This window comes from Cellulomonas humilata (assembly GCF_013359775.1).
GTDB classification, from domain to species: domain Bacteria; phylum Actinomycetota; class Actinomycetes; order Actinomycetales; family Cellulomonadaceae; genus Cellulomonas; species Cellulomonas humilata.
This window is the reverse complement of the sequence record NZ_JABMCI010000042.1, coordinates 1-102,976: the sequence shown is the minus strand read 5'-3', so window position 1 is coordinate 102,976 and position 102,976 is coordinate 1. Positions and strand designations below refer to the sequence as shown.

General features: G+C 72.4%; 104 protein-coding genes, 3 tRNA genes, 1 other RNA gene, 1 pseudogene and 1 riboswitch. Of the genes and pseudogenes, 51 read left to right on the top strand and 58 right to left on the bottom strand.

Going from position 1 to position 102,976, the window contains the following annotated elements; genetic code table 11:
• On the bottom strand, nt 1–273 hold a 273-nt coding region (locus HP550_RS02955; RefSeq protein ID WP_175346101.1), incomplete at its 3' end, for a LacI family DNA-binding transcriptional regulator.
• 138 nt (nt 274–411) lie between these two features.
• On the opposite strand from HP550_RS02955, the gene HP550_RS02950 reads away from it, so the two are divergent.
• The 3 genes from HP550_RS02950 (at nt 412) to HP550_RS02940 (ending at nt 4,342) form a co-directional block, all read left to right on the top strand.
• Nucleotides 412–1,710 (top strand): deoxyguanosinetriphosphate triphosphohydrolase, encoded by a 1,299-nt coding sequence (locus tag HP550_RS02950; RefSeq protein ID WP_210767591.1) that lies wholly within the window; start codon nt 412–414, stop codon nt 1,708–1,710.
• 41 nt (nt 1,711–1,751) lie between these two features.
• Nucleotides 1,752–3,683 carry a DNA primase gene (gene dnaG / locus HP550_RS02945; protein ID WP_175346099.1) on the top strand — a complete coding sequence of 644 codons (1,932 nt, stop codon included), beginning with the start codon at nt 1,752–1,754 and terminating at the stop codon, nt 3,681–3,683.
• Between the two features lie 86 nt (nt 3,684–3,769).
• Nucleotides 3,770–4,342, top strand: coding sequence for a VIT1/CCC1 transporter family protein (locus HP550_RS02940; RefSeq protein ID WP_175346098.1), 573 nt, complete (start codon nt 3,770–3,772; stop codon nt 4,340–4,342).
• Here HP550_RS02940 and HP550_RS02935 read toward each other — a convergent pair whose 3' ends face one another.
• A complete protein-coding gene (locus HP550_RS02935) occupies nt 4,343–5,140 on the bottom strand; it encodes a transglutaminase domain-containing protein (RefSeq protein WP_175346097.1) in 798 nt (265 codons plus the stop codon).
• Between the two features lie 292 nt (nt 5,141–5,432).
• Here HP550_RS02935 and HP550_RS02930 point away from each other — a divergent pair, with 292 nt between their 5' ends.
• A complete protein-coding gene (locus tag HP550_RS02930) occupies nt 5,433–5,849 on the top strand; it encodes a transferase (protein ID WP_175346096.1) in 417 nt (138 codons plus the stop codon).
• Nucleotides 5,850–5,911: 62 nt separating this feature from the next.
• Complete coding sequence (locus tag HP550_RS02925) at nt 5,912–6,673, top strand: deoxyribonuclease IV (protein ID WP_343047952.1); 762 nt, start codon at nt 5,912–5,914, stop codon at nt 6,671–6,673.
• Between the two features lie 36 nt (nt 6,674–6,709).
• On the opposite strand, the gene HP550_RS02920 is transcribed toward HP550_RS02925, so the two are convergent.
• Nucleotides 6,710–6,892 (bottom strand): DUF1918 domain-containing protein, encoded by a 183-nt coding sequence (locus HP550_RS02920; RefSeq protein WP_175346095.1) that lies wholly within the window; start codon nt 6,890–6,892, stop codon nt 6,710–6,712.
• Between the two features lie 66 nt (nt 6,893–6,958).
• Entirely contained in the window at nt 6,959–7,711 is a 753-nt protein-coding gene (locus tag HP550_RS02915; protein ID WP_175346094.1) for a DeoR/GlpR family DNA-binding transcription regulator, read from the bottom strand.
• Nucleotides 7,712–7,757: 46 nt separating this feature from the next.
• Between HP550_RS02915 and HP550_RS02910 the strand changes: the two genes are divergently transcribed.
• Nucleotides 7,758–8,147, top strand: a complete 390-nt coding sequence (locus HP550_RS02910; protein ID WP_210767570.1) for a DUF4406 domain-containing protein — start codon at nt 7,758–7,760, stop codon at nt 8,145–8,147.
• Between the two features lie 269 nt (nt 8,148–8,416).
• Nucleotides 8,417–10,303, top strand: coding sequence for a sigma-70 family RNA polymerase sigma factor (locus HP550_RS02905; RefSeq protein ID WP_175346093.1), 1,887 nt, complete (start codon nt 8,417–8,419; stop codon nt 10,301–10,303).
• 22 nt (nt 10,304–10,325) lie between these two features.
• On the opposite strand, the gene HP550_RS02900 is transcribed toward HP550_RS02905, so the two are convergent.
• Nucleotides 10,326–10,943: a GNAT family N-acetyltransferase gene (locus HP550_RS02900; protein ID WP_175346092.1), complete on the bottom strand. Its 618-nt coding sequence runs from the start codon at nt 10,941–10,943 to the stop codon at nt 10,326–10,328.
• 36 nt (nt 10,944–10,979) lie between these two features.
• Nucleotides 10,980–11,963, bottom strand: a complete 984-nt coding sequence (locus HP550_RS22890) for a diguanylate cyclase domain-containing protein (RefSeq protein WP_175346091.1) — start codon at nt 11,961–11,963, stop codon at nt 10,980–10,982.
• Here HP550_RS22890 and HP550_RS23190 point away from each other — a divergent pair.
• Nucleotides 11,857–12,366: a zinc finger domain-containing protein gene (locus HP550_RS23190; RefSeq protein ID WP_425484415.1), complete on the top strand. Its 510-nt coding sequence runs from the start codon at nt 11,857–11,859 to the stop codon at nt 12,364–12,366. The two genes, HP550_RS22890 and HP550_RS23190, sit on opposite strands and share 107 nt — an antisense overlap.
• A 116-nt stretch (nt 12,367–12,482) precedes the next feature.
• The gene (gene ppk2 / locus HP550_RS02890) at nt 12,483–13,412 is read left to right on the top strand and encodes a polyphosphate kinase 2 (RefSeq protein WP_175346090.1); all 930 of its coding nucleotides are present in this window, start codon (nt 12,483–12,485) and stop codon (nt 13,410–13,412) included.
• Between the two features lie 179 nt (nt 13,413–13,591).
• Here the strand turns inward: ppk2 and HP550_RS02885 are convergent.
• Both HP550_RS02885 and HP550_RS02880 read right to left on the bottom strand, forming a co-directional pair.
• Nucleotides 13,592–13,667: transfer RNA gene (locus HP550_RS02885), tRNA-Asn, on the bottom strand.
• A 48-nt stretch (nt 13,668–13,715) separates the two neighbouring features.
• Nucleotides 13,716–14,228 carry a hypothetical protein gene (locus tag HP550_RS02880; protein WP_175346089.1) on the bottom strand — a complete coding sequence of 171 codons (513 nt, stop codon included), beginning with the start codon at nt 14,226–14,228 and terminating at the stop codon, nt 13,716–13,718.
• Between the two features lie 151 nt (nt 14,229–14,379).
• On the opposite strand from HP550_RS02880, the gene HP550_RS02875 reads away from it, so the two are divergent.
• The 5 genes from HP550_RS02875 to HP550_RS02855 all read left to right on the top strand — a co-directional run bounded on the left by HP550_RS02875 (nt 14,380) and on the right by HP550_RS02855 (nt 17,671).
• On the top strand, nt 14,380–14,820 hold the full coding sequence (locus HP550_RS02875) for a COX15/CtaA family protein (protein ID WP_175346088.1): 441 nt from the start codon (nt 14,380–14,382) through the stop codon (nt 14,818–14,820).
• A gap of 4 nt (nt 14,821–14,824) precedes the next feature.
• Entirely contained in the window at nt 14,825–16,306 is a 1,482-nt protein-coding gene (locus HP550_RS02870; RefSeq protein WP_175346087.1) for a multicopper oxidase family protein, read from the top strand.
• Nucleotides 16,307–16,332: 26 nt separating this feature from the next.
• Nucleotides 16,333–16,406: transfer RNA gene (locus HP550_RS02865), tRNA-Ile, on the top strand.
• An 82-nt stretch (nt 16,407–16,488) separates the two neighbouring features.
• Nucleotides 16,489–17,289, top strand: coding sequence for a DUF1206 domain-containing protein (locus HP550_RS02860; protein WP_425484414.1), 801 nt, complete (start codon nt 16,489–16,491; stop codon nt 17,287–17,289).
• A gap of 75 nt (nt 17,290–17,364) precedes the next feature.
• Nucleotides 17,365–17,439: riboswitch (cyclic di-GMP riboswitch) on the top strand.
• 16 nt (nt 17,440–17,455) lie between these two features.
• Nucleotides 17,456–17,671, top strand: a complete 216-nt coding sequence (locus HP550_RS02855; protein WP_175346085.1) for a BldC family transcriptional regulator — start codon at nt 17,456–17,458, stop codon at nt 17,669–17,671.
• Between the two features lie 63 nt (nt 17,672–17,734).
• Here the strand turns inward: HP550_RS02855 and HP550_RS02850 are convergent, their stop codons facing one another.
• Genes HP550_RS02850 through HP550_RS02835 form a run of 4 tightly spaced genes read right to left on the bottom strand, consistent with a single transcriptional unit; the run spans nt 17,735 to nt 22,272 of the window.
• The gene (locus HP550_RS02850) at nt 17,735–18,976 is read right to left on the bottom strand and encodes an arginine deiminase (RefSeq protein WP_175346084.1); all 1,242 of its coding nucleotides are present in this window, start codon (nt 18,974–18,976) and stop codon (nt 17,735–17,737) included.
• A 37-nt stretch (nt 18,977–19,013) separates the two neighbouring features.
• On the bottom strand, nt 19,014–19,556 hold the full coding sequence (locus tag HP550_RS02845; RefSeq protein ID WP_175346083.1) for a TetR/AcrR family transcriptional regulator: 543 nt from the start codon (nt 19,554–19,556) through the stop codon (nt 19,014–19,016).
• A gap of 13 nt (nt 19,557–19,569) precedes the next feature.
• Nucleotides 19,570–21,570 carry a YhgE/Pip family protein gene (locus HP550_RS02840; RefSeq protein ID WP_175346082.1) on the bottom strand — a complete coding sequence of 667 codons (2,001 nt, stop codon included), beginning with the start codon at nt 21,568–21,570 and terminating at the stop codon, nt 19,570–19,572.
• A 9-nt stretch (nt 21,571–21,579) separates the two neighbouring features.
• Nucleotides 21,580–22,272 carry an ATP-binding cassette domain-containing protein gene (locus HP550_RS02835; RefSeq protein ID WP_175346081.1) on the bottom strand — a complete coding sequence of 231 codons (693 nt, stop codon included), beginning with the start codon at nt 22,270–22,272 and terminating at the stop codon, nt 21,580–21,582.
• Between the two features lie 162 nt (nt 22,273–22,434).
• On the opposite strand from HP550_RS02835, the gene def reads away from it, so the two are divergent.
• Nucleotides 22,435–22,923 carry a peptide deformylase gene (gene def / locus HP550_RS02830; protein WP_175346080.1) on the top strand — a complete coding sequence of 163 codons (489 nt, stop codon included), beginning with the start codon at nt 22,435–22,437 and terminating at the stop codon, nt 22,921–22,923.
• A gap of 137 nt (nt 22,924–23,060) precedes the next feature.
• Nucleotides 23,061–23,561 (top strand): DUF3145 domain-containing protein, encoded by a 501-nt coding sequence (locus HP550_RS02825; RefSeq protein ID WP_175346079.1) that lies wholly within the window; start codon nt 23,061–23,063, stop codon nt 23,559–23,561.
• A 62-nt stretch (nt 23,562–23,623) separates the two neighbouring features.
• Here HP550_RS02825 and HP550_RS02820 read toward each other — a convergent pair whose 3' ends face one another.
• From HP550_RS02820 to HP550_RS02800, 5 genes are all read right to left on the bottom strand, one after another.
• A complete protein-coding gene (locus HP550_RS02820) occupies nt 23,624–24,868 on the bottom strand; it encodes a beta-ketoacyl-[acyl-carrier-protein] synthase family protein (protein ID WP_175346078.1) in 1,245 nt (414 codons plus the stop codon).
• A gap of 76 nt (nt 24,869–24,944) precedes the next feature.
• Nucleotides 24,945–25,193: an acyl carrier protein gene (locus tag HP550_RS02815; protein ID WP_055913595.1), complete on the bottom strand. Its 249-nt coding sequence runs from the start codon at nt 25,191–25,193 to the stop codon at nt 24,945–24,947.
• Between the two features lie 93 nt (nt 25,194–25,286).
• The gene (locus HP550_RS02810; RefSeq protein ID WP_175346077.1) at nt 25,287–26,291 is read right to left on the bottom strand and encodes a beta-ketoacyl-ACP synthase 3; all 1,005 of its coding nucleotides are present in this window, start codon (nt 26,289–26,291) and stop codon (nt 25,287–25,289) included.
• Nucleotides 26,288–27,262 carry an acyltransferase domain-containing protein gene (locus HP550_RS02805; protein ID WP_175346076.1) on the bottom strand — a complete coding sequence of 325 codons (975 nt, stop codon included), beginning with the start codon at nt 27,260–27,262 and terminating at the stop codon, nt 26,288–26,290. Before HP550_RS02805 ends, HP550_RS02810 begins: the two co-directional genes overlap by 4 nt.
• Before the next feature lie 89 nt (nt 27,263–27,351).
• Nucleotides 27,352–28,653, bottom strand: a complete 1,302-nt coding sequence (locus tag HP550_RS02800) for a PucR family transcriptional regulator (protein WP_175346075.1) — start codon at nt 28,651–28,653, stop codon at nt 27,352–27,354.
• A gap of 249 nt (nt 28,654–28,902) precedes the next feature.
• On the opposite strand from HP550_RS02800, the gene HP550_RS02795 reads away from it, so the two are divergent.
• Nucleotides 28,903–29,463 carry a hypothetical protein gene (locus tag HP550_RS02795; protein ID WP_175346106.1) on the top strand — a complete coding sequence of 187 codons (561 nt, stop codon included), beginning with the start codon at nt 28,903–28,905 and terminating at the stop codon, nt 29,461–29,463.
• 66 nt (nt 29,464–29,529) lie between these two features.
• On the opposite strand, the gene aceE is transcribed toward HP550_RS02795, so the two are convergent.
• Entirely contained in the window at nt 29,530–32,274 is a 2,745-nt protein-coding gene (gene aceE, locus HP550_RS02790; RefSeq protein WP_175346074.1) for a pyruvate dehydrogenase (acetyl-transferring), homodimeric type, read from the bottom strand.
• A 345-nt stretch (nt 32,275–32,619) separates the two neighbouring features.
• On the opposite strand from aceE, the gene HP550_RS22090 reads away from it, so the two are divergent.
• Entirely contained in the window at nt 32,620–33,042 is a 423-nt protein-coding gene (locus tag HP550_RS22090) for a DUF3052 family protein (RefSeq protein ID WP_175346073.1), read from the top strand.
• A gap of 157 nt (nt 33,043–33,199) precedes the next feature.
• Here HP550_RS22090 and HP550_RS02780 read toward each other — a convergent pair whose 3' ends face one another.
• Nucleotides 33,200–35,104, bottom strand: a complete 1,905-nt coding sequence (locus tag HP550_RS02780) for a PQQ-binding-like beta-propeller repeat protein (RefSeq protein WP_175346072.1) — start codon at nt 35,102–35,104, stop codon at nt 33,200–33,202.
• Nucleotides 35,105–35,759: 655 nt separating this feature from the next.
• Here HP550_RS02780 and HP550_RS02775 point away from each other — a divergent pair.
• The 6 genes from HP550_RS02775 to HP550_RS02750 all read left to right on the top strand — a co-directional run bounded on the left by HP550_RS02775 (nt 35,760) and on the right by HP550_RS02750 (nt 39,998).
• Entirely contained in the window at nt 35,760–36,239 is a 480-nt protein-coding gene (locus HP550_RS02775; protein ID WP_175346071.1) for a peroxiredoxin, read from the top strand.
• 52 nt (nt 36,240–36,291) lie between these two features.
• Nucleotides 36,292–36,365 (top strand) — tRNA-Val (locus tag HP550_RS02770).
• Nucleotides 36,366–36,401: 36 nt separating this feature from the next.
• Nucleotides 36,402–37,274: an MOSC domain-containing protein gene (locus HP550_RS02765; RefSeq protein WP_175346070.1), complete on the top strand. Its 873-nt coding sequence runs from the start codon at nt 36,402–36,404 to the stop codon at nt 37,272–37,274.
• A gap of 10 nt (nt 37,275–37,284) precedes the next feature.
• The gene (locus HP550_RS02760) at nt 37,285–38,514 is read left to right on the top strand and encodes a Nif3-like dinuclear metal center hexameric protein (RefSeq protein WP_175346069.1); all 1,230 of its coding nucleotides are present in this window, start codon (nt 37,285–37,287) and stop codon (nt 38,512–38,514) included.
• A complete protein-coding gene (locus tag HP550_RS02755; protein WP_175346068.1) occupies nt 38,511–39,257 on the top strand; it encodes a CT398-like coiled coil hairpin domain-containing protein in 747 nt (248 codons plus the stop codon). The genes HP550_RS02760 and HP550_RS02755 overlap by 4 nt, the downstream gene beginning before the upstream one ends.
• 36 nt (nt 39,258–39,293) lie before the next feature.
• A complete protein-coding gene (locus HP550_RS02750) occupies nt 39,294–39,998 on the top strand; it encodes a histidine phosphatase family protein (protein WP_343047951.1) in 705 nt (234 codons plus the stop codon).
• 4 nt (nt 39,999–40,002) lie between these two features.
• On the opposite strand, the gene HP550_RS02745 is transcribed toward HP550_RS02750, so the two are convergent.
• Nucleotides 40,003–41,154, bottom strand: coding sequence for an SLC13 family permease (locus tag HP550_RS02745; RefSeq protein WP_343047950.1), 1,152 nt, complete (start codon nt 41,152–41,154; stop codon nt 40,003–40,005).
• A gap of 18 nt (nt 41,155–41,172) precedes the next feature.
• Nucleotides 41,173–41,952: a peroxide stress protein YaaA gene (locus HP550_RS02740; RefSeq protein WP_175346066.1), complete on the bottom strand. Its 780-nt coding sequence runs from the start codon at nt 41,950–41,952 to the stop codon at nt 41,173–41,175.
• A 49-nt stretch (nt 41,953–42,001) separates the two neighbouring features.
• Between HP550_RS02740 and HP550_RS02735 the strand changes: the two genes are divergently transcribed.
• Nucleotides 42,002–42,385 (top strand): tautomerase family protein, encoded by a 384-nt coding sequence (locus HP550_RS02735; protein WP_175346065.1) that lies wholly within the window; start codon nt 42,002–42,004, stop codon nt 42,383–42,385.
• On the opposite strand, the gene HP550_RS02730 is transcribed toward HP550_RS02735, so the two are convergent.
• Nucleotides 42,367–42,648 (bottom strand): LuxR C-terminal-related transcriptional regulator, encoded by a 282-nt coding sequence (locus tag HP550_RS02730; RefSeq protein WP_175346064.1) that lies wholly within the window; start codon nt 42,646–42,648, stop codon nt 42,367–42,369. The two genes, HP550_RS02735 and HP550_RS02730, sit on opposite strands and share 19 nt — an antisense overlap.
• A 69-nt stretch (nt 42,649–42,717) precedes the next feature.
• On the opposite strand from HP550_RS02730, the gene rnpB reads away from it, so the two are divergent.
• The 3 genes from rnpB (at nt 42,718) to HP550_RS02715 (ending at nt 44,253) form a co-directional block, all read left to right on the top strand.
• An RNA gene (rnpB, locus tag HP550_RS02725) (RNase P RNA component class A) lies at nt 42,718–43,099 on the top strand.
• A gap of 211 nt (nt 43,100–43,310) precedes the next feature.
• Nucleotides 43,311–43,478 carry a hypothetical protein gene (locus HP550_RS02720; RefSeq protein WP_175346063.1) on the top strand — a complete coding sequence of 56 codons (168 nt, stop codon included), beginning with the start codon at nt 43,311–43,313 and terminating at the stop codon, nt 43,476–43,478.
• A gap of 325 nt (nt 43,479–43,803) precedes the next feature.
• Nucleotides 43,804–44,253 carry a GatB/YqeY domain-containing protein gene (locus HP550_RS02715; protein WP_175346062.1) on the top strand — a complete coding sequence of 150 codons (450 nt, stop codon included), beginning with the start codon at nt 43,804–43,806 and terminating at the stop codon, nt 44,251–44,253.
• Here the strand turns inward: HP550_RS02715 and HP550_RS02710 are convergent.
• The 6 genes from HP550_RS02710 to map form a co-directional block, all read right to left on the bottom strand.
• The gene (locus HP550_RS02710; RefSeq protein ID WP_175346061.1) at nt 44,246–45,130 is read right to left on the bottom strand and encodes a hypothetical protein; all 885 of its coding nucleotides are present in this window, start codon (nt 45,128–45,130) and stop codon (nt 44,246–44,248) included. The two genes, HP550_RS02715 and HP550_RS02710, sit on opposite strands and share 8 nt — an antisense overlap.
• Nucleotides 45,131–45,201: 71 nt before the next feature.
• A complete protein-coding gene (locus HP550_RS02705) occupies nt 45,202–45,612 on the bottom strand; it encodes a VOC family protein (protein ID WP_175346060.1) in 411 nt (136 codons plus the stop codon).
• A 39-nt stretch (nt 45,613–45,651) separates the two neighbouring features.
• A complete protein-coding gene (locus HP550_RS02700) occupies nt 45,652–45,951 on the bottom strand; it encodes a DUF6191 domain-containing protein (RefSeq protein WP_175346059.1) in 300 nt (99 codons plus the stop codon).
• A 5-nt stretch (nt 45,952–45,956) separates the two neighbouring features.
• Nucleotides 45,957–46,730 carry an MBL fold metallo-hydrolase gene (locus tag HP550_RS02695; protein ID WP_175346058.1) on the bottom strand — a complete coding sequence of 258 codons (774 nt, stop codon included), beginning with the start codon at nt 46,728–46,730 and terminating at the stop codon, nt 45,957–45,959.
• Between the two features lie 3 nt (nt 46,731–46,733).
• Entirely contained in the window at nt 46,734–47,519 is a 786-nt protein-coding gene (gene ppgK / locus HP550_RS02690) for a polyphosphate--glucose phosphotransferase (protein WP_175346057.1), read from the bottom strand.
• Nucleotides 47,516–48,388 carry a type I methionyl aminopeptidase gene (map, locus tag HP550_RS02685; RefSeq protein WP_175346056.1) on the bottom strand — a complete coding sequence of 291 codons (873 nt, stop codon included), beginning with the start codon at nt 48,386–48,388 and terminating at the stop codon, nt 47,516–47,518. Before map ends, ppgK begins: the two co-directional genes overlap by 4 nt.
• Before the next feature lie 79 nt (nt 48,389–48,467).
• On the opposite strand from map, the gene HP550_RS02680 reads away from it, so the two are divergent.
• Nucleotides 48,468–48,641 carry an SPOR domain-containing protein gene (locus tag HP550_RS02680; protein WP_175346055.1) on the top strand — a complete coding sequence of 58 codons (174 nt, stop codon included), beginning with the start codon at nt 48,468–48,470 and terminating at the stop codon, nt 48,639–48,641.
• 4 nt (nt 48,642–48,645) lie between these two features.
• On the opposite strand, the gene HP550_RS22085 is transcribed toward HP550_RS02680, so the two are convergent.
• From HP550_RS22085 to HP550_RS02665, 3 genes are read right to left on the bottom strand one after another with little or no spacing between them, the layout of a single operon-like run.
• The gene (locus HP550_RS22085) at nt 48,646–49,617 is read right to left on the bottom strand and encodes an endonuclease/exonuclease/phosphatase family protein (protein WP_175346054.1); all 972 of its coding nucleotides are present in this window, start codon (nt 49,615–49,617) and stop codon (nt 48,646–48,648) included.
• Nucleotides 49,614–50,426, bottom strand: coding sequence for a 3-methyl-2-oxobutanoate hydroxymethyltransferase (gene panB, locus HP550_RS02670; protein ID WP_175346053.1), 813 nt, complete (start codon nt 50,424–50,426; stop codon nt 49,614–49,616). Before panB ends, HP550_RS22085 begins: the two co-directional genes overlap by 4 nt.
• Before the next feature lie 23 nt (nt 50,427–50,449).
• A complete protein-coding gene (locus tag HP550_RS02665; RefSeq protein WP_175346052.1) occupies nt 50,450–52,135 on the bottom strand; it encodes an NAD+ synthase in 1,686 nt (561 codons plus the stop codon).
• Between the two features lie 93 nt (nt 52,136–52,228).
• Between HP550_RS02665 and glnA (HP550_RS02660) the strand changes: the two genes are divergently transcribed.
• Both glnA (HP550_RS02660) and HP550_RS02655 read left to right on the top strand, forming a co-directional pair.
• The gene (gene glnA / locus HP550_RS02660) at nt 52,229–53,566 is read left to right on the top strand and encodes a type I glutamate--ammonia ligase (RefSeq protein WP_056090473.1); all 1,338 of its coding nucleotides are present in this window, start codon (nt 52,229–52,231) and stop codon (nt 53,564–53,566) included.
• Entirely contained in the window at nt 53,563–56,601 is a 3,039-nt protein-coding gene (locus HP550_RS02655) for a bifunctional [glutamine synthetase] adenylyltransferase/[glutamine synthetase]-adenylyl-L-tyrosine phosphorylase (RefSeq protein ID WP_175346051.1), read from the top strand. The genes glnA (HP550_RS02660) and HP550_RS02655 overlap by 4 nt, the downstream gene beginning before the upstream one ends.
• Here HP550_RS02655 and HP550_RS02650 read toward each other — a convergent pair.
• Nucleotides 56,592–57,764: an AI-2E family transporter gene (locus HP550_RS02650; RefSeq protein ID WP_246280454.1), complete on the bottom strand. Its 1,173-nt coding sequence runs from the start codon at nt 57,762–57,764 to the stop codon at nt 56,592–56,594. The genes HP550_RS02655 and HP550_RS02650 overlap by 10 nt on opposite strands.
• 198 nt (nt 57,765–57,962) lie before the next feature.
• Here HP550_RS02650 and HP550_RS02645 point away from each other — a divergent pair, with 198 nt between their 5' ends.
• The gene (locus HP550_RS02645) at nt 57,963–59,579 is read left to right on the top strand and encodes a hypothetical protein (RefSeq protein ID WP_343047949.1); all 1,617 of its coding nucleotides are present in this window, start codon (nt 57,963–57,965) and stop codon (nt 59,577–59,579) included.
• 3 nt (nt 59,580–59,582) lie between these two features.
• Here the strand turns inward: HP550_RS02645 and HP550_RS02640 are convergent, their stop codons facing one another.
• Together HP550_RS02640 and HP550_RS02635 are read right to left on the bottom strand one after the other, a co-directional pair.
• Nucleotides 59,583–61,106, bottom strand: coding sequence for a DUF4153 domain-containing protein (locus HP550_RS02640; RefSeq protein WP_246280452.1), 1,524 nt, complete (start codon nt 61,104–61,106; stop codon nt 59,583–59,585).
• 112 nt (nt 61,107–61,218) lie between these two features.
• Entirely contained in the window at nt 61,219–63,201 is a 1,983-nt protein-coding gene (locus HP550_RS02635) for a pectate lyase family protein (protein ID WP_175346049.1), read from the bottom strand.
• Nucleotides 63,202–63,306: 105 nt separating this feature from the next.
• Here HP550_RS02635 and HP550_RS02630 point away from each other — a divergent pair, with 105 nt between their 5' ends.
• Nucleotides 63,307–63,849, top strand: a complete 543-nt coding sequence (locus HP550_RS02630) for an NUDIX domain-containing protein (RefSeq protein ID WP_175346048.1) — start codon at nt 63,307–63,309, stop codon at nt 63,847–63,849.
• 9 nt (nt 63,850–63,858) lie between these two features.
• On the opposite strand, the gene HP550_RS02625 is transcribed toward HP550_RS02630, so the two are convergent.
• From HP550_RS02625 to HP550_RS02605, 5 genes are all read right to left on the bottom strand, one after another.
• Nucleotides 63,859–64,080 (bottom strand): chemotaxis protein CheW, encoded by a 222-nt coding sequence (locus HP550_RS02625; protein ID WP_175346047.1) that lies wholly within the window; start codon nt 64,078–64,080, stop codon nt 63,859–63,861.
• Between the two features lie 146 nt (nt 64,081–64,226).
• Nucleotides 64,227–66,083 carry a carboxypeptidase-like regulatory domain-containing protein gene (locus HP550_RS02620; RefSeq protein WP_175346046.1) on the bottom strand — a complete coding sequence of 619 codons (1,857 nt, stop codon included), beginning with the start codon at nt 66,081–66,083 and terminating at the stop codon, nt 64,227–64,229.
• Nucleotides 66,084–66,218: 135 nt separating this feature from the next.
• Nucleotides 66,219–66,977 (bottom strand): hypothetical protein, encoded by a 759-nt coding sequence (locus tag HP550_RS02615; RefSeq protein WP_175346045.1) that lies wholly within the window; start codon nt 66,975–66,977, stop codon nt 66,219–66,221.
• 11 nt (nt 66,978–66,988) lie between these two features.
• Nucleotides 66,989–68,536, bottom strand: coding sequence for a M16 family metallopeptidase (locus HP550_RS02610; RefSeq protein WP_175346044.1), 1,548 nt, complete (start codon nt 68,534–68,536; stop codon nt 66,989–66,991).
• The gene (locus HP550_RS02605; protein WP_175346043.1) at nt 68,533–69,501 is read right to left on the bottom strand and encodes a hypothetical protein; all 969 of its coding nucleotides are present in this window, start codon (nt 69,499–69,501) and stop codon (nt 68,533–68,535) included. Before HP550_RS02605 ends, HP550_RS02610 begins: the two co-directional genes overlap by 4 nt.
• Before the next feature lie 638 nt (nt 69,502–70,139).
• On the opposite strand from HP550_RS02605, the gene HP550_RS02600 reads away from it, so the two are divergent.
• The gene (locus HP550_RS02600) at nt 70,140–71,222 is read left to right on the top strand and encodes a hypothetical protein (protein ID WP_175346042.1); all 1,083 of its coding nucleotides are present in this window, start codon (nt 70,140–70,142) and stop codon (nt 71,220–71,222) included.
• Between the two features lie 276 nt (nt 71,223–71,498).
• Nucleotides 71,499–71,780 carry a hypothetical protein gene (locus HP550_RS02595; protein ID WP_175346041.1) on the top strand — a complete coding sequence of 94 codons (282 nt, stop codon included), beginning with the start codon at nt 71,499–71,501 and terminating at the stop codon, nt 71,778–71,780.
• A gap of 389 nt (nt 71,781–72,169) precedes the next feature.
• On the opposite strand, the gene HP550_RS02590 is transcribed toward HP550_RS02595, so the two are convergent.
• Both HP550_RS02590 and HP550_RS22080 read right to left on the bottom strand, forming a co-directional pair.
• Nucleotides 72,170–72,853 (bottom strand): hypothetical protein, encoded by a 684-nt coding sequence (locus HP550_RS02590; RefSeq protein ID WP_175346040.1) that lies wholly within the window; start codon nt 72,851–72,853, stop codon nt 72,170–72,172.
• A gap of 106 nt (nt 72,854–72,959) precedes the next feature.
• Entirely contained in the window at nt 72,960–73,139 is a 180-nt protein-coding gene (locus HP550_RS22080; RefSeq protein WP_343047948.1) for a DUF2188 domain-containing protein, read from the bottom strand.
• Between the two features lie 232 nt (nt 73,140–73,371).
• Here HP550_RS22080 and HP550_RS21895 point away from each other — a divergent pair, with 232 nt between their 5' ends.
• Complete coding sequence (locus tag HP550_RS21895) at nt 73,372–73,785, top strand: tyrosine-type recombinase/integrase (RefSeq protein ID WP_343047947.1); 414 nt, start codon at nt 73,372–73,374, stop codon at nt 73,783–73,785.
• A gap of 33 nt (nt 73,786–73,818) precedes the next feature.
• Here the strand turns inward: HP550_RS21895 and glnA (HP550_RS02575) are convergent, their stop codons facing one another.
• Nucleotides 73,819–75,243 (bottom strand): type I glutamate--ammonia ligase, encoded by a 1,425-nt coding sequence (gene glnA, locus HP550_RS02575; protein ID WP_175346039.1) that lies wholly within the window; start codon nt 75,241–75,243, stop codon nt 73,819–73,821.
• A gap of 257 nt (nt 75,244–75,500) precedes the next feature.
• Here glnA (HP550_RS02575) and HP550_RS02570 point away from each other — a divergent pair, with 257 nt between their 5' ends.
• A complete protein-coding gene (locus tag HP550_RS02570) occupies nt 75,501–76,019 on the top strand; it encodes an RDD family protein (protein WP_175346038.1) in 519 nt (172 codons plus the stop codon).
• 12 nt (nt 76,020–76,031) lie between these two features.
• Here HP550_RS02570 and HP550_RS02565 read toward each other — a convergent pair whose 3' ends face one another.
• The 4 genes from HP550_RS02565 to HP550_RS02550 are packed head-to-tail and all read right to left on the bottom strand — an operon-like array spanning nt 76,032 to nt 78,990.
• A complete protein-coding gene (locus HP550_RS02565) occupies nt 76,032–76,748 on the bottom strand; it encodes a DUF4191 domain-containing protein (RefSeq protein ID WP_175346037.1) in 717 nt (238 codons plus the stop codon).
• 43 nt (nt 76,749–76,791) lie between these two features.
• Nucleotides 76,792–77,793 carry a lipoyl synthase gene (gene lipA, locus HP550_RS02560; protein WP_175346036.1) on the bottom strand — a complete coding sequence of 334 codons (1,002 nt, stop codon included), beginning with the start codon at nt 77,791–77,793 and terminating at the stop codon, nt 76,792–76,794.
• Nucleotides 77,794–77,844: 51 nt separating this feature from the next.
• Complete coding sequence (gene lipB, locus HP550_RS02555; protein WP_175346035.1) at nt 77,845–78,510, bottom strand: lipoyl(octanoyl) transferase LipB; 666 nt, start codon at nt 78,508–78,510, stop codon at nt 77,845–77,847.
• 9 nt (nt 78,511–78,519) lie between these two features.
• On the bottom strand, nt 78,520–78,990 hold the full coding sequence (locus tag HP550_RS02550) for a MarR family transcriptional regulator (RefSeq protein ID WP_175346034.1): 471 nt from the start codon (nt 78,988–78,990) through the stop codon (nt 78,520–78,522).
• A gap of 50 nt (nt 78,991–79,040) precedes the next feature.
• Here HP550_RS02550 and HP550_RS02545 point away from each other — a divergent pair, with 50 nt between their 5' ends.
• Genes HP550_RS02545 through arr form a run of 4 tightly spaced genes read left to right on the top strand, consistent with a single transcriptional unit; the run spans nt 79,041 to nt 84,116 of the window.
• Nucleotides 79,041–81,278: an MMPL family transporter gene (locus HP550_RS02545; RefSeq protein ID WP_246280450.1), complete on the top strand. Its 2,238-nt coding sequence runs from the start codon at nt 79,041–79,043 to the stop codon at nt 81,276–81,278.
• 5 nt (nt 81,279–81,283) lie between these two features.
• Nucleotides 81,284–82,309, top strand: a complete 1,026-nt coding sequence (locus tag HP550_RS02540; RefSeq protein ID WP_175346032.1) for a Gfo/Idh/MocA family protein — start codon at nt 81,284–81,286, stop codon at nt 82,307–82,309.
• 53 nt (nt 82,310–82,362) lie between these two features.
• Entirely contained in the window at nt 82,363–83,652 is a 1,290-nt protein-coding gene (locus HP550_RS02535; RefSeq protein ID WP_175346031.1) for a protein kinase family protein, read from the top strand.
• Between the two features lie 35 nt (nt 83,653–83,687).
• Nucleotides 83,688–84,116, top strand: coding sequence for an NAD(+)--rifampin ADP-ribosyltransferase (gene arr, locus HP550_RS02530; protein ID WP_175346030.1), 429 nt, complete (start codon nt 83,688–83,690; stop codon nt 84,114–84,116).
• A gap of 13 nt (nt 84,117–84,129) precedes the next feature.
• Here arr and HP550_RS02525 read toward each other — a convergent pair whose 3' ends face one another.
• The 3 genes from HP550_RS02525 to lpdA all read right to left on the bottom strand — a co-directional run bounded on the left by HP550_RS02525 (nt 84,130) and on the right by lpdA (nt 88,391).
• Complete coding sequence (locus HP550_RS02525) at nt 84,130–85,023, bottom strand: TIGR01777 family oxidoreductase (RefSeq protein ID WP_175346029.1); 894 nt, start codon at nt 85,021–85,023, stop codon at nt 84,130–84,132.
• 102 nt (nt 85,024–85,125) lie between these two features.
• A complete protein-coding gene (sucB, locus tag HP550_RS02520; protein WP_175346028.1) occupies nt 85,126–86,961 on the bottom strand; it encodes a 2-oxoglutarate dehydrogenase, E2 component, dihydrolipoamide succinyltransferase in 1,836 nt (611 codons plus the stop codon).
• A 29-nt stretch (nt 86,962–86,990) separates the two neighbouring features.
• The gene (gene lpdA / locus HP550_RS02515) at nt 86,991–88,391 is read right to left on the bottom strand and encodes a dihydrolipoyl dehydrogenase (RefSeq protein WP_175346027.1); all 1,401 of its coding nucleotides are present in this window, start codon (nt 88,389–88,391) and stop codon (nt 86,991–86,993) included.
• Between the two features lie 174 nt (nt 88,392–88,565).
• On the opposite strand from lpdA, the gene HP550_RS02510 reads away from it, so the two are divergent.
• Entirely contained in the window at nt 88,566–88,904 is a 339-nt protein-coding gene (locus HP550_RS02510) for an oxidoreductase (RefSeq protein WP_175346026.1), read from the top strand.
• Here the strand turns inward: HP550_RS02510 and HP550_RS02505 are convergent.
• The gene (locus tag HP550_RS02505) at nt 88,901–90,376 is read right to left on the bottom strand and encodes a leucyl aminopeptidase (protein ID WP_175346025.1); all 1,476 of its coding nucleotides are present in this window, start codon (nt 90,374–90,376) and stop codon (nt 88,901–88,903) included. The two genes, HP550_RS02510 and HP550_RS02505, sit on opposite strands and share 4 nt — an antisense overlap.
• 59 nt (nt 90,377–90,435) lie before the next feature.
• On the opposite strand from HP550_RS02505, the gene HP550_RS02500 reads away from it, so the two are divergent.
• The 4 genes from HP550_RS02500 to HP550_RS02485 are packed head-to-tail and all read left to right on the top strand — an operon-like array spanning nt 90,436 to nt 92,507.
• A complete protein-coding gene (locus HP550_RS02500; RefSeq protein WP_175346024.1) occupies nt 90,436–90,795 on the top strand; it encodes a hypothetical protein in 360 nt (119 codons plus the stop codon).
• Nucleotides 90,792–91,220, top strand: a complete 429-nt coding sequence (locus HP550_RS02495) for a hypothetical protein (RefSeq protein ID WP_175346023.1) — start codon at nt 90,792–90,794, stop codon at nt 91,218–91,220. Before HP550_RS02500 ends, HP550_RS02495 begins: the two co-directional genes overlap by 4 nt.
• A gap of 10 nt (nt 91,221–91,230) precedes the next feature.
• Nucleotides 91,231–92,295 (top strand): quinone-dependent dihydroorotate dehydrogenase, encoded by a 1,065-nt coding sequence (locus HP550_RS02490; protein ID WP_175346022.1) that lies wholly within the window; start codon nt 91,231–91,233, stop codon nt 92,293–92,295.
• Nucleotides 92,295–92,507: a hypothetical protein gene (locus tag HP550_RS02485; protein ID WP_175346021.1), complete on the top strand. Its 213-nt coding sequence runs from the start codon at nt 92,295–92,297 to the stop codon at nt 92,505–92,507. The genes HP550_RS02490 and HP550_RS02485 overlap by 1 nt, the downstream gene beginning before the upstream one ends.
• 6 nt (nt 92,508–92,513) lie before the next feature.
• On the opposite strand, the gene yczR is transcribed toward HP550_RS02485, so the two are convergent.
• On the bottom strand, nt 92,514–93,974 hold the full coding sequence (yczR, locus tag HP550_RS02480) for a MocR-like transcription factor YczR (protein WP_175346020.1): 1,461 nt from the start codon (nt 93,972–93,974) through the stop codon (nt 92,514–92,516).
• Nucleotides 93,975–94,177: 203 nt separating this feature from the next.
• Here yczR and yczE point away from each other — a divergent pair, with 203 nt between their 5' ends.
• Nucleotides 94,178–94,849: a membrane protein YczE gene (yczE, locus tag HP550_RS02475; RefSeq protein ID WP_425484413.1), complete on the top strand. Its 672-nt coding sequence runs from the start codon at nt 94,178–94,180 to the stop codon at nt 94,847–94,849.
• A gap of 42 nt (nt 94,850–94,891) precedes the next feature.
• Here yczE and HP550_RS02470 read toward each other — a convergent pair whose 3' ends face one another.
• Nucleotides 94,892–95,899, bottom strand: a complete 1,008-nt coding sequence (locus HP550_RS02470; RefSeq protein ID WP_175346019.1) for an aldo/keto reductase family protein — start codon at nt 95,897–95,899, stop codon at nt 94,892–94,894.
• A 116-nt stretch (nt 95,900–96,015) separates the two neighbouring features.
• Between HP550_RS02470 and HP550_RS02465 the strand changes: the two genes are divergently transcribed.
• On the top strand, nt 96,016–96,627 hold the full coding sequence (locus HP550_RS02465; RefSeq protein WP_175346018.1) for a DUF5343 domain-containing protein: 612 nt from the start codon (nt 96,016–96,018) through the stop codon (nt 96,625–96,627).
• Nucleotides 96,624–97,208 (top strand): Swt1 family HEPN domain-containing protein, encoded by a 585-nt coding sequence (locus HP550_RS02460; RefSeq protein WP_175346017.1) that lies wholly within the window; start codon nt 96,624–96,626, stop codon nt 97,206–97,208. The genes HP550_RS02465 and HP550_RS02460 overlap by 4 nt, the downstream gene beginning before the upstream one ends.
• Before the next feature lie 38 nt (nt 97,209–97,246).
• Here HP550_RS02460 and HP550_RS02455 read toward each other — a convergent pair.
• Both HP550_RS02455 and HP550_RS02450 read right to left on the bottom strand, forming a co-directional pair.
• Nucleotides 97,247–97,492: pseudogene (locus tag HP550_RS02455) on the bottom strand (aldo/keto reductase); the annotation flags it as partial.
• A gap of 21 nt (nt 97,493–97,513) precedes the next feature.
• Nucleotides 97,514–98,092: a DUF3043 domain-containing protein gene (locus HP550_RS02450; protein ID WP_175346016.1), complete on the bottom strand. Its 579-nt coding sequence runs from the start codon at nt 98,090–98,092 to the stop codon at nt 97,514–97,516.
• Between the two features lie 32 nt (nt 98,093–98,124).
• On the opposite strand from HP550_RS02450, the gene HP550_RS02445 reads away from it, so the two are divergent.
• Nucleotides 98,125–99,504 (top strand): M20/M25/M40 family metallo-hydrolase, encoded by a 1,380-nt coding sequence (locus HP550_RS02445; protein WP_175346015.1) that lies wholly within the window; start codon nt 98,125–98,127, stop codon nt 99,502–99,504.
• Nucleotides 99,505–99,507: 3 nt separating this feature from the next.
• Here HP550_RS02445 and HP550_RS02440 read toward each other — a convergent pair whose 3' ends face one another.
• Genes HP550_RS02440 through nadA form a run of 4 tightly spaced genes read right to left on the bottom strand, consistent with a single transcriptional unit; the run spans nt 99,508 to nt 102,173 of the window.
• On the bottom strand, nt 99,508–100,044 hold the full coding sequence (locus HP550_RS02440) for an acyl-CoA thioesterase (RefSeq protein WP_175346014.1): 537 nt from the start codon (nt 100,042–100,044) through the stop codon (nt 99,508–99,510).
• A 10-nt stretch (nt 100,045–100,054) separates the two neighbouring features.
• Complete coding sequence (locus HP550_RS02435; RefSeq protein ID WP_175346013.1) at nt 100,055–100,384, bottom strand: antibiotic biosynthesis monooxygenase family protein; 330 nt, start codon at nt 100,382–100,384, stop codon at nt 100,055–100,057.
• Nucleotides 100,381–100,980: a DJ-1/PfpI family protein gene (locus HP550_RS02430; RefSeq protein ID WP_175346012.1), complete on the bottom strand. Its 600-nt coding sequence runs from the start codon at nt 100,978–100,980 to the stop codon at nt 100,381–100,383. Before HP550_RS02430 ends, HP550_RS02435 begins: the two co-directional genes overlap by 4 nt.
• Before the next feature lie 2 nt (nt 100,981–100,982).
• Complete coding sequence (gene nadA / locus HP550_RS02425; RefSeq protein WP_343047945.1) at nt 100,983–102,173, bottom strand: quinolinate synthase NadA; 1,191 nt, start codon at nt 102,171–102,173, stop codon at nt 100,983–100,985.
• Between the two features lie 55 nt (nt 102,174–102,228).
• On the opposite strand from nadA, the gene HP550_RS02420 reads away from it, so the two are divergent.
• Nucleotides 102,229–102,976: glycerate kinase family protein (locus tag HP550_RS02420; RefSeq protein ID WP_175346010.1), on the top strand; the 748-nt coding region annotated here is incomplete at its 3' end.

The window sequence follows — 102,976 nt, the reverse complement described above, 5'->3', positions numbered from 1 at the left end:
GGTGAGCATGGTCTCGATGACCTGGGCGAAGGCGGGGAAGACGGGGTTGGACAGCTCGGGGACCACGAGGCCGACCAGGCCGGCGGAGCGGGTGCGTAGCTTCTCGGGTCGTTCGTAGCCCAGGACGTCCAGGGCGGCGAGCACGGCCTGGCGGGCTTGGGCGGACACGCCGTGCTTGCCGTTCAGGACCCGGGACACCGTGGCCGTGCTGACACCGGCCTGCTCGGCCAGATCCGTCAGACGGGTACGCACAGGCGGCAGCGTAGGGGACACCGAACCTCCTCGTCCGTCGCCGTTGATGTTGTCGCTGCGAGAGCGTTGCACACTCGCGCGCGCCAGTGGGGGACCGTCCGCCGAGCACCGCCGAGGCCACCCGTCGGGCCTGCTCGTTACGCTGGCCCCGTGACCGCACTGGACCAGTCTCTCGACGTCGACGGATACGTCGATGCCGACCGGGAGCGATGGGTCCAGGAGCCGGTCAAGTCGCGCGAGCGCACGGCGTTCGAGCGGGACCGTGCCCGGCTGGTGCACTCGTCGGCGCTGCGGCGTCTCGGGGCCAAGACGCAGGTGCTGGGGCCGTCGTCCGACGACTTCGTCCGCACACGCCTGACGCACACGCTCGAGGTCGCGCAGGTAGGCCGGGAGATCGGCAAGGCACTGGGCTGCGACCCCGACATCGTCGACACCGCCTGCCTGGCGCACGACCTGGGGCACCCGCCGTTCGGGCACAACGGGGAGCGCGCGCTGGCGCACCTGGCCAAGGACATCGGTGGGTTCGAGGGCAACGCCCAGACCCTGCGGCTGCTCACCAGGCTCGAGCCCAAGGTCGTGGCCCCCGACGGTCGCGCGGTGGGGCTGAACCTCACCCGCGCCAGCCTCGACGCCTCGGTGAAGTACCCGTGGCGGCACCTCCAGGGTCCGGTCAGCGCCGCCAGCGGCCGGCCGACGCACAAGTTCGGTGTGTACGAGGACGACCTCCCGGTGTTCGAGTGGCTGCGTGAGCAGGCACCCGACGGCCGCAAGTGCCTCGAGGCGCAGGTCATGGACCTGGCCGACGACATCTCGTACTCCGTGCACGACGTCGAGGACGCCGTCGTGGGCGGGCGCCTGGACCTCGAGGTGCTCGCGGTCCCGAATGAGCGTGATCGCGTGGTCGAGGCCGTGCAGACCTGGTACGGCGACGCGGTGACCGCCGACGGTCTCCAGGACGCGATGGACCGGCTCCTGGCGGCACAGCTGTGGCGCCCGGGCTTCGACGGCTCCCGCGCCGCGCTCGCGTCCCTCAAGGACTCCACCAGCCAGCTGATCGGCCGGTTCGCCAAGGCCTCCCAGCTGGCCACCCGGCAGGAGTACGGACCCGGCCCGCTCACCCGGTACGCGGCGGACCTGATCGTGCCGCACGAGACCCTGGCCGAGATCCTCGTGCTCAAAGGCCTCGCGGTCGCCTACGTCATGGCCCCGCGCGAGCTCGAGCCGCTCTACCACCGGCAGCGCGAGGTGCTGGTGGACCTGGTGCACGTGTTGTCCGAGCGTGCACCGATCGCCCTGGAGCCCCCGTTCGCCGCGGACTGGGCGGAGGCGGCCGACGACGGCGCACGCCTGCGCGTGGTGATCGACCAGGTGGCCTCGCTCACCGACGTGTCGGCCGCCGAGCTGCACGCGCGGCTGGTCCACCCGCCCCGGCACGGAGGACCCCCGGCACTGGTGTGAACCCGGTCCGGCGGGTCGGCGCCGACGCCTAGACTCCTCGCGTGGCAGGTCGCATCCGGCGGGAGGACGTGGAGGCGGTCCGCGAGCGCGCCCACATCGAGGAGATCGTCGGCCAGCACGTCACGCTGAGGTCCGCGGGCGTCGGCTCGATGAAGGGGCTGTGCCCGTTCCACGACGAGCGTTCCCCGTCCTTCCACGTGCGCCCGCAGGTGGGTCGGTACCACTGCTTCGGCTGCGGCGAGGGCGGCGACGTCATCGACTTCGTGCAGAAGGTCGACGGCCTGGGCTTCTCCGAGGCGGTCGAGTACCTGGCCGGCAAGGTCGGGCTCCAGCTCCGGTACGAGGAGGGCGGCGCCCCGCGTCCCGGTGAGGAGCCGGGAAAGCGCCGGCGACTGATCGAGGCGCACAAGGTGGCCGAGGAGTTCTACCGTGAGCAGCTCAGCACCCCCGCCGCCGCGGCCGGGCGCCAGTTCCTCGCCGAGCGCGGGTTCGACCGCACGGCCGCGGCGGACTTCGGCGTCGGGTTCGCACCCCAGGGCTGGGACTCGCTCATGCGGCACCTGCGCGGCCGCGGGTTCACCGAGGCGGAGCTCACACTCTCCGGGCTGGTCAGCCAGGGGCAGCGCGGCGTGTACGACCGGTTCCGCGGTCGGCTGGTGTGGCCCATCCGCGAGCTGACGGGGGAGACGGTCGGCTTCGGCGCGCGGCACCTCTTCGAGGAGGACCAGGGGCCCAAGTACCTGAACACCCCCGAGACGCCGCTCTACAAGAAGTCGCACGTGCTCTACGGCATCGACCTGGCCAAGCGGGACCTCCAGCGCGACAAGCGCGTGGTGGTCGTCGAGGGGTACACCGACGTGATGGCGATGCACCTGTCGGGCGTCGGCACCGCCGTGGCCACCTGCGGCACCGCGTTCGGCTCCGACCACGCGCGGATCGTGCGCCGCCTCATCGGCGACTCGGGGTCCAGCGGGGGAGTGCAGCTGGCGTCGGGCGCCTCGGTCGGCGGGGAGATCATCTTCACGTTCGACGGCGACGCCGCCGGGCAGAAGGCGGCGCTGCGGGCGTTCGGCGAGGACCAGTCGTTCTCGGCCCAGACGTTCGTCGCCGTCGAGAAGTCGGGCATGGACCCGTGCGAGCTCCGCCAGGCCAAGGGTCCGGACGCCGTCCGCGCGCTCGTCGCGGGCCGGACGCCGCTCTACGAGTTCGTCATCCGCTCCACCCTGGCGTCCTACGACCTGCGGACCGCCGAGGGCCGGATCGGTGCCCTGCGGGCCGCCGCCCCGATCGTGGCCGGCATCCGCGACGCGGCGCTGCGCCCCGAGTACACGCGCCTGCTGTCCGGCTGGCTGGGCATCGACGACCAGGACTCCGTGCGGCGTGCCGTGCAGGGGGCCTCCCCGTCGAGCCGACCGGCGACCACCCGCACCGAGCGGCCGTCGTCCGAGCCCGTGCCGGTGCCCGTCGCGCGCATGCCCGTCCCGGACCGGCGGGACCCGGTCGCGCAGATCGAGCGGACTGCGCTGGAGGTCGTGCTCCAGCGACCCGACCTCGTGGCCGCCGACTTCGACGAGCTCCCGTCCGACGCGTTCGGCGCGCCGGCCTACCGCGCCGTGCACGAAGCCATCCGCGCGGCCGGCGGACTGACCGTCGCGCGGCCCCTGCTCCAGAGCTCCGGCGGGTCGACCGGCTGGGTGGGTGCCGTGATCGAGCAGGCGGCCGGACCGGTCCGCGCCCTGGTCACCGAGCTGGCCGTCGCGCCGCTGCCCGAGGACCGGCCGGAGTCGCTCGAGGGGTACGTGAAGGGTGTCGTGCTCCGCCTGGTGGAGATCGGCTTCACCCGGCACATCGCGGACCTCCGCGGTCGCCTCCAGCGCATGGACGCCGAGGCCGACCCGACCGCCTACCAGGCCGCCTTCGCGGAGCTCGTCGAGGTCGAGGGTCGCCGCCGGAACCTGCGGGAGAGCGCCTGACATAGGTGAGGCAATCCTGCATCACCGCAGGTCAGGGCAGCCTTTGCTTCGGTGACAACGCGCCGCGGGGTGCTTACCGTGGGCGTATGACGGTCCTCCAGACGCACCGCACCGCCCCCACGCTCCAGAGCCTGAACTGGCTGCGCGCCGGTGTCCTGGGCGCCAACGACGGCATCGTCTCGGTCGCCGCGACCGTGCTCGGCGTCGCCGGGGCGGCCACGCCGGTGGGCACGATCGCACTCGCCGGCATCGCCGCGCTGGTCGCGGGTGCGCTGTCCATGGCGGCGGGGGAGTACGTGTCGGTGAGCAGCCAGCGCGACGCCGAACGGTCCGCCGTGCGGCGGGGCCGGGTCCTGCCCACCCTCGTGGTGACGGGACCCGAGGAGTACACCAACCCGTGGCATGCGGCGGTGGCGTCGCTCGGCGCCTTCCTGGTCGGCGGACTCGTCCCGCTCCTGGTGGTCCTGGCGCCCTGGGGTGCCGTCCGGGCGCCGGCCACGTTCGCCGCGGTCGTCGTCGCCCTGGTCCTCACCGGACTGGTCGCGGCGCGGTTCAGCGACGCCGAGCCGCGCCGGGCCGTCCTGCGCAACGTGCTCGGCGGCTCGATCGCGATGGCCGTGACGTACGCGGTCGGCTCGCTGGTCGGGCTCTCGATCTAGTCAGCGCAGGGCCACGAGTCCCGTGCTGTCGCCGGTCGGCAGGAGCGCGTGCACGGAGGCCGTGACCGTCATCGCCCGGATCGAGAGCTGACCGCCGTAGTAGGACAGGAACGCGGTGTCGGTGGCGTCGCGGCCGGTGGCGATCCGGACCAGCGACTCGCGTCGCGCCATCTTGGTCGCGTCGACCACGTGCCACGCCCCGTCCACGTACGCCTCGGCGACCGCGTGGAAGTCCATCGGCTTGAGTCCGGGAGCGTAGACGGAGGCCAGGCGGGCCGGGACGTCCTTGGCCCGCAGCAGCGCGACGACCAGGTGCGCGAAGTCGCGGCACACGCCGCGGCGCTTGAGCAGGGTGTCCGTGGCGCCGTCGGTGGGCAGGCTGGAGCCCGACAGGTACGTGACGTGCCCGCTGACCCAGGCGACGACCGCGTCGAGCAGCTCGGGCCCCTCGAGGCCCTTGAACTGGTCCCGGGCGAAGGCCAGCAGCCGGTCGGAGTCCGCGTAGCGGCTGGGCCGGCGGTACTCGACGAGATCGACGTCGTCGATGGCCGGCAGGTCCGCCTGACCCGTGATCGTGGCCTGGTAGTCCACCACCAGACGGCCTGCCGGAGTCAGCACGCGGTGCATGCGACCACCGTGGGCCATCTTGACCTCGGAGACGTCCAGGGGCCCGTCCTCGTGGCGTACCGAGAGGATCTCGGAGCGGTCGTAGGCGCCGTCCGCGACGGCGACGGAGAGCAGGATCTCGAGCGGGGCGCGCACGTCCAAGGACAGGTGCGAGGTGACGGTGCGCAGCACGGCCGGGGTCCTTTCCCGGCCATCGGCGGCCGGACCATCCAAGGGGGCAGGCGCAAGTGTGAGGCTCCCGGGGCGATCCGTCCAGCCCGCGGACAGACCTCCCTGAAGGCGCAGGTCAGAGGCCTGTAGGGCGACCGCGCCGGGGGCTCCTTCGACCCGGGCGCGGAGCGTCGCTGGCGACGTGTCCGAGGCCTCCGGCCCGGTCCGATCGTCGTCGTCGCGGCTGGAATCCTTCGTGGCCCTCGTTCGTTATGTCAACCGAGAATGATGACGACTAGCGACGAGGAGCACCATGACCCGACGTACGGCAGGCCGCGTGGAGTTCGAGGACGACCAGGGCCAGGTGGTCCGGTACCTGCGCCACGACAACGGCCGGGGTCTGGTGGCCCCGACGGCGCGCGTCCACGAAGGAGCCTGGCTCGCTGACACCGCCTACGTCGAGGCCGGTGCGGTCGTCGGGGACGGGTCCCGTGTCGGCGCCGGCAGCTGGATCGACGCCGGCGTCGCGATCGGCGAGGGCGTGACGATCGACCGCAACGTGCACGTCGGGGCCGGCACCCGCGTCGGCGACGGGGCGCGGATCGGACCCGGTGCGCGGATCGGCCGGGACGTCCTGGTCGAGCGGCGGGCGCGCGTGGAGCCCGACCAGCTGGTCGACGACGGCACGCGGGTCCGTCGGCGCGGCTCCGGCTACGGCATGGCCGCGTAGCCCGACCCCGGGCTGTCACACCGCTGGACTAGCCTGGCGCGAGTCGAGCGGAGGGAGACGACGTGGTGCTCATCGGCGCCCACGTGCGAGGCGACGACCCGGTGGCGGCGGCCGCCGAGACAGGCGCGGACTGCGTTCAGCTGTTCCTGGCGGACCCGCAGGGGTGGAAGAAGCCGGTGCCGCGGGACGACGCGGCCGCGCTGGTGGCCTCCGGCCTCGGTGTGTACGCGCACGCCCCCTACCTGGTCAACGTCGCGTCGACCAACAACCGGATCCGCATCCCGAGCCGGAACATGATCGCGCAGCACGCGGCCGCGGCGGCGGAGCTCGGCGCGCGAGGACTCGTGGTGCACGGGGGGCACGTGGGCGACGGCGACGACATCGCCGTCGGGATCGACAACTGGCGCAAGACGTTCCAGCGCGCCACGTTCCCCGTCCGGGTGCTCGTCGAGAACACGGCCGGCGGGGAGAACGCGTGCGCGCGCACCCTCGACCGGATCGCGATGCTCTGGGACGCGATCGGCGAGTACGACGTGGGCCTGTGCCTGGACACCTGCCACGCCTGGGCCGCGGGGGAGGACCTCGAGACCGTCGTCGAGCGCGTGCGAGCCATCACCGGCCGGGTGGACCTGGTGCACGCCAACAGCTCGCGCGACCCGGCCGGCTCCGCGCGCGACCGGCACGCGGGCTTCGCCACCGGCACGATCCCGCCCGAGCTCATCGCGCACGTCGTCCGGGAGGCGGGGTGCGACGCGCTCGTGGAGACGCCGTCGGAGAGCCAGGCGGAGGACATCGCCTTCCTGCGGGCGGCCCTCGCAGGCTGATCCGCTCGCTCGCCCACAGCGTGCTCGCGGCACTCGTCAGGGCGTCGTCCGCACCACCGTCAGGTCCGGCCCCGGGAACACGAGCGTCTCGTGCCCGTCGTCGAACCGCACGACGTACGGACCGTCGGCGCCCCGCGCCTCGATCACCGTCCCGCCACGGTCGGCCGTCCCGACGGTCCGGCCATGGATGACGACCTTGTCACCGACCTCTGCGTGCATCGCCCTCACCTCACTCCCCAGGCTAGGACGACTTGCCCCCGTTCGTCCCGTGCCGCGGGGAGGAGATCAGGCGCGCAGCACCTCGACCCCGACGCGCTGGAGCTCGGTGAGCACGGGGTGCGCCGGGTCGGCGTCGCTGACGATCCCGGCGACCTCGTCGAGCCCGAGGACGCGGAACGGTGACCTCGCGCCGATCTTCTCCTCGCTCGCCATCACCCACGTCTGGGCGGCCCGACGCGAGAGGGTGCGCTTCATCGCGGCCTCGTCGACGTCGCCCGTCGTGAGACCCGTGTCGGGCCGGACGCCGGTCACGCCCAGGAGGAACAGGTCGGCCGTGACCTGGGACGCCGCCTCGGCGGCAGCCGCGCCCGACGCCACGACGGAGTGCTTGAACAGCCGGCCGCCCAGCAGGAACACCTCGGCCGGGTGGTCGACCAGCGCGACGGCGATCGTCGGGCTGTGGGTGATGACGGTGAGCCCGTCATCGCGCGGCAGCATCCGGGCGACCTCGAGCGCGGTGGTGCCGCCGTCGAGGAGGAGCGTGCTGCCCGGCTGGACGAGCTCGAGGCAGGCGGCGGCGACGCGCTGCTTGCTGCCCGTGGCGATCTCCTGCCGGCGCGCGTAGCTGGCGGCTGCCGGGGCGATCGGGATGGCCCCGCCGTACACGCGCTGACAGAGGCCGGCGACGGCGAGCTCGCGCAGGTCGCGCCGGATCGTGTCCTCGGACGTGTCCAGCTCGACCGCCAGGTCCTTGGCCACGAGCCGCCCGTCGGCGCGGAGTCGGTCCAGCAGCAGGTCCTTGCGTTGCGCGGCCAGCATCTGCACGATCCTCCATGATTGTTCCGACTCGTGCATACTACTGCACATGACGACTGCACCCATGCTGATCCTGATCGCCGGCCCCTACCGCTCGGGGACGGGTGACGACCCCGCGCTGATGGCCCGGAACCTCGACCGTCTCGGAGAGGCCGCCTGGCCCATCTTCCGGAGCGGCCACATCCCCATGATCGGCGAGTGGGTGGCGCTTCCCGTGCTCCGGAGCGCCGGCGCGGACGGTCCGCTCAGCCCGCTGGCCCAGAGCGTGATGTACCCCACCGCGGAGCGCCTGCTCCAGCACTGCGACGCGGTCCTGCGCCTGGAGGGCGAGTCCACGGGGGCCGACCAGGACGTCGCGATCGCGGAAGAACGCGGACTGCCCGTCTACCACCGTGTCGAGGACATCCCGGGCTACGTGCCCGAGCCGGCGGCGGTCTGAGCCTCGACCGGACCTGCACCTGGTGCAGGTGCGCCGTCCAGGTGTCGCGGGGCATCGCCGCGATGACCGGTGAGCGGGCCTCGAGCTCGGAGTAGCCCATCAGCTCGTGCGAGTCGCCGGAGGTCAGGTCCATATCTGCCCAGTGCGCGCACGACCAGGTGCCGCAGTTCTCGTTATCGTCTGCCTTCCGTGAGGTCTCCTCTTCGTGTGGCCGGAGGACGAACGCCGCCGCGCGATGATGGTCCCGCCCTGGAGAGGTCTGCCCGCCGATGTCGTTCCCCCCGGACACCGCGACCGTCGTCGCCGCGCGCGACGGCGACCCCGAGGCGGTCGACCGCCTCGTCGCCGGGTACCTCCCGCTCGTCTACGCGATCGTCGGCCGGGCACTGCGAGGGCACGCGGACGTCGACGACGTCGTGCAGGACACGATGCTGCGGGCGCTGCGAGGGCTCGGTGACCTGCGCGACCCGGCGGCGTTCCGCTCGTGGCTCGTCGCGATCGCCGTCCGGCAGGTGCGCGAGCGCCACCGGGTCCAGGGGAGCGCGCCGGACCCGCTGCCCGAGGACGACCGTGACCCGGGTGCCGACTTCACCGACCTCGCGATCCTGCGGCTCGAGCTCACCGGTCAGCGGCGGGAGACCGCGGAGGCGACGCGCTGGCTCGACGAGGACGACCGCGAGCTGCTGTCGCTGTGGTGGCTCGAGGCCTCGGGCGAGCTGACCCGCCCGGAGATCGTCGACGCGCTCGACGTGACCCCCCAGCACGCAGCCGTGCGCATCCAGCGCATGAAGGGCCAGCTCGAGACGGCGCGCGTCGTCGTGCGGGCGCTCGCCGCCTCGCCGCCGTGTATCGACCTGCTCGCGGTCACGACGGGGTGGGACGGGCGCCCGGCGGCGCTGTGGCGCAAGCGGATCGCGCGGCATACGCGCGAGTGCCCGCAGTGCGCGCCGGCCTGGCACGGGCTCGTGCCGGCGGACCGGCTGCTCGTCGGGGTGGGTCTGGCGCCGGTGCCGTTCGTGCTGAGCGCCCTCCGGGACGGCGTCGAGGCGGCCGGCAGCTCGCCTCTCGGCACGCCGGCGGCCGGTGGGCATGCTGCGACCGGGCACGGACTCGCGGGCAAGCTCGCACTTGTCGGCGGGACGACGGTCGGGCGCGGGATCCTGGTCGCCGCCCTCGTGACCGCCACGGTCGCCGGAGTCGGGACGGCGGTCGCCGGCGACCGACGGGACGGGCAGCGCGCGCAGGCCGCGGTCACCCGCACGCCGACCCCGACATCGTCCTCGGTGGAGAAGACCGCCGCCCCGACACCCGATCCGACGCTGGTCACGCCTGAGGTCGTGGCCCCTGCTCCGGAGGTCGCCGCGCCGGTGGTCGAGACGCCGGCGGAGGCGCCGCCCGTGGCGACTCCCGTGCAGGCGGCGGCGACCTCGGCGAAGAAGGGCGTCGCGACCTGGCAGTTCGACGGCCTCACGGGGGCGCTCGACGACGTCGGCGCCGGCTGGTACTACAACTGGTCGGCGTCGAACGCCGACATGCCCGGGCCGGACGACGTCGAGTTCGTCCCGATGATCTGGGGGCGGGACTCCGTCACCGACGCGAACCTCGCGAAGGCGACCGCCGAGGGGTCGACGCTGCTCGGCTTCAACGAGCCGGACCTCGCCGAGCAGTCGGGCATGGGCGTCGAGGAGGCGCTCGCCGCGTGGCCCAGGCTCGAGGCCACGGGGATGCGGCTCGGCAGCCCGGCGGTCGCCTGGGGCGGGAACACGCCCGGCGGCTGGCTCGATCGGTTCATGACGGGCGCGCACGCACAGGGCAGGCGCGTCGACTTCATCACGCTGCACTGGTACGGCTCCGACTTCAGCGACGCGGCGGTCGGGCACTTCCTCGGCTATGTCGACGCCGTGCACGAGCGCTACGGACTCCCGATCTGGGTCACCGAGTACGGCCTGCTCGGCGGGGGCTCGAGGTTCCCGACGGGGGCCCAGGCTGCCGCGTTCATCGAGGGGTCGACGGCCGGGATGGAGTCGCGTCCGTACGTCGAGCGGTACGCGTGGTTCGGGCTGCCCGCGGTGGGGGACAGCGTCGCGTTCGGGCTCTACACCGACGCGACGACGCCGACCGAGGCCGGGAGGGCGTACCGAGCCGCGGGCTCGTGACGCGTGGCGTGCCCGTGCGCGGTCAGGGCGCCGTTCTGGTGCCCGCGGGGACCTCGGTGGTCATCACGCAGTTGCCCTGGCCCTTGGGGCGCTGATAGGTGAATCCGAGCTGCTCGTACATGGTCCGTGTCGCGTTGTAGAGGAACGACGACGAGGTCTTCTTGCCCGGTGGCAGGTCGTGCGGATACGACTCGACCAGGCCACCTCCTGCCGCCGAGATCAGCGCGAGCGCGCCGCGGACCGCGATCGATGCCATCCCCGTGCGCCGGTAGTCGCGGTCCACGAACAAGCAGGTGATCCGGAAGTCCGGCCTGCGCGGGACACCTCGTTCCCACTCCTTGCGGTGCTGGATGTTCGGGAGCTCGTCGACCGTCCCGTACTGGGCCCACGCCACCGCGGTGTCGCCGTCGAACACCAGCGCCGCGTGCGAGCGACCGGCCTCGACCAGCTGCCGCTTGAACTCCCGGTTGCCGAGTGCGCGGCGCTCCTCGATGGGGTCCGGGTAGAGGTGGAAGTGGGTGCACCAGCAGCCGCCCCAGACGCCGTTGTGACGTTCCGCCAGGTCCGCGAACGCGTCCCAGGTCGCAGGACTGAGCGGCTGGATCCGAAAACCGTCGACGACGAGGTCGCGATCGTCCATCTCCGCGACGATAGCCGCGGCGATCCGGCGCGACAATCAGCTGCCGGACTCGAGGCCGGGACGCGGCCGGATCGGAGCCCGCTCGGCCTTCTTGCGGCGCATGTCGCGGTGCAGCTCCTGGAGCAACAGAGGGCCGTCTGCCCACGCCTGCAGGCTCACGGCGGCGACCGCCCGGACCGGCGGCCACTCGCCGTCGGCGAAGCCGGGGGGAGTGGCGGCCAGCGTGCGGAGCGCGCGCTGCCGCAGCTCCTCGGCGACCTCGCGGGCGCGTTCGTCGGGCACGGCGGGCAGCACCGCCACCACGAGGATCTCGTCGTCGCCGAGCCGACCGAGTACGCAGCCTCCCGGGTAGGCGCCCGTCAGCGCCTGCGCCATGGAGGCGAGCACGCGGTCGCCGTGGGGGAGGCCATGGGCCGCGTTGAGCAGGCCGAAGCCTGCGATGTCGATCAGTGTGACCGCCAGTCGTTGGCGGGAGCCCCGGATCTCGTGCGCCCATGAGGCGAGCGTGTGCTCGAGGAAGTGGCGGTTGACGAGGCCGGTCGTCCGGTCGCGGATGCCTTGGTCAGCGAGCGCGGCGGCGAGGGAGTGCACGAGCTCCGCTGTCCCTGTCGCCGACCAGAGATCGGAGCGGACGACGACGTCCTCGAACCGGGACTCGGGCGGTCGGGCCATCGCGAGCAGCGCCGCCTCGACGACGGGTGACGACGCGTCGACGACGAGCGGCTCCCAGTCGGCCACGGCACGCGCTGGGCGACGCGTCAGGACCGCTCGGCCGTAGCCCAGTCGGCCGGCCATGGCTGCGTTGAACCGCGATCGCGTGATGAGCCCGATCCGGTTCGCTGCGTTCCGGTCGATGACGCCGATCCGCAGGAGCGCCGGATCGAGGAAGAGCGGTTCGATCTCGTGCACGGGCGTGTCGGCATCGACCGCGTGCAGCGGGACGGCGAGGGTTCCCACGAGGTCGGAGGACGGGACTGCGCCGGAGCGCAGGTCACGCAGCAGGGTCTGGACGTCGGCCACGGTCCGAGCGTCGTCCCTGAACCCGCAGGTCGTGAGCGTGTTCCGCGAGTCGACGGCCAACGTTCACGCGGGCGTCACCGGGAGAGCGGCGCCCCACCGGGCCTCCAGCTCGAGCACGGACGCGCGTCGTCGAGATCATCACGTACGTCGTCGTGCACCGCGAGGGCGCAGCGACGTGCCTCTCCGGCTCGGTCCAACCCAGCGAGCCCCCGACCGCAGCCCGGCGTGGCGGGCCAGGCCGAGCTGTTCATCTTCCTGGCTTAGGGTCCGGCGCATGACCAAGCCGCTGGATGTCGAGTGCCCCCGGTGCCACGCCGCACCGGGCAAGTCGTGTCGCACTGCCGATCGCGTGAAGCGTGATCCCCACCGCCGCCGACGCGAGGCAGCGGAGCGCAAGAAGTAGCCGCTGGGACACCGTCAGGTCCCCGGGCCACGTTCTGTGGAGAAGGTCCGAGAACAGCCATCATGAAGAGACGTCGCTGGCGTCGCAGTCGGGCCGGCCGTCAGGAGGAGGATCCGATGGACTTCCCGCTCGATCTCGGCGCGATCGCACCTGACGCCGAGGACAATCTGCGCGAGTACATCGACCGCCTGGTGGCCGAGGGCTACAGCGTTGCCGGCGGCGAGGGAGCAGATCCCGTGCTCATCGACCCGGGCGGCAAAGCGGTCGAGACGTGGCGCGAGGACTACCCCTACGGCGAGCTCATGGATCGCGAGGAGTACGAAGAGACCAAGTACCGCCTGCAGATCGAGCTCCTCAAGCTGCAGTACTGGGCAGAGGACAACGGCGAGCGGCACATCATCGTGTTCGAGGGCCGCGACGCGGCCGGCAAGGGCGGCACGATCAAGCGCTTCGTCGAGCACCTGAACCCGCGCGCAGCACGCGTGGTCGCGCTGACCATGCCCACCACCACCGAGCAGGGCCAGTGGTACTTCCAGCGCTACGTCAAGCACTTCCCCACGCAGGGCGAGATCGTGCTGTTCGACCGGTCCTGGTACAACCGTGCCGGCGTCGAGCGAGTGATGGCGTTCTGTTCCGACGACGAGTACGCGGAGTTCATGCGCCAGGCTCCCGACTTCGAGAGGCTCATCGTCGACGCCGGCACCCACCTGACGAAGTTCTGGTTCTCCGTCACCCGCCGCGAGCAGCGCACACGGTTCGCGATCCGTCAGATCGATCCCGTCCGCCGCTGGAAGCTGTCACCGATGGACCTCGAGTCCCTCGGTCGCTGGGAGTCGTACTCCGTTGCGAAGGAGGCCATGTTCGCCGGGACGGACACCGATCACGCGCCGTGGATCATGATCCGCAGCAACGACAAGAAGCGCGCCCGGCTCAACGCCATGCGCTACTTCCTCAGCCAGTTCTCCTACGACGGCAAGAACGAGGACGTCGTCGGCGATGTCGACCCGTTGATCGTGCAGCGTGCCCGCAACTCCGTCGGCGACTGACTGATCACCTGACCGAGGGGTCAAGCAACGCCAGGCGGGTCTGTGGCAGCTCGCTCCTGGCCGCCGCGGCCCGCTGCTCGGTCTGCCGGATCTGCTCGGCGACCATCGTGAGCTCGGGCACGTCTGGGGCACGACAGCACGAAGGCCCCCTCGAAAGGGGGCCTGACCTGCGGTGATACTGGCTCCCTCGACTGGACTCGAACCAGTAACCGTCCGATTAACAGTCGGATGCTCTGCCAATTGAGCTACGAGGGATCGTGCGGGAAGAAACTCTAGCAGCCGCTGCGGGGTGCCCTGGACGCGTCAGCGGGGGAGCCCGACGGCGTCGCGTACCTCGTCCTCGGCCGCGTCGACGATGGCTGCCACGGCCGGGTCCGACAGGTCGATGGACGCGTCGCCGAGGACCTGCGTGAACATCCGGCCGTCCTCGTCGCGGCGCAGGACGACTCGTGCGCGGTGGTCGCCGGGGAGTGTGACGGACGCCGCATGCACGACGGACTGCTGCACCCGCTCCCGGAACGTCTGCGAGAACGCGTACGACCCGGGCACCCCCGCGAAGGTCAGCTGCTCGGACGCGCCCGACACCCAGCGCAGGGTCATGGTGCGGGTGGCGGCGTCCAGGGAGCCGTGATCGACGTCCGACCAGGGGTGCCGCACGACCGGCCCGTCGGGTCCCAGGAGGTGCAGAGCCCGCCGTGAGGCGACCGCGCGCCGGCCGTCGGCCAGCTCGGTGCTCACCAGGATGGTGTCGCCCGGGTGCAGGTCGAGGCGACTGCGGTCGGCAGCGGGGATCCGGCGTCGGGAGAACAGGGCCACGACCTCACGGTACCCGCGTGGCTGCTCCCGACCGCGTCCGCGAACGACCAGAAACCGGGACGAAGTATCTGATTGCGCCCCCGAGGATCTTGGAGGGAGGCGCGGCCGTTCCCGACCGCGTCCTGGGAGCGCAACGGGATCGAGGGATGACATGAAGACTGCGTATCGGGTGCTCGCCTACCTGGTGGCCACCGGGGTGTTCGTCCAGGCCGGCGCCATCGCCTACGCCTGGTTCGCCACGCTGAACGACCTCGACGGTGGAGCCGTCATCGACTCGGACTGGGAGGGGAACCTCGGGCATGCGATGCACGGGATCGTGGGCACGATGGTGATCCCGCTGCTCGTGATCGCGCTGCTCATCGTGTCGTTCTTCGCCAAGTTCCCCGGTGCGGTCCGCTACGCCCTGATCATCCTGGGCCTGCTCGTGCTGCAGATCGTGCTCGCGTTCGTGGCCTTCGGTGCACCCGTGGTCGGCGCGCTGCACGGGGCCAACGCGCTCGCGATCCTCGGCGTGAGCATCACGGCCGCCCAGCGCGTGCCGCGGAGCACGACGACAACCGACGCCTCCGCCCCCGCCAACGCCGTCGCCTGAGCCGATGACCGAGCGGGAGGCGCTGGGCCGACGTCGGCGGGTCGTCGCGGCCGTCGTCGCCTCTCTGCTCGTGCTCGGCCCGCTCGCCTGGTTCTGGTGGTCCAGCCTGGTGCCGGCGAACGCGTCGGTGATGGACATGGGCTATCCCGACACCGGTGGTGGCCCCGCGGCGGCGTCCGGCCACGGCCACGAGCCCGAGGACGGACCGCGCGTGAGCGTCGCGACGCTCACCGGGCCGTCCGGCGGTGTCCCGGACGTCGAGCTCACCCTGACAGCGGACGCCGGACCGATCGAGGTCGGCGGTCGCACCGTCGCCGGCTACACGCTCAACGGGACGTCCCCCGGCCCCACGATCGAGGCGGTGGTCGGCGACCTCGTCCAGGTGACGCTGGTCAACCGCTCGGTGCCCGACGGCACCACCCTGCACTGGCACGGGGTGGACGTGCCCAACGCCGAGGACGGCGTCGCCGGCGTCACGCAGGACGCCGTGCCCGAGGGCGGCTCGCACGTCTACCGGTTCGTCGTCGAGTACGCCGGCACGTACTGGTACCACTCGCACCAGGTGTCCCACGCCCAGGTGCGCGGCGGGCTGTTCGGCGCGCTCGTCGTCCGGCCAGCCGCACCCCAGGAGGGCGTCGAGGCCGTCGCGGCCGTCCACACCTACGGTGCGGTCCCGACGGTCAACGGCTCGACGGGGGACCTGCGGGTGGACGCGGCGGCGGGGGACCGCGTCCGGGTCCGGGTGGTGAACACCGGGTCGGGAGTGCTCCGCGCCTGGGTGCCGGGGTCCGGGTACCGGCTCCTCGCGCTCGACGGACGGGACCTGCACGACCCCGGCCGCGTCGCCGAGCAGGCCGTCCTGATCGGTGGCGGCGGTCGCGCCGACCTCGAGGTGACCGTCCCGGACGACGGGTCGGTCCGGGTCCGGCTCGGCTCGCAGTCGGTGATCGTCGGACCCGCCGACGACGCACCCGACGGCGACGATCCGCGCAGCACCCTCGACCTGCTCACCTACGGCACGCCCACCGACGTCGGCTTCGACCCGCGCGCCGTCGACCGCCGGTTCGACTACGCGATCGGGCGCCGCCCGGGGTTCGTCGCCGGTCGTCCCGGTCTCCAGTGGACGATCAACGGCCACACGTACCCGGACGTGCCGATGTTCGTCGTCAGCGAGGGCGACGTCGTCCGGATGATCCTGCGCAACTCCAGCGGTCAGGGCCACCCGATGCACCTGCACGGCCACCACCTGCTCGTCCTGTCGCGGGACGGCGCGCCGTCGACCGGCAGTCCGTGGTGGACGGACTCTCTGGAGCTGGCGGCGGGGGAGTCCTACGAGGTGGCGTTCGTCGCCGACAACCCCGGCGTCTGGATGGACCACTGCCACAACCTGCCGCACGCCCAGCAAGGCCTCGTCGCGCACCTGGCCTACACCGGCGTCGACACGCCCTACGTGCTCGGCGGGGACCTCGACAACACGCCGGAGTGAGGCCTCGGTAGGGTGTGCGGTGCCTCGGGGCAGTAGCTCAGCCGGTCAGAGCAGCGGACTCATAATCCGTGGGTCGTGGGTTCAAGCCCCACCTGCCCCACCCTCGCCCGAGCTCTCCGGTCGCCGGACGGCTCCCCTCCTGCCACGATCGGCGCGACGGGGGCCAGGCCGAAGGAGATGCAGTGGTGGCGACGAGCAGCACGGAGAACGCGCAGCGCGGCTGGGAGCTCGCGGCGCGGGCGGGGTACGCGGTCAGCGGGGTGCTGCACATCCTCATCGGGGTGCTGGCGCTCCGGGTGGCGCTCGGCAGCGGCGGCGAGCAGGCGGACCAGTCGGGAGCGCTCGGCACGATCGCCGCGACACCGTTCGGCAGCGTCGTCCTGTGGTTCTCGGTGGTCGCCTTCCTCGCGCTCGGCGCCTGGCAGGTGGCCAAGGCGATCCACGGCTCGCCCTCGGGCGGTGGCTCGGGTGGCGCGGGGGAGCGGGCGAAGGCGGCGGGCCGCGCGGTGGTGTACCTCGCCCTGGCCCTGACCGCGCTCAGCTTCGCGCGGGGAGGCGGCTCGTCCAGCTCGGCCCAGACGGCGGACGCGACGGCCAAGCTCATGGGGGCACCCGGAGGCCGGTTGCTCGTGGCCGCGCTCGGCCTGGCGATCGTCGCCGTCGGGGCGTACCACGTCTACAAGGGCGCGAAGAAGAAGTTCCTCCAGGACCTGCACCGGCTGCCGTCCGGCACGGCGGGACCGGTCGTGCGGCGGCTCGGCGTGGTCGGCTACGTGGCCAAGGGTGTCGCGCTCGCGATCGTGGGTGTGCTCTTCGTCACGGCCGCCGTGCAGGCGGACCCGTCGAAGGCCACCGGGCTCGACGGCGCCCTCCATACCCTGCGTGACCAGCCCGCGGGCGTGGTCCTGCTGGTCATCGTCGCGCTCGGGTTCGTGGCCTACGGGGTGTACTCGTTCGTTCGCGCCCGGTATGGCCGGATCTAAATCACCCGTTTGCGCGCGAAACGTGCGGTCGGGGTTCTTGCACGCGCGTCCAGTTTCGGGCATAGTTCCTTTTGTCAGCGACAACGGCAAACCCGCTGCAAGGCGGGGACGCAAAGCCACGGGGCCCACTGGGCCAGCCGAGCTACCGAACGACAGGAGATCCATCATGGCTGTCACCACCGACGCCCCCCTCTCGCAGGGCGCTCTGCTCACGCCGGGCGAGGTCGCCGTGCTCTTCCGCGTCGACCCCAAGACGGTCACGCGCTGGGCGCAGGCCGGCAAGCTCTCGGCCGTCCGCACCCTCGGCGGCCACCGCCGTTTCCACGAGGCTGAGGTGCGTTCGCTCCTCACCGGCATTCCCACGCAGCGCGCGGCGGACTGATTCAGAACTTCCGCTAGACGAAAAGGGCCCTTCCCGACGTCGGGAAGGGCCCTTTTCGCATTCCTAGACCGGGTCGCGGCTGATCGGGCAGGTCATGCAGTGGCCGCCGCCGCGCCCGCGCCCCAGCTCGGCCCCGCGGATCTCGATGACCTCGACGCCCGCCGCCCGCAGCAGGGCGTTGGTGGTCGTGTTGCGGTCGTAGGTGAAGACGACCCCCGGCTCCACGGCGACCGCGTTGTTGCCGCTGTCCCACTGCTGCCGCTCGGACGCGTAGGCGTCGCCCCCCGTCTCGATCACGCGCAGCCCGGGCAGGTCCAGCGCCCGGGCGACGACGTCCACGAACCGCGCGCCCCCCTCGTCCGTGATGTGCACGCCGCCACCGTCGCCGGGGCGCAGCGTGAACGGGTGCACCGCGTCGACGATCCTCGGGTACAGGGTCACCACGTCGCGGTCGGCGAACGTGAAGACCGTGTCCAGGTGCATCGCCGAGCGGAGCTTGGGCATCCCCGCCACGACGACGCGCTCCGCGGCCCCCTGCGCGAACAGCGCGGCGGCGAGCTGGGTGATGCCCTGGCGCGACGTGCGCTCGCTCATGCCGACCAGCACGGTGCCGTTGCCGACCGGCATGACGTCGCCGCCCTCGATGGTGGAGCGGCCCCAGTGCCGCTCGGGGTCTCCCCACCACACGGTCGACCCCGCGAAGGCAGGGTGGAACAGGTAGACCGCCTTCATCAGCAGGGTCTCGTCGTGGCGCGCCGGGAAGTACAGCGGGTTGAGCGTGACGCCGCCGTACAGCCAGCACGTGGTGTCGCGTGTGTAGAGGGTGTTGGGCAGCGGCGGCATGACGTACTCGCGGGCGTCGGGCGAGGACTCGGCGAGCGCGAAGTGGTCGTCGTCGAAACCGCCCGTGATGTCGGTGGTGGCGAGCCCGCCGATGAGGAACTCGGCGAGGCGGGCAGGCTCGAGCCGCTCCAGGAACTCTCGTGCGTCGTCGACCAGCTCCAGTCCGACGTCGTCCGGCACGATCTTGCGGTCGAGCAGCCAGTCGCGGGCACCGGGCGCGGCCATCGTCTGCGCGAGGACCTCGTGCAGCTCCAGCACCTCGACGTCGCGCGCCCGCAGCTGCGCGACGAAGGCGCGGTGGTCGCTGATCGCGTTCTCGACCCAGAGCACGTCGTCGAACAGGAGGTCCGCCGCGTTGGTGGGCGTCAGGCGCCGGTGGGCGAGACCGGGCTCGCAGACCAGGACCTTGCGCAGGCGTCCGACCTCGGAGTGGACGCCGTTCGGTGCGGGCTCGTTCGGCATCGCGGGGCCTCCACGGCGTGTGTCGGGCGGGGAACGCTCAGTGCACCGTAGCGAGCACGGCCGCCCGGACGTCGTCCAGAGTGCGCTCCGGCTGGAACACGAGCCACTCGAGCCCGGCGAGCAGCGTGGCGCCGAAGAGGGCGGCGGCGGTCAGGGTGGCGTCGCGGTGGGGCCACGTGTCGGCGACGACGGCGGCGAACGCGCCCATGGCCTCCTCGCGGACGAGCCGGATCGAGTCCTGCCAGCTGCGCCCGGTCCGGAACGTCTCCGCGACCATGAGCTTGGCGAAGTCCGGGTGGCTGCGGATCTGGCCCAGCAGCTCGGTGACCAGGGCGTCGAGCGCGTCACGTCCGTGCAAGCCGACGGTCGCACCCCGCAGGGCGACGGTCAGCCGCCCCACGCCCTCCGTGATGATCGCCTCGAACAAGGCGGACTTGGAGCCGAAGTTGTAGAACACGCTGCCCTTGGCGACGCCGGCGGCCGACGCGATGTCGTCGACCGACGTGGCCGTGAAGCCGCGGTCCGCGACGAGGGCGAGCGCCGCCTCGACGATGTGCTCCCGGGTGGTCGTCGTGCGCATGGGCGTCAGCCTCTCAGATGCTCAGAGCGGGGTGGAGGCGTGCGACGGTCCAGGTCCGCAGGCGCCCGGCCTTCCACGCCGTCACGGCCAGCGAGGCGGTCGTCAGCCCCACGAGGAACACCACGGCTCGCCACAGGCGGGCATCGGGCGTGCCGGTGATCAGGTCGCGCAGCCCTTCGACCGCGTAGGTCATGGGCAGGAGCGGGTGGATGGCCTGGAAGAACGCGGGGGTGGTCTCCACGGGATAGGTGCCGCTGGCCGACGTGATCTGGAGCATGAGCAGCGCGATCGTCGCCACCTTGCCCGCCGCCGACCCGAGGACGGCCAGCAGCATCTGCTGGACTGCCAGGAACGTCGCGGCGACCAGCAGGAGGAACGCGATCGTGCCCACGGGGTGCCCGATGCTCAGCCCGAGGCCGAACCCGACGACACCCAGCAGCAGGAGCACCTGGCCGGCACCGATCACCAGCGACGGCAGGTAGCCCGCGAGCGCGACGCGCCACCCGGACGCCGGCGTCGCCAGCGCACGCGTGGGCAGCGGCCGCAGCAGGAGCCAGGTGATGAGGCCGCCGACGAAGAGGGCCAACGGGATGAACAGGGGAGCGAACCCCTCGCCGAGGCTGGCGGCGGGGGCCACGTCCTCGTCGTCGATGGCCACCGGCGTGGCGAGGGCGTCCGCGCGGGCGGTGCGCTGCGCGTCCGTGTCGTCGGGGATCTGCGTCGCGCCGTCGGTGAGCCCGTCAGCCAGCTGCTGGGCGCCCCCGCCCAGCTGCCCCGTGCCGGTCGCGACCTGGGTGGCGCCGTCGGCGAGCGTCGCTGTCCCGGTCGCCAGGCCGGCAGCGCCCGCAGTCAGCGCGTCGGCGCCATCGGCGGTCTGCTGGGCGCCCGAAGCGAGCGAGGCCGAGCCTGTGGCGAGGGTGCCGGACGAGTCGGCCAGCGTGCGCAGACCGGTGCTGAGCGCCTGCGCGCCGTCCGCGGTCTGCGCGGCGCCGGCGTCGAGCGCGTGCAGCTGGTCGGTCATCGTCGCCAGGTCGCCCTCGTCGGGCAGGTCGGTGCTCGCCAGACCGGCCAGCAGGGCCGCGGCGGTCGGGTCGCCCGCGGCCGCGCGTGCGGAGAGGTACCCGCCGACCTGCGTGAGGCCGTCGGCCAGGGCGGGCAGCCGACCGGTGAGCGCGTCGACCTGCTGCACGGTGGTGTGGACGCCGTCGGCGACCTGCCGCGTCCCCGCGGCCAGCGTGGTGCTCGAGCCGGCGGCCGTGCTCGCACCGGCGGCGAGCCGGGAGCTGCCCGTGGCGAGCCGGGTGGCGCCGTCGGCGACCTTCCTGGCCCCGTCGTCCAGCGCGGTCGCCCCGGACGCGAGCTGCGCCGCACCGTCGCGGGCCTCGGTGGCACCGTCGGCCACCTGCTGAGCACCGTCGCCCAGCTGTGCGGACGCATCGCGCAGGGAGATCGCGCCGTCGGCGGCCTGGAGCATCCCGTCACGTGCCGAGCCGAGCCCGATCAGCACCTGGTCCACGGCCTCCTCGCCGGCGGTCGCGGCGACGGCCTCCCGGACATGGTCCATGGCGGTGCGGCCCAGCGTGGTGCCGATGAACGAGTTGGCGTCGTTGTAGGTGACGCCGATCTGCGCCGCCGTCGGGTGGTCGCCGGCCGCAGAGGCCAGGTCCGCGGAGAAGTCGTCGGGGATGGTGACCGCGAAGTAGTAGTCGCCGGCGCGCACACCCTGCGCGGCGTCGGCGGCGTCGGTGACCACCCAGTCGAGCGCCGCACCGTCGGTCAGCGTGTCCGCGAGGTCCTGGCCGGCGGTGAGCCGGGTGCCGTCGCGTTCCGCACCGGCGTCGGCGTTCACCAGGGCGACCGGCATGGCGTCCAGGTGCCCCGTCGGGTTCCAGAACGCCCAGAGGTACAGCGCGCCGTAGAGCAGCGGCACCACCAGCATCGCCGCGACGGCGAGCCGGGGGAGGCGTCCGCGGCCGAATCGGCGCAGCTCGGTGCCGGAGGTGAGGGAGAGCATCGCGAACCTTCAGTCGGTGGGGGCGTGCACGGGCAGGACGGTCCAGGCGGTGACGGCGGCCTCGTCGGGGTCGGCGCACGAGGCGATCACGGTGGTCCCGGCCGCGGCCAAGGCTTCGAGGCGGGACCAGACGATGCGCCGCCGCGCGGGGTCGTGCACCTGGTCGACGTCGTCGACCACGAGCATCCCGGGGCGCTGGGCGATGGCCAGCGCGATGCGCAGGAGCAGCGCGTCGACCTCGTCCAGGTGCCAGACGACGGTCTGCACGTCCGGCACGGGCAGGTCACCGAAGACCGGGGCGAGGGCGCGGTCGACCACTGACTGGTCGGCACGGCGGGAGCGGCGGTACCAGGGCGCCAGCCACGCCAGGCGCTCCCGCACGTGGGCGCCGACGGTCACGGAGTCGTCGAGCTCGTCGACGCCGGCGAACCCGGCGAGCGCGACCTGTCGCTGCACGAGCGAGCGCTGGGCGGGGAGGCGATGTCCCAGCACGACCAGCTCGGACGACGGGTCGGGCACCATGCGGCCGGCGAGCGTGAGGAGCAGGCTCGTGCGGCCGGCGCCCTGGGGCCCCTGGACCAGCGTGAGCGCGCCGGGAGCGACGTCGAGGTCGACAGGGCCGTAGACCGTGCCGCGGTCGCCGTGGAGCTCCAGCGAGCGCGCGGTCACCGCGGACGGCTGTTCGGTGGCTGGTGGGGACACGGGACGACTCCTTCTTGACTGACCGGTCAGTACAAAGAATAGATCCGGCGGGACGGAGCGGCGAGGCCGGCGGGTGTCGTTCTGCTCACACCGGGGTCGCAAGGACGACGCCCAGGGCGTTGGTCCGCCTCGTGGATCCGCTGGTCGTGCGAGGATCGGCCCATGGCGATGCGAGAGATCCGGACTGTCGGAGACCCCGTCCTGCGCACCCCCTGCGACCCGATCACGACCATCGACGACCGCGTGCGCGGTCTGGTCGAGGACCTGCTCGAGACCGTGGACACCGAGGGTCGTGCCGGACTGGCCGCGAACCAGATCGGCGTCAGCCTGCGGGCGTTCTCCTGGAACATCGACGACGAGGTCGGCTACGTGCTCAACCCGGTCATCGTCGAGCTGTCGGAGGACGAGTACCAGGACGGCGACGAGGGCTGCCTCTCGGTCCCCGGCCTCTGGTACCCGACGCACCGGTCCTGGTACGCACGGGTGGTCGGCACGGACCTGGACGGCAAGGAGGTCGTCGTCCAAGGCGTGGAGCTCATGGCGCGCTGCCTCCAGCACGAGGTGGACCACCTGGACGGGATGCTCTACCTCGACCGGCTGGAGCGCTCCGTGCGCAAGAAGGCGATGCGCGCCATCCGCGACACGCTCTAGTCACTGGCGCTCCGCCGCGACGTCCGGCATGCTGTCCCCAGCACGCCGCGTGCGCTGTCTTTACGTCATGCATGGTCCTGAGAACGTGACTGAGGTCGTTGGGGAAGGCGAACCTCGAGCCCGTTCAGGAGGACGACATGGCAGGTGCGATCACCCGCGGTGTACTTTTCGTGCACTCTGCGCCGCGTGCGCTGTGCCCCCACGTGGAGTGGGCCGCAGGCAACCTGCTGGGCTCGCGCACCACGTTCGACTGGACCGCGCAGCCGGCCGGACCGGGCTTCTACCGCGCGGAGCACTCGTGGCAGGGACCTCAGGGCACCGGCGCACGTCTGGCGTCCGCGCTGCGCGGCTGGGCGCACCTGCGCTACGAGATCACCGAGGAGGCCAGCCACGGCGTGGACGGCTCCCGGTGGAGCCACACGCCTGAGCTCGGGATCTTCCACGCCGCCACCGACGTGCACGGCAACATCGTCGTGCCCGAAGACCGCATCCGGGCCGCCCTGGAGCACAGCGCGGACCCGGTCCGTCTGCGCACCGAGCTGGACCTCGCGCTCGGGCAGGCGTGGGACGACGAGCTCGAGCCGTTCCGCTACGCGGGCGCCGGCGCGCCGGTGCGCTGGCTGCACCGGGTGGGCTGAGGGTCGACGGAGCGCAGGCCGACGCGGGACGGGGTTGTCGCGTCGACCTGCGCTCTGTCGCGTCAGACCGAGGCGACGACCAGGGCCACGTTGTGCCCGCCGAACCCGAACGAGTTGTTGACCGCCGCGATGTCCCCGTCACGCAGGGCGCGGGGCTTGTCCCGGACCAGGTCCAGGACCAGCTCCGGGTCGGGGTTCTCCACGTTGATCGTCGGCGGCGCCTGCCGGTCGTGCAGCGCGAGGACCGTGAAGATCGTCTCCAGGGCACCGGCGCCACCGAGCAGGTGACCGGTCATCGACTTGGTGGCCGAGAGTGCCACGTGGTCGGCCTCGTCGCCCAGCAGACCGCGGATGGAGCGCGCCTCGATGAGGTCGCCGACGACGGTCGACGTGGCGTGCGCGTTGACGTGCACGACGTCGATCCGTGCGATCTCCGACTCCTCCAGGGCGGCCCGCATCGCGCGGATCTGGCCGTCGCCCGAGGGCTCGGGGGAGGTGATGTGGTAGCCGTCCGCGGACAGACCGACGCCCGCGATCCGGGCATAGACCCGCGCGCCACGGGCGGCAGCGTGCGCCGCGCTCTCCAGGACGACGATGCCGGCACCCTCGCCGATGACGAAGCCGTCCCGGTCGACGTCGTAGGGGCGCGACGCACCCTCGGGGTCGTCGTTGCGCAGCGAGAGGGTGCGGGACGCGGCGAACGCGGCGATGGGCATCGGGTGGATGGTGGCCTCCGTGCCACCGGCGACGACAATGTCGGCGCGGCCCGTGCGGATCATCTCCACGCCGTAGCCGATGGCCTCGGCGCCTGACGCGCAGGCGGACACCAGCGCGTGCGCGCCGGCGCGGGCACCCAGCTCGAGCGAGACGTAGGCGGTCGGGGAGTTGGGCATGAGCATGGGGACGGTCATCGGCAGGATGCGGCGTGCACCCTTCTCCTTGAGCGTGTCCCAGGCGTCCAGGGTGGTCCAGATGCCACCGATGCCGGACGACACGACGGCGCCGAGCCGGTCGCCGTCCACCTCGGGGGAGCCGGCGTCGGCCCACGCCTCGCGCGCCGCGATGATCGCGTACTGCGCGGACGGGTCCATCCTCTTGAGCTCCGGCCGGGGGAGCACGTCCTCGGGCTTGACCTTGATGGTCGCCGCGAAGGTGACGGGGAGGCCGTAGGTCTCGACCCAGTCGTTGTCGAAGGGTCGAGCACCGGACTCGCCGGCGAGCGCGGCGGCCCAGGTGCTGGGGATGTCCCCGCCGAGAGGCGTGGTGGCTCCCAGTCCGGTGACGACGACGTCGGGTACGTGGCTCATCGGTGCTCCAGGTCGGCGGTCGTGAGGGTGGTCGGTCCCGGGCGGTGCACCCGGGACCGACCACGGCGGCGCAGGCTCAGGCCTGCGCGCCCGTGATGAAGGTGACGGCGTCGCCCACGGTCGCGAGGTTCTTGACCTCGTCGTCGGGGATGCGCACGTCGAACTTCTCCTCGGCCAGCGTGACGATCGTCATCATCGACAGGGAGTCGATGTCGAGGTCGTCGGTGAAGGACTTCTCGGGCAGGACGGAGTCCGTGGGAAGACCGGTCTCCTCGCTGACGATCTCGGCCAGGCCGGCCAGGATCTCCTGCTCGCTGTACGCCATCGGTGTCTCCTCTGTCGGGGCGGTGCTGCTTCGTGGTCGAAGCACTGGGGTCGGGACGAACGGTACAACCGGGGGTCGCACCGACGATTTCTGCTACGGCAGGACGACGACCTGGGCGGCGTAGACCAGACCGGCGCCGAAGCCGATCTGCAGGGCGAGCGCGCCGCTGCTCACCTGACCCTCGCGCAGCAGGCGCTCGGTCGCCAGCGGGATCGACGCGGCCGACGTGTTGCCGGTGTCCGCGATGTCGCGGCCGACGACGACCGTGTCCGGAAGCTTCAGCGTCTTGATCATCTGGTCGATGATCCGCATGTTCGCCTGGTGCGGGATGAACGCGTCGATCTCGTCAGCCGTGACACCGGCGGCGTCCATGGCCTTCTGCGCGACGGGGGCCATCTGCCAGACGGCCCACTTGTAGACGCTCGGGCCCTCCTGGCGCAGCGTCGGCCAGCCCGCGCCCTCGTCGCGCGTGGCGAGCCAGGAGTGGGTCTGCCGGATGGCCTGCGCCTGGCTGCCGTCGGAGCCCCAGATGGTCGGCCCGATGCCGGGCGTGTCCGAGGGGCCGATGACGACGGCGCCGGCACCGTCGCCCAGCAGGAAGGAGATCGAGCGGTCGGTCGGGTCGACGAACTCGCTCATCTTCTCGGCGCCGATGACGAGCACGTGGCGGGCGCTGCCGGCCCGGACCAGCGCGTCGGCCTGGCCGATGCCGTAGCAGTACCCCGCGCACGCGGCCGAGATGTCGAACGCCGCGGCGGGGGTGGCACCGATGCGGTCCGCGATGATCGCGGCGCCCGCGGGGGTCTGGTGGAAGTAGGTGACCGTCGAGAGGATCACCACGTCGATGTCCGCGCCGGTCAGGCCCGCGTTCGCGATGGCCTGCAGCGCGGCGGCCTCGGCCAGGTCGAGCACGTCGGTGCCCGGCTCGGCGCGGCGCCGCGTGATGATGCCCGTGCGCTGCCGGATCCACTCGTCCGAGGAGTCGATCGGTCCGACCAGCTCGTCGTTGGTGACCGTGCGCTCCCCACGGACGCCGCCGAGGCCGAGGATGCGCGAGTGCGCGGGTCCGGTGGCCTGCGTGAGGGTGGGACGGGTCACGACGACTCCTGGGTGCTCTGGGGGGTTCCGGCGTGCCGACGGACCAGGTCGCGCGCGGCGTCGAGGTCGGCAGGGGTCTTGACGGCGACCGTCTCGACCCCGGGCAGCGTACGCCGGGCCAGCCCGGTGAGCACGCCTCCTGGGGCCACCTCGAGCAGCCCGGTGACACCGAGCTCGAGGAGCGTCGCCTGGCACAGGTCCCAGCGGACGGGGTTGGCCACCTGCGCGACGATCAGCTCGAGCGCCCGGGCGCCCGACGCGGTGAGGGTGCCGTCGGAGTTGGTGAGCAGGGGGACCATCGGCTCGCCCGGAGTCACGTCGTCGGCGGCGGCGCGTAGCTCGGCGACGGCCGGTGCCATGTGCTCGGTGTGGAACGCGCCCGCCACCTGGAGCGCGATCACGCGCGCCTTGGCCGGGGGAGCGGCCGCGAACGCCGCGAGGGCGTCGAGCGTGCCGGCGGCGACCACCTGCCCGCCGCCGTTGACGTTGGCGGGGACCAGACCGTGAGTGGCGAGCGCGGCGAGCACCTCGTCCGGGTCGCCGCCCAGCACGGCACTCATGCCGGTCGGGGTCGCGGCGGCCGACCGCGCCATGGCCGAGCCGCGCACGGTGACCAGGCGCAGGGCCTCGTCGTCGGTCAGCACACCCGCGATCGCCGCCGCGGCCAGCTCGCCGACCGAGTGGCCCGCGGTCACGCCGACGAACCGGCGGGCGGCGATGTCGAGGGGGTCGTCGGCCCCGAGCTCGAGCACCGCGCGCAGGCTCGCCAGGGCGGAGGCCACGAGGAGCGGCTGCGCGACGGCGGTGTCCCGGATGGTGTCGGCGTCGGACGTGGTGCCGTGGGCGACCAGGTCCAGACCGGTCGTGCGGGAGGCCCGCGCGAGGGAGTCGGCGACGGACGGCAGCTCGAGCCACGGGGCGAGCATGCCGGGGGACTGGGCGCCCTGACCGGGGCAGACGACAGCGAGCACGCGACCACTCTGCCTTCCCGATGGCGGCCGTCCGGCTCACGGCGTGCACCAACCTTCTCGGACGCCCTTGTGTGACTCCTACAACGAGCTCAGCGAGCGGTGCCGCTCGTCGGGCCGTCGGCGGCGTCCAGACGACCCAGCGCGAGGGCGATCTGCAGGACGTACGACTCGCGCGCGTCCAGGGGGTCCCAGCCGGTGACGTCGGCGACCCGCCGCAGGCGGTACCGGACCGTGTTGGGGTGCACGAACAGGGTGCGGGCGGCGGCCTCGAGCGAGCGGCCCGTGCCCAGGTAGGCCGACAGGGTCTCGAGCAGCGAGCCCGGGCTGGCAGCCAGGGGCGCGAACGCCTGGGCGACCAGAGTGCGGCGCGCGGTGACGTCACCGATGAGCACGCGCTCGGGCAGCAGCTCCTCCGCCTGCACGGGCCGGGGTGCCTGCTCCCACGCCGGGGCGGCGAGGAGGCCGGAGAGCGCGGCCCGGGCGGAGCGTGCCGAGTCGGTGAGATCACCCACCACCGGCCCGATCACCACCGGACCGGGGCCGAACCGGGGCAGGAGCGTGCTCGCCGCGGCGCGCAGGTCGCCCTCGCCACCGAGGAAGACGACGAGGCGGTCGCCCTGGATGCCCACGAGGGCGTCGTCGGCCGCACGGCGCGTCGCCCGACGGAGCTCGGCGGCGCGCACGTCGTCCAGCGCCGACGTGGTCGTCCCGACCATGACCAGCGTCGATCCCCGTCCGCTCCACCCCAGGGCGGCGATCCGTGAGCGCAGCGCGTCGTCGACGTCGCCCCGCACCAGGGCGTCGACGACCAGGGCCTCGAGGCGCGCGTCCCAGGCGCCACGGACCTCGGCGGCGCGCGCGTAGACCTCGGCGGCGGAGAACGCGACCTCCCGGGAGTACCGGAGCACCGCTTCGCGCACCTCCCGCTCGTCGCCCGGCGCGGCGAGGCGGTCGCTGTGGGTCTCGACGACGTCGACCACCACGCGGACCAGCTGCAGGGTGTGCTGGAGCGAGATCGACCGGGTCAGCTCCGGCGGGGCGGCGGCGAAGATGTCGCCGACCCCGTGCGGCGGGCGGGTCGGCTCGGCGAACCAGGTGACGAAGGCCGTGATGCCGGCCTGGGCGACGAGCCCCACCCAGGAACGGTCCTCCGCGGGCAGGGCGCGGTACCACTCGAGGTCCTCGTCGAGACGTCTCATGGCGGCACCGGACAGCAGCCCGGCGCTGTCGCGTACCCGGCGCTGCGTCTCGGGACCACCACGCGCCTCGAGCACGGGTGTCCGCGCGCGGGCCGTCACCGGCCGGCGGGAACGGGCGCCGCTCGCGGGTGCGTCCTGCTTGTCAGGGGGCGCGACGGGCGTGGAGCCCGCCCCGCGCAGGCTGCTGGACATGGGGCGAGCATAGGGTCCGGCATTGTGGGAAGTCGACAAACGACGTCCACCAGCGGGGGTCGCGGAAGTGTGAGGTACGTCGTCGACCGGGTGAGGCCCGCCCCCAGCCGATAAGGTCGCGTCATGGCTCTTCTGCCCCGTTTGCGTCAACTCATGCGACGGCCGACCTCGGCCTCGCGGGTCGGCGCGCGCCGACCGACCAAGGCGTCGCGACGCGGTGACACGCTCCACGAGGACGCGCTGCGCTCCATGCTCAGCGACGACCCGAACAACGAGCGGGCGTTCGTCGCCCTCGCGGAGATCGTCCGTCGCCGGGCTGCCGAGGCGAGCACCGACCCCGACCCGCTCGCCGCGCCGGCCGACGAGACGGAGCTCCAGCGCGCCGCGGACCTGGCGGTCTGGGCCCTGGGCGAGGAGCTCGCCGGCAACCCCCGGGCGTGGTACCCGCTGATCGAGGTCGCCCGGCTCTCGGTCCACGACGACCACGAGGGCACGGTCCGTCGTCTGACCACCGCGGCCGAGCGGGACCCGTCGGGCCGGGCGCTGGTCGAGGCCCTGGCCCTCCTGCGCGAGGCCGGCCTGCCGGTCGACGCCCTCGGGCTGGGTGTCGGCCACTGGCGGCCGCGCGAGCACGACCCCGAGGTGGCGCGCCAGCTCGTGCTCGCCTCCATCGAGGCGGGCCGTCCGCTCGAGGCCAAGCAGCACATCGCGGCGCTCGACCTCTACCCGGACCAGAAGGCCGTCGCCGAGCTCAAGAGCGAGCTCGCCCGCGACGTCGCGCACGCGCAGCAGACCATCCCGGGGACCTGACAGCACCGAGCCGGGCACGACGAAGGCCCGGGCTCCAGGAGCCTGGGCCTTCGTCGTGCGTGCAGGTCAGCTGTCGCCGCCCGTGTTGCCGGAGGTGCCGGCGGTGACGTCGTACAGGCGGTAGCGCTCGATCGCCTGTGCCGGGGCCTCGGGGGCCACCGCACCCGCGCGGGCGAGCTGCTGGAGCACCCGGACGACCGTCGACGGACCGTCGATCTTGAAGTGGCGACGAGCCGCCGCCCGGGTGTCCGAGAAGCCGAAGCCGTCGGCGCCCAGCGTGGCGTAGGTCCCCGGGATCCAGGCGCGCACCTGGTCGGCCACCAGGTGGTCGAAGTCCGTCGTCGCGACGAACGGCCCCTCGGCGCCCTGGAGCTTCTGGGTGAGGTACGGCACGCGCTCCTCCTCGCCCGGGTGCAGGTACGCCTGCTGGTCCGCGGCGAGACCGTCGCGGCGCAGCTCGTTCCAGCTGGTCACCGACCAGACCGCAGCCTGGACGCCCCAGTCGTCGGCCAGCAGCTGCTTGGCCTCGAGCGCCCACGGCACCGCCACGCCCGACGCCAGGATCTGGGCGCGCGGCCCGTCGCCCTCGGCCGGCGCGATCTGGTGGATGCCGCGCAGGATGCCCTCGACGTCGACACCCTCGGGCTCGACCGGCTGCTGCATGGGCTCGTTGTAGACGGTGAGGTAGTAGATGACGTCGCGGTCACGGTCGTGACCCTCGCCGTACATCCGCTCGATGCCGTCCTTGACGATGTGCCGGATCTCGTACCCGTACGCCGGGTCGTAGTGCACGACGTGGGACATGGTGCCGGCCAGCAGCGGCGAGTGACCGTCGGCGTGCTGGAGGCCCTCACCGGTCAGGGTGGTGCGTCCGGCGGTGGCACCGATGAGGAACCCGCGGGCCATCTGGTCCCCGGCGGCCCAGAACTGGTCGCCCGTGCGCTGGAACCCGAACATCGAGTAGTAGAAGTAGAACGGGATCAGCGGCTCGCCGTGCGTCGCGTACGACGTGCCGACGGCCTGGAACGCCGACGCCGAGCCGGCCTCGTTGATGCCCGTGTGCATGATCTGGCCGGACTCGGACTCCTTGTAGGAGAGCATGAGCTCGCGGTCCACGGCCATGTAGTTCTGGCCGTTCGTGTTGAAGATCTTGGCGCTCGGGAAGATCGCGTCGAGGCCGAACGTGCGGGCCTCGTCCGGGATGATCGGGACCAGGCGGTGGCCGAACTCCTTGTCCCGCACCAGGTCCTTGAACAGGCGCACCAGCGCCATGGTCGTGGCGACCTCCTGGTGGCCCGAACCCTTGGCCAGGCCCTCGTAGACCTTGGGGTCGGGGAGGGTCAGCGGCTTGTGCGTCGTGCGTCGCTCCGGCACGAAGCCGCCGAGCTGGCGACGACGCTCCAGCATGTACTGGATGCCCTCGTCCTCGGCGCCCGGGTGGAAGTACGGCGGCACGTACGGGTTCTCGTCGATCTGCTCGTCCGTGATCGGGATGTGCAGCGAGTCGCGCAGCGTCTTGAGGTCGTCCGACTTGAGCTTCTTCATCTGGTGCGTGGCGTTGCGTCCGGCGAAGCCGGAGCCCAGCCCGTAGCCCTTGATGGTGTGCGCCAGGATGACGGTCGGCTGGCCCGTGTGCTCACGCGCGGACTTGTAGGCGGCGTAGATCTTGCGGTAGTCGTGCCCGCCGCGCTTGAGCGCCCAGATCTCGTCGTCCGTCATCTTCTCCACGAGCTGCTTGGTCCGCGGGTCGCGGCCGAAGAAGTTCTCGCGGATGAAGGCGCCGTTCTCGGCGCGGTACGTCTGGAAGTCACCGTCGGGCGTCGTGTTCATCAGGTTGACGAGCGCGCGGTCCTTGTCGGCGTTGAGCAGGGTGTCCCACTCGCGGCCCCAGATGACCTTGATGACGTTCCAGCCGGCGCCGCGGAACTGCGCCTCGAGCTCCTGGATGATCTTGCCGTTGCCGCGCACGGGGCCGTCGAGACGCTGCAGGTTGCAGTTGACCACGAACGTGAGGTTGTCCAGGCCCTGCTGGCCGGCCAGCTGGAGCATGCCGCGGGACTCGGGCTCGTCCATCTCGCCGTCGCCCAGGAACGCCCAGACGTCCTGCTGGCTGGTGTCCTTGATGCCCCGCAGGTGCAGGTAGCGGTTGGTCCAGGCCTGGTAGATGGCCGACGCCGGGCCGAGGCCCATCGAGACGGTCGGGAACTCCCAGAGGTCCGGGGCCAGGCGCGGGTGCGGGTACGACGGCAGGCCGCCGCCCGGGTGCGAGAGCTCCTGGCGGAAGCCGTCCAGCTGGTGGGCGGACAGGCGGCCCTCGAGGTACGCGCGGGCATACACGCCGGGGGAGGCGTGGCCCTGGAAGTAGACCTGGTCACCGCCGCCCGGGTGGTCCTTGCCGCGGAAGAAGTGGTTGAGGCCCACCTCGGTCAGCGTCGCGACGGACGCGTAGGAGGAGATGTGCCCGCCGACGCCGATCCCGGGCCGCTGGGCGCGGGTCACCATGACCGCGGCGTTCCAGCGGATCCACGAGCGATAGCGGCGCTCCAGCGCCTCGTCGCCCGGGAAGTAGGGCTCGTCGTGCACCGCGATGGTGTTGACGTACGGCGTGTTGAGCGAGGCCGGGATGGCCACGTTCCGCTGGCGCGCGTGCCGCAGCATGCTCAGCAGCACGTAGCGCGCGCGGGGGCCGCCCTTCTCGTCGATGAGTCCGTCGAGGGACTCCACCCACTCGCCGGTCTCGTCCGGATCGATGTCCGGCACCTGGCTGAGCAGGCCGCCGATGAGCGGTCCCGTCTCGTCGATCGAAGCCACCAGCGCTCCTTGCGTCTCGTCCGCGCGCACGAGCCCTGTCGGCATCGGCGGCGCATCTGGCCCGGCCCGTGCTGGGCGCGCCCGGGTAGGCGGCTCGACGGGTGCGGGGTGTTCGACCCATTCTCGGACCCCGGAGCCCCGAAAGTCACACCGAGCACCGAGAACCTCGACGTGACGTCGATGACAGTGGGCGCGGGCCGGGCGTCGAGCGGTCGCGCGGGGGGATCGACACGGGCGTCTGCGCAGGTCTTGCGTGCGCCCGGCCGGGTGCGGTGGGCTAGCGTGTGCGGCAACGAGAAGGCGGCCCCCGACGGGACCGCCGAGACGGAAGGGAGCGGTCCGGACGTGTCATCCACCGCGGACGAAGGCGCGTCGCAGACGGCCGCCCGCTTGGGCTTGAGCTCGGGACAGGTGATCCAGGAGTTCGGCTACGACGACGACGTCGACGCCGAGCTGCGCACCGGGATCGAGGCAGTCACAGGGACCGAGCTGGTCGACGAGGAGTACGACGACGTCACGGACGGTGCGGTCATCTGGTTCCGGGACGGGGACGGTGACCTCACGGACCTGCTCGTCGACGCGATGACCGTGCTCGACGACGGGGGCCCGATCTGGCTGCTCACGCCCAAGGCCGGACGCGCCGGGCACGTCTCGCACAGTGACATCGAGGAGGCCGCGACGACATCCGGCCTGCACGCCATGAGCACGTTCCCGATCGCCGCGGACTGGTCCGCGACGCGCCTCGGCACGCGCGGCCGCGGCCGCTGACCCCCGCCTGAGGCCTTCCGTACCCCTCTGCGCGCCACGAAGCCCGCTCACGCGCCCTCAGGGCCGCATGAGCGGGCTTCACGCCGTGCGGGGCCGTTTCAGGCCCACAGACGCGTTCGCCCGGCTCGACGAGCGAGCCGGGCGAACGCGACCGTGACTACTGCTGGAGCTCAGGCAGCGGGGGCTGCCGGCGCGTCCCGCCGCCACCCACGTTGTCCGCGGTGTTGTTCGTGACGACGCGCATGTACGGGTAGAGCACCTGCCACGCGGCCCACAGCTCCTTGACCTGCGGCTGGTCGCAGTTCTGCTCGCAGTAGAGCGCCACGGTGCCGGACTGGATCAGCACGTGGCCGCCGTAGTCCTGGAGCGCACGACCCAGCGCGAGGCCGTCGTCGGTGAGACCGAGCGAGTTCAGGTCGACCGACGGCGGGATCGCGAGCATGGAGCCCATCGGCAGCTGGCCCACGTACGTCGTGGGTGCCGCCGTGTCCTGCGTCCGAGCCGGCCAGACGGGCCCGAGCTTGAGCATCGAGGCAGGCACCCCGATCCCGATGGTGTGCTGGATCGAGTGGTTCGCCAGCTCCTCGGCGCGGATCATGCCGCCGTAGAACGAGATGCTCGACGCGCGGGAGCCGTTGGCCAGCCCGTCACCACGGAGGTCGGTGACGACCACCCGCGTGGTCTCGTACTTGTTCGTGCCGACGGGCTTGAACTTGTAGAACTCGTAGGCCGTGTAGCCGTCGGGCTGGATCACGCCGGTGTGCATGTCCGTACCGCCGGTCGCCACCGTGCCGGCCGGGATCCGCAGCGTGAAGACCTGGCCGTTGTTGGTGTTCGTGACCGTCGCCTGCGGGTCCGAGGACTTCGCCTTGTAGATCGCGTACGACCACATGGACGAGTTGATGTTGGGCTTGCCCGACAGGAAGTTGGCGGTCGCCTTCGAGCTGGCGGACTCGTACTTCGCGCCCGAGCCGATCGCCGTGTTCCAGAACGCGCTCGACGCGAACGGGTGCAGGGCAGCCACCCGGGTTCCGGGGGTGGGCTTGCTCGGGGGCACCGGCACCGGCGTCGGGGTCGGCGTGGGCGCCGGAGTCGGCTTCGGCGTGGCCGTGGCCGTGGGGGTAGGCGTCGGCGTGGGGGTGGGGGTGGTCGTCGGGGTCGGCGTGGGTGCCGGGGTCACGACGTCGGGGGCCGGGATCGTGCTGGGGATGCTCCACAGCACCTTGCCCCCGGCTGCACCGGTGACGCGGCCGTCGTCGCGGACGACGACCACCGGGCACGCGGACCCGGAGGACTGGGTCCATGCCACTGCGGACCCCGACGCGTAGGTGAGGGTGCCGTCCGTCGCGAGCTTGACTGCGGCGCCGGCGCCCGGGGACGCCTTCCGCCACAGCGCGTTACCGGTGCTGGTCGACGTGATGGCCAGCGCCCCGTCGGTGGCCACGGCGAAGCGGTACCGACCGTTGGCGGAGGTGATGCCCTTGCCGGCGGTGAGCGACTGCCCGGCGACGAGCCGGTCCGCCCGCGCCGTGCACGTGGTGGCGGACAGGACGGGGAGGGGGGTCGCGGACGGGGTGGGGGTGCCGGCCACGACCACGGGGACAGTGGCGTTCTTCGCACGCTTGACCGGGATGCTCCAGCGCTCCGCGGTACCGTCGGCGCCGACCACGCGGCCGTCGTTGAGCACCACGACGGCGGGGCACGCGCCGGTCACGGCCGAGCGCCAGCGCACGGCGCCCGAGGCGGTGCGCAGCTCCAGGTCGCCCGGAGTGGTGAGCGTCAGGGTCGAGTCGGTGCCGGCTGCGCCGTGCTTCCACAGCGCACCGCCCGCGGAGGTGCGGATCGCGATGGTGCCGCCGGCCTCGATGCCGAACGTGTAGGCGCCGTTCTGCGATGTGATCTTCTGGCCGACCTCGAGGGTCTGGCCCGGCACGAGCCGGTCGCTCGACTGCGGGGCGCATGCGCCGGACGCGTCTGCGATCGCGGGGGCGGTCACTGCGACGGTGGCGATGCCGACGGCGAGAATCGCGACGAGCGCGATCGGTCGAATACGAGTGTGCATGAGGAACCTCAAGTTGCCGTTGGGGAGGGGTGCAACGGGCAATGCCGAACCCCTCTGGGGCCCGGGTTGCCGTACAGGCTGGCAGCGAGTCGGAGGCTTGTCCAACTCCGTCCTGATCGAGAAGTTCGTCAGGCCGAAGCCCAATCCAGGTCATATCGGCGCATGCTCCCTCGGTGTCCGGTGTGCCACGGGACGGCCCGTGATCAGGTGCCCCGGGCAGCGGGTCCGCCCGAGCCGCGGGGCCTCGGCTCTCCGTCGCACCGGTGCAGGACGCGTCCACCGCCGCGCGCCGGTCCGGCGACGCCGCGGCCAGGCCCGGCCGCAGCACCCCGAGGACCTGCGGCTTCGCTGCCCTCGCGGTGCGATCGGCGGGTCCGAGCCGCGTGGGAGCGCGACCGCTCGGGCGGGGACGACGTCACCGCACGCCCGGCACTCCCGGCCGACCCGGCGTTCACCCGTTCGGGTGATCGCGCACCCGCCGAGCGGCGCGGATCGGCCGCGAGGTCCGCGTGTCGAGCGGGTTGTCACCCGGACGGCCCAACCGTGAGAAGTGGTGTCCACGATGTGACCTGTCTCACATCGTGACCGGCCTCGGGGGACGAGGGGCGCCGGAGGTCACCGCGGTCGGAGTGCCGCCGTTGTTACAGTCCGCGCCATGGATGACATCGCCCGGTCCACGCCCGCGCTCGGCGCGCCGGCCCCCGACTTCTCGCTGACGGACACCCACGGCACGCCCGTGACCCTGAGCGGCCTGCGCGGCGGCCCGGTCGTCATCGTGTTCGTGCCGTTCGCGTTCTCGGCCACGTGCACGGGGGAGCTGTGCCAGCTCCGGGACAACATCACCGAGTTCGAGCAGGCCGGGGTCCATGTCGTCGTCGTGTCGTGCGACCCCGGTCATGCGCTGCGCGCCTGGGCGGCGAGCGAGGGTTTCGGGTTCGACCTGCTCTCCGACTTCTGGCCGCACGGCGAGGTGGCCACGGCGTACGGGGTCTTCGACGAGGTCAAGGGCTTCGCGGTGCGGGGCAGCTTCCTCGTCGACGCGGAGGGCGTGCTGCGCTGGAGCGTCGTCAACCCGCCCGGGCGGGCCCGGGACTTCTCGTCCTACCGGCAGGCGCTCGCGGAGCTCGCCGCCTGAGCGCCGGTAGGCTGTTCGCCCGTCGAGCGGACCGTTCGCGGGATGCTCGTCGGGGCCTGTAGCTCAGCTGGTCAGAGCGCCGCGCTTACACCGCGGAGGTCGCCGGTTCGAAACCGGCCGGGCCCACCCGTCTCACGCGTGCGCAGTTGTTAGGGTCCAGCCATGCGCGCGACCACGCCGTTCGTCTCCGGGCTGACCGTGTACCCGGTGAAGTCGTTCGCGGGGACCGCCCTGACGTCGATGGAGCTCGACGCGGCTGGCCCGCTCGGGGATCGCCGGTGGATGGTGATCGACGGGGACGGTGCCACCCTCACCGCGCGCAAGCACCCGCGGATGCTGGCCGCCGTCGCCACGCGCGACGCGCACGGCGTCCGGCTGTCGGCCGACGGCCTCCCGGACCTCCTGGTCGAGGTCCCTGCCGGCCCGGCGGACGTCCCCGTCCAGCTCAGCCGGCTCGACACGGCGACGCGCGCCGGTGACGCCGCGGACGCCTGGTGCTCGGAGCTGATCGGGCACCCCGTCCGACTCGTCTGGCTCGACGACCCGGCCCGGCGGGGGATGTCGGACGAGCACGGCGGCACGCTCGCCGACCCGCTCGCCCTCACGGACACCGGCCCGGTGCACGTCACCACGACCGCGTCGCTGCACCGCCTCGACGCGTGGGCCGCCGAGCTGCACGACGAGCGGGTGCAGGCGGCGCTCGACGCGGGAAAGCTGCCGCCCGAGCCCCAGCACCCGTTCGACATGCGTCGGTTCCGGCCGAACCTCGTGGTCGACGGCGACCTCGAGCCGTTCGCCGAGGACGGCTGGGGTCGGCTGGTGGTCGGCGAGGTCGAGCTCCGGTTCGCGGACCAGTGCGGGCGGTGCGTGCTCACGACCATCGACCCGGACACCCGGGTCACGGGCAAGGAGCCCCTGCGGACGCTGGCCCGGCACCGCCGCCGGGACGGGGAGGTGTGGTTCGGGATCCAGATGGTGCCGGTCCGCGGCGGCCGCGTCCGCGTCGGCGACCCGGTCGAGACGACGGCCCGGTAGCGTGCGCGACGTGACAGCACCCCGTCTGGCGGAGGTGGTGCGGCTGCTCGAGCGCCGGTACCCCCCGTCGACCGCCGAGTCCTGGGACGCGGTCGGCCTCGCCGCCGGCGACCCGGACCAGCCCGTGCGACGTGTCCTGTTCGCGGTCGATCCGGTGGCCGTCGTGGTCGACGAGGCCGTGGCCTGGGGCGCGGACCTGGTGGTGACGCACCACCCGCTGCTCCTGCGACCGGTGCACTCGATCGCCGCCACCACGTTCAAGGGCGCGCTCCTGCACCGCCTGGTCCGCACGGGGACGGCTCTGTACACGGCGCACACCAACGCCGACGCGGCGGCCGGCGGCGTCAACGACGCGCTCGCGCAGGTGCTGGGACTCGTCGGGACCGTGCCCCTGGATCCCGCGCCTGCCGAGCCGCTCGACAAGCACGTGGTCTTCGTGCCGGTCGAGGTCGCGGAGCGCCTGGTCGACTCGCTCGCCGCGGCGGGCGCGGGCGCGATCGGGGAGTACACCCGGTGCGCGTGGACGTCGACCGGCGAGGGGACGTTCACACCGTCGAGCTCGGCGTCACCGGCGGTCGGCACCGCCGGGCAGGCGGCGCAGGTGGTCGAGGCGCGCGTCGAGATGGTGGCGCCCCGCCGGCTGCGCGCGTCGGTGGTCGCAGCGATGCGGGCGGCGCACCCGTACGAGGAGCCCGCGTTCGACGTGCTCGAGCTCGCGTCCTGGCCCGGCGCCACCGGCACGGGTCGGGTCGGGTCGCTGGAGGAGCCGACGACGCTACGGGCGTTCGCCGCCACGGTCGCCGCGGCGCTCCCCGCGACCGCGCAAGGTGTCCGTTACGCGGGTGACCCCGACGGGCGGGTCGAGCGCGTCGCGGTGGTCGGTGGTTCCGGCGACTCCTTCTTCGACGCCGTCCGCGCGTCGGGCGTCGACGCCTACGTGACCGCGGACGTCCGGCACCATCCCGCGTCCGAGCTGCGCGAGCGGGCGGAGCACGACGGTCGCGCCACGGGATCGTCCACGCCGTACCTCGTCGACGTCGCCCACTTCGCCTCCGAGTGGCCGTGGCTCGCGCTCGCGGCGCGCACGCTCGCGCAGGATGCAGCCGCCGCGGGGACTACGGTGGAGACCCGCGTGAGCACGGTGAGCACGGACCCGTGGACGGGTCGCGTCGCGAGCCCCGATCCGCCGACGCCTCTGACACCGCTTGACTCCAGTGCACCGCCGGAAGGACACCCGTGACGACTGCCCCCGCAGCGGACCAGCGCCGACTGCTCGAGGTTCAGGAGCTCGACACCCGCCTGGACCAGATCGCCCACAAGAAGCGCACCCTGCCGGAGCTCGCGCGCCTGACCGAGCTGGGCTCCCAGGTCACGGACCTGCACACGGCGCTGGTGACGTCCCAGACGGCGGTCAGCGACCTGCGGCGGGAGCTGCGCAAGGCGGAGGCGGACGTCGAGCAGGTGCGGGTGCGCGCGGCGCGCGACCAGTCCCGGCTGGACTCCGGCCAGGGCAGCCCGAAGGACCTCCAGGCGCTCCAGAGCGAGCTGGGCACGCTGGGTCGACGCCAGGCCGAGCTGGAGGAGGTCGAGCTCGACGTGATGGAGCGTCTCGAGGCGCACGAGACCGCGCTCGCCGAGGTCACGACCGCGCACGAGTCGCTCGCGGACAAGCGCGCAGCGGTCGAGGCCGAGCGAGACGCGGCGTTCGCCGCTCTCGACGCCGACGCCGAGTCCGTCCGGGCCGAGCGCGCCAAGGCGGTCGAGGGTCTGGACGCCGGGCTCGTGACCCTCTACGAGCGGCTGCGCGGCCAGCTGGGCGGCAAGGGCGCCGGGGCGCTGCGCGGCCGCCGGTGCGAGAGCTGCCGGCTCGAGCTCAACCCGCTGGACGTCGAGGCGATCGTCAAGGCGCCCGAGGACCAGGTCACGCGCTGCGAGGAGTGCGGTCGCATCCTGGTGCGCCTGCCGGCGCCCGCGAAGGGCTGAGTCGCGCCGGCGCCGCCGGACCGACAGACTGCGATCGTGAGCAGCGCACGCGCACCCCGCCCGTCCGGAGCAGGCGTCCGCTTCGACGAGGAACAACCTGTCACGGTCGTCCTGGTCCGGCACGGACAGACCACCATGACGGTCTCGCGCGGCTACTCCGGTTCGGGCGAGCCAGGTCCTCCGCTCGACGAGACGGGCCTGCGCCAGGCGCACGACGCCGCGGACCTCGTCGACCGCGTCGGCCGGGACCTGTGGGGCGACATCCCGTACCCGAGCCAGGTGATCGCGTCCCCGATGGTCCGGACGCAGCAGACCAGCGCGATCATCGGCGAGAAGCTGGGGCTGCCGGTCCGGACGGATGCGACGTTCCAGGAGGCGAACTTCGGCGAGTGGCAGGGGCTGACCTCGGAGCAGATCGAGGAGCGGTGGCCCGGGCAGCTGGAGCCGTGGCACACCAAGGCCGACCTGCGACCGCCCGGCGGGGAGTCGATCGAGGACGTCGGTCGCCGGCTGCAGCGCGGCCTGGACCAGCTCCTCGCGGAGGGCGTCGACCGCACGGTGGTGGTCGTGAGCCACGCCGTGTCGATCCGCGCGGCCCTGGGCGTCACCATGGGCGCGCAGCCGTCGTCGTGGAGCCAGCTGCGCGTGGCGCCCGCGTCCGTGAGCATCGTGCGGCTGTTCGCCGACAAGCGCGACGAGATCGCCGTCGTGGGTGTGCCGAGCGAGGGCTGGTCGTCCTGAGCCGTCAGCTCGTCGCGACGAGCGCGAGCGTGGCGGCGACGACCGCCAGCGGAGCGAGCAGCAGGCCCTGACGCACGATCGTGCCGGCCGGGACCGCGAGCATCACGGTGCGGCACCGCTGCCACCACAGGATGGTCGCCAGCGATCCCCACGGCGTGAGCAGCGGACCGACGCCCGTGCCGATGAGCAGCGCGGCCACCCGGAGCGGGTCGGTGCCGGCGGCGGGCTCGAGCGCCAGGTACGCGGGCAGGTTGTTCATCGCGTTCGACGCGAGCGCACCGACCGCGGCCACCTGGAGCAGCGCTCCGACCCCGTCACCGGTCCCTGCTGCCCGCGCGAGCGCTGTGCCCAGCCCGTGCGCGTGCGCGGTGGCCACCACGACGAACAGGCCGAGCACGACCACCAGCGTCCGCCACGGGACGAGGTCGCCCGCGGGCACGGGGAGCTTCTGGTGCCGCAGCAGCGTCGCGGCGAGCAGGACGACGGCCACGGCGACGGCCGTCGGGGCGGTCGGTGCCCCGACGACGAAGGCGACGGCCAGCGCTCCGACCGCGACGGCGCACACGACGAGCAGCGCCCGGTCGCGCACGGGGTGCGGCGGTTGTGCCTCGTAGCTGCCGCGCAGCGCCCGCCGGTCGCGGACCGCGAGGACGGCGACCGTGACCAGGATCGCGGCGAGCGCAGGCGCCCACATCAGTCCCAGGAAGCCCACACCCGCGGCGCGCAGCGTGTGGTCCGCCAGCAGGTTGGTGAGGTTGGAGACCGGGAGGACGAGCGACGCCGTGTTGGCCAGGGCGAGCACCGCCAGCGCGAACGGGAGCGGGGGCGTGCGGGTGCGTCGGGCGAGAGCGATCACCACGGGGGTGAGCAGGACCGCGGTGGTGTCCAGCGACAGCACCGCGGTGCTCGCCGTCGCCAGGAGAACGACCAGCGCCCACAGCGCCCACCGGCGCCCGCCGGCCACCCTCGACGCCAGCCCGGCGGCCGCGTCGAACAGCCCGGCGCCCGCGCACATCTCGGCGACGACGGTGAGCGCCGCGACGAACACCAGGACGGGCAGCGTCCGCTCGGCGAGTGCCCGCGCGTCCTGCGTCGGGAGGGCCCCCGTCACCAGGACGGCGCCGATCACCAGGAGCGCGACGAGCCACCAGGGCACGCGCCGGCGGTGCGCCACTCAGGCCACGACGAGCTCGAGCGTCCGGGCGCCGCGGGTCGGCGGGCCCAGCTCGACCGCGAGCAGCGCCGAGCCGACGAGCTCGCCGGCCACGCGCGCCAACGACTCGGCGTCGTGCGGGGCGCGCCCGCGACGCGTCAGCAGGTGACGGGTGAGGACCCCGCGGGTGTGCTTGGCGTTGTGCGACACCACGGACCGCGTCCCGTCCAGCTCGCGCAGGACGCGCACGGCCACCCAGTCGGCGGATCGCGGCGGGTGCCAGGCGGCGAGGTACGTCGCCGACCGGCAGTCCACCACCAGCTCGCCCTCGGCACGTGCCTCGAGCTCGACCCCGATCACCTCGCGCCACGCGCCGGGCAGGTGCCCGAGGCCCGGCAGGTGCGTGGCCATGGAGAGCCGGTACGCGGGGATGGGGTCGTCGGGCGCGACGAGCCCCCACAGGCCGGACACGATCCGCACGCTCTGGGCCGCGCGCGCCCGGCCGGTCGGCGTGAGCCGGTCCAGTCCGGCGGCGGCGTACAGGACGCCGGAGTAGACGTGCTTGGCCGGGGCGGTCGACGCGGTGCGCAGGCTGATGTTGCGCGCGACCTCCTCGGACAGGCTCGTGCCGACGCCCAGCACCCGCATGGCGTCAGGCGACGCGCTGACCTCGATCAACGCGTCGAGAACCTTCTCGCGCACCGGGGTGAGCCCGGGCGCGGAGAGGGCGTCGAGGTCGAGCAGGGGGCCGCGGGCGCGCGGCGCGGTCTTGCCCTCGGAGGGCGGCAGGAGCACGAGCACCCGTGAACTGTAGGCTCCCGCGCGACGGTGGACCCGGCGAGGAGGACCCATGGCGCACGTGAAGATCTATGGCCGGCGTGACGTCTGGCAGGACCGCCGGGGATCCGTGTCCGACGCGGTGCACCGCGCGATCGTCGGGACCTGGGGGCTGCCCGAGGACAAGCGGTTCCACCGCTTCCTCCTGCTCGACGCCGACGACCTGGTCGCACCGCGCAGCAAGGAGTACCTGGTCGTCGAGATCCTCTGCTTCACCGGCCGCTCCCGCGAGGCCCGACGCGCCCTGATCGCCGCGTTCTACGACGACGTCGCCCCCACCCTCGGGATCTCCGCCGACGACCTCGAGGTGATCATCATCGAGAGCCCGCCGGAGAACTGGGGGATCCGTGGTGGCTCGGGCGACGAGCTGTCCCTGAACTACCGGATCGACGTCTGAGCCGGCACCCCCATCAGGCGCCGCCGGCTCTGCTCCACCTCCGGCAGTCCCAGGTCCGCCGGCACCAGCCCGTGTGCCCGACCGGCGGACAGCGCGGACTCGCGGTCGGCGACGCCGAGCTTCTGGTAGATCGAGCGGACCTGCGACTTCACCGTGTTCCGGGTGACGAAGAGCGCGGCGGCGATCTCGTTCAGCGTCAGGGGCAGGGCCAGGTGCGCGAGGATCACGCGCTCGCGTCGGGTCAGTGCGTGGGTGGTCTCCATGCCCTCTGTTCGGTGCGGGACGCCGCGTGGATGGGTGAGGATCCGGGACGGCTAGGCTGTGGGCGCGGATGAGTCAGTCAGGCGGCCGCGTCGAGCCCTCGGGCTCGCCGAGGAACGTCCGGGCTCCGCAGAGCAGGGTGGTGGGTAACACCCACCCGGGGTGACCCGCGGGACAGTGCCACAGAGAACAGACCGCCCGACCGGTCCGCCGGTCGGGTAAGGGTGAAACGGTGGTGTAAGAGACCACCAGCGCGCCGGGCGACCGGTGCGGCTAGGTAAACCCCACCCGGAGCAAGGTCAGACAGGGAGCGTTCGAGGGCTGCTCGCCCGAGCTCCCGGGTAGGCCGCTGGAGGCGTGCGGCAACGTACGTCGTAGAGGGATGGCCGCCACTCGCGCAGTGCGGGCAACCGCGCGCGAGGACAGAACCCGGCGTATCGACTGACTCATCCGCCCTATATCGCCGCTGACCTGCACAAACGCGCGCGCCCCGCGGGCGATGTGGGGCCGCGCGGGGGTGTGGTGTGCGTAGCCCCCGTGGAGGCCCCGCCGCCACGCCGGCCACACCCGGTCGGCCGGCACCCACGCGAGCCCGTGGCGATCGTTCCCGAGCGGTGACTGAGGTCCCTTTCGGCGCGCGAGCGTCTGGGCCACGCTCAGATGCATGGAGACCACGCAGGGAGCGACACCGAAGGCCCGGGGGATCGGGCCAGCGACGTACCGGGAGGCGCTCGACGACGAGGAGGAGCGGTACTGGACGTGCTGGCGCATGGAGGACGACGAGCGGCGCCTAGCACGATGGGTGCGCTGGCGCAGGCTGCTCGGCCGGTAGACGCGGGGCGCAGCGAAACCCAGCCGGATGGGGCCGCGCCGCGTCGGGCACAACCCACGGACCTGACCGGTGCGGCCGCAGACCGCGTGGGCCGACCGTTGACGGCCGCGAGCTCCGTGACCTTCGGTGGTTCGCCGAGCAGATTCACCAGCGGGCGACATCGTTGGCCGTGATCCGCCGCCGGCTTGACCTGACGATCCTGCCGGCGCTCGGGGGAGTGCCTCTCGCCAGGCTGGACCGGACGGCGGTGCAGGCAGCGTAGACGTCCGGCCCGCTCGCACATTCCGACTGCGCCGTTCGGCCGTGACGAGGCACGATGGCTCCCATGAGCACCCTCGACCAGCTGACGTCCGACCTGACCACCGCCATGAAGGCCCGCGACACCGAGCGCACCGGCATCCTGCGCCAGATCATCGGCGCCGTCCGGTTCGAGGCCAAGGCGGGCAGTGTCGAGAAGGAGCTGTCGGACGACGAGGTGCTGAAGATCCTGGCCCGCGAGGTGAAGAAGCGCCGCGACTCCGCGCAGATCTACACCGACGCCAACGCTCCCGAGCGGGCCGCCACGGAGACCGCCGAGGCGGACCTCATCGAGACGTACTTGCCGGCGCAGCTGTCCGACGACGAGCTCCAGGCGCTGGTCACTGCGGTGATCGCGGACGTCGGCGCGACGTCGCTCCGCGACATGGGGGCGGTCATGAAGGAGGCGACCGCGCGCGCGGGTGCGTCCGCGGACGGCAAGAAGCTGTCGACGCTCGTGCGTGCGGCGCTCAGCTGACGGAGGCGGGCAGGGACTCGTACGCGCGGCCGGACAGCATCGACGCGACGTCGGAGGTCCACGGCAGGGGCGGCTCGGGCATGACGACGAGCCACGAGCCGTCCCGGTCGAAGAACCGCAGGTCGCCGTCGAACGCGTAGGTGTCGCGCACGTGCACGCCGAGGTCGGTCACGGTGAACGTCAGGTTGAACAGCCACGCGGCTGGGTCCTGGATCCGCGCGTCGCTGTCGAGGTCGCGTGACGTCCACAGCCGCATCCAGGTGACGCTGCGCGACTCCCGCGCGGGGACCACCAGCGGGTGCCCGGGCAGCAGGTCCAGCTCGCCGCCCGCGGGCTCGACGATGTTGACCTGGGCGACGCCGTCGGAGAGGTTCTCGAACCAGATGGTCAGGGCGGTGCGGAACGCGTACGTCTCGTCGCGTCCCACCTGGAGCTGCTCGGTGAGCAGGCGCCACCGGTCCTGACCGCCCGCGGTGAGCTGGCAGAACTCGAGGGCGGGCTTGCCGGGGGTGCCCGGACCCTCCGGGAAGGCACGGGCCACGATCGTCGGGGCGAGCTCGTCGAGCCGAGCCTCCTCGAGCATCCGGCGCATGCGGTCGGCGTCCAGGCGCTGCCGGTCGGCATAGGTGCGCGCGTTCTGCGCCTCCTGCCGCGCCAGCTCGAGCGCCTCCTTGGCGATCGCCACCTGCTCGTCGAACACCTTGGTCTGCTTGTGGGTGGCCTCGGCCAGTCGCTTGGACCTGCGGGCGGCTCTGCCCGCGACGATCCAGGCGCCGAGTGCGGCGACGAGCGTCAGGACGGAGACCGCGAGCGGGGCCCACTGCTCCCAGTCCTGCCATGCGACGTCGCCCAGGACCGGAAGGACGGCACTGATCATCCCCGGAAGGTACCGACCGATTCGTCCGATTTCGACCCCGACACGCAACTGTCACCCGTGCGGGGGAGCGGTCAGGTGCCGGACGTCTCCGCGCCGAGGGCGGCGGCCGCCTGGTCCGGGGTGCCGCGCAGCAGGCAGAACTCGTTGCCCTCGGGGTCGGCCAGCACGTGCCACGGCACGTCGCCCTGGCCGATGTCGACGCGGGTGGCGCCCAGACCGAGCAGCCGGTCGAGCTCGGTGGCCTGGTCCGAGCCGTTGGGCGGGCGCAGGTCCACGTGCAGGCGGTTCTTGCTCGACTTCACCTCGGGGACCTTGAGGAACAGCCAGTGGGTCGAGCCGCCGTCGGAGGGCTGGATCTCGACCTCGTCCTCGTCCTGCGCCGGCTCCCACGCGTAGGACCAGTCGAGGACCTCGCGCCACCAGCGGGCGAGGGCGTGCGGGTCGGCGGAGTCGATCGTCAGCTGGGAGACCACGGGTGCCATGGCAGGCAGGCTAGAGGCCGTCACCGACATCGGCGACACCTAATTGCGCGGCGGATCCGGGTCGAGGCGGACGACGCCCGAGTCGAGATCGAGCCGGCCGGCCGCGTCCCCGGTCTGCATGATGTCGAGCTTCTGCCGCTCCTGCTCCGCGGTGAGGTGCACGCGGTTGGGCTGGAAGACGTCGATGAGGTCCCCGAGCGCCCCGCTGGCGGCCATGGAGCCGCCGTTTCGACGCTCGTGCGGTCGGCGCCGGTCGAACCAGCCGCGCGCGACCATCCGGTCGACCGCGACGAGCAGCAGGACCAGGGCGACGATTCCGCCGGCGACGAGCCATCCCATGCCGCTCATCGTCCCACCGCGGCCCGGTGCGCGGCGTGGGCGGCGGCCGCCCAGGGGAGGGCGTACCGGTCGTCGTCGACCTCTTTGCCGTCGGTGAGCGCCGACAGGTACGCGCGGTCGGCGGCGAGCCGACGCCGGAGCTCGTCGGGACCCCCGACCCGCCCGTGCCCCGGGACCACGACCCGCGCGCCGGCGGACTCCAGCAGGTCGAGGGCTGCCCGGTAGTCGCCGACGGGGTCGTCCGACGACAGGTCCAGCAGCGGGATCTCGACGTCGGACAGCATGTCTCCGGCCACCAGGACGCCGACGTCCGGGACGAGCAGCGCGGTGTGCGGGCGGGCGTGCGCCGAGTGCGTGAGGACGCGGACGGTCCGGCCCGGCCAGTCGAGCACGCCGGGCGACCGCCGTGGGTAGGCGGTGGCCGGCGCGGCGATCGGTGCCGGTGCCTCGCCGACCCGGGCGAGCTCGTCGTCGGCGTCGCGCTCGGCGGCGAGGGTCTCGCGGTCCGTGGCAGCCGCACCGTCCGCCCAGCGGGGCAGGCGGGCCAGCCCCGGACCGTCCAGGACGTGGTCCCAGTGCGCGTGCGTCGACCACACGGCGACCGGGCTCCAGCCGCGGTCACGGATCGCCGCGGCGAGCCCGTCGACCTCGCGTGCGGTGACCGCGGGATCGACCACGAGGCACGTGCCGTCGTCGCCGACGAGGAGCGTCGAGGTCGTCGTGTAGACGGCGCTCGTCGCCACGTGGACGCCCGGCGCGACCTCGACGAGGTCGCGCACGGGTCAGCCGCGCGACTTGGCAGCGAGCGCCGCCGCGCCGACGATCCCTGCGGCGTTGCGCAGCTGGGCGGGCACGATCTTCGTGCGCAGGTCCAGCAGCGGCAGGAAGTCGGAGTGGTGCTTGCTCACGCCGCCGCCGACCACGATGAGGTCGGGCCAGAACAGGTTCTCCACCACCGTGAAGTACCGCTGGAGACGCTCGGCCCACCCGGACCAGTCCAGGCCCTCACGGTCGCGCACGCTCTCGGCGGCACGCGACTCGGCGTCGAACCCGTCGATCTCCAGGTGACCGAGCTCCGTGTTGGGGACGAGGTGCCCGTCGACGATCAGCGCGGACCCGATGCCGGTGCCGAGGGTGACGACGAGGACGACGCCGTCGACGCCCTTCGCGGCACCGTAGAGGACCTCCGCGTAGCCCGCGGCGTCGGCGTCGTTGACCGCCAGCACCTTGCGCCCGGTGGCGTGCTGCACCGCCTTCTCGACGTTGGTGCCGATCCACGACTTGTCGACGTTCGCCGCGGACTGCGCGACCCCGTGCAGGATCACGGCCGGGAACGTCACCCCGATCGGCACGTCCTTGCCCAGGTCGAACGAGTCGACCACCTTGGCCACCGTCGCGGCGACCGCGTCCGGGGTGGAGGGCTGCGGCGTGGGGATCCGCTTGCGGTCGGCGGCGAACTCGCCGTCCGCCAGCGAGACCGGTGCGCCCTTGATCCCGCTCCCGCCGATGTCGATGCCGAACGCGATCGCTCGGCTCTCAGGGTCGTTCTTGTGCTTGTGGTCGCTCATGGCAGGGTCAGGATCTCCGCTCCGGTGTCGGTGACCAGCAGGGTGTGCTCGAACTGCGCGCTGCGCCGTCCGTCGGCCGTGAGGACGGTCCAGTCGTCGTCCCACATGACCCAGTCGGGGGTGCCGAGGTTGAGCATGGGCTCGATGGTGAAGACCATTCCGGGCTCGATGACCGTGTCGTAGGCGGGAGCCGCGTCGTAGTGCGGGACGATCAGCCCGGTGTGGAACGCGGGTCCGACGCCGTGACCGGTGTAGTCCCGGACCACCCCGTAGCCGAAGCGCGCCGCGTACTTCTCGATGACGCGCCCGACGACGTTGATCTCCCGGCCCGGCACGACGGACTTGATCGCGCGGGTCAGCGCCTCCTGCGTGCGCTCGACCAGCAGCCGCGACTCCTCGTCGACGTCGCCCGCCAGGAACGTCGCGTTGTTGTCGCCGTGCACGCCGCCGATGTAGGCCGTGACGTCGATGTTCACGATGTCGCCGTCCTCGATCACGGTCGAGTCCGGGATGCCGTGGCAGATGACCTCGTTGACGGAGGTGCACAGCGACTTGGGGAAGCCGCGGTAGCCCAGCGTCGACGGGTACGCGCCGTGGCCGACCAGGAACTCGTGCCCGATCACGTCCAGCTCGTCGGTGGTGACCCCGGGGGCGACATGGCTGCCGACGAGCTCCAGGGCCTGCGCCGCGAGGCGGGCGGCCACCCGGACGCGCTCGATCATCTCGGGCTCCAGGACGTTGCTGCCTGTCCAATGCGCGGGGCCCTGCCTGCCGACGTACTCCGGGCGGGCGATGGACGACGGGACGTCTCGACGTGGGCTCACCGTGCCCGGGACCAGGGCGGATCTTGGCGCGTGCACGGGCGACATACCTGGCAGTCTACGGACAGGAGGGCATCGGGGCCGGTCAGGGCCGGTCTCGTCGGTGCCCCGGTGAAGGGAGAGCGACATGGCGGGCAACTTCTGGTTCAACATCGAGACCCACGAGGTCGAGGAGGGCCGGCAGAGCGACTGGACCAAGCTGATGGGCCCGTACGCGACGCGGGACGAGGCGACGCACGCGCTGGAGAAGGCGCGCAAGCGCAACCAGGACTGGGACAGCGAGGACGAGCAGCAGGCCTGAGCCGTCAGCGGCGCTCGAGCGTCGCGAGGATCGGGCGGTGGTCGCTCCCGCCGGTGCGCTCCAGCACCTGGAAGCCGACCACCCGCCAGGCGCGGCCGTCGACCAGCACGTGGTCGATCGGTGCGGCCAGGAACCTCGGTGCGGACGCGGGCCACGTGCCGAGCGCCGCAGCACCGGACGCGCGCGCCGCGTCGATGCACGGTCCCAGGTCCTGGAGGCCGGGGTGGTCCAGCGTCGAGTTGAGGTCGCCCGCCACGATCACGCCGGGTGTCGAGCCGCACAGGTCGGCCACCAGACGGGTCTCCGTGCGCCAGGTCGGCATGGAGCCACGGCTGATCGGCGCGATCGGGTGGGCCGCCACGATCACGGGTGACCCGGCCGGGTCGCTCGGGTCCGCGCGCAGCGATCCCAGCAGGGTGGGGAGCGACTCGGACGCCGGGTAGGTGCCGACACGCTCCGAGACCAGCAGCGCGGTGCCGGCGACGAAGGACGAGTGACCGGCCGCGGTGAGCCGCTGCATCGGCTGACCGGCCGAGGCCATCCGCTTGGCCGTCATGCGGGCGGTGTAGCCGGAGGTCTCGGGAAGCACGACGACGTCCGCGCCGTGCTCCAGCGCCAGGTCCGCCAGCACGGCGGGATCCACCGTGCTCAGGGTGTTGAACGAGAGCACGACGACCTGGTCGCCGGAACCTGCCGCGTCGGCGTGCTGCGGTGTCGAGCGGGCCGCGAGCACGGCCCCCTGCGCCGCGGCGCCCACGATCAGGGCGACCGTGAGGGGCAGCAGCCGACGCCTCGTCGCGGGGACGGCCAGGAGCGCGGCGGCGACCACCGCGGACCCGAGGCCGAGCAGCGCGCGGAACGACACCACCTGCGCGACGAGGTACGTACCGGACGCCACGGGCACCGCGAGGGCCACGAGCACGCCGAGCACGGAGAGCGCGACCGCCCAGACGAGGACCCGAGCCGCCGCCGTCACGCGTCGAACTGGTGGTCCGGGTCCGGGAAGGTTCCGCCGCGCACCTCGTCGGCGTACGCGACCGCCGCGGCCTTGAGGGCGGCCCCGACCTCGCCGAACCGCTTGGCGAAGCGCGGCGACCAGTCCGTCATGCCGGCCATGTCGACCCACACGAGCACCTGCCCGTCGCACTCCGAGCCCGCGCCGATGCCGATGGTCGGGATCTGCAGGATCTCGGTGACCCGCGCCGCCACCGGTGCCGGCACCATCTCCAGCACCACGGCGACCGCACCCGCCTCGGCGATGGCCACCGCGTCCTCGCACAGCAGCTCGGCGGCGAGGTCGCCCCGACCCTGCACGCGCGGTCCGCCCAGCAGGTTCTCCGACTGCGGCGTGTAGCCGAGGTGCGCCACCACCGGGATGCCGGCGTCGGTCAGCGCCTTGATCTGCGGGACCACCCGCTTGCCGCCCTCGAACTTCACGGCGGCGACTCCGGTCTCCTTCATCATCCGCACGGCGGTCTCCAGCGCCTGCGCGGGTCCCGCCTCGTACGAGCCGAACGGCAGGTCGGCGACGACGAACGCCCGCTTCGCGGCCCGCGCGACGGCACGTGCCGGGGGGATCAGGTCGTCGACGGTCACCGGGAGGGTCGTGGTGTGACCGTGCATGGTGTTCCCGATCGAGTCGCCGACCAGCAGCATGTCGATGCCGGCCTCGTCGAAGATGTGCGCAGTCACGGCGTCGTAGGCCGTGAGCATCGTCAGCCGCTCGCCGCGCTCCTTGGCCTCGCGCAGGTGGTGCACGCGGACGCGCTTCGGGGTCTGAGTCATTCGTGGTGCTCCTGTCGGGGTGGTCACGGCTCGCGCCAGCGGGTGGTGATCGGGAGGCGACGGTCGCGGCCGAACGCCAGCGCGGTCACCTTGGTGCCCGGCGGGTACTGGCGACGCTTCCACTCCGCCCGGTCCACGAGGGCGAGGACCTTGTCGACGACGGCGGGGTCGAACCCCCGCGCGAGCAGCTCCGCACGGCCTTCGGCGTTCTCCACGTAGGCGTCGAGAACCTCGTCGAGGAGCTCGTACGGCGGGAGCGAGTCCTGGTCCACCTGGCCGGGACGCAGCTCGGCCGACGGCGGCTTGGTGATCGACGACTCGGGGATCGGCGGCAGCTCGTCGGGTCCGAAGACCCCGTCCCGGGCGGCGTCGTTGCGCCAGCGGGCCAGCGCCCAGACGCGTGACTTGTCGATGTCCTTGATGGGGGCGAAGCCACCGACGGCGTCGCCGTAGATCGTCGAGTACCCGACCGCGAGCTCCGTCTTGTTGCCGGGCGCCAGCACCAGGTGGCCCTCGGAGTTGGACAGCGCCATGAGGATCACGCCGCGCACCCGGGCCTGCAGGTTCTCGGCCGCGAGGCCGTCCAGGGACAGCTCGTTCTCGAAGGCGTCGACCATGGGGGAGATCGGCTGGACCCGGTAGTCCGCCCCGATCCGCTTGGCCAGGTCCGCCGCGTCGTCCTTGCTGTGCTCGGAGGAGTACACCGACGGCATGGACACGCCGACCACGTTCTCGCCCCCGATGGCGTCGGCGGAGATCGCCGCCACCAGCGCGGAGTCGATGCCGCCGGACATCCCGAACACCACGGACGTGAAGCCGTTCTTGGTCACGTAGCCGCGCAGGCCGGTGACCAGCGCGCGGTAGACCTCCTCGTCGGGCGCGAGCGGCGGGGCGACCGAGCCCCGCGCGGGGGCGTCGTCGTCGCCGAGCAGGTCCCACACCAGCAGGTTCTCCACGAACTGCGGGGCGCGCGCCAGGACGGTGCCGTCGGTCGCGATGACGAACGAGCCGCCGTCGAACACGAGGTCGTCCTGCGCTCCGACCAGGTTCACGTACGCGACCGGCGCCTCGACCTCGTGGGCCCGTCGCGCGGCCAGCTCGACGCGCTGGTACCCCTTGCCCTCCTCGTACGGGGACGCGTTGAGCACCACCAGCAGGGAGACCTCGTTCTCGTCCATCTGCGAGACGGGTCCGCCGTCCTGCCAGATGTCCTCGCAGATGACGACGCCCACCCGGCGGCCCAGCACGTCGATCACGCACACGTCGTCACCGGACGCGAAGATCCGGTACTCGTCGAACACGCCGTAGTTGGGCAGGTGGTGCTTGTCGTAGCGGACCTGCACCGTGCCGTGCTGGAGCAGGACCGCCTGGTTGGTGGGTCGCCGGGGGCCCTCGGGCGCGCCCGGCTCGTGCACCGGCGTCACCAGCTTCTCCCCGACCGTGCCGACGAGGACGGCCAGGTCACCGAGTCCCTCGTCCGCCAGGGCGGTCGCCGTGCGCTGCAGGGCCGCCTCGGCCCCGCGGCGGAACGACGCCCGCAGCGCGAGGTCCTCGATGGGGTAGCCGGTGAGTGTCATCTCGGGGAAGACGACCAGGTGGGCGCCGGCCTGCGCGGCCGTCCGGGACCAGTCGAGGACGGTCTGGGCGTTGGCGTCGACGTCCCCCACACGCGTGTCGATCTGCGCGAGGGCGATGCGGGGATGAGGCATGGGCCGAGCCTAACCACCGGTTCCGGGACCCGGTGCCGACGCACCCCGGACACTGACGCTGCGCAGTGCGGTTCATCAGGCAGGATGTACCGCATGGACAGGCAGCAGGAGTTCGTGCTCCGCACGGTCGAGGAGCGGGACATCCGCTTCATCCGTCTCTGGTTCACCGACGTGCTCGGGATCCTGAAGTCGGTGGCGGTAGCCCCCGCCGAGCTCGAGGCTGCCTTCTCGGAGGGGATCGGGTTCGACGGCAGCGCCATCGAGGGCCTGACCCGGGTGTACGAGGCGGACATGATCGCCAAGCCCGACCCGTCGACGTTCCAGATCCTGCCGTGGCGGGGCGAGCGGCACGGGACCGCCCGCATGTTCTGCGACCTGCTGACGCCCGACGGGGAGCCGTCGCTCGCGGACTCCCGCACCGTGCTCAAGCGCGCGCTGTCCAAGGCGGCCGACCAGGGGTTCACCTTCTACACGCACCCCGAGGTCGAGTTCTACCTGTTCGACGCGCCCGCGGACCCGGCCCTGCCGCTGGTCCCGGTGGACCAGGGCGGCTACTTCGACCACGTGCCGCGCGGCACCGCGCACGACTTCCGCCGCGCCGCGATCACGATGCTCGAGTCGATGGGCATCTCGGTCGAGTTCTCCCACCACGAGGCCGGACCGGGCCAGAACGAGATCGACCTGCGCTACGCCGACGCCCTGACCACCGCGGACAACATCATGACGTTCCGCACCGTGGTCAAGGAGGTGGCGCTCGAGCAGGGCGTCTTCGCCAGCTTCATGCCCAAGCCGCTGGCCGACCAGCCCGGCTCCGGCATGCACACCCACCTCTCCCTGTTCCAGGGCGACCGCAACGCGTTCCACGAGGCCGGTGGCCACCTGGAGCTGTCCAAGACGGCGCGCTCGTTCATCGCCGGCCTGCTCAAGCACGCCGCCGAGATCACGGCGGTGACCAACCAGTTCGTGAACTCGTACAAGCGGCTCTGGGGCGGCGCCGAGGCGCCGAGCTACATCTGCTGGGGCCACAACAACCGGTCCGCCCTGGTGCGGGTGCCCATGTACAAGCCGGGCAAGGGCAACTCCAGCCGCATCGAGTACCGCGCGGTCGACTCGGCCACCAACCCGTACCTCGCGTACGCCCTGCTCCTCACGGCCGGCCTCAAGGGTGTCGAGGAGGGCTACGAGCTGCCCGAGGGCGCCGAGGACGACGTCTGGGAGCTCACCGACGCCGAGCGTCGTGCGCTGGGCATCGAGCCGCTGCCCACGTCGCTCGACGCCGCGATCTCGATCATGGAGAAGTCCGAGCTCGTCGCCGAGACGCTGGGCGAGCACGTCTTCGACTACTTCCTGCGCAACAAGCGCCAGGAGTGGGAGGAGTACCGCTCGCAGGTGACGCCGTACGAGCTGCGGCGGTTCCTGCCGGTCCTGTGAGCTCGCCCGACGGACGCGGGTCCACCCTCGCCGGCAGGCTCACGCGGGCGGGGGTGTCGGACGCCGCGCGCGCGGAGCGGCTCCTGGCGGACGCGGCGTTGCGCCGCGTGCTCGAGGTCCCCGCGGACGTGCTCATCCCACCCCTCGCGGACGTCGCGGACCCTGACCAGGCGCTGCTGACGGTCGCCAAGCTGGCCGGGGCAGTCGCTGGACGCCCCGATCTGCCCGGCGTCCTGCGCGCCATCCTCGAGGAGGACGGTCCCGCCCGCGCACGGCTGCTCGCGGTCGTCGGTGCGTCGGTCGCACTCGGCGACTTCCTGGTGGCGCACCCCGAGAACCTGCGCGTGCTCCTCGACGAGACGTCGGGGACCGGAGTACCTGTCGAGTCGGTCCGTGCCGAGCTCCTGGCGGCGGTGGGGGCCGATGCCGCCGCCGACGTCCCCGTGGCCGGGCGGGCGGGTGCCGGGGGCACGGACGCGATGCGGCTGGCCTACCGCACGCGGCTGCTGCGGATCGCGGCGACCGACCTTACCAGCCCGGACCCCCTGAGCCGGCTGCCCGGGGTGGCCGCCGCACTGGCCGACCTGGCCGGTGCCGCCCTCGAGGCGGCGCTCGCACTGGCGCGAGCGGACCTGGACGACCACGGGCTCGGCGTCCGGCTCGCGGTCATCGGCATGGGGAAGGGCGGGGGCCGCGAGCTCAACTACGTGAGCGACGTGGACGTCATCTACGTCGCCGAGCCGGTCGACGGGGTCGACGAGGCCGAGGCCCTCGCGGCAGGCTCGCGACTGGCGGCCGGTCTCGCGCGCGCGTGCTCGACGCCGTCGGCCGAGCCGGCTCTCTGGCCGGTCGATGCCGCGCTGCGCCCCGAGGGCAAGGACGGGCCGCTGGTCCGCACGATCGCCAGCCACAAGGCGTACTACGAGCGCTGGGCCAAGACGTGGGAGTTCCAGGCGCTGCTCAAGGCGCGTCCGCTGGCCGGGGACCAGGCGCTCGGGCACGAGTACGTGGAGATGACGCAGCCGTTCGTGTGGGGCGCGGTGACGCGTGAGCACTTCGTCGAGGACTCGCAGGCGATGCGCCGGCGGGTGGAGAGCCACGTGCCTGCCGCGGAGGCCGACCGGCAGCTCAAGCTCGGGGTCGGCGGTCTGCGCGACGTCGAGTTCACGGTCCAGCTCCTGCAGCTCGTCCACGGCCGCGCGGACGAGTCGATCCGCAGCCCCAGCACCCTGACCGCGCTCGCCGCGCTCGCCGCAGGCGGGTACGTCGGCCGCTCGCACGCCGCGCAGCTGGCCGTCTGCTACCGCCTGCTCCGGGTCCTGGAGCACCGGATCCAGCTCTACCGGCTGCGCCGCACGCACCTCATGCCGACCTCGGAGCCGGACCTGCGGCGGCTGGCGCGTTCGGTGGGGATGCGCGCGGAGGGCGCCGCCGGGCTGACCGAGCGGTGGCGCTCGACGCGGCGGGAGGTCCGCGGGCTGCACGAGGAGCTGTTCTACCGGCCGCTCCTGCCGGCGACCGCCCAGCTGTCCACCGCGGAGGCGAGCCTGGCGCCGGAGGCGGCCAAGGCTCGGCTGGCCGCCATCGGCTACACCGACCCCGCCGGCGCCATGCGGCACATCGCCGCGCTCACCGAGGGCGTCTCCCGGCGCGCGTCGATCCAGCGGCAGCTGCTCCCCGTCATGCTCGGCTGGTTCGCGGACGGCGCCGACCCGGACGGAGGCCTGCTCGCGTTCCGGCGTCTCTCCGACGAGCTGGGCGCCACCCACTGGTACCTCAAGCTGCTGCGCGACTCGGGCACAGCGGCCCGTCGGCTCGCGACCGTGCTGTCCACGTCCCGCTACGTCGCCGACGCGCTCACCAGGAGCCCCGAGTCGGTCACGTGGCTCGCCGACGACGCCGACCTGGTCCCGCGGACGTTCGCGCGGCTCACCGCCGAGGCCGACTCGATCCTCGCGCGCTCCGACGAGGCGGTGGCCGCGGTCACGGCCCTGCGCGGGTTGCGCCGGCGCGAGCTGGCCCGCACCGCCGCCGCCGACGTGCTGGGCGTGGTCACCGGGCAGCGGGCGTCGCAGAGCCTGAGCGTCGCCGCCGACGTCGTGCTCGTCGGTGCGCTGCGGGTCGCCGAGTCCGTGGTGCGCGCCGAACGCGGCCTCGACCGGAGCCCGACCCGGCTGCTCGTGGTCGCCATGGGCCGGTGGGGCGGCGGGGAGATGGGCTACTCGTCGGACGCCGACGTGCTGTTCGTGCACGACCCTCTGGAGGGCGCGGACCCCGTCCAGGCGCAGGAGTTCGCGCTCCAGGTGGCCACGAGGCTCCGGACCCTGCTGGGAGCGGTCGGGCCGGAGCCGACGCTCGAAGTCGATGCCGACCTGCGCCCGGAGGGCCGCAACGGCCCCCTGGTCCGGTCGTTCGACGCGTACGCCGAGTACTACGGCCGCTGGTCCGCCACCTGGGAGAGCCAGGCGCTGCTCCGGGCACGGCCGGTCGCCGGCGACCAGCACCTCGGCGAGCGCTTCCTGCGGCTGATCGACCCGATGCGCTACCCGGCCGGCGGCCTCGATCATGCCGCCGAGCGCGAGGTCCGCCGCATCAAGGCGCGCGTCGAGGCCGAGCGCCTCCCGCGCGGCGTCGAGCCGGCCCGGCACTTGAAGCTGGGCCGCGGGGGGATCTCGGACGTCGAGTGGACCGCCCAGCTGCTCCAGCTCCAGCACGCGCACGAGGTGCCGGCCCTGCGCACCACCGCCACGCTCGCAGCGCTCGAGGCCGCGTCCACCGCGGGCCTGCTCGACGCCGAGGACGGGCGCGTGCTCGCCGAGGCGTGGCTGCTGGCCTCGCGGCTGCGGGACGCCAACGTGCTCTGGAACGGCCGCGGGGGAGCGCACGCGGACGTGCTGCCGCACGACCGGCAGGCGCTCGCGGGGCTGGCCCGGGTGGTCGGCTACCCTGCGGGCTCCGGCGGCGAGCTGGAGCAGGACTACCTGCGCACCGCCCGGCGGGCACGCGCGGTCGTCGAGCGCGTCTTCTACGGCTGATCGGTCGGACGGTCGGGCGCCTCGTCCTCGGGCACGTCCACCCAGTCACGCTCCCCGCGCCCGCTCTGCTCGTCCTCGTGGAGGAGCTCGTCGTCGACGAGGTCGTGCCGGCGCACGTAGGTCCAGGACACGGCCTGGATGGTGGCAGCCACGGGGAGGGCCAGGAACGCTCCGATCGGGCCGAACACGGCCCCGAACCCGATCACGGCGAGGAACGACACGGCGGGGTTGATCTCCATCGACCGCGCCGAGACCTTGGGGGCGAAGATCAGGTTTTCCAGCTGCTGGTACCCGACGATGAACGCCAACGTCAGGAGGCCCTTGAGCGGGTCGACCGCGAGCGCGACCGCGATCGGGAGCGCGCCGCCGATGTACGTGCCGATGGTGGGCACGAACTGCGAGACGACACCCGTGAAGGCGGCCAGGGGCAGCGCGTACGGGATGCCGAGGACGGTGAGGAAGACGAACGTGATCACGGTCGAGAGCGCCGCGAGGACGATGCGCGAGTTGATGAAGTCCGCGACCTTCTCCTGCGAGACCTCCCACAGGTGCAGGACCTCGCGCTGCCGGGCGGGGGCCAGCAGCCGGCAGATCGCCGCGCGGAACTTCGGCCCCGAGCTGGCCATGTAGTACACGACCAGCAGCACGGACGTGAACGTGAACAGGCCGCCGACGATCGAGGAGCCGATCCCGAGCAGGCTGGGCGCCAGGTCCTGCCAGTGGCTGCCGAGGTTGACCAGGAGCTCGTCGGCTTCGGGTACCTCGACGCCGAGCCGCTCGTCCAGCCACTCCGCGACCTGCACGTAGTAGTCGGGGAGCGACTGGACCAGCTCGATCAGCTGGGTGACGAACAGACCGCCGAAGAGCGCGATGACGCCCGCGATCACGACGAGCGAGACAAGCATGACGATGCCGGTCGCGCGCGTGCGCCGGATGCCGTGCGCCACGAGCCAGCGGATCAACGGCTCCATGGCCAGCGCGAGGAACCACGAGATCACGATGATGAAGATGACGTTGCCCAGCTGAGCCAGTGCCTTCCAGGCGAACAGGCCGAGGAAGACGGCCGCGGTGCCCATGACGAGGGCGCGGGGCAGCCACAGCGGCGGCTTGCGGGGGTCCGAACGGGCCAGGATCACAGGTCCGGTCGCGGGTCGGTTCGACATCGAGGATTCCCGGAGGGCAGGCGAGCGGGCTCGCGGGCGGCGTTGCTCTCGCGTGGCACCGTACCGGCCAGCGGTCGCTCCGTGGCGGTCCCGCGCCCGGGGCCCACGAATCCGCTGTCCCCCGACTCTCGCGCGCTGACCAGCGAACCTGACATGCTCGACAGGTCGTCGCATGTCGGACATGTCGGGGAGGGCATCGTGGCCGAGGACAAGTCGTCACGCCGGACGCCGCGAGCACGGAGCGCCGGGACGTCACCGGCCCGACCACCCGCCGCCGACACACCCGACACGCCCGACACACCCGACACACCCGACACGCCCGACACGGAGTCGCCGTACGTCACGCCGGCCGCGGAGACTCCCGACGCCGACGCGGCCCCGGTCGACACCGGCCCTGCCGACGCGGTGGTGGAGCCCGCCGGATCGCAGCAGGACACCCTCGAGATCCCGACCGCCATCGACGTCGTGGTACCGCCGTCGTCGCCGACGGAGGACCAGGCGGTCCTGCTCGCGCGGTTGCAGCTGCTCGAGACCGAGAACGCGCGGCTGCGTGCCCAGACGGGCGATGCGGCGGCCCCGCGCCCGCGCCGGAAGGTCGGTCGATCGACGGCCGCGGTGGTCCTCATCCTCCTCGGCGCGCTGCTGGCTCCGGTCGCGGTGGTGGGCAGCTGGGCGCGCGGCCTGGTGGTGGACACCGATCGCTACGTCGACACCGTCGCTCCGATCGCGGAGGACCCGCTGGTCCAGTCGGCGGTGTCGAACCGGATCACGCTGGCGGTCGTGGAGGCGCTGAACGTCGAGCAGCTGACCACCCAAGCCACCGACGCGGTGGCAGGGCTGGACCTGCCGCCGCTGGTCAGCCAGGCGGTCGGCTCGTTGCAGGCCCCGCTCCAGGACGCGATCACCGGGTTCATCAGCAAGAACGTCACCAAGATCGTGACCTCCGACGCCTTCGAGAACACCTGGGAGCAGGCGAACCGCGTCGCGCACGAGCAGATCGTCGCCACCCTGCGGGGGGACCCGGACGCGCTCGCACAGATCAGTGACAGCGGAGTCCTGACCCTGGACATCACGCCGATCATCGAGCAGGTCAAGGCCTCGCTCGTGGAGGCCGGCTTCACGCTGGCCAGCCGGATCCCGACGATCACCGTGACGTTCCCGATCGCGTCGAGCGCGGACCTGGTCCGTCTCCAGAACGCGTACAGGCTGATCGACATCGTCGGCGGGATCCTGCCCTACCTCGCGCTCGGGCTGCTCGCGGGCGGGGTGCTCGCGGCGCAGCACCGCTCCCGCGCGCTGGTCGTCGCGGGGCTCGCGCTGGCGGGCTCGATGCTGCTGCTCGGGTTCGCCCTGCTGATAGGCAGGTCGCTCTACGCCAACTCGTTGCCGCCGACCGTGCAGCGCGTCGACACGGCCGTGTCGATTTACGACCAGTTCGTCTCGCTGCTGCGCGTGGGTCTGCGCGTCGGTCTCGTCCTCGGGCTGCTGCTGGCGATCATCGCGTTCGTCGCCGGCGGGACCACGGCGGCTCGTCAGCTGCGCGCCTCCTCGTCGCAGGCCGCTGCGTGGCTGCGGGACGCGGGCGATCGCCGTGGCGTCAGCACCGGTCCGGTCGGCGTCTGGCTGGACCAGCAGCGCACCCTCGTGCGAGTCGTGGTCATCGCGCTCGCCGCTCTCGCGCTCGTCCTGGCCGACCGGCTCACGCCTGCCTACGTGGTCACCGTGTTCGTGGTCGCGCTCGTGGTGCTCGGACTCGCGACCCTGGCAGCACGGCCGCGGCGTGCGGACGTCGAGGCCGACGCGCTCCTGGTCTGAGGGTCAGCGGTCGCAGCTCTCGTCGGTGGGCGCGCTCGAGAGCACGGTCGTGGCGCGTTCGCGACCGAGGTTCCAGTCCGCGACCCCGACCGTCGGTGGCACCGCTGCCGAGGCGAGCAGGCATGCGCGCAGGTCCGGGTCGTCGACCTCCGCGTACGCGGGGACGGCGTCGGCGGACAGTCCCGCGAGATAGCCGACGTCGAGCGTGCCCGTGAGATCGGCCGTCGTGTTGTGGCGGACGATCTGCGCGTCGGGGTTCACCAGCGCGAGACCGAGCATCGCGACCGCGACCACCTGGACGACGGCCCGGGGCAGCCACCGACCGCGCCACCGCACCCCCGCGACCAGGACGAGGACGAAGACGGCGGCGAGGGCGATCTCGACCACGGTGACGAACACCCGCAGCCGGGTGAGCCCGAACGCCTCCACGTACAGGTCCATCCGGCGAAGTGCGGAGGCGACGACGCCCAGCGTGCCGAGGCACAGCACGCCGAGCGCGATCCGGGACAGCAGCCGGTCACGCGGGGTCTCGCGGGGTGCCCGGCGGGCGGCGACCGCGACGACGACGAGGGTGAGGGCGGTGACGACCACCAGCTGCGCGAACCCCTCCCGGGCGTACTGCGCGTAGGACAGGCCGGCGGTCTTCAGCACGTGCCGGTGCCCCCCGAGCAGCGCTCCGACCTGCACCATCACGAACAGCAGCACCATCGCGTCCAGCGCGAGCACCGGCACGAGCCACTCGCCGCGCTTCGCCGACGCGCGGGGCGCAAGGCGGGCGTCGGACCAGCTCGGCGGTGCCAGGGCGAGGTGCGCCAGTGCGGCGGAGACGAGGGCCACGAGGATGCCGACGACGACCTGGCCCGGCAGCAGCTCCGCCTCGATGCGGGGCATCAGGCTGGCGAAGACGCGGTCGGCGCTCGCGAACAGCAGACCGAACACGAGCAGCAGCGCGACGGTGATCGCCCCGCTGCGCAGCGCGACCGTCAGCTGGCCTCGGCGCGCTCCCGCCAGGGTCTCGAAGCCCTTGGCCACCCACGGCAGCGCCCGCACGGCGCCCGCCGCCCAGGTCAACGGGGCGAGCACCGCGGCCGGCGCAGATCGGGCCGACGTCACCGCGACCACTCCGGCCCAGGCCGCCACGAGGGCGCAGAGCATGACCACCCACCCCGCGTCCCGCACCGCGACGACCGCGACCAGCGCGACGGACAGCACCGCGGTGAGGAGGTCGTTCACGCTGCGTCGCCGGACCATGGCCGGCACGGCAGCGGCCCAGACGAGCAGACCGACCAGAGCGGCGCCGAGCCCGGGTCGGTGGCCCACCAGCAGGACGGCGCCGGCGACGCCGACCACGCCGCACAGGACGAGGGTGCGCGTCTCGATCGGTCGTCGTCGCTCCGCCCAGAACGGCACCAGCACCTGCGCGACCCGGCCGGGCACGCGCGGGACGGGAACAGCACGGCCCGCCACCCAGGAGGGTGGCGGGCCGGGCAGTGCGGGCGGGGGCGTCGGCGCTCCGGTGTCGGTCATGAGCGCCACGCTAGACATCGGCGTCTGCGCACGTCACAGACTTGCGCGGGGGTCCCGTGCACGTTGTGTGCAGTGGCTCGGCGTCCCTGCACAACTGACGCACAGGTTGGGCTCAGCCGCGCACCGTGACCACCCGCTGCGCCGTCGACGTGCTGCCTGCGTCGTTGCTGAGCACGGCGACGAACGTGTAGGAACCGGGGGGCAGGCCGGTCACCGCGGTCCGGACCGTCTGACGTTGCGGTGTGGCGGCGGTGAGCTCCTGCTCGTCGACCGGGACCCCGTCGCGGTAGAGCGCGTAGTGCGTCGCGTTGGTGCCCCACCACAGCGTGCTGGTGATGGCGAACGACCCGTCGCCATCGCGGTTGTCGTCGCTGAGGACCGGGCGACCGGGAGCCGCGTCGGTCACCACGACCGTGCGCGGGCGCGACGTGCTCGTCCCGTAGGGGTTGAGCAGCTCGACCACGTAGGTGTAGCTCCCGTCGACCCTGCCGGTGACCGGGAAGGCGACGGTCTGCCGGTGCGGGGTGGTCCCGGTGAGCCACTGGGCGCCCACGAGCACCCCGTTCTCGTACAGCCGGGCGACCGTCGCGTTCTGGCCCCACCACAGGGTGGCCGTCACGGTGTACGAGCCGTCCTGCAACCCGGTGTCCCACCCGTTGTCGTCGGACAGCACGGCGACGCCGGGCTTGGCGGTGGCCACGGGGGTGCCGGAGACGAGCACGCCGGCGCCGGCCCCGGCGCGCACGATCGCGGGCACGTCCCGCACCGGGTCCAGCGTGTAGGCGTACACGTCGGCCGGGGTCCACCGGGCCGTGGGCGCCAGGGGCACGGGAGCCGTCGCGTTGAAGGCGGCCACCAGGTCGGTGACCTGCCCGTTCACGGTGGAGCCGGTCTCGAGCAGCTGCGTCCCGCCCCACCGCGTGATGATCCGTGCCGCGTCGACGCCCGGGGCCAGCTCGAACGCGTTGTTCTCCGCGACGATGCTCGACTCGATGCCGGCGCCCCAGTAGTACTGGAACAGCCCCTCGGTGGTCTGCGTGTAGAGGTTGTCGTACAGGTGCACGTCGCCGAACCGCACGCGGGGCGCGCGCTGGCCGATGTCGATCCAGTGGTTGTGGTGCAGCGTGACCCGGTGCTGACCGCGGTCCTGCAACCGCGAGTCCGAGGAGCCGATGAGCTCGGTCTTGTCGTGATCGTCGAGCCGGTTCCAGGAGACCGTCACCAGGTCCGAGCCGTGCGTGATGTCGAGCAGCCCGTCGTGCACCTCGAACGGCCGGCCGAAGACCGTCGGGAGCGCGCTGTGCGGGTGGTCGCCGTCGTCGAAGGTGTTGTGGTCGACCCACACGCTCGTGGACGTCCATACCGACACGTTGTCGTACGCGGAGTTCCAGTTGCCCACCGCGGTGTCGGTCGGGTCCCAGACCGGGAAGCAGTCGTAGGCGTCGGCGATGGTGAGGTTCCGCACGATGACGTTGTGGGCGTCGCGGATCCGCACGCTCGCACCGACGATCTTCGCGTCGTCGCCGACGCCGACGAGCGTCACGTTCGATCCGACGTGCTGGAGCGTCTGCGCGGCCTGGATCGCCGCCGCCGCGATGCGCGCGTCCTCGAGCGGTCCGCTCGGCTTCACGCGACCCCACGGGCCGGCCGGGTCGAAGTGCGCGACGTAGTCGGCCATCCGGAACGGCTGGCCGCTGTCCGACACGGTCACCTGTGCGGCGAAGGCGTCGCACGCGGCGGGGTCGAACGCGGTGATGGTCCCGGTGACGTACACGATGCGGGGGACCACGTTGCGGCGGGCGTCGGTCTGGCTGCCGCCGGGCCTGCCGGCCAGCGCGTCGCGCAGCTCCTGCCACGTGTCGACGACGTAGACCTCCGCGGGCGAGGCATCGGCACCGCCGGTGGTCCCCGTGGCCACGGTGGGCTTGCCGTCGGGCACGGTCGGGCCCTCGTAGGACGCCCACCCGTCGCCGGGCGCGAGGACCTCGCGTCCGAGGTCGACGGCAGGGGGCGGGGGAGCGGTGTGAGCGGTCGTCGGCGGGAGCAGGAGCGCTCCTGCGGCGAGGGTGACGACGAGGGTACGACGAGCTCGCATGAGACGTCCTTGTCTCCGACAGATGGGTGAGAAACCGGTTTCCCCACGGTGTCACAGAATGTCCGGTAAGCGCAATCCCTCCGAGGCGTCTGTCAGGCTGCCGCCATGGACTCCTGGCACACCCTTGGCTCGACCACCGTGTACGAGAACCCCTGGATCCGCGTCCGGGAGGACGCCGTGGACCGACCGGACGGCACGCCCGGGATCTACGGAGTGGTCGAGGTGCGGCACCCCGCGGTGTTCGTCGTGCCGCTGACCGACGACGACGAGATCGTCCTGGTGGAGGTGCAGCGGTACACCACCGGCGCCTCGCTGGAGGTCCCCGCCGGCGGCTCTGACGGTGAGGACCTGCTCGCGGCCGCCCACCGCGAGCTGCGCGAGGAGACCGGTCTGGTGGCGGACACCTGGGAGCGCATCGGCTCGATGTTCGCGCTCAACGGCATCAGCCATGCGCCGGAGCACGTGTACCTCGCCCGCGGCCTGCGCGAGGCGGACGAACCGGCCGAGCAGGCGGCCGAAGGCATCACCGCCGTGCGCCGCGTGCCGTGGACCCGGGTCCTCGAGCTGGTCGCCGACGGGACGATCACGGACGGCGAGACCGTCGCGGCGCTGATGTACGCCGCGATCGCCCTGGGCCGAGTGCGCTGAGCGGCGCCGTCAGCCCAGCAGGCCGAGCGCGCGACCGACGACCGCGGCAATCGCCAGACCCGCGAGGGTCCAGCCGAGGATGCTGCCCGCGAGGTAGATCGCGTAGCGCGCGTGCTCGCTCGTCGAGGTGCCCCACAGAGGTGCCGGTGCCCACCGGATGGTGGTGCCCAGCTGCCGGACGCGCTGGTCGATCGTGGCGGAGGGGTGGACGGCGGGGCGGATGGCGGACATGGGGCGCTCCTTGTGGGTGCACGCGGACGAGGACCGGGGTGACCGGCAGTTCCATCGTCCTCCGAGCGGCAGTTCGACGGAGGGGCCCTTGGTCCCGATCGCACCCGGGGGGCGCCCGGCAGATCCGGACGCCCCCCGAGGCCGGCTCAGTGGCAGTACAACCGCTGGAGCGACTGACCGAGGTCGCCGTACCGGCGGGTGATCCAGCCGAGGTTCACCGAGTACGCGCACGCCGGGTCGGCGGACACGTCGATCGGGATCCCGCCTGTGCTCGTGCTGTTGTGCGGCCCGGACGCGTCGCCCCGGAACGCGTAGTTGCCGGTGGTGAACGCCCCCGACGGCGTCTGCGGCGGGACGTGCACGCTGCCGCCGTTGTTGTTGATCGTGACGGAGAAGTTCCGCAGGTGCGGGTGGTCCACCGTGTACAGCAGGTGGATCGTGGTCGCGCCGGACAGCGGGTTGCAGCCGTTCAGGCGGAGCTCCTCGAGGTCCAGCGTGGCGATGACCGCCGAGTTGTCGAAGATGATCGAGTCCAGTTGGTCGGTGTGGGTGACGGTGTCCGTGACGGCGTCGCGCACCTCGAAGCCCACCCGGTACCGGCGCACCGGCTCCTGCTCGTTCAGCGGCAGAGTCTCGCCCGCCTGGGCCTTCGGGAGCCCGCCGGGCTTCTTCGCCGGGTGCACCGCCGTGATGGCCACGCTGTTGAGCTCCAGGAGCTCGAACGTGCGCAGGAAGTTCGACCCGCTCACGTTCACCACCGCGGTCGACCCGGGCGGGTTGTACATCTGCACGGTCACCGGCAGCCCGTCGAGCGTGAGGAAGCCGTCCGCATCGAGGTCGGCTGCGGCGACGACGACGGCCGCGGACTGGGCGGCGCCGTTGCCGTCGGTGTAGAACACGTAGCCGACGTGCGTGCTCGTGGCCTGCGTCGTGACGGGGGTCAGGCTGCCAGGGGCGACGGTCGGCGGGTTCGCCGGGTCCTCCGTCCCGCCGGTCCAGGTGTACTCGCCGACCAGGAACCGGTACTTCAGCGCGTGCCCGGTGCCGAGGTCGGTGAGCGGGCAGTTGCCGCGCAGCGTGACCGTGCCGCCGAACACGTAGGCACCACCGGCCGGGTCCGCGTACCCGAGCGTGTCGAACGTCGAGCCGGGCTGGCCGTTGCCGGGGTGGATGTCGAACACCTCGACCTGCTGCCAGTGCGGCACGGTGTCGGGATCGCCGACGACCTTGTCGGTGCACAGGTCCAGGCAGAAGCAGTGCCCGACGTTCTGCCGGCCGGGCTTGCGACCGTCCGACTGCGTCTCGGTGATGATCGGCTGCCCGCCCAGCTCCACCGTGACGTAGACGTCCGGTCCCTCCGTCAGCTCGACGTTGATGAACGGGGAGAACGGCGTGCGACGGAAGTCGGAGGCCAGGTAGGTGAGGACGTAGTGGCCGGTGCCGTCGGTGGTCGCGGTGCCGAGCGGGTCGTCCTGCAACCAGTCGGCATCGAACGCCGACACGACCGCGCCCGGGATCGGCAGCTTGTTGTCGCACGTGGTGATCCGCCCGCTGATCGTCCAGATGCCGAAGAGCGCCAGGATGTGGCACCAGAAGCGGTTCGGGATCGCGTACTCCCAGACCGCGAGGTAGTCGTTCTCCGTCTGCCGCCAGCGCGGCTGGAGCGTCGTCACGGCGAACTGGCGCGGCTTCGCGTTCGGCTCGTGCTTGGGCCGCGGCGGCTTCTCGACGAACAGGTCGAGGTCCAGCGGCCCGCCGTCGTACTCCTTGTCGGCGATCGTCAGGACGTACCTGCCCGACTCCTCGACACGCGCCACCGCGACCGGCGCTCCCGTGCGCTCACCCTCGGCCACCTCGTGGAACGTCTCCTTCTCGGCCGCGACAGCCTGCTCCGTGGCCCGGTCACCCGTCGACCGGTACGCGCGCAGCTCGAGGCCGGCGAGCGGCTCCCGGACGTCGTGACACAGCGTCCCCCACAAGGACCCGCGAATCTCGTATGCCATCGTGCCCACCCCCTGATGTGGCGGCCACGTCGGTGTGCCCGCCTACCGGTCAGGAGCGGGCTGCCTCGGGCAGAGATACCGGACGGTCAGTCGTGCTCGGGGCGGGTGGTCTCGTACCGTCGGTCTCGACACCGATCAGGCCTGGGGGGTCACCGTCCAGGCCCCGTCGGTGCGGATGGCGAGGATGCCGGGCATCGGCACGTCGACGACCTCGGTGAACGCCTCGTCGTTGCCGAACACCAGCTGGTCGCCCTGGCCGAAGAAGCGGCCGCTGAAGCCGTCCCCAGGTCCGGCGGGGGTCCAGGTCACCTCGGCGTGGGTGCCTTGGTCCGCCAGGTGAAGCACGACGGACCCGGTGCCGCTCTGCGGTCCGGTGGTGGCCGGGATGTCGTTCCAGCTCTCGAACCGGATCGACCAAGGACCCTCAGCCTGCAGCCATACCGACTGCTCGGGTGCGCTGCCTTCGAACACGTCCATGAGGTACGACCCGGCGAGCGGGCCAGGGCCCTCGTCGTAGGGACTCATCAGCCCGGGGCCCGTCAGGACCGTGGGGCTCGTGCCGGCTGCGCACGCCGTGCAGTCGAGGACGATGACGACCGCGAACTCGCCGGTGCGGGTGTAGGTCACCTCCGCGCTGCCGGAACCCGTGGCCAGTGCCGGCGCATCCTCGGCCACCGCCCCGGAGTCGACGCGCTGGGCGGGCGCGGCGGTCGGGCGCTCAGGGGTGACCGTCACGGCCGGGGTCGGAGCGGCCGCCTCGGACGTCGCGGCCGGGGGCGTACTTGCCGGCGCGACGGTCTGCTGGGCAGGGGCGCCGCCCGAGCCGCAGGCAGTGACGAGGAGCAGGAGCGGGACGAGCGACGCTGACGCGCGAGAGATGCGGATCGATGCCATGCGCAGCGTGACTACCCCTCCCGCCGACGCCACCCGAACCGACGCGGTGATGCCGCGACGGGCGTCGGCTGCGGAATCGACTCCGGGGCCCGCGGGGGAAGATGGATCGTGAGGTGGGCCGGCACGCGTGCATCGATGAGCTGTCCGACCACGTCCGCCGTGAGGCCGGGGTGGAGGGTCGGCTCGACGGCGACCGTGAAGCCGTCGGCCCCGGTGAGGAACCGAGCACCGTCGGGGCGGGTCGTCATCGCGACGCACTCGCCGAACAGGACCGTCACAGCCCCCCGCACGGTCGTCAGGCTGATCCCGTCGTCGCCGACGACGAGGGCGACGTCCGGCTCGGCACGCGGGAACCTCCTCCCGGCGACTGCGGAGGTCGACCAGGTCGGGGCGGGCGTCAGCCCGGCCCACTCGAGGCCGCCCATCGGAACCTGCACCAGAGCGTCGGACCAGAGTTCGTGCGAGACCTCGCGCAGGTCCGCCTCGGTGACCTCCTCCAGCCGCGCGAGCCCCTGCTCAGGTCCGTAGATCGTGCTGCCCCAGAGCAGATCGAGCGCGTACGCGGGCAGCATGCGGGCGGCCTTGTCGGGGAGGTCGTACTCGGCGATCAGTGCGGCACGGGCCGTCTCGAGCTCCTTCTCCAGCGGGCCCCGTCGCAGCCCTGCGACCGTGTCGACGAACGCGCCCACGGCGGCGTCCTGCAGGTCGGGGAGCGCGTCGGCGTACAAGGTCAGGGTGGCGAGTTCAGCGTTCCACGGCGTGTAGTCCGACGTGGCCGTGTACGAGTAGCCGCCCTCCTGCCGCAGGTCCCGGAAGAGCGCGCGGCCCGCGATCCGTGCGAGCAGCACCGCGGCCGGGCTCCGTCGCACGATCGAGTCCAGACCGATGTGGCCGTCGCGGCCGACGAAGTACGCGGGACGCTGCGGCAGCGCGCTCGGCATCACCGGCACGGGCATGCGCGATCCCGGCAGCAGGTCCAGGCCGAGCTCCGCGGGCACAGTCTCGTCGGTGACGAACAGCACCGCGTTCTCCCGCGTGAATCGGGTTCGCGCCCACGCACGCGCGTCTTCCGGCGTCAGTCGACCCAGCCCGATCTCGTCGTAACCCTGCAGTCCGAGACCACCGGCGCCGAAACGCCAGAGACGCATCGGAGCCAGGGGGGAGCCGCCGCGGCGCGAGGCCTCCGCGCGAAGGATGCCCTTCTCGGTCTCGAGGCGATGCACGGGCAGGTTGCGGAGCGCTGAGCAGACGCCGTCGAGAAAGCTCACGACCTCATGCCGCGCGCCGGTCACGTGGAAGAGCGTGTACGTGTCCGTCGTGACCCCGTTGTGGTGCACCTCCGTGAGGTTCTGGTCGAACAGCGCCAGGTGCTCGACCACGTGCGTGAGGCCCGCCGTGGCGAGCGTCTCGTCAGCCGTGCCGACGCGAAAGAACAGCCCCGCGGTGATCGGCCCGGGTTGCGGCGCGAACAGCGTCGGCACACCGTCGAGTCGTGTCCAGTCGATGAAGCCCGCAAGATCCGCGAGCTCGGCGAGGTCGACAGCGTCGTCGGCGATCACGTTGCTCCCGTCTCCGCCGCCAGCGCGGCGCTGTGGAACTGCCAGAATGCCGCCGACGGGTCGTTCAGGTAGCTCCAGACGTGCGACGACGTCCTGTTGCCCAGGACCCGGAAGTGGGGGGCGGCGTCCCGCGCGTGGCCCCCCAGTGAGAACGCGAGCGCGAAGGCGCTGTGCACGTGCACCTCGTACGGTCCGAGACTCGTCGCGGATGCCCACGCGGTCCGGGTACCCGCTGCGCAGAGCTCGTCCCGGGCTGCAGGGCTGGCGATCTCGGGAGCGTCGGCTTCGCTCTCTGCGAGCCAGCGTTCGATGTACATGGTCGCGATCACGGCGCCTGACGGTGCCCCTGGCGGCGCAGCGGCGGCGACTTCTCTGGCGAACGCCATGGCGATCTCCCAGCTGCCGCTCCACTTCGGGCAGAGCTGCTGGAGCAGCTGTTCCTGCGCGGCGAGGACGTGCGGATGGTGGACAGCCAGACGCGTATACCGCCGACGAGCCTCGGCCTGACCCAGCTCGAGGCCGCGCGCGGTCATGATGCGCGTCGTCCACGCCGGGGCGAGGTCGGGGCGCTCGGCACACACGTCGACCAGGATCTGCTCCGCCCGGCGGAGCCAGCTGTGGAACTGTTCGAACTGGTCACCACTGACCGAGTCGGCGTCCCCCCTTCCGCGCACCCACCAGCCGATGCGCACGTAGCGCGCCGCCAGGAGCGTTCGCGCAAGCACGTCATGGGGTTCCTCCGCGAGGACCTTCTCCAGGAAGACCTCGAGCCCGGGCAGCTCGGCGAGCACGTCGACGCCGAACGCGAGCCCGTCGGCGTCTCGTGCGTCTTCCAGGTGCCGACGGAGCGCCGGCCAGTCCTGGACGATCGCCGCGTCGCGCAGGACGTCCGTTCCCGGGACTGAGACGAACGGGTCGAAGATCACCGGCGCGCTCGGGCTGCCGCCTGGGGACGTGCTCTTCATCGACACCTTTCCACTGGCACGGGAGCGCCAGCTGGCGCCCGCGACACCTCGACGCGCATGGGCGAGGGCGGGAACGCTATCAGGCCGGATCTCGTCGACGATGCCGTTCCGGGTCGTGCCTGGTACGCCGTCGCGGAACCACACGAACGGCCCTGGTGGTCAGGTCGGAGCTGTCGCCGAAGCTCCGGTCGTGGCGGCCGCGGGCGCTCCTGGTGTCCGTCGTCCGGGGATGAGCGCTGCCTCGGCGACCACGATGATGGCGGCGGCGGTCAGCAGGAAGCGGACGAGGCCTGGCCCGGGGCCCCGGAGTCTTGCGGGATCGCTGGTGGGTACGTGGGTCACCGGGAGTGCGCCGGCCTGGTCGCTGCCGGCAGAGCTGACGACCGTGGCCGAACTGTGAGCCGGAACGGGCCTCGGACGATGGAGTTCCGCTGGACACTTCCGCTGTGGATGCTGAGCGAGGTCGCCGTGGGGTGCTCGGGGTGAGCGCCGTCGCCCTCGCGCTGGCGCTGGCGGGATGCACGAGCCCGGGCCGACCTCTGCCGACGGCGCCGCCTGCGCAATCCGATACGGGTGGCCAGACGGTCGCGCCGCCCTCGGCTGCCGGAGTCCTGCGGTGGCCCGATGGCAGCCTCGTCATGGCCGAGCCGATCGACGTCGGCGCGGCGCACGCGGCGGTGGCCGGCACGGACTTCGAGGTTGTGTACGCGGTGGCGCCGGGTGGCGTCGAGGGCGGGTACCTCATTCCGATGGGGCTGATGGTGGACGGGCGCACGGCTGCCGTCCAGGTGCCTGCGGGCGCGTCCGACGGAGGCCCATGGTTGGCTGCCCCGATGTCGGTGGGCGTGCTCGACGGGGGCACGTTCACGCCGTTCGCGGCGGCTGCTGCGATCGAGGGCGACCATCCGCGGCAGGCCTTCGACCTGTCGGTCGCCGACGGGGTCACCGCGTGGCTCGAGTCGGACAGCACGAACGTCGGCACACCGCGGTGGAGGGTGTTCAGCGCGGGCCGAGACGGTCGGACCACGTTGGTCGCGCGGGCCGAGGAGGTCGGCGACGGTGGCACGTCCATGACCGACGCGACGGCGCTCTGGCACGGGCGCGTCTACTGGGCGGCGGGGGAGCCCGGGCGGATGGACGTCTACTCCCGTGCAGCCGACGGGACCGGCCCCGTGGTGTCGGTCGCCACGGGTGCCTCCCAGCCTGCAGCCGCGGGGACGGGCGTTGCAGTCGTCCGCTCCGAGCGTGACGACACTGCCTTGGCCCCCGGGGAGGCGCGCGTGGAGCTGGTGGTCGACGGGCGGGAGCAGCACGCGGTGGTGACCTGGTCCGGGGATCCCGGGTCGTCGGTCGTCGACCTCGTCGCAGACGGTGCGGTCCTGGCGTTCGTCACGATCACGTCGACGCAGTCCGGTGGACGGCTGTACGTGCTCGACGCCGCAGCTCGTACGGCCAGGACGGTCGAGCTGCGCGGGTCGGGTCGTGAGGCGTCTGTTGCGCTGTGCGACGGCCGCCTGCAGTGGTCGGAGGCGGACGGGCAGGGCCTCGGCTCGTCGGCGCCGACGTACGTGCTCGACGTGGCCTCGGGTGACCTGGCGAGCATCGACGTCGACCACGCGTACGCCGGGGCGTTCTGCGGCGGCGGATACCTGGCGTGGAAGCAGCTGGATGCGGCGACTGGCATGTCGGCCAGCACCGTCGTGGCCCGCTGGGACCGGTAGCAGCCGTCAGCGCCGACGATCACACGTAGTAGTACAGCTCGAACTCGCGCCCCGCTCAGGTGGCAACGGTGGGCTAGCGGGGGAAGAGGGCTCTGACCTGGACCGATACGTGCGTCGAACGCTGAGCACCGTTGGCGTCCGCTGGACATGTTGCGGACCATCTGCGGACTGTGCTCGATGTCTGAGCCTCACAATGATCAGGAAGAGGGCGGCCGCCGCCGATGGTGGAACACAGACGAGGGCCTAGGAGGCACCCTCTAGGCAGGAGCGACTCCCATGAACACCAAGAACACCGCACCGGTCGCTACGGACGTCGTGGCCGGGTGGAATCGAGTGCGCGCGATGCAGGCCGAGGTCGACGCGGCGAAGGGGGCGCTCCGGACCACGGAGGACGCGTTCCTCGACACTCTTCCGACCGATGAGTGCCCGACCTGGTGCACGGCCGCGAGCTCTGACGCCCCCTGGATCCGCGGCTTGCACCTGTGGCGCTCCAGCGAAGGGGGTGTCACGGCCTGCCGTGAGCACGTCGGGCAGCTCAACACCTGGATCCTCAGCTAGCACTCGCTCTACGACTACCGGAACGGCAGCGTGCGTCTCGCGATGAAGCCGGAGCGGATGGGTCGGGCGCCGGCGTCGCTCGCCTCCGCCTGACCCCGCCGAGCCTCCCGCAGCCGTGCGTCGTTCGGCGGTCTGCGGGAGGATTTCCGGATGTCCGGAAGGATGACGGCTCAACCGGCGGCCGACGAACTGCACCTCGCCCGGAGCACCGTCGTCCTGGACCTCCGATTCGGTCGCATCCCAGGCGGATTCCAGCTCGTGCCTGGCGGTCGCTGGCTCGTCGACGAGGAGGTTTACCGGGCGTGGCGTTTGCTGAGCGTCGCGCAGCTGTCGGCCGGCACCGCATCGAGCCGAGGTCGCCCGGTCGAAGGCCGCGCAGAACCGCAGGACTAGGTGGTGAGCGCGGGGAAGTAGCGGCCCGGTTCCCAGGGAGACGGCAGCAGGTTTGGAGCGCAGCGGAGGAGGGTGTGGGCAAGTTCGACGCCGACCTGAACCACTGATGCCGTGGCGAGCGCGGACCCGATCTGGACATTTCCGTGAAACTGGAAGCCCATGAAGTCGCTCTTGAGCTGGTCGTACACCACGTTGACGTGGACGTCGGCGTGGGCACCGTCCTGGTTGGCCATGTTCGTCACGAGGAACTCGCGAGACAGCGGACGGCCGTTCGACGAGTTGATCGGCTCGTCGTTCTTCCACCAGGCCGTGTACTCACGAGGGGGATTCCGGAAGTCCGGATCAGGATGCTGTGCGCCGTTTGGCACGAGCGTAAAGTCCCTGAGGCTGCCGTCGGTGTTGAGCGTGATTGACGGAAGCACCAGGCCAGCCATCGGCGGGCGATACTCGGCGCCGTCCGTGTAGGTCATCGACTTGATCACGCCGAGGCTGTGCAGCAACGGCTTTCCTTGGCCGCCGTAGTGCAGAAGTACGCGCAGCGCGATGGCGACGCCGTACGCGCCGTCATCGTCACCGTCTGCGAACTGCTCGACCCCCTTTCGGATCGCCCTGACGTGGCGATGGCAGAGGGCGACCAACTCGGGCTCCGACCGTTCACGCCGCTGTGCAGCTGTGTCCACGATCGAACGGTCTCATGTCCGGCCGAGCGAGTGAGCGAACCTAGTCCTTGGGCGGGTTGGGGTCGTTGCCCGGGTCGATGGTGTCCTTGGCGCGGATCTGTCCATCTCACCCGTGGATGTTGAGCTCGCCGCCGCTGGCGTTGTGCAGGATGTCGCGGGCTCGGTCAATCGCATCGGCCGGGGTGTCGAAGTGCCAGGACGATCGCTGGGCATCGGACTTCTTCAAGTCCCAGCTCCCCACGCACTGCACGCGCGGCTCTCCCAGATTATGGCTGACGCGGTCCACGACGGCGTGATCGCCCGCAAACCCTGCTCGCCGCGGAAGTCGCCCGGAACGGGCAAGCAGCGGCCCTAAGTGGCTACCGCGGAGCAGATCTGGGCGCTCTACGACGCCGTGCCGGAGCACCTGCGAGGTGCGATCCTCCTGGGGCGTTCGCGGGCCTCAGGACGGCCGAGGTGTGCGGGCTGCCCGTCGAGGACGTCGACTTCATGCACGACATCGTCAACCCGACGCAGCAGTGGCCGGCGGAGCCCTTGAAGACCGAGCCGTAAAGGACGCCGGTGCCCATTCCCCAGTCGCTCGCGCTCGGGCTCGCGGCCGGTGCCGACGACAGGACGTGGGTCACCGAGACGATCCTGGGGAGCGGGTGGGGCGGTGGCAGATCGACCGAGCCATCCGTGCGACCCGAGAGGCCGCGGGGCTACCCGCCGCGTTCCGGTTCCACGACTGCCGGCACTGCTACGCATCGCTGCTCATCGCAGACGGTGCAGACGTGAAGGTCGTTCAGGCTCGCCTACGGCACGCGTCCGCGACGACGACGCTCAACACCTACGCGCACTTGTGGCCGGACACAGAAGAGTCCACACGCGCCACCGTAGGAGCAGCTATGGCGGCGCGTGCGGACTCTCTGCGGACTGGGCGGACCTCGTGAACGCGTTACCGCAGGTCAGAGGCCCTCCGAAGGTCAGACGTCGTAGTACAGCTCGAACTCGTGCGGGTGCGGACGCAGACGGATCGGGTCCACCTCGGCGTTGCGCTTGTAGTCGATCCACGTCGAGATCAGGTCGGGCGTGAAGACGTTGCCCGCCGTGAGGAAGTCGTGGTCGGCCTCGAGGCGGTCCAGCACCTCACCGAGCGAGCCCGGGACCTGCTGGATCTGCGCGTGCTCCTCGGGGGGCAGCTCGTACAGGTCCTTGTCGATCGGGTCGGGCGGCTCGATCCGGTTCTGGATGCCGTCGATGCCGGCCATGAGCATGGCCGCGAACGCCAGGTACGGGTTGGACGACGGGTCCGGCACGCGGAACTCGATGCGCTTGGCCTTCGGGTTCGAACCGGTGACCGGGATGCGGATGCACGCGGAGCGGTTGCGGGCCGAGTAGACCAGGTTGACCGGGGCCTCGAACCCGGGGACCAGGCGGTGGTAGGAGTTCACCGTCGGGTTGGTGAACGCCAGCAGCGAGGGGGCGTGCTTGAGCAGGCCGCCGATGTACCAGCGCGCCATGTCGGACAGGCCGCCGTAGCCCTTCTCGTCGAAGAACAGCGGCTCGCCGTCCTTCCAGAGCGACTGGTGGACGTGCATGCCCGAGCCGTTGTCGCCGAAGAGCGGCTTCGGCATGAAGGTCGCCGTCTTGCCGTTCTCGTGCGCCACGTTCTTCACGACGTACTTGAAGAGCATGACCTTGTCGCCGGAGATGGCGAGCTTGTCGAACCGGTAGTTGATCTCCTGCTGACCGGCGGTGCCGACCTCGTGGTGGGCGCGCTCGACACCGAGGCCGAGGGCGTCCAGCTGGAGGCTGATCTGGTCGCGGATGTCCGAGAAGCCGTCGACCGGCGGGACGGGGAAGTAGCCACCCTTGTAGGGGATCTTGTGGCCGAGGTTGCCCCCGGCCTCCTCGCGGCCGGTGTTCCACGCGGCCTCGAAGGAGTCGATCGAGTAGAACGACTCGTTCTGCTTCGTGTGGAAGCGGACGTCGTCGAAGATGTAGAACTCGGCCTCGGGGGCGAAGAACGCCGTGTCCGCGATGCCGGTCGACTTCAGGTACGCCTCGGCCTTCGCGGCGACCTGACGCGGGTCGCGGCTGTAGGGCTCGTCGGTGTACGGGTCCACGATGTGGAAGTTGATGTTCAGCGTCTTCTCGACCCGGAAGGGGTCGATGTACGCGGTGCTGATGTCCGGGATCAGCTTCATGTCCGACTCGTGGATCGCCTGGAAGCCGCGGATCGAGGATCCGTCGAACATCTGGCCGTCCGTGAAGAAGTCCAGCTCCAGGGAGTAGGCGGGGACGTTGAAGTGCTGCATCGTGCCGGGCAGGTCACAGAACCGGACGTCGACGAACTTCACGTCCTCGCTCTTGATGAACGCCAGGACTTCCTCTGGCTTGCTGAACATCCGCTGCTCCTCGGTCGGTGGTACCCGTGGGGTCGGGCAAGGCGAGGCTACGAGCGCGTGATTTCTCCGTCGTGTACCAAGTGTTTCGACGGCGTTACGGGCCCGCCCCTCGTGTAACGAATGTTGACCCTAGTCCCCCGGGGGAGGGGACGGGGCTCGGGTCTCACCCCACTTGGCGTCACGGTACGAGAGCGGCGTGCCGACGGTGTTTCCGCCGCGTTGCCGTCTCGCTCCGTGCCGTCGCCTACCCTGCTCGGGTGGCGAATCGTCGGGACATCAGCTCGTGGCTCGGTGGCGGGTTCGACGAGTCCGACCCGTCCGGCGCCGACGCGACGACGGGCCGGGGTACGCGGCTCGGCCTGCCGGCCTCCGGCACCGGGTCGCTCGCGACGCTCGGGCGCCGGGTGGGCGCGCTGGCCATCGACTGGGTGGCGTGCCTGCTGATCTCCGGTGCGTTCTTCGCCACCGACCCCGACGCGTTCCTGCTGAGCCGGGGCAACCCGATGGCGACCCTGGGGATCTTCGCGCTCGAGAACGTGCTGCTGGTCGGCTCGATCGGCCACACGCTCGGTCACCGGCTGGTGGGACTGCGGGTGCGGCGGGTGTTCCCGGGGCAGACGCGGGACGAGGCCGCGTGGGCGACGATGGCGCCGGGCCTGCTCAGCGCCCTCGTGCGCACCGCGCTCCTGTGCCTGGTCGTCCCCGCCGTGGTGTGGGACTCCGACGGACGCGGCCTGCACGACCGCGTGGCCGGCACGGCCATCGTCCGCCGGTGACGGACGAGCGGGTCAGCGGCCGCGCATGCCCTTGCGGTCCGGGCGTGCACGCATCGGGTCGACGCCCTTCGGCACCGGCAGCCGGACACCGCCGAGCGCGGTGAGGCGCTTGCTCACCTCGGCGACCTCCTGCTTGCTCAGCTTCGGGCGGAGCTTCTGGACGGCGCGCGGCAGCTTGCGCAGGGCCACCTGGCCCTCGCCGTCGCCGACCTGGATGAGCGTGATCGGGGCGCCGGAGATGACGCGCGCGGTGCGCTTGCGCTCCGCCTCGAGCAGCTTGGCGATCCGCGGCGCGGGACCCTCGCCGACGAGCACGACGCCCGGCCGGCCGACGCCGCGAAACACGAGGTCCTGCGTGCGGGGGTCGACCGCGACGGGCTCCTGCGTGAACGTCCACCCGCGGCGGATGGTCCCCAGGGCGGCGTAGGCCGCGCCCGGCTGGCCCTCGATCTGCGTGTAGGCAGCGGTCTCGGCGCGGCGGGCGAGGATGAACATCGCGCCGAGCAGGGCGAACGGGATGCTCAGCAGCAGGACGTACAGCCAGGCGTCGACGAGCAGGCCGATGACGAGCCCGAGCGCGATGATGCCGAAGAACACCGCCAGCAGGATCCAGGTGATCGCGGGGTCGTTCTTCCGGGTCATCTGGTACGCCTGCCACACCTGGTGGTACCAGCGGGTCTTCTTCACCTTGGGCGTCGGTGCAGCGTCGGGCGTGTTGTCGCGGGCCATGAAACCGGAGTCTACCGACGGATCGGCACCGCCCCGACGGGTGTCAGCGGGCCAGCAGGCTCGCCGCCTCCTGGCGGGACGTCGTCGGCTCGGACAGGTGCGCCAGCGCCTCCGGGATCGGGCGGCCGTAGCGGCGCATGGCCTGGCCCCACAGGCGTCCGGCGCGGTACGACGAGCGCACCAGCGGGCCGGACATGACCCCGAGGAACCCGAGACGCTCGGCCTCGGCGGACAGCTCGACGAACTCCTCGGGACGCACCCAGCGGGACACCGGGTGGTGGCGCACCGACGGGCGCAGGTACTGCGTGATCGTGATGAGGTCGCAGCCGGCCTCGCGCAGCTCGGCGAGGGCCTCGACGACCTCCTCGGTGGTCTCGCCCATGCCGAGGATCAGGTTCGACTTGGTGACCAGGCCCGCGTCGCGCGCGCGGGTGATCACGGAGAGCGAACGGTCGTAGCGGAACCCCGGGCGGATCGTCTTGAAGATGCGGGGGACCGTCTCCAGGTTGTGGGCCAGCACCTCGGGCCGCGACGAGAAGACCTCGTCCAGCAGCTCGGGCGTCGCGTTGAAGTCGGGGATCAGCAGCTCGACGCCGGTGCCCGGGTTCACCGCGTGGATCTGGCGGACGGTCTCCGCGTAGAGCCACGCGCCGCCGTCCGGCAGGTCGTCGCGGGCCACGCCGGTCACGGTCGAGTACTTCAGGCCCATCGCCTGGACGGACGCGGCGACGCGGCGGGGCTCGTCTGCGTCGAAGTCGGCCGGCTTGCCGGTGTCGATCTGGCAGAAGTCGCAGCGGCGGGTGCACTGGTCGCCGCCGATGAGGAACGTGGCCTCGCGGTCCTCCCAGCACTCGAAGATGTTGGGGCAGCCGGCCTCCTCGCACACCGTGTTCAGGCCCTCGCGCTTCACCAGGCCCTTGAGCTCGGTGTACTCGGGGCCCATCGTCGCGCGCGTGCGGATCCACTCCGGCTTGCGTTCGATGGGGGTCTCGGCGTTGCGCGCCTCGATGCGGAGCATGCGGCGGCCATCGGCTGCGATCGTCACGCCGGTCAGACTAACCCGGCTCGCGCGCGGCGGCTGCGGGGGAGGCGCGCGTCACACCGTGGCGGTGACCGGGCGCTGCTCGAGGAGCGGCACGAGGACGTCGAGCATGTGCGCGCGGACCGTCGGGACGACCTCCGCGATCGTCACGCGCCGGCCCGTCTCGAGCGACAGGGAGGTGACGTCCGCGTCGTCGATCCCGCACGGCACGATGCGGTCGAACGCGGTGAGGTCGGGCTCGCAGTTGAGCGCGAAGCCGTGCATCGTGACGCCGCGCGACACCCGGACGCCGATCGCCGCGACCTTGCGTTCCCGGCGGGTCTCGTCGGCGGCGAACCAGACGCCGCTGCGCCCGTCGACCCGGATGGCGTCGAGGCCCAGGTCGGCGCACGTGCGGATGAGGACCTCCTCCAGCGCGCGGACGTAGCGGACCACGTCGATGGGCGTCGCCAGCTTGACGATGGGGTACCCGACCAGCTGTCCCGGGCCGTGCCACGTGATCCGTCCGCCGCGGTCGACGTCGACCACCGGGGTGCCGTCGACGGGCCGGTCCCACGTCGCCGTGCGCCGGCCGGCCGTGTACACGTCCTCGTGCTCGCACAGGAGCACGGTGTCCTCGCGCGTCCCGTCCGCGACCGCCGCCAGCACCTCGCGCTGGAGCTGCCACGTCGGCTCGTAGGGGAGCAGGCGCGTGCCGAGATCGAGCTCGTCGAACCGCATGTCGTCAGGCTAACCCGAGGAGCTGTCCGGTCCGGCGACGACGGCGAGCAGGCGCCGCAGCTGCTCGGCCTGCTCGGGCGTGAGGCCGCGGGAGACCAGCGACTCCGCGAGCTCGCGGTCGGACGCGACGGCGAAGGTCGCCCGGCCGGAGTCCGTGATGGTGATGACGTGCCGACGCCGGTCGTCGTCGTGCGGGGTGCGCGTGACGTACCCGGTGCGCTCCATGCGGGCCAGCACACGGCTCATGGTCTGCTCGGTGACGCCGCTGGACGTGGCCAGCTCGCGCTGCGACATCGGGGCGCGCAGCAGGTGGGCCAGCACGGCCAGGCTCGCGTGGTTGAGGTCCCAGGTGGCCAGGTGCGCGTTCCAGTCGCGTTCGACGCGTCGGGCGGCGGCCGAGAGCAGGCGTCCGACGGGCCAGTGCGCGGGGTCGGGCGAGGCCGGGTCGACGACCTCTGCCGACCTGCTCTCCTGCTCCACCGTCCCGCCTCCATTTGCCGATCGGGGGATCACCACCGATGATACTCAGCATGCTGAGTAATCGCCGGTCCGCCCTTGTCCGCGCCGTTCTCGTCGGCGTCGCCCTCGTGGTGTGGCTCGGCATCGGGTCGGTCGGCGGGATGGCGCAGGGGAAGCTGTCGCAGGTCCAGACGAACGACGCCTCCGCGTTCCTGCCGTCCTCGGCCGAGTCCACCCGGGCCGCCGAGGAGAGCAGAGGCTTCGTCGACACCGAGACACTACCTGCGCTCGTCGTGCTCCGACCGGCTGACGGGAGCGAGGTCACCCCCGACCAGCTCGCCGCCGTGCAGGAGTGGGCGCAGGGGATCCCCGACCTGCCGCTGCCCGAGGGCAACGACGGCACCTGGTCGGAGTACCTGGTGGGCGAGCCGGTGGTCGTGCCGGCCGAGGACGGGGAGGCGCTGCTGGTCGCGATCTCGCTCGACGGCGCGAAGGCGGAGCAGCTGCTGGCCGACGAGGAGCGGGTGGCCGGCTCGTTCGTCGTGGCGCTGCGCGAGTCGCTCGACGAGGAGCTCGCCGCGACCGCCACCACCGCGGGCGAGCCCGGCCTCCAGGCCTGGGTCACCGGTCCGGCCGGGTTCGTCGCCGACCTCGTCACCGCGTTCGGCGGCATCGACGGCGTCCTGCTGCTGGTCGCCCTCGGAGCGGTGCTCCTCATCCTCGCCGTCGTCTACCGCTCTCCGTTCCTCCCGTTCGTCGTGATCTTCACCGCCGTGTTCGCGCTCTGCCTCGCCGGGCTGGTGGTCTACACCCTGGCCAAGAACGGCACGCTGGTCCTCAACGGTCAGTCCCAGGGCATCCTGTCGATCCTCGTGGTCGGCGCCTCGGTCGACTACGCGTTGCTGCTGGTCGCGCGCTATCGGGAAGAGCTCCACCACGTCGAGCACCCGGCCGCCGCGATGCGTCGCGCCCTGCGGGCCTGCGTCGAGCCCATCGCGGCCAGCGCCGGGACCGTCATCGCCGGCGTGCTCTGCCTCCTGCTCTCCGACCTGGGCTCCAACCGCAGCCTCGGACCCGTGGCGGCGATCGGCATCGCGTCCGCGCTGCTCGGCGCCCTCACGCTCCTGCCGGCGCTGCTGCTCGTCTTCGGCAAGCGCTCCCGGGTCCTGTTCTGGCCGCGCGCCCCGCGTGCCGACGCGATCGCGACCGATCCTGCCGCCGTCCCGGACCCCTCCGCCGGGCCCGGTGTCTGGGCGCGGCTCGCGCGCTTCGTGGGCCGCAGGGCGCGTCCGGTGTGGATCCTGACGACCCTCGCCCTGTGCGTCGGTGCCGCGTTCCTGCCCACGCTCAACGCGTCCGGGACCAGCCAGGTCGACATCTTCCTCACGGACGTCGACGCGGTCTCCGGCGAGGCCGTGCTGGCGGACCACTTCCCCGCCGGCGCGGTGCAGCCGGCCATCGTGATCGTCGACGAGGCGGACGTGGACACGGCCACCGCCGCGGCGGAGGGGGTCGACGGGGTCGAGTCGGTGGCGCCCTACACGGGGGCCCCGTCCGGCGCGCCGGCGGCAGAGGCGCCGCCCGTGGTCGTCGACGGTCGGGTGCGCCTGGACGTCACCACGACCGCGTCCGCGGACACGCAGGCCGCGGTGGCGACGGTCGAGCAGGTGCGGGCCGCCGTGCACGAGGCCAGCCCGAGCGCCCTGGTGGGTGGGGCCGCCGCCGAGACGCTCGACACGCAGCTGGCCAGCGAGCGGGACCTGCGCGTGATCGTGCCGGTGGTGCTGCTGGTGATCGGGGTCATCCTCATGTTCCTGCTGCGCTCGGTGGTCGCGGCCGCGCTGCTGCTGGTGGCGAACGTGCTGTCGTTCGCCGCGGCGCTCGGGGTGTCGGCGATCGTCTTCAACCACGTGTTCGGCTTCGCCGGCGCCGACCCCGTGGTCCCGCTGTTCGCGTTCGTGTTCCTCGTGGCGCTCGGCGTCGACTACTCGATCTTCCTCATGACCCGGGTGCGCGAGGAGTCGGTCAAGGTGGGCACCCGAGCCGGCGTGGTGCGCGGGCTCGCGGTGACCGGCGGGGTGATCACGTCCGCGGGCGTCGTGCTGGCCACCACGTTCGCGGCCCTGGGCGTGATCCCGTTGCTGTTCCTCGCCCAGATCGCGTTCATCGTCGCGTTCGGGGTGCTGCTCGACACCCTCGTCGTCCGCAGCCTGCTGGTCCCGGCGCTGGTGCACGATCTCGGGCGCCGGACGTGGTGGCCCAGTGCGCTGTCGCGGACGCCGGAGCGGGGCGGCACCGACCTAGAGTGAGCCGCATGGAGGCGCTGCGGGTCGGGCTTGTCGGGTACGGGGGAGCGGGCCGGGGGATCCACGCGCGGCTGCTGCGCGAGGCGGGGCAGCAGGTGACCTGCGTGGTCACCCGCAGCCGGGCGGACCAGGTGGCGCGCGACTGGCCGGGCGCGATCGTGGCGCCCGACGTCGAGGCGCTGCTGGCGCACGCGGACGAGCTGGACCTCGTCGTGATCGCGAGCCCGACCGGCGAGCACGTGGCCCACGTGCGGGCCGCGCTCGACGCGGGGCTGCACGTGCTCGTCGACAAGCCGCTGGCGACGTCCGCCGCCGACGCCGAGCTGCTAGCCGGGCTCGCCGACGGGCGCCTCACCGTGTTCCAGAACCGCCGGTGGGACAGCGAGCAGCTCACCCTGCTCGGCCTGCTCGAGCGTGGCGAGCTGGGGACCGTGCACCGCTTCGAGCGGCGCTGGGAGAGGTTCCGGCCCGTGCCGCAGGACCGCTGGAAGGAGAACGACCCCGAGTCCGGCGGGCTCCTGCTCGACCTCGGCGCGCACCTGGTCGACTCCGCGATCCAGCTGTTCGGGCCGGTCGCCCAGGTCTACGCCGAGCTGCATGCCCGCACGACGCCCGCGGTCGACGACGTGTTCCTCGCGCTCGTGCACGCCCGCGACGGCGTCGTCAGCCACCTCCAGGCCGGGGCGGTGGTCGGCGCGCCCGGGCCGCGCACGCGCGTGCTGGGCGACCGTGGCGCGTACCTGGTGACCAGCTTCGAGGGGGAGCCAACACCGTTCGGCGCGCTCGACGACGCCTACGAGGAGACCCGCCGACCGGGGGAGCCGGTGCACGAGGGCTGGTTGGTGCGCGGCGCCGACCGGCAGCCGGTCCCGCGCGCGACCGGTGGCCACGTGGACCTCTACCGCGCGGTCGTGCGGTGGGTGGCCGGCGACGGCCCGCCGCCCGTCGACCCGGCCGACGCGGCGCGCACGGCACGCGTGCTCGACGCCGCCCTGGTGTCCGCCGCCGAGCGCAGGGTCGTCCCGCTGGTCTGAGGCCTGTGGACGACCGCCGACGCACGTGCGCCGACGGGGCTTGGATGGCGCGCATGGACAGCGTGCTCGTGCCGAGCGATGTGGAGAGCGCCCTGGCGATGGCCGGCTTCCGGGCGGTCGAGGTCACCGGGGCGGGATGGCTCGCGGCCGCGCTCGACGGCTCGGACCGGCGGCTCGAGCTCCACGTGGTCCCCGGGGTCGTCGACGACCGGACCGCGAAGCGTGCGGTGCGGCTGAGGGACGTCCGGTACGAGCACCTGCCGCAGGTGCTGGAGGTGCTCGACCTGTCGCCGGGCCGCCTGGGGCTGGTGGTCGAGCACGTGCCCGGGCTCTCGCTCGCGCAGATCCGTGCCGCGCGCGCGCCGCTGACCGACGGCGAGGCCGCGACGGTCACGATCCCGTTGGCGGGCGCGATCGAGGCCCTGCACGCCGCCGGTCTGACGCACGGCTCGGTCAGCGAGTCGACTGTCGTGGTGCGGCCCGACGGACGTCCCGTGCTCACCGACCTGCGGGGTGCCCTCGGCGGCGCAGGCGACCCGGAGGCGGACCTGCGCCGGCTCGTCACCACCGTCCTGGCCCAGATGCCCGGGGCGGACGTGCACCTGGTCGCGGGCATCGCGGGTGAGCTGACGCTCCGGGACGGCTTCACGGAGCTGCTGGGCGTCCCCGGGCTCCGCGCGGGCCAGGTGGTGGACGCGTGCTTCCGCGCCACGGAGCCGACGCCGGTGCGGCTGCCCGACGCCGGACAGCTCGCGTCGTCGGCACTGTCGACCGGCGCGCGCGAGGGTGACCCCGCCCGGCGTCAGGTCGGTACCCGTCGCGACGAGCGGGCGCGACGTCGGCGGCAGGGCGTGCGCCTGACCGTGACGGCCGTGGCCGCCGTGCTCGTCCTGGGCGGTGGTGTCGCCGGCTGGCGCTTGCTCGGCGCGCAGGCTCCGGCGGCGACCGCTGCGGCCCAGGAGACCCCCGATCCCGTCGAGGCCGCCATCGAGCTCAGCCGGCTGCGTGCGGAGGTGCTCGGCGCGGGAGACCAGGCGGCCCTGGGTGCCGTCGAGGTGGTGGACGGTCCCGCGTACCGCGCCGACTCGCTGCTGCTGCCGGACCTCGACGGTGTGCGGCTGGACGGGCTCACCGTGGACGTGCAGGACGCGTGGCTGGTCACGGACGAGGACACCCGTGGGACGACGGACGTGGCCGTGACCTCCGCGACGTCCGCGTACGACCGCGTGCCTGCTGACGGCGGCGCCGCCACGCAGGTCGCCGCGTCGACGGCCCGGACGGTCGTCCTGGGACTGCGGTGGACCCCGGGCGGATGGCGCGTCTGGGACGTCCGGCAGCCGTGAGCGGTGTTCACTGGGACGACGACGAGGGGGGCACCATGCAGGACGAGCTGACGACGCCGCAGGTTCAGGACGCCGGGCCCTTCTACCACGGGACGAAGGCGGACCTGCAGGTCGGGGACCTGCTCGAACCCGGACGCGGCTCCAACTTCGGCGCGCGGGTCACAGCGAACTTCGTCTACCTGACCGCCACGCTGGACGCGGCGACCTGGGGCGCGGAGCTGGCGGTGGGGGAGGGCCTGGGCCGGATCTACCTCGTCGAGCCCACCGGCGCCCTCGAGAACGACCCGAACCTGACCGACAAGCGGTTCCCGGGCAACCCGACGAGGTCGTACCGCACGCGCGCGCCACTTCGGGTCGTCGGGGAGGTCGCGGACTGGGTGGGGCACCGCCCCGAGGTGCTCCAGGAGATGCGGGACCACGTCGCCAGGCTTAAGGCGCAGGGCATCGAGGCGATCAACGACTGACGTGGCGGCGGCGTCAGCCGCGCTGCACGACCCACTCGGCGGCGGCCTGGAGGTCGGAGTGCGTCGGCTGGAAGCCGCTGGCGTCGAGGACGGCCGGGACCGCCCGGATGGACCCGAGCACCTCCGACGAGAAGTCGCCGAGCACCAGGCGCAGGGCGAACGCCGGCACGGGGATGATCGCCGGCCGGTGCATCGCCGCGGCCAGCGCGGAGACGACGTCGGCGTTGCGCGCAGGTCTGGTCACCAGGTTCACCGGACCGTGCACGGGCGCGGTCAGCAGGTGCTCGATGGCGCGGACCTGGTCGAGCAACGTGATCCAGGGCCAGTACTGCTTCCCGGAGCCGAGCCGCCCCCCGACCCCCGCCTTGATCAGCGGCAGCAGCGGTCCGAGGGCGCCGCCGCCCTGCCCGAGCACGATGCCGGTCCGCAGGTGCGCCACCCGGACGTCGGCGTCCCGGGCCGGTGCGGTCGCGGCCTCCCACTGCCGCACCACGTTCGCGAAGAACGTGGTGCCGAGCGGCTCGTCCTCGTCGAGCAGGTCCTCGCCGCGCGAGCCGTAGGCGCCGATCCCCGAGGCCTGGAGCATGACCTGCGGGCCGGCGCTGTCGAGGCCGGCGAGCGTCCGGGCGAGCAGGCCCGTGGTGCGCAGCCGTGAGGACAGGACGGCCCGCTTGCGTGCCGTGGTCAGCGGCCACTTGCCCGGGTTGACCCCGGCCAGGTTGATGACCGCGTCGGCGTCCGCGAGCGACGCCGGGTCGAGCCGGCCGGCGTCGGGGTCCCAGGCGATCTCCGACGGGCGGGCTGCCGCGCCCCGCACGAGCGTGCGGACGGTGTGACCACTACGGCGCAGGTGCGGGACGAGGGCGCTCCCGATGAAGCCGTGCGAACCGGCGATGACGATCTGCATGGCGCTCACCCTAGGTGCGGGCGTCGCACCTGGCTCGGTGGGCGCGGACGCACGACGGCCCAGGACCTCTGAGGGTCCCGGGCCGTCGTGAGGGTGCTGCTGTCAGAGGCCGACCTCGGACTCGAACGCGCCCTCCTCGATGCGGGTCTTCACCGCGGCGAGGTAGCGGGACGCGTCGGCGCCGTCGACCAGGCGGTGGTCGTACGACAGCGACAGGTAGCACATCGACCGGATCGCGATGACCTCGGCGCCGTCCGCGTCGAGGATGACCACCGGGCGCTTGACGATCGCGCCGGTGCCCAGGATCGCGGACGTACCGCCGGGGACGATCGGCGTGTCGATGATCGCGCCGCCCGAGCCCGTGTTCGTCACGGTGAACGTGGCGCCGCTGAGCTCGTCGGGCTTGACCTTGTTCTGCCGGGTGCGGCCCGCCAGGTCCACGATCTTGCGCGAGATCCCGGCGAGGTTGAGGTCGCCGGCGTCGCGGATCACCGGGACGAGGAGCCCCTTCTCGGTGTCGACGGCGATGCCGACGTTCTCCTGCGCGTGGTACGTGATCTGGTTGCCCTCGAGCACGCCGTTGATCTTCGGGAACGCCTTGAGGCCCTCGATCGCGGCCAGGACGAAGAACGGCAGGAACGTGAGGTTGACACCCTCGCGTGCCTTGAAGTCCTCCTTCGCCTTGGCGCGCAGCCGGGCGACCTTGGTCACGTCCACCTCGACGACCGTCGTGAGCTGCGCCTGCGAGTGCAGCGCGTCGACCATGCGCTCGGCGATGATCTGGCGCAGGCGGCTGGCCTTCTCGGTGGTGCCCCGCAGCGGCGAGACTGCCGGGACCGACGCCGCCCGTGGGGCGGCCGGAGCCGGAGCGGCAGCGGCGGGCTGGGCCTTGGCGGCCTCGGCGGCGGCCTTCTCGGCCTCCGCCTTCTCCGCGGCGTCCAGGACGTCCTCCTTGCGGATGCGACCGCCGACGCCGGTGCCCACGAGCGAGGCCACGTCCACGCCCTTGTCGGCCGCGAGCTTGCGGACGAGCGGGGTCAGGTAGGTGCCGGACACCGCCGGCGCCGTCGCGGGCGCCGCGGCCGGTGCCGGGGTCGCGGGCACGGGGGCCGGGGTGGGCGTCGCCGGGACCGGGGCGGGAGCGGCCGCGGGTGCGGACTCCTGCTCGGGGGCGGGCTCGGGAGCGGACTGCGGCTCCGGGGCCTTCTCCGGCTCGGGCGCCTTCTCCTGCTCAGCGACCGTCGCCTGCTCAGGGGCGGTCTCCGCCGGAGCCGCTGCGGGCGCGGCGCCGGAGCCGATGACGGCCAGCACCGCACCGACCTCGACCGTCTCGTCCTCCTGGACCAGGATCTGCTGGAGCGTGCCGGCGAACGGCGACGGGATCTCCGTGTCGACCTTGTCGGTGGAGATCTCCAGCAGCGGCTCGTCGACCGCGACCTCGTCGCCGACGGCCTTGAGCCAGCGCGTGACGGTGCCCTCGGTGACGGACTCCCCGAGCGCGGGGAGCGTCACGTTCTCGCTGGCGCCGCCACCCTCGGACGCCGTGGCCGGCGCGGGGGCCGGCTCCTCGTGCTCCTCGACGGGCTGCTCCGCGGGAGCGGCCTCGGCGGCCGGCTCCTCGGCAGGTGCCTCGGCGGCGGGCGCCTCCTGCTCGGCGGCCGGCGCCTCGGCCGGGGCGGCGTCCTGCGCGGACGCACCCTCCCCGGAGCCGATGACGGCCAGCGTGGCGCCGACCTCGACGGTCTCGTCCTCCTGGACCAGGATCTGCTCGAGGACGCCGGCGAACGGCGAGGGGATCTCGGTGTCGACCTTGTCGGTCGAGATCTCGAGCAGCGGCTCGTCGATCTCCACCGTGTCGCCCACGTTCTTCAGCCAGCGGGTGACGGTCCCCTCGGTGACGGACTCACCGAGTGCGGGCAGCTGCACGTTGTCGGACATGACCGCTCGTGTCTCCTTCGATCCGTAGGTCAGTTGTGGGCGTGCAACGGCTTGCCGGCGAGCGCGAGGTGCGCCTCCCCGAGTGCCTCGTTCTGGGTGGGGTGGGCGTGCACGAGGGCGGCGACGTCCTCGGGGTAGGCCTCCCAGTTGACGATGAGCTGTCCTTCACCGATGAGCTCGCCGACGCGCGCACCGATCATGTGCACGCCGATGACCGGACCGTCCTTCTGGCGGACGAGCTTGACGAAGCCCTGGGTGCCCAGGATCTGGCTCTTGCCGTTGCCGCCCAGGTTGTACTCGAGCGTCTCGACGGCGTCGGCCCCGTGCACCTCCTTGGCGCGTGCCTCCGTGAGGCCCACCGAGGCGACCTCGGGGTCGGAGTACGTGACGCGCGGGATGCCCGACTCGACGATGGCCGCGGGCTTGAGCCCGGCGATCTCCTCGGCGACGAAGATGCCCTGCGCGAACCCGCGGTGCGCGAGCTGGAGACCGGGGACGATGTCGCCGACGGCGTAGATGTTGCCGACGCCGGTGTGCAGGCGCTCGTCGGTGATGACGAAGCCGCGGTCGAGCGTGATGCCCTGCTCCTCGTAGCCGACGCCCGAGGTGCGGGGACCGCGGCCGACGGCGACCAGCAGGAGGTCGGCGTCGAACGTCTTGCCGTCCTCGAGCGAGACGTGCACGCCGTTGTCGTCCTGCGTCACGCCGGCGAACCGGACGCCCAGGTTGAAGTTGATGCCGCGCTTGCGGAACTGGCGCTCGAACGCCTTGGACAGCGACTCGTCCTCGTTGGCGATCAGGTGGGGGAGCGCCTCGATGATCGTGACGTCCGCGCCGAACGACTTCCAGACGCTGGCGAACTCGGAGCCGATGACGCCGCCGCCGAGCACGATGACCGACTTCGGGACCCAGTCGAGCTGGAGCGCCTGGTCGGAGGTGATGACCCGCCCGCCGATCTCCAGGCCAGGCAGGGACCGCGCGTACGAACCGGTGCCGAGCACGATGTACTCGCCGGTGACGCGCTCGCCGTTGACCTCGACGGTGTCCTTGGCGACGAGCTTGCCGTAGCCCTCGAACACGGTGATCTTGCGGGACTTGATCAGCCCCTGGAGTCCCTTGTACAGGCGACCGATCACGGTGGCCTTGTACTCGTTCACACCGTTCATGTCGATGCGGTCGAGGGTGGTGTGGACGCCGAAGTGGGCGCCGTCGCGGGCGTGGTCCGCCAGCTCTGCCGCGTGCAGCAGGGCCTTGGTGGGTACGCAGCCCACGTGCAGGCAGGTGCCACCCACCTTGTCGGCCTCGATGAGGGCGACGGACTTGCCCAGCTGTGCGGCGCGCAGCGCGGCTGCATAGCCGCCACTGCCTCCGCCCAGGACGACGATGTCGAAAGCGGTGCCGTTCGTGTCGGCCACGTGCAGACTCCTCATACGCAGACTTGGTGGTCTCGAGCTTGCCGACCATCCTGTCATCCCCGCAGGCAGGGAACGACCTGGACGGCGCGCACGACCATGTGACACTCAGAACAGTCGTCCCATGACTGATGTTCCGTCCGGCGCGAACACCCCGCGGATCGACAGGCTCGCAGGTTACCCTCGTGCGCCATGGGCCTGTTCTCGCGCCGCAAGCCGGCCGCCACCGATGCGCCGACGGATCGTGACGCGCGCGCGGCGACCCTGGCTCACCTCCAGGACTTCGTGACCACCCGGGTCGGTGTCGAGGCCTACGTGGAGCCGCAGACCAACAGCACGCCGACGACGATGATGCTCGTGGCCACCGACGGCGAATGGACGCGGCGCCGGGTGCCGGACCCGAAGACGGCGTGGCAGCTGGCGCGCGACCTGGGCATCCCGGTCTACGACGTGCAGCGCACCGGCTACCCGCAGCGGGTCCGGGACTGGAACTCGCGGCAGCGGCTCGCGCGCAAGCGCAAGCACGCCTAGACCGCCGGGGAGCGACCCTCCAGCAGGGCGAGCAGCGTCCGGACGCCGACACCCGTGCCGCCGACGGGCGTGTACCCGTGCGCCGACCGCTCGTTGTACGCCGGTCCCGCGATGTCGAGGTGCGCCCACGGCGTGGTCCCGACGAACTCCTGCAGGAAGATCCCGGCGGTGAGCATGCCGCCGAACCGGTCGCTGATGTTCGCGATGTCCGCGACCTTCGACTTCAGGCCGGCGCGCAGGTCCGCCGGCAGCGGCATCGGCCAGAACTGCTCGCCGCTGGCCGCGGCGGCGGTGACGACCTCGCCACGGACGTCGTCGGTGCCCATCACGGCGGACACGCGGTGGCCGAGCGCGACCAGCTGGGCCCCGGTCAGGGTGGCGATGTCGATGACGACGTCGGGCTTCTCCTCGACGGCTGCGACGAGCCCGTCGGCCATCACCAGGCGTCCCTCCGCGTCGGTGTTGAGCACCTCGACGGTCTTGCCGCCGCGGATGGTCAGCACGTCGGACGGCCGCTGGGCGGTGCCGGACGGCATGTTCTCGGCCAGGCAGAGCCAGCCGGTGACCGCGACGGGCAGCTCGAGGCGCGCGGCGGCGATCACCGTGTGCAGCACCGCGGCGGCGCCGGCCATGTCGGACTTCATCGCCTCCATCCCCGCGGCGGGCTTGATCGAGATGCCGCCGGAGTCGAACGTGATGCCCTTGCCGACGAGCGCGACCTTCGCCTTCGGACGCGACGGCGAGTACGAGACCTTGACCAGCCGGGGGCCGCGGACTGATCCCTGGCCGACGCCGATCAGGCCGCCGTAGCCGCCCGCGGCGAGCGCCTTGTCGTCGAGCACCGTGATCTTGAGGCCCTTGGCGCCCGAGTCCTTGGCGGCCGCCTTGGCGGCCTCCGCGAACGCGGCCGGGTAGAGGTCGTTCGGCGCCGCGTTGACGAGGTCGCGGGTGCCGTGGACCGCGGCCGCGATCACCTCGGCGCGCGCGACCGCGGCGAGGGCGGCGGGGTCCCGGGGGTGCGCGGTGACGATCTGGATCGTGGCCACGGGGGCAAGCTTCGCGGTCTGCGACGCGCGGTACCGGGTGTAGGAGTACGCACCCAGCAGGGCGCCCTCCGCGACGGCGGCCACGTCGTCCGTCGGGAACGCGAGGGCCACGGTGCCCGTGCCGGCAAGCTCGCGCGTCGCCGCGCCGGCCGCGCGGCGCAGGGCCTCCGGCGTCAGCGCGTCGGCCGACCCGACCCCGGTGAGGACCACGACCGTGGCGGCCAGGCCGGTGCCGGGCAGCCGGCGGACCTCGTCGGCGGCACCGGTGATCCCGAGCGCGGCGGCGTCGGCCAGCTGGGCGCGCAGCTCCTTGGGGAGGCGGTCGGCGCCGAGGACGACGGGTGCGCCGTCCTGCTGGGCGACTGCGACGACCAGGGCGTCGACGGCGAGGCGGGCAGGGTCCTGGGAGGTCAGGGAGACGGTCACGGCTCGATGATAGAGGCGGTGCACGGCTGCCTCGCGCGTCGCCGGTACGGTGGGGCACCGTGATCGTCCCCCTCGCGCTCCTCGTCGTCGCCCTGTGCCTGGCGCTCGGCGGGTGGGCCCTCTGGTTCGTCGTCCGGGACCGCGCGGTGGTCCTGCGCCAGCTCTGGGGCGGCGCCGTCATCGAGGCCGTGCTCCTGCTCCAGGCCGTCGTCGCGGGCGTCCTCGCCGCCACCGGGTCGCCCGACGTGGACGGGGTGCTCCTGTGGGGCTACGTCCTCACGCAGCTTCTCGTCCTGCCGATCGCTGCCGCCTGGGCGTTCGCCGAGCGCACGCGGTGGAGCTCGGTCGTCCTTCTCGTCGCGGCGCTGACCGTGGCCTTCCTCGAGTACCGCCTGCTCCAGATCTGGGGGACCGTGTGACCGACCGGACGGAACGCTCGCGACGGACGGGGAGCGGCCCCGGCCGGCTGCTCGTGGCGGTGTACGGGATCCTCGCGCTGGCTGCGACGGCCCGCGGCGTCTACCAGGTGGCCACGAAGCTCGACGAGGCGCCCGTCGCGTACCTGCTCTCGCTCGGCGCGGGGCTCGTGTACGTCGTCGCCACGGTCGCGCTGGCCACCGACCGGCGCACCCTCGCCTGGTGGGCGGTCTCGATCGAGATGGTCGGCGTGCTGACGGTCGGCGTGCTCTCACTGGTCGACGTGGGCGACTTCCCCGACGAGACGGTCTGGTCCGGGTTCGGTCAGGGCTACGGCTACGTGCCGCTCCTGCTGCCGTTCCTCGGCCTGCTCTGGCTGTGGCGCACCGGGCGGGCCGCCGAGGTGCCCGCGCGTCCGACGACCTAGGGTGAGAAACGTGTACCGCCTGCTGTTCGACCTCGTCTTCCGTCGCATGGACCCCGAGCGCGCCCACGAGGTCGCCTTCCGGCTCATCCGTGGGGTCGCGCAGGTCCCGCTGCTGCGGGACGCCGTGCAGCGCGTGTTCCGTGCCTCCGACCGCGGATCCGTGGAGGTGTGGGGGCGTCGGTTCCCGTCGCGGTTCGGGCTGGCCGCCGGCTTCGACAAGAACGCGGTCGGCGTCGCGGGGCTGACCATGCTCGGCTTCGGGTTCGTCGAGGTGGGCACCGTCACGGCGGAGGCGCAGCCCGGCAACGAGCCGCCGCGGCTCTGGCGCGTGCTGGACCAGCGGGCGCTGCGCAACCGGATGGGCTTCAACAACGAGGGGTCCGCCGCCGTGGCGGCCCGGCTCCGGCGCCTGAGGGCCACCCCCGCGGGCCGACGGCTGGTGGTCGGGGTGAACATCGGCAAGACCAAGACGACCCCGGCCGAGCACGCGTTCGCGGACTACGCGACCAGCGCCGGCCGGCTCGCCCCGTACGCCGACTACCTGGTGGTCAACGTGTCCTCGCCCAACACCCCGGGACTACGCGACCTGCAGTCGGTGGAGGCGCTGCGCCCGATCCTCGAGGCCACCCGCGTGGCGGCCGACGAGGCGACGGCCACGAGTGGGCTCGCCCCCGTGCCGCTGCTGGTGAAGATCGCCCCGGACCTGTCCGACGACGACGTCGACGCGGTGGCCGAGCTCGCCGCCGAGCTGGGGCTGGACGGCATCGTCGCCGTCAACACGACCATCGGTCACGACCTCGGGCCCGGTGGCCTGTCCGGTCCGCCGGTGCTCGCCCGGGGGCTCGACGTGGTGGCGCGGCTGCGCAGCCGCCTCGGTCCCGACGCGGTGATCATCGGGGTCGGCGGCATCACGACGCCCGCCGACGCCCGCGAGTACCTGGCGGTCGGCGCCACCCTCGTGCAGGGCTACACGGGACTCATCTACGAGGGACCCGCGTACGCCTCGCGGATCGCCCGCGCGCTCGCGGCGGACGAGGCGCTCCGGGCCCCTGCTCGTCGGACGGCGGCCGCCTGATGGTCACCCGGCCGCAGTGGGAGTGGCGCTACGACGGCGCCGACGGCTCGACGCTTGACCGGCCCGTGAGCCCGGTGTTCACCACGCAGTACGACGCCGAGCAGTGGCTCGGTGAGCACTGGCGGACGCTCGCGGCCCAGGGCGTGCAGGCGGTGCACCTGCTGCACGAGGGCGCCCAGGCGACCCCGACCATCACGCTCCCGCTGATCTGACGGACCTCAGACCATCGCGTGGACCCGCGCCGGTCCCGCGACCGGCTCGGTGACGCCCAGCCCCGCCCACGCGTCGGCCAGGCCGGCCACCGCGCGCCGCAGGTCGTCCGCCGACGCGCTGAACGGCAGGCGCAGGTTCCGCTCGAAGCTGCCGTCCACCCCGAACGCCGTCCCGGGCACCACCCGCACGCCGTACCGGGTGGAGATCGCGGCGAGGGCGCTGGAGACGGGTGCGCCGAGGTCGGCCCAGAGCGACAGCCCGCCGGCGGGGATCTCGACCTGCCACGACGGCAGCTGGTCCAGCAGCAGGCCGACGAGCAGGTCGCGCCGCTCCCGCAGGGCGTTCCGTCGGCGAGACAGCAGGTCGTCGGAGTGGGCGAGGAGCTCGGCGACGACCAGCTGCTCGAGCACGGGCGTGCCGATGTCGACGTGCGCCCTCGAGGACGCGAGGCGGGCGACCAGGTCGGGGTGCGCGCGCACCCAGCCGACGCGGAGGCCGCCCCAGAAGCTCTTCGACGCGGAGCCGATCGAGACGACGTACGCGGCGGCCGTCCCGTCGCCGGCGAACGAGCCCGGGGCCGGACCGTCCATCGTCAGCTCGGCCAGCACCTCGTCGCCGACGACCGCGGTGCGGTACCGGCGGGCCAGCGCGCGCACGCGGGCGCGGTCCTCGTCGCTCAGGCTCGTCCCCGTGGGGTTGCGGTGGACGGGGATCAGGTAGACCAGCCGCGGCGCCACCTGGCGCAGGGTCGACTCGAGCAGGTCGATGTCGAGTCCCGTCTCGCCGGACGGCACCGGCACGGGTCGGGCGCCCACGGACCGCACGACGTCGATCGCGTGGGGATAGGTGGGGTGCTCGACGACCACCCGGTCACTCGGACCCGCGTGCGCGTTCACGAGCAGGTGGATGGCCTGCTGCGCGCCGGTGGTCACCAGCAGCTGGTCGGGGGTCGTCGGCGTCCCGCGCTGCGTGTACCAGCGCGCGATCGCCTCGCGCAGGACCAGCAGCCCCTGCGGGGAGTAGCCGGTGCCGGCCAGGTGGCGGGGGAGCGCGTCGAGGGCGGCGAGGTACGCGCCGTGCAGCGCCGCCGGAGCCGACGGAGCCGCCATCGCCAGGTCGACGATGCCGGGCTCGTCCCGCACGGACTCCGCCATGGACACCCGCGCACCCGGGCCGGACGGCAGCGTGGTGACCGTGCCCGAGCCTCGGCGGCTCACCAGGTAGCCCTCGTCGCGGAGGAGCCCGTAGGTCGCGGTGGTCGTCGTGCGCGAGACGCCCGTGGCGTCGGCGAGCTCGCGTTCGCTGGGCAGCCGGGTGCTCAGGGGCACGGTGCCGGACAGGATCGCGGCCCGCACGGCGTCCGCCAGCGCCAGGTACGCCGGGCCGGGTCTCTGCCACGCGCCGAGCACGGCACCGAGGCGGTGGCCACTGATCCGGCGGTCGGCGGGCAGCTCAGAGATCACCACGAGGCCACTATGGCAGAAGTGGCTATGGAAACAATAGCCAGCCGGCCTCCAGGATTACCAACCATGAGCATGTGGATACCCGTACTGATAGTCATCGCGAGCCTGGTCGTCGCACTCGCCCACGTCGTCCGACAGGACGGCTTGGGGCACCGGTCCCCGCCCGCGTCGCACAGTGGCTGGTTCGACCAGTCCGAGCCGCGCCCGTGAGCGCCCCCGCCGAGCGCACGTATGCTCGCGCGGTGCCGGCCCGGATCGCTCCTGACGCGCGTCCCGTGCGTCGGGGCGTGCAGCTGCTGGTCGGGCTCGTCCTCTACGCCGCCTCGATCGCGATGCTCGTCGACGCCGGTCTGGGCAGCATGCCGTGGGACGTCCTGACGCAGGGGATCGTCCGCCACACCGACCTGTCGTTCGGCGCGGTCACGCTGCTGGTCGGTCTGGTGGTCCTGGCGTGCTGGATCCCGCTGCGCCAGCGCCCCGGGATCGGCACGGTCGCCAACGTCGTCGTCATCAGCGCGCTCGTCGACCCGTTCCTCGCCGTGATCGACGGCCTGCCCGACGCGCTGGGCGTCCGTATCGCCCTGGCGGCCGCGGGCATCGTGCTCAACGGCGTGGCGACCGGCCTGTACGTCGGCGCCCGCCTCGGCCCCGGACCCCGCGACGGCCTCATGACGGGGCTCGTGCGCAGCACCGGACGGTCCGTGCGGCTGGTCCGGACGAGCATCGAGGTCGCGGTCGTCGCGGTCGGCTGGCTGCTGGGCGGGACGGTCGGGTTCGCGACGCTGGCCTACGCGCTGGCGATCGGCCCGCTGGTGCACGTGTTCCTGGCGTGGCTCACGGTGGCCGAGGTCCGGGCCGAGGAGCCCGTCGCGGTGTGAGCCGGAGCCGGCCCCGGACGGACTCCGGGGCCGGCTCGTCGCTCAGCGTGCCGGCGGTGCGTTCTTCGCGGTCTCGGCCGGGTCGGACACCACGGAGTCGCCCAGGACCGTGTCGATCCGCGCCAGCAGCTCGGCCGGGATGGTCACGCCCGACGCCTTGACGTTCTCCGTCACCTGCTCCGGCCGTGACGCCCCGATGATCGCCGCGGCCACGTTGCGGTTCTGGAGCACCCACGCGATGGCCAGCTGGGCCAGCGACAGGCCGAGCTCGTCCGCGACGGGCCTGAGGTCCTGCACCCGCCGCAGCACGTCCGGCCGCTCCAGGAAGCGCCCGATCATGCGGGCGCCACCCTTCGCGTCGGTGGCGCGCGAACCCGCCGGCGGCGCCTCGCCCGGCTTGTACTTGCCGGTGAGCACGCCCTGGGCGACGGGTGACCAGACGATCTGGGAGAGTCCGAGCTCCTCCGACGTCGGGACGACCTCGCCCTCGATGACCCGCCACAGCGCGGAGTACTGCGGCTGGTTCGAGATGAGCTGGACGCCGAGGTCCTGGGCCAGCGCGTGCCCGGCGCGGATCTGCGGCGCCGTCCACTCGGAGACCCCGATGTACAGCGCCTTGCCCGCACGGACGACGTCGGCGAACGCCTGCATCGTCTCCTCGAGCGGCGTCGACTCGTCGTACCGGTGCGCCTGGTACAGGTCCACGTAGTCGGTCTGGAGGCGCTGCAGCGAACCGTCGATGGACTCGAGGATGTGCTTGCGCGACAGCCCGCTGTCGTTCGCGCCGCCGGGACCGGTCGGCCAGTACACCTTGGTGAAGATCTCGGTGCTGGCACGCCGTTGGCCCTTGAGGGCGTCTCCAAGGACCGACTCCGCTCGCGTGTTCGCGTAGACGTCCGCTGTGTCAAACGAGGTGATGCCTGCATCGAGCGCTGCACGCACGCACGCCATGGCTGCGTCGTTCTCAACCTGTGAACCGTGCGTGAGCCAGTTGCCGTAAGTGATCTCGGAGATCTTGAGACCACTTCTTCCAAGGTATCGATACTCCATGGGAGTAACTGTAGGCGGTCTCAGATGGGTGGACTGCGCCCGAGTCTATTGACCCGGCGATTGCGTCGGGTGACGATGCTAGGGTCAATTCTCACTCTGAGAAGGTGGAGCGAAGCATGCCCGAGGACCTTCCGTATCTTCCGGCTGTTGGCAACATTCCGGCGATCCTAGACAAGATTCGGACCGCTGGGACGCCTCCGAAGTTCACGCTGGAGTTTCTCTCGAAGACGCTCGGATTCACGGCTTCGCAAGACCGCGGCATGCCGAAGATATTCAAGAAACTCGGCTTTCTGACGGCAGATGGGACGCCGACCCAGCGATACAACGACTTCAAGTCGACCTCTACCGGTGGTCGAGCACTTGCGGTCGGCCTACGAGAGGGATGGTCTCCCATCTTCCTGGCGGACCAGCAGGCATACAACAAGACCGCTGGTGAACTGACCGACATCTTCAAGAGCGTAACTGGCGAGGGCGAGGCCAAAGCAAAGAAGATGGCCAGCACCTTCAAGGCCTTGGCGGGAAAGGCTGAGTGGACCGACGCAAAGCCTGCGGACGAAGGCGGTGGCGGCGGCAGTGGAGGTGGCGAAGAGGTTCTAAATGACTCCGATAAGCGCGACCAGCGGGGCGGACTGAGCCTTCACAGTGATGTGCACATTCATCTTCCTCCGACATCCGACGTTTCTGTGTACCGGGCGATCTTCCAAGCTCTGCGTGAGGAGCTGATGTGACAGCGAACCCCGCACTCGTTCGCGACTGGCTGTTCAAGGGCATGTCCGCAGAAGCGCGGCTCGACGAACTGGAGTCGGAGGGCGTAGCGGTCCGGGCGGCGACTGACCCGGGTGCGCTGCAGCGTGTCATGTCGCTGGAGGAGTTCTCGCCCGAAATTCGCCGCGCCGCGATGAGTGCGCTTCCGGCGTACCTCGCGTTCTTCTGTCTCGAGAACGCGGTGCGCGAGCTAGTAGAGGAGAGGCTCCGCGAGGCCATAGGAAGCTCGTGGTGGGAAGACTGCGTTAGTGCAAAGATTCAAGGCAAGGTCGCTGAACGGCGCGAGAAGGAAGGGGTCAATCGCTGGCACGTCAGGCGTGGTGCACAAGAGATCTACTATACGGATTTTGGCGACTTGGTCGCCATCATTCGCAACAACTGGGATAAGTTCGAAGACTTGTTCCCGGATCAAAACTGGCTGATCAACCGGCTAAACGAGCTTGAGGCGTCGAGGAACGTAATTGCGCATAGCAACAAACTCGACCAGCGTGAAATGGACCGGATCTCTATGTACGTCCAAGATTGGTTGCGCCAGGTTGGGTGATCCGGTCGCCACGCTCGACATCTGTTGGCCAGGTCTCAGACCTTGGTGAAGATCTCGAGCGACTGACGCCGCTCGCCCTTCAGTGCCTCGCCCAGGACGCTCTCCGCCTTGGTGTTGGCGTAGACGTCAGCGGTGTCGAAGCTGGTGATGCCCGCGTCGAGCGCGGCGCGCACGCAGGCCTTCGCGGTGTCGTTCTCCACCTGCGAGCCGTGCGTGAGCCAGTTGCCGTAGGTGATCTCGGTGATCTTCAGGCCGGAACGGCCCAGGTAGCGGTAGGAAACCATGCCCGCCACCCTACGGCGGCGTCAGACGGGTCGCTGCCCGTGCTTGACCTGCGGCTTCGGCATGCGCGACGGGCGGATCTGGAACGCGCGCAGCACGCCGTACATGGCGGCGCCGCGGGGGATCTGCTCGATCCCGAACTTGGCGACGAGCCTCTTCTTCACGCTCCGCCACATGAGCCAGCCGTCGATCACGGCGGCGATGATGTAGATGTACAGCGCCAGGATGGCGAAGACGGCGTACGCGGTCTGGGACAGCGCGAACTGGATGACCAGGAACACCGCGGCCACCGGCAGGAAGAACTCGCCGAGGTTCCAGCGGGCGTCGACGGCGTCGCGGATGTAGCGGCGCACCGGTCCGCGGTCCTTCAGCGGCATGTTGCGCTCGTCACCGGTCTGCATCGCCCGGTACTCGATGTCGCGCTGCGCCTTGGCCTGCTCGCGGCTGGCCTTCTTGGTCGTCGGGGCCACCAGGGGGCGCTTGTTCGCCGCCTCGGAGACCTTGCGCTTGGGCGTCGGACGGCCCTTGCCCGCGTCCGTGGGCGGGGTGCTCTCCGTCAGGGCGGGAGTCACGGGCTGGGGGTCGTTGCTGCGTCCGAACACCCTGCCAGGGTAGTCGAGTAGCGTGCCTGTCCGTGACCGACGCTGCCCCCCTCTCGACCACCCTCCCCGGCGACCGTACGGACGCCCTGCGGTCCCGGACCGCCGCCGCCTTCGGTGCGCTGCGCGCCGATCTCGAGGCGCTCGTCCGGATCCCGAGCGTGTCGAACGCCGAGTTCGACCAGTCGCACGTGGCCGCGAGCGCCGACGCCGTCGTGGCGCTCCTGCGCGGCGCGGGGATCGACGACGTCCAGGTGCTCACCGTCCCGGGAGGCGCGCCCGCCGTCGTCGGCCGCCGACCCGCCCCCGCGGGTGCGCCGACCGTGCTGCTGTACGCGCACCACGACGTCCAGCCGCCCGGCGACGACGCCGACTGGGACAGCCCGCCGTTCGAGCCCACCGAGCGCGACGGACGCCTCTTCGGCCGGGGCGCTGCCGACGACAAGGCGGGTGTCATCGCGCACGTCGGCGCGCTGCGCGTGCTGGGTGACGACCTGGGAGTCGGTGTCACGGTCCTCATCGAGGGCGAGGAGGAGATCGGCTCGCCGACGTTCACCCGCTTCCTGCACGCCCACCGCGACCTGCTCGAGGCGGACGTCATCGTCGTCGCCGACTCCTCCAACTGGGCCGTCGGCGTACCGGGCCTGACCACGTCGCTGCGCGGCCTGGTCGACTGCGTCGTCGAGGTCGCCGTGCTCGAGCACGCCATCCACTCCGGGATGTTCGGCGGCCCGATCCTGGACGCCCCCACGCTGCTCGCCCGCCTGATCGCGACGTTGCACGACGACGACGGCAACGTCGCGGTCGAGGGGCTCGTGCACGCTCCGGACCCGACGGTGGACTACGCCGAGGCGACGTTCCGTGCCGACACGAGCGTGCTGGACGGGGTGCGTCTGGCCGGCACGGGACCGATCACCGCGCAGCTGTGGACGCGGCCGGCGATCGGCGTCATCGGCTTCGACGCCCCCCGCGTGGCCAGCGCCTCGAACACGATCACGCCGCGCGCGTCCGCCAAGCTCTCGGTCCGCATCGCGCCCGGACAGGATCCCGCGGAGGCGATGGCGGCGCTGCGTGCGCACCTGGAGGGTCACGCCCCGTTCGGTGCGCGGGTGACGGTGACCGACGGCGAGAAGGGCAAGCCGTTCCAGGCTCCGGCCGACTCCACCGCGATGCAGGCCGCGCGCTGGGCGTTCGCGCAGTCGTGGGGGACCGAGCCGGTGGACATCGGCGTCGGCGGGTCCATCCCGTTCATCGCGGACCTGCTGGAGGTCTACCCCGACGCGGCGATCCTGGTCACGGGCGTCGAGGACCCCGACTCCCGGGCGCACGGCGCCAACGAGTCGGTCCACCTCGGTGAGCTGGAGAACGTGGTGCTGGCCGAGGCGCTGCTGCTGGAGCGGCTCGCCGCCGGCTGAGCCTCAGGCCGTCTCGCGGTGCGCCACGCCGACGGCCTCGGCCCACGCCTGCACCTCGGCGGGCAGCTCGGGCGATGGTCCCTCGTGCGTGCCCAGCAGGTCGATGACGTCCGGGGCCGGCACGCGAGCGCCGTCCCGGGCGAGGAACCGTCCGGCGATCACGCCGCGGGCCACGTGCTCGCCGCGCCGGGTGAAGGTCTGCTCGAGGTAGGCGCAGCGGGGGTCCCAGCCGAGCAGCCGGGTGCTGATCTCGAACCGCTGGCCCAGCGTCAGTGAGCGCCGGTAGGAGATGGTCGACGACGCGACGACGGGGTACCAGCCGTGCGCGTTGAGCAGGGGGAACGCCCCGAGATCGGCGAGGAAGTTGCTGCGAGCGACGTCCATCATCTGCAGGTAGACGCCGTTGTTGACGTGCCGGTAGAAGTCGAGGTCGCCGAGGCGCACCCGCAGTCGCGTGACGGAGGGGTCGAACAGACCCTGGTCCGCGAGGGCGGCACGGGGCCGGGTCGTGGCCAGGGCGAGCTGGATCATCCGGGTCATCCGCCGGATGTTACCCGGGAGTAGGTACGACGGGAACGGGGACGAAGTGCTCGACGACCGGGAACGGGTCGTAGAAGTGGTGCAGGAGCTCGCGCCACCGCGCGTACTGCGGCGACCCGCGGAAGCCGGTCTCGTGCGCCTCGACCGAGTCCCAGCCGATGAGCAGCAGGTACGTCCCTGGTCGCTCGACGCAGCGCGAGACGTGGACGCCCCGGAACCCGGGGAGGCCCGTCTGGAGGGGCGTCGCCTCGGCCACCGCGAGCTCGAACGACTCCTCCTGACCCGCGCGGACCGGCAGCAGCGCGTGCTCGAGCACCGGCGCGCCGAGCGGTCCGGTCATACGGGCGGTTCGGGGTCGTACTGGATCTCGCGCCGGACGGCACGTGCGGCGTCGACCGACTCCAGCCGGGCGACCAGGTGCAGCGCCATGTCGATTCCCGCGGACACGCCGGCCGACGTGACCACGTCACCGTCGTCGACGAACCGGGCCTCGGTGTCCAGCAGCACGCTGGGGTCGATCACGGCGAGCTCGTCGAACGCGCTCCAATGCGTCGTCGCGGGGCGGCCGGAGAGCATTCCCGCGGCCGCGTACACGAGTGCGCCGGTGCAGACGCTGGTCATGAGCGCGGTGGTGGCGCGCGTCGTGCGCACCCACTCGAGGTGCGCGGGGTCGCGCAGGAGCGCCCGCGTGCCGAAGCCTCCCGGGTACACCAGGACGTGTAGCGGGCCGACGTCGTCCGCGCCGGCGTCCGGGACCAGCCGCAGACCCTTGGCGCAGCGGATGCCGCTCCCGTCCAGCGAGAAGGTCAGGACCTCCGGTCGCAGCTCCGAGATCTTCGCCCACGCGGAGAGGACCTCGTAGGGACCGACGACGTCCAGCTCCTCGGCGTCGTCGAACACGAAGATGCCCACCCGCAGGTGGTGTCCCGTCGGCATGCTCAGTAGCCCGGCAGCGCGAGCATCTGGTCGAGGGCGACGCGTGCCCAGTGGGCGTCGTCGGCATCCACGACGATCCGGTTCACCGCGCGGCCGGCCACGAGCGACTCCATCGCCCACACGAGGTGCGGCAGGTCGATCCGGTTCATGGTCGAGCAGAAGCACACCGTCGAGTCGAGGTAGTGGATGTTCTTGTCCGGGTGGGCGGCCGCGAGGCGACGCACCAGGTTGAGCTCGGTGCCGACCGCCCAGGAGCTGCCCGGCGCGGCGGCGTCGAGCGCCTTGACGATGTACTCCGTCGAGCCCACCAGGTCCGCCGCGAGGACCACCTCGTGCTGGCACTCCGGGTGCACGATCACCGTGACGTCGGGGACCGCCGCGCGCATGTCCGTGACGTTCCGGACCGAGAACCGGCCGTGCACCGAGCAGTGGCCGCGCCACAGGATCATGCGCGCGTCGCGCAGCTGCTGCGTGGTCAGGCCGCCACCCGGCTTGCGGGGGTCGAACACGACGCAGTCGTCGAGCGAGAGGCCCAGCTGCTGGACCGCGGTGTTGCGGCCCAGGTGCTGGTCGGGCATGAACAGCACCTTGCCGGTGCCGGCCACGCCGCCGACCTTGTCGAACGCCCACCGCAGCGCGACGTGCGCGTTCGAGGACGTGCAGATGGTCCCGCCGTGGCGGCCGGTGAACGCCTTGATCGACGCCGCGGAGTTCATGTACGTCACGGGCACGGTCGACTCGGCGACGCCGGCGTCCGCCAGCACGTCCCACGCGTCCTCGACCTGGTCGATGGCCGCCATGTCCGCCATGGAGCAGCCCGCGGCGAGGTCCGGGAGGATCACCTGCTGGTGCTCGGACGTGAGGATGTCGGCGGACTCGGCCATGAAGTGGACGCCGCAGAAGATGATGAACTCGGCCTCGGGCCGGGCGGCAGCCTCGCGAGCCAGCTTGAACGAGTCGCCCGTGACGTCGGCGAACTCGATGACCTCGTCGCGCTGGTAGTGGTGACCGAGGACGAAGGCGCGGCTGCCGAGCGCGGCACGGGCCGCGCGGGCGCGCTCGACGAGGTCGGGGTCGCTCGGCGCGGGCAGGCCGCCGACGCACTCGACGCCACGCTCGGAGTCGAGATCGACGCCGCGTCCCAGCAGCAGGAGGGCCGACGGAGCCGGCTCGGAGAAGGTGCTCACGCTCACGCCGCGATCTTCCCACACGGGTCCCGTGCATTCGCGCTCGGGCCGCCGTGCCACGATGCACGGCGTGCGCGTCCTCGTCGCCCCCGACAGCTTCGGCTCGAGCCTCACGGCCGACGAGGCCGCCCGGGCCATCGCCGGGGCCTGGCGATCCACGGCGCCGCAGGACGAGGTGACCGAGTGCCCGCTGTCGGACGGCGGCCCCGGATTCGTCGCGGTCCTGCACGCCGCCCTGGGCGGTGAGCTCGTCGCGGTGACCGTGACGTCGCCGGTCGGTGTGCCGGTGCCGGCCGTGGTCCTGCGGGTGGGGACGACGGCCTACGTCGAGTCCGCGCAGGCGATCGGCCTGCCGCTGGTGCCCGCCGAGCTCCGCGACCCGACGCGGACGTCGAGCCGCGGCGCCGGGGAGCTGGTCGCGGCCGCGCTGGACGCGGGTGCTCGCACGGTCGTCGTCGGCCTCGGCGGCTCCGCGACGAACGACGGGGGAGCGGGTGCCCTGGTCGGGCTCGCCCGCGGGCTCGGCCTCGACGGTCCCAGCGAGCTGCTCGCGGCCGGCGGCGGCTCGCTCGGGTCGGTGACGGCGGACGACCTGCGAGGGCTGCGCGACCTGCGCGACCGGCTGCGGGACGTCGAGCTGGTGGTCGCGACGGACGTGGACGTCCCGCTGCTCGGCCTGCACGGAGCGAGCGCCGGCTTCGCCCCCCAGAAGGGGGCGACGCCGGAGCAGGCGCAGGACCTGGAGCGCGCGCTCGGTCACTTCGCGCACGCCGCGACGGCGGCGCTGGGGGACGCGGTCCGCCCCGACC

Coding starts and splice junctions, on each gene's coding strand:
- HP550_RS02940 (WP_175346098.1), top strand. CDS start 3,770: ATGACGGTCCTCCAGACGCACCGCACCGCCCCCACGCTCCAGAGCCTG.
- HP550_RS02930 (WP_175346096.1), top strand. CDS start 5,433: ATGACCCGACGTACGGCAGGCCGCGTGGAGTTCGAGGACGACCAGGGC.
- HP550_RS02920 (WP_175346095.1), bottom strand. CDS start 6,892: ATGCACGCAGAGGTCGGTGACAAGGTCGTCATCCATGGCCGGACCGTC.
- HP550_RS02915 (WP_175346094.1), bottom strand. CDS start 7,711: ATGCTGGCCGCGCAACGCAAGGACCTGCTGCTGGACCGACTCCGCGCC.
- HP550_RS02910 (WP_210767570.1), top strand. CDS start 7,758: ATGACGACTGCACCCATGCTGATCCTGATCGCCGGCCCCTACCGCTCG.
- HP550_RS02905 (WP_175346093.1), top strand. CDS start 8,417: ATGTCGTTCCCCCCGGACACCGCGACCGTCGTCGCCGCGCGCGACGGC.
- HP550_RS02900 (WP_175346092.1), bottom strand. CDS start 10,943: ATGGACGATCGCGACCTCGTCGTCGACGGTTTTCGGATCCAGCCGCTC.
- ppk2 (WP_175346090.1), top strand. CDS start 12,483: ATGGACTTCCCGCTCGATCTCGGCGCGATCGCACCTGACGCCGAGGAC.
- HP550_RS02875 (WP_175346088.1), top strand. CDS start 14,380: ATGAAGACTGCGTATCGGGTGCTCGCCTACCTGGTGGCCACCGGGGTG.
- HP550_RS02870 (WP_175346087.1), top strand. CDS start 14,825: ATGACCGAGCGGGAGGCGCTGGGCCGACGTCGGCGGGTCGTCGCGGCC.
- HP550_RS02855 (WP_175346085.1), top strand. CDS start 17,456: ATGGCTGTCACCACCGACGCCCCCCTCTCGCAGGGCGCTCTGCTCACG.
- HP550_RS02850 (WP_175346084.1), bottom strand. CDS start 18,976: ATGCCGAACGAGCCCGCACCGAACGGCGTCCACTCCGAGGTCGGACGC.
- HP550_RS02845 (WP_175346083.1), bottom strand. CDS start 19,556: ATGCGCACGACGACCACCCGGGAGCACATCGTCGAGGCGGCGCTCGCC.
- HP550_RS02840 (WP_175346082.1), bottom strand. CDS start 21,570: ATGCTCTCCCTCACCTCCGGCACCGAGCTGCGCCGATTCGGCCGCGGA.
- def (WP_175346080.1), top strand. CDS start 22,435: ATGGCGATGCGAGAGATCCGGACTGTCGGAGACCCCGTCCTGCGCACC.
- HP550_RS02825 (WP_175346079.1), top strand. CDS start 23,061: ATGGCAGGTGCGATCACCCGCGGTGTACTTTTCGTGCACTCTGCGCCG.
- HP550_RS02820 (WP_175346078.1), bottom strand. CDS start 24,868: ATGAGCCACGTACCCGACGTCGTCGTCACCGGACTGGGAGCCACCACG.
- HP550_RS02815 (WP_055913595.1), bottom strand. CDS start 25,193: ATGGCGTACAGCGAGCAGGAGATCCTGGCCGGCCTGGCCGAGATCGTC.
- HP550_RS02800 (WP_175346075.1), bottom strand. CDS start 28,653: ATGTCCAGCAGCCTGCGCGGGGCGGGCTCCACGCCCGTCGCGCCCCCT.
- HP550_RS02795 (WP_175346106.1), top strand. CDS start 28,903: ATGCTCAGCGACGACCCGAACAACGAGCGGGCGTTCGTCGCCCTCGCG.
- HP550_RS02780 (WP_175346072.1), bottom strand. CDS start 35,104: ATGCACACTCGTATTCGACCGATCGCGCTCGTCGCGATTCTCGCCGTC.
- HP550_RS02775 (WP_175346071.1), top strand. CDS start 35,760: ATGGATGACATCGCCCGGTCCACGCCCGCGCTCGGCGCGCCGGCCCCC.
- HP550_RS02765 (WP_175346070.1), top strand. CDS start 36,402: ATGCGCGCGACCACGCCGTTCGTCTCCGGGCTGACCGTGTACCCGGTG.
- HP550_RS02735 (WP_175346065.1), top strand. CDS start 42,002: ATGGCGCACGTGAAGATCTATGGCCGGCGTGACGTCTGGCAGGACCGC.
- HP550_RS02730 (WP_175346064.1), bottom strand. CDS start 42,648: ATGGAGACCACCCACGCACTGACCCGACGCGAGCGCGTGATCCTCGCG.
- HP550_RS02720 (WP_175346063.1), top strand. CDS start 43,311: ATGGAGACCACGCAGGGAGCGACACCGAAGGCCCGGGGGATCGGGCCA.
- HP550_RS02715 (WP_175346062.1), top strand. CDS start 43,804: ATGAGCACCCTCGACCAGCTGACGTCCGACCTGACCACCGCCATGAAG.
- HP550_RS02710 (WP_175346061.1), bottom strand. CDS start 45,130: ATGATCAGTGCCGTCCTTCCGGTCCTGGGCGACGTCGCATGGCAGGAC.
- HP550_RS02705 (WP_175346060.1), bottom strand. CDS start 45,612: ATGGCACCCGTGGTCTCCCAGCTGACGATCGACTCCGCCGACCCGCAC.
- HP550_RS02700 (WP_175346059.1), bottom strand. CDS start 45,951: ATGGGATGGCTCGTCGCCGGCGGAATCGTCGCCCTGGTCCTGCTGCTC.
- ppgK (WP_175346057.1), bottom strand. CDS start 47,519: ATGAGCGACCACAAGCACAAGAACGACCCTGAGAGCCGAGCGATCGCG.
- map (WP_175346056.1), bottom strand. CDS start 48,388: ATGTCGCCCGTGCACGCGCCAAGATCCGCCCTGGTCCCGGGCACGGTG.
- HP550_RS02680 (WP_175346055.1), top strand. CDS start 48,468: ATGGCGGGCAACTTCTGGTTCAACATCGAGACCCACGAGGTCGAGGAG.
- panB (WP_175346053.1), bottom strand. CDS start 50,426: ATGACTCAGACCCCGAAGCGCGTCCGCGTGCACCACCTGCGCGAGGCC.
- HP550_RS02665 (WP_175346052.1), bottom strand. CDS start 52,135: ATGCCTCATCCCCGCATCGCCCTCGCGCAGATCGACACGCGTGTGGGG.
- glnA (WP_056090473.1), top strand. CDS start 52,229: ATGGACAGGCAGCAGGAGTTCGTGCTCCGCACGGTCGAGGAGCGGGAC.
- HP550_RS02650 (WP_246280454.1), bottom strand. CDS start 57,764: ATGTCGAACCGACCCGCGACCGGACCTGTGATCCTGGCCCGTTCGGAC.
- HP550_RS02640 (WP_246280452.1), bottom strand. CDS start 61,106: ATGACCGACACCGGAGCGCCGACGCCCCCGCCCGCACTGCCCGGCCCG.
- HP550_RS02635 (WP_175346049.1), bottom strand. CDS start 63,201: ATGCGAGCTCGTCGTACCCTCGTCGTCACCCTCGCCGCAGGAGCGCTC.
- HP550_RS02630 (WP_175346048.1), top strand. CDS start 63,307: ATGGACTCCTGGCACACCCTTGGCTCGACCACCGTGTACGAGAACCCC.
- HP550_RS02625 (WP_175346047.1), bottom strand. CDS start 64,080: ATGTCCGCCATCCGCCCCGCCGTCCACCCCTCCGCCACGATCGACCAG.
- HP550_RS02620 (WP_175346046.1), bottom strand. CDS start 66,083: ATGGCATACGAGATTCGCGGGTCCTTGTGGGGGACGCTGTGTCACGAC.
- HP550_RS02615 (WP_175346045.1), bottom strand. CDS start 66,977: ATGGCATCGATCCGCATCTCTCGCGCGTCAGCGTCGCTCGTCCCGCTC.
- HP550_RS02605 (WP_175346043.1), bottom strand. CDS start 69,501: ATGAAGAGCACGTCCCCAGGCGGCAGCCCGAGCGCGCCGGTGATCTTC.
- HP550_RS02600 (WP_175346042.1), top strand. CDS start 70,140: ATGGCCGAGCCGATCGACGTCGGCGCGGCGCACGCGGCGGTGGCCGGC.
- HP550_RS02595 (WP_175346041.1), top strand. CDS start 71,499: ATGAACACCAAGAACACCGCACCGGTCGCTACGGACGTCGTGGCCGGG.
- glnA (WP_175346039.1), bottom strand. CDS start 75,243: ATGTTCAGCAAGCCAGAGGAAGTCCTGGCGTTCATCAAGAGCGAGGAC.
- HP550_RS02565 (WP_175346037.1), bottom strand. CDS start 76,748: ATGGCCCGCGACAACACGCCCGACGCTGCACCGACGCCCAAGGTGAAG.
- lipB (WP_175346035.1), bottom strand. CDS start 78,510: ATGCGGTTCGACGAGCTCGATCTCGGCACGCGCCTGCTCCCCTACGAG.
- HP550_RS02545 (WP_246280450.1), top strand. CDS start 79,041: ATGCTGAGTAATCGCCGGTCCGCCCTTGTCCGCGCCGTTCTCGTCGGC.
- HP550_RS02540 (WP_175346032.1), top strand. CDS start 81,284: ATGGAGGCGCTGCGGGTCGGGCTTGTCGGGTACGGGGGAGCGGGCCGG.
- HP550_RS02535 (WP_175346031.1), top strand. CDS start 82,363: ATGGACAGCGTGCTCGTGCCGAGCGATGTGGAGAGCGCCCTGGCGATG.
- arr (WP_175346030.1), top strand. CDS start 83,688: ATGCAGGACGAGCTGACGACGCCGCAGGTTCAGGACGCCGGGCCCTTC.
- HP550_RS02525 (WP_175346029.1), bottom strand. CDS start 85,023: ATGCAGATCGTCATCGCCGGTTCGCACGGCTTCATCGGGAGCGCCCTC.
- sucB (WP_175346028.1), bottom strand. CDS start 86,961: ATGTCCGACAACGTGCAGCTGCCCGCACTCGGTGAGTCCGTCACCGAG.
- lpdA (WP_175346027.1), bottom strand. CDS start 88,391: ATGAGGAGTCTGCACGTGGCCGACACGAACGGCACCGCTTTCGACATC.
- HP550_RS02510 (WP_175346026.1), top strand. CDS start 88,566: ATGGGCCTGTTCTCGCGCCGCAAGCCGGCCGCCACCGATGCGCCGACG.
- HP550_RS02485 (WP_175346021.1), top strand. CDS start 92,295: ATGGTCACCCGGCCGCAGTGGGAGTGGCGCTACGACGGCGCCGACGGC.
- HP550_RS02470 (WP_175346019.1), bottom strand. CDS start 95,899: ATGGAGTATCGATACCTTGGAAGAAGTGGTCTCAAGATCTCCGAGATC.
- HP550_RS02465 (WP_175346018.1), top strand. CDS start 96,016: ATGCCCGAGGACCTTCCGTATCTTCCGGCTGTTGGCAACATTCCGGCG.
- HP550_RS02440 (WP_175346014.1), bottom strand. CDS start 100,044: ATGACCCGGATGATCCAGCTCGCCCTGGCCACGACCCGGCCCCGTGCC.
- HP550_RS02435 (WP_175346013.1), bottom strand. CDS start 100,384: ATGACCGGACCGCTCGGCGCGCCGGTGCTCGAGCACGCGCTGCTGCCG.
- HP550_RS02430 (WP_175346012.1), bottom strand. CDS start 100,980: ATGCCGACGGGACACCACCTGCGGGTGGGCATCTTCGTGTTCGACGAC.